Below are 115,343 nucleotides of genomic sequence, written 5' to 3'. Positions count from 1 at the left end.
ATATCCCCTTCTTACTTGAAGTTGCTAGATTGTTGGCTATATTTATTCGCCCCAATCATATAGAAAACCTATACTCATGGGGCCTCATTCACTTGCCGCCTACTAGCAACGCCAATTACTTTGGGTATAAGTGTTAAATATAAGTAAAAGTGCATTCTATTTACAACTGGTCGATATTTTTATTAATAATATTTTGTATTTTAAAATAATATGGAGTTAGTATGAGTAATGAAAATAAATTATCTTATTTGATTAAAACAGTGGCGTTAACGACCTTAACAATCCCTTTTATGACTTGGGCTGCAAGTTATAATGAATCACCTGAATTGAAAAAATTAGTTGAGACTGGGGAGTTACCATCAATAGAGAATAGATTACCCGAACAACCTTTAGTCATCGAACCTTTTGAAGCAATCGGTCAATATGGCGGTACTTTAAACTTAGTGGGGAAGTCTGGAGATAATGGGCACCGAATAAGAACCATCGCGTATGATAACCTGTTTAATTTTGATTATTTATATACCAAGGTAATACCTAATTTAGCGACAGAGTTTACGGCTAATGAAGATAACAGTGAATTTATTATCTCTTTACGAAAGGGGGTAAAGTGGTCTGATGGTAATCCCTTTACGGCAGAAGATATTGCTTTTTATATTAATGATATTATTGGTGATCCTGAACACGCAGGTAACCGACCATTAGCTTTACCTTCCCATGACTCAGCAAAGGCTGAAGTTATTGATCAATATAAAATAAAGATAACATTAGCTAAGCCGAATGGCCTATTTATTCGTAGTTTAGCGACCGTTGATAGTGAAAGTTTTACTGCCTTTCCAAAGCATTATTGCTCTCAATTTTTGCCTAAGTTTAATAAAGAGGCTGAAAGTAATGCCAAAGACGCCGGGTTTGATTCTTGGCGTCAATATGCATCGACTAAATGTGAGGCACACTATTTTATAGAGCATTATAATAATATTGATAGGCCTGTTTTAACTGCATGGAAAGTGAAAACACCTCCCGGACCAAATGCCAGTTTTGCGGAATATGAAAGAAATCCTTATTACTGGCAAGTTGATACAGAAGGTAATCAACTTCCTTATTTAGACTCTGTACGTTGGCGCTTCAGCGAAGATTTAGAAGAGATGGTTTTACGGGCAGCCAATGGAGAAACAGATTATCAATTTCGTCATATTGGTAAGCCGAACTATCGTTCATTGCTTATCGATAATGAGAAAAAAAGTGATTATACCTATGAGTTTCGTCCAAATACATTAAGTACCGCATTAGCGATAGGTTTAAATCAAACAACCAAAGATCTCGTCAAGCGCGAATTATTCAAGCAGAAAGATTTTAGGGTTGCGCTATCTCATGCCATTGATCGAGAAGAGATTAGTGAAACTATCTTCTCTGGTGCTGTCGATGCTCATCAAGCCTCGCCAATAGAAATTTCCTCTTATTTTGATCAAGAAATGGCCACACAATACACGGCGTTTGATCCAAAAAAAGCCAATCAATTATTAGACTCTCTCGGTCTAGATAAGAAGGATAAAGAGGGATACAGGCTATTAAGTGATGGAAGACGATTAAGGATTGATGCAGTCTCTAAAACCAATGATAAAGGTGTTATTGCTGACTCCCTAGAGTTGATAAAGAACCAATGGAAAGAGGTTGGTGTATTTCTTGATATTAGAGTTTTAGAGATTAACCACGTTGTTAATTTACGTTTAACTAATGATTTTGATTTAATTCCAATTCAAGGTGATGGTGGTGTTGGAATTATTGATGAAGCGCGTCATTATCTACCCTTTAGCCCTGAATCCACATGGGGGCTTGGTTACTATTTCTGGGCGAATGAACCCACAAATGAATTTGCTGTTGAACCACCGGCACATATTAAAAAACAATTGCAATTATGGGATGAAATAGAAAATAGTTCGTCTCAAGATGAACAGTTTAAATATATGCAACAGATAATGAAAATAGCAAAAGATAATTTTTATGTTATTGGGACAGTTGAAGCACTCCCTGCTGGTGTTGTTATGAGTAATAAATTAAAAAATGTACCAGACAATATGCCACAGTCATGGACATTCCCAACTCCAGGGCCAATGAGAATGGGACAACTCTGGAAGGAGCAATAACTCTTAATCATGGGCTGACAAAATAAGATATATACCCAAAGTCATTGGATGCTAGTAGACGGCAAGCAAGTACGCTCTCATGAGTATAGGTGCGCTATATGATTGGGGCACACGAATGTAGCCAGGAATCTAGCAGCTTCAAGTATGAGAGGGATAGCTGTTGATGTGAAAGCGTCTGTTTCAGAAGATGACATCAGCAGCATCCATTAATCTAAATGGAATTAAGGACAAATAATGAGTAGTTTTTTGCTCTTTGTGTTCAAACGGCTGTTATCTATCTTTATTACAATTTTTGCCGTTTCTATTGTAATTTTTGCTGTCATTGATTTACCGCCTGGCGATTTTGCCTCATCGAAGATCGCAGAACTGCAATCAATGGGGCAAACCGTTGATCCTCAGATGATTTATACATTAAGAGAAATGTACGGTCTAGATAAATCATTGTTAGAACGTTATAGCTATTGGATGTCAGGATTAATGACAGGGGATTTAGGAATATCATTAACCAACAATCAACCTGTTTGGGATACGATAAAACCCCGTATTTGGCCTACCATCATTTTAGCTGCAAGCGTCTTCTTATTTCAGTTTTTAATTGCGATTCCAATCGGAATCTATTCGGCAATTCGTCAATATTCTTGGGGTGATTATATTGCCACCATTGTTGGCTTTATTGGAATGGCTACCCCTAACTTTGTTTTAGCTATAATCGCATTATTGATTGGCTATTATAACTTTGATGTCATTGTTTCTGGGCTCTTCTCTGATGAGTTTCTTGATCAACCTATGTCTTGGCAGAAATTTGTCAATGCGGCATCTCGAAGCTGGATCTATATTTTAGTTGTTGGTACTGCGGGTTTAGCGGGCATTATTAGAATAATGCGGGCCAACTTGTTAGATGAGTTAAAGAAACCTTACGTTAAAACTGCACGAGCAAAAGGGCAAACCGAAACTAAGTTACTATTAAAATACCCGGTTAGAATTGCAATTTTGCCTATTGTTTCAACGATTGGTTGGATGCTACCGGCACTATTAGGTGCTGATGTTATCGTTAGTCAGGTATTAAATATCCCAACGTTAGGCCCATTAATGCTCTCAGCATTACGTTCGCAAGATATGTATGTTGCTGGGGATATTCTATTGATTATGTCACTACTTACTATTATTGGTACCCTTATTTCAGATCTACTGCTCTATTGGGTTGACCCAAGAGTGAGAGTAGGAATAGAGAAGGAATTCTAAAAGATGAAAAATATAACATTACGTTCATTTAACACCCTTTTTCATCGAGAAAAAAAGAGTATCGATCTTACTACTGCAACTCAATGGCAATTAATTTGGATAAAATTGCGTCAACATAAATTAGCTTGGTTGAGTTTGTGGTTTTTATTTTGGGTCTATTTAATTGCGATATTTGCAGAATTTTTTGCGCCTTTCGATCCTAGTGATAATTGGAGAAAATATACTTATGCGCCGCCTCAATCCATTAGTTTTTTTGAAAAAGGTAATGACGGATGGAGTTGGGCTCCTCATCTTAATTTGTATACCAATAAAGTTGATCCTCGTACATTAAAGCGAATCTACCAAGAAGATGAAAATAATCGAGTTTACTTCTCTTTTTTTGCTAAAACTGAGAAGTACAAATTACTTGGATTCATTCCGATGAGTCACAAACTTATTTACCCAGATGACCCTAGTCAGCCTTTTTTTATATTAGGTGCTGATCGAATGGGCAGAGATATGTTATCTAGATTGATTTATGGGGCGAGAATATCACTCTCAGTTGGATTAATTGGCGTATTAACCACCTTCATCTTAGGTATCTTTATTGGCGGAGTATCGGGCTACTTTGGGGGGGGGTGGATAACTTTATTCAACGAAGTATTGAATTTATGAAGTCTATTCCAACGTTACCATTATGGATGGCACTATCCGCCTCACTTCCAGCTGAGTGGAGCTCTTTAACTAAGTATTTTTTAATTACAATATTACTCGGACTGATCTCTTGGCCGGATTTAGCTCGAGTGGTAAGAAGTCGATTTATGTCACTAAAAGGAGAAGAGTATGTCGCAGCGGCTTGGCTAGATGGTAATAGTCCGATTGAGATTATAAGAAATTATATGGTTCCTAATTTTCTTAGCCATATTATCGCGGTTGTGACGTTAGCGATCCCAGCAATGATTTTAGGAGAGACGGCATTGAGTTTTCTTGGATTAGGATTACAAGCGCCGATAGTCAGTTGGGGTGTCTTATTGCAAGAAGCCCAAAATATTCGAGCCTTAGCAGAAGCCGCTTGGTTACTTATTCCTGCCTTAGCTGTTGTATTAGTGATCCTTGCGATGAATTTTGTTGGCGATGGTCTACGGGATGCGTGTGACCCTTACCATGATCAGGAGAGATAATAATGAGTCATCCTATTTTACAAGTTAAAAACTTGAATATTAGCTTTCCTACCAGTACGGAACTTTTTCATGCAGTGAAAGACGTCAGTTTTGATTTACATTCAGGAGAAACCTTATCATTGATTGGTGAGTCAGGATCTGGAAAATCAGTGACAGCTTCTGCATTGATGCAGCTTATTGATAATCCTGGAAGAATAGATTCTGGAGAAATCTTCTATTCCGATAAAGAGAATGAAATCCTTGATATTGCGAAATTAGATCCTAAGTCTGAGATATGTCGTTCACTACGTTGTTTTAACTTTTCTCTGATCTCTCAAGAACCGATGTCTGCATTAAGTCCAGTCCATAAAGTGGGTGATCAAATTAAAGAAGTTCTCTGCTTAATCGATTCAACTATGACAAAAGGCGAGGCGCATTCAAGGGCGATTGAGTTGTTATATCAAGTTCAAATGCCAGAACCTGAGAGTTTAATCAATAAATATTCATTTGAACTGTCTGGTGGCCAGAGGCAACGGGTTGTTATTGCAATGGCGATTGCCTCGCAACCTGATGTTTTAATTGCTGATGAACCAACGACTGCACTTGATGTCACGACTCAAGCGGAAATTTTATCTCTACTGGCTGATCTTCAAAAAGAGTATGGCATGGCAATTCTTTTTATTACTCATGATTTGGGTGTGGTTGCACAAATCTCAGATCGTGTCGCTGTTATGGAACAAGGAGAGCTGGTTGAATGTGGAGAAGTCGCTCAGATTTTTGAGAAGCCACAACATCCGTACACATGTAAATTAATGAATGCAACAAGAGCCTTAGAGCATAAATCCATTATTAAAATACCATTTGAATTTGAAAAAAATACGACAAATTCTCAAATATTAACCATCAAAAATCTGAGTAAAAAATTTGAGAAGCCAAGTGGTTTTTTCGAAAAAAAGCAATTTATCACCGCGGTTAATCATGCCAATTTAGAACTGTATCCAAGAGAGTCTTTAGGAATTGTTGGAGAGTCCGGATCAGGGAAAAGCACATTGGGTCGAGCTATTTTAGGACTATCTCCTGCAACGGAAGGTCGTATTAGCTATTTAGCAAGTCATGATGGTGAGATCGTCGATCTTTCCAATTACAAAAGAAAACCTCGAGACATCCTGTTTTCTCAACTGCGTTTAATCTTTCAAGATCCGTGGTCGTCACTTAATCCAAGAATGACTGTTTTCGATATCCTAGAAGAGCCGTTAATTAAGTTACAACCTGATCTCAATAAAGATGAGCGAACATTGAGAGTCAGAGATATGATGGATTGGGTTGGGTTAAAAGCTGATTTTTCTAGTCGGTATCCTCATGCTTTTTCAGGTGGGCAACGACAACGAATAGTCATTGCTCGTGCGTTAATTACACAGCCTAAAGTGGTTATTGCTGACGAAGCAACCGCAGCATTAGATGTCTCTTTACGTTCGCAAGTTCTCGATTTATTAATTGAGTATCAGAACCGATATGGTACTTCTTTTATTTTAATTACCCATGATATCGCAACCGTTAAGTACTTTTGTGATCGTGTTATTGTTTTGAAAGAGGGGGAAATAGTAGAACAAGGGACGGTTGATGAGGTAATTTTTCATTCTAAACACCCTTATACCAAGCGATTAATTGCGGCTGTTCCCATCGCGGAAGTGACTCATTAATTCTATGTTCAAATCATAATTCGTGTTGCTAGTATATAAATTGCCGTCTACTAGCAACGCGAATTATTTTAAGTCTAAAACTTTAATCCTTAATAAAAGGGGGTTGCTTATTTTTGACTAAACATTTTAGTTATTATCTTGCCAGTTAATAGAAAAAAATATTAAAATATAAAAATCCATTAAAATAATGACTTAATTATGACTTAATTATGACTTCTGAAATTATTATTCTTTCTTCACTGACCTTTTTTACCTCTGCCTTTACTGCCATTGTTGGTGCGGGTGGGGGATTGGTGTTATTAACTCTGCTACCACAATGGTTAGCCCCTGCGGTTATTATCCCTGTCCATGGCGTTGTGCAATTGTTTAGTAATTTAAGCCGTGCTTATTTTATGAAAAACAGTATTGATCGCTCCGTTATCCCGTTGTTTATTGTTGGCTGTACCACAGGCGCTATTGCTGGTGGCTTGATACTTAAACAGATCTCGTTGGAGTATATTCCTTTGATTATGGGCATTTATGTTCTGTTAAATCTTTGGTGTAAGCCGGCGATGAAGCTATTTAGCCAAGTTGAAAGCCTATTTTTATTAGGTGCAATTCAAGGTAGTATCGGGCTGTTTATCGGTGCGCCGGGTCCGTTGATTATCTCAGCAATGAAGAAAAAATATTCCAACCATCAACAGCTAGTTGCAACTACCGCTATTTTTACAGCCTTTAGCCATATGACTAAGTTGGTGATCTATATTTTGCTCGGATTTGCTTTTATCAATTATCTACCACTTATTACTTTTATGATTATTGCGGCAATAGCGGGGTCCTATGTCGGTAAAAAACTGCAAGGGAAAGCAAATATTAAATATTTATCAGTAGTATTATCGATTATTTTGACATTTTTAGCTTTCAGAATGATTTTTACTGCGCTTAATCTTTAATTGCCGATCTTTACGTGAATATTTTGAAATGAATGTCTCAATAAACGATGAGCGAATAATAAAAAGCCCCATTGAAATTAACTATACCCTTCATAGTTGAAGTCGCTAGGTTGTTGGCTGTATTCGTTCGCCCCAATCATAGAGTACACCTATACTCAGGGGGCCTCACTCACTTGCCGCCTACTAGCAACGCCAATTATTTTAGGTATAAATCAAATAAGTTAATTTCAATGGGGCTTTATTTTACCCTTTCAAGGTTGATGGATATGACTTAATTATAAATCATCAATAATGACATAGGTCGCATAAACAGGACCATGAACACCAACCACTTTAATTAATTCAATATCTGCTGTCGAGCTAGGGCCCGAGATAAAGTTAACACAAGAAGGAACTCGTTCACCACGTTGGGCTTGGTGATGGAGTCTTTCTGTTGCTTGGGTGATGCGTGGCACGAGTGCGCTTTTAGGCACGACAAAGATTGATGCTTCAGGTAATAAACTGATCGCTCGTCCTTGTGCTGCTTGGCTATAAAGTACCATGGTGCCTGACTCTGCTAGTGCTTGTTCAGCAAAAACAATCCCAACTTTTGCTCGCTCTGCCACTTCAATATTGCCTTGATAACCTAATGACTGATCCCAAACAATAGGCATCATCATACTATCTTGTAACTCTTCAACCTCAATTAAACCCAATAATCGTGTATCCGCTGAGATAGAGATATCGTATTTATCTGTTTCCGGCTTACTGGTTAAAGCATCATCATTTTGACAATAATTGAGACACTCTTGCTTTAATGTTGCAGTTAAGTCAGCTTGAGTCGTCACAATTGCATTTGCACCTAATGTGCTCTGCGTATATTCCACTAACACATCTTTAAGTTGATCTTGGCTAAAATCAGCCATTACATCTTGATGGCAATTTGAGCGAAAAGCCGGCTTCGCTACAGGTGTTAATTGTCTCTCTCTACCTAGCTTTTTCGCTAAGTTATCTAGAAAACTGGATTTATTATAGATGCGACCAGATTGTTCACTGGAATTTTTTGTATTCGTAGACATTATCTGATACCTCTTAGTTTTGTTTTCTATTTTTAAACCAGCTACGGAAAGATTGACCATCAGGTTGTGGAAGATCTCGAGTCTCAGCCCACTCACCAATCGCACCGACATTAAATGGCATTTTACCGTTACGGATTAAGCTACCCGCAAACCGCGCACCCACTTTCACTGTGGTATCCCAAATGGCAGGATGTGCATTAACAAAGGTAAAAGCACTGATTGAAGCGCGTTCAATAAAGGCACTACGACCCTCTTTGGCGATATTTTCACGGTGTTTTAATAGGAGATCCGATAATGGGATTTTCACAGGACAAACATCATGACAGGCTTTACATAAGCTACAGGCATTGGGGAGATCTTTAAAATCATCATAACCGCCTAATAGAGGAGATAATACTGCACCAATTGGACCAGAGTAGATTGAACCGTAAGATTGACCACCAATGTGTCGATAAGCTGGGCAAGTATTGACACAAGCCGCACAACGAATACAACGTAAAATGTCTTTAAATTTCGAGCCTAGAATATCAGAACGGCCATTATCTAAGATCACTAAATGGAACTCTTCTGGACCATCACACTGATCATTTTCGCGAGGGCCAGTTAACGCGGTCACATAACCTGTTAATGGTTGACCCACAGCACTACGACAAAGCAAACTAACGACGATGTCTAACTCTTCAAAGGTCGGAACAATACGCTCCATGCCCATGACGGCAATGTGAGTTTTTGGTAGTGATGTCGCTAAACGGGCATTTCCTTCATTGGTGACAAGGCTAATCGAACCTGACTCTGCAACCGCAAAGTTACAACCGGTAATCCCAATTTCAGCTTCAAGAAAATCATGACGAATGTGTTGACGAACAAAACGCGTCATCTCTTCAGGGTCAGTTGTGCCTTGGTAATTTAGTTTTTCTTTAAAGATATCTTTAATTTGAGTACGATTTTTGTGTAGTGCTGGAACAACAATGTGGGATGGTGGATCGTAATCATCCACTTGAAGAATATACTCACCTAAATCCGTTTCAATCACTTCACAATCGTTGCGAGTAATCATTTGATTTAGACCAATCTCTTCCGTCACCATTGATTTAGATTTTACGACTTTCTTTGCATTTTTCTGCTGAATAATATTTTCAATATAATCAGAGGCTTCTTCTTTGGTTTGAGCAAAAAAGACATGACCGCCATTACGTTCAACATTGTTACTCAGTTGATCGAGATAATAATCTAAATGTTCAAGGACATGGTTACGGATATCCATCCCCATATCACGCCACTCTTCCCAATGACCTAATGCATCAGCGGCTTTTTGACGATTAGCGAACATACGCTCTTGAGCACCTGCAACGGCTTGACGCATATTGTCATCTTTCATTTGGATTTCAATACGTTCTTTAAATTTGATATCACTTGTTTTCATTGACATAGCCGTTACTCCTCAGTGACTCATTAATACATCGACGATGTGTAAAACTTTAACCGGTTTACCTTCACGGCTAATACGACCACCAATATTGATTAAACAACTGATATCGGCACCAATTAAATAATCAGGCTCAACCTCAGAGATGTGTAATACTTTCTCTTTCACCATTTCACCCGAGATCTCAGACATTTTAACCGAGAACGTGCCACCAAAACCGCAACATGTTTCTTGGTTTTTAATGCCAACCATCTCTAAACCTTCAACATTCGCTAATAGTTTTAAAGGCTCTTCGCGAACACCTAGTTTACGAATTAAGCTACACGATGGGTGATAAACAGCACGACCATTTAAACGTGCGCCTAAGTTTTCGACACCTAATTGATTGACGATAAACTGGGTTAATTCAAAAAATCGATCTGACACTTTTTGAGCACGTTCTACCCATTCAGGTTCATCAGCGAGAAATTCTGGGTATTTTTTGATACTGGCAACACAAGAGCCAGCAGGAGAAACAATTGGGTAATCATTTATTTCAAAAGCAGTAATCATATTTTTTATTGCTGCTTTACTTTCTTTGATATAGCCACTGTTCAATGATGGCTGACCACAACAACCCTGTTTTTCTGGGAAAATGACTTCACAATTTAATTTCTCTAATAAAAGTACGGTTTTCTTGGCAACTTCTGCTTTAACAGTGTCTCCAAGGCAAGTGACAAAAAAGTTTACTTTCATTATTCGACTCCGGGGTTAACTAGGGCATTTGCTGGATATCATCTATTTTAGATGATTGGGTGGGTTGTTAATAACATTAACAACCCAATATTAGTTTTCAATTTTATTTACAAGAATGCGCTTACAATTGCCGCGATAACGCCATAAACAATCATAGGTTTAACGGTACGCTTAATTATGTATCCTTCTTGGTTTTTAATACCGAGTATCGTTGACACAGCAATAATATTATTAAGGCAGACCATATTCCCCATCGCACCGCCCACTGATTGTAATGCTAAGACCAAATGAGTAGGCAGACCTACAGTTGTTGCAATCGTGTTTTGAATCGCACCAAACGTTAAATTCGAAACGGTTGCAGAGCCTGAGAAGAATGCACCGACTGCACCAAGGTAACTTGCCACATATTGCCAATTTTTACCCATCACGTCCGCAAATGCCGTACCGACAGTCATGATTGGTGAGTGTTCACCACCTAACATCATAAATTTAACCATAATTAATGCACCGATTAGGGCGATAAATGGTAATTTTATGCCTGATGCCGTTTCTGTAAATGCACGTTTTGCATCTTTAGAGGGCATTTTGAAGATGATAATTGAAATAATTGAAACAACTAAGAATGGTATAATTGCTGGAACGTAGAGTGTTTTATAAGCCCAGGCTGCATGAGTACCGAAAATATCACTAAACTTAATAATTAAAGCACGACTGACACTTAAATGACCGAATGAACCAAAGTCAAAACTAAACAGCTGAGTTGCATCATTTAATAATCCTTTTATTCCTAATTGTTTAATTCGAGTTAGAACTAGTATTGCAATTAATAGGATGGTTGGAGTCATTGCTTTTACAACATGTGTAAAAGGAACCTTGGATTTTTCAACTAATTGAGAATCGGTTGGATTTGATTCTTCATCATTGTTTGATAGGCCAATATTATAATTAGCAAGAATAATTGATAGTACAAAACCAATCGCACCACCCACAAGAGCAGGGAACTCGTAATTCCATTGTGCCAGAATTAAGTAAGGTAAAGTACAAGAGAAAATACTTAGTTGAATATAGATGATATTTTTACGAATCGCTCTCCAACTCATCAAGAATCGTAACGCTAATAAAGGGATGATGGTAGCAGCAATAGTATGAATTAATGCTGTTGTGCGCCCAACATCTAGTAGTGCTTGATCATTTAAGCCAAGATTACCAAAACCAAACCAAGTAGGTGTTCCTACTGCACCAAATGAAACGGGTACAGAGTTCATGACTAATGCAAGCATTGCAACCTTTAATGGATTGAAACCAAGTCCCATTAAGATTGGTGCAGCAATCGCCGCAGGTGTACCAAAACCAGAAGCACCTTCAAGCATAAAGGCAAAAGCCCAACCAATAATCATTAATTGAGCAATTTTATTTTTATTGATGGTTTCAAGCCAGCGACTAGTAATCGCTTGCGCACCAGAAATTTCATTAACACGATTTAAAAGAATAGCACCGGCAATAATCGACACAGGTGTAATGGCTGATAAAGCACCAGTAATTACATTTGCACCGACTAATATTGGGTTAGCGTCAAAATAGAATAGTTGTAGAATACCAACTAATACTGCGGTTGCGGGTAGTGCAATATATGAAGGGTAGGCATTCTTTTTTGTCATCATCCAAATTAGTAATAAAATTGGAAAGACTGAGATAATTATATTTTCCATTAATGACGTCTCTATAATTAGATAGTGGTTAGTTACTAGATATAATAACGAATTAATTAATTACATCCAGCTATTTAAATTATATGAATGGTAATGCTTATTATCTTCTTGTGAATTAATTTTATTTGATTTTTTAATTAAAGTGTTGTGGTTCAATGGGTTATTGTGATCATTTGATGTTCCATATAATATTGGTATCTTTTATTTCATTTGTGGAATAAATGGGAATTATAAACTTAATTATAAATTTGGAATTATTTTTTCCATTTAAATAAATAAAATTATTTAAATCTGAGTAATTAAATATTGATAGGTTAGCCCTTTGTGGGTGGTTGTGTTGGTTTATTTTAATTAATCAAAATTTATTGAAAATAAGAATTCAATAAATTTGATATAGATCAAATAAACGTTAATTAGACATTTTCCGCTAAAAAAACAATAAAAATTTAGTGAGTTTTAATCTTTTTTAAAGGGGTATTTCGACGTTCGCATATTTCATGTTAGTAAATAAGGATTTAATCCCTCCCCTCATACTTGAAATCGCTAGGTTGTTGGCTGCATTCGTTCGCCTCAATCATATAGTACACCTATACTCATGGGGCTTCACTCAATTGCCACTTACTAGCAATCCTAATTATTTTAAGTATAACCCTTTTTACATCAGAGATTATGTGTGATCAATATCACATTTTTACTCTTTGATGAATTTAATTTTTTACATTTGAATAAAAAATTCAATGAGGTTAAATAGAGATACCTTTTCCTGTGAGTTTTATTTTCTTCTTTAAAATCAATTGGCTAACTATGAATGGAAAGAAGATGATTAGTTTTGAAATATTAAATGATAATTGTTATCGAGTAGTCTGTTTGAATTTTAAAATGAATAATCCAGTAGTAAAAAAATAAGAAAAATAAGGTCTATATTTAATCTAGTATATTTAAGATGAGAGAAAATATGACTAATAAAGTGAAAGTTCCTTTAGTTATTACCGACTGGAATCCTGAAGATAGCTCATTTTGGCAAAACACTGGTCAAAGTGTAGCTAAAAGAAATCTTTGGATCTCAATTCCCTGCCTTTTACTCTCTTTTTGTGTCTGGATGTTATTCAGTACCCTGACAATCAATTTTAACAAGGTGGGATTTAACTTTACCAATGATCAACTATTTATGTTAACCGCATTGCCTGCAATTTCTGGCGCATTATTTAGGATCCCTTATTCTTTCATGGTTCCTATTGTCGGAGGACGTCGTTGGACAGCGATCAGTACGCTATATTTAGTTGTTCCATGTTTATGGTTGGGTTTTGCCATTAATGATCCAACAACCAGTTATACCACGTTTGTGATTATCTCTCTTTTATGTGGTATCGCCGGTGGTAATTTTGCCTCTAGCATGGCAAACATCAGTTTTTTCTTTCCTAAGCAGAAACAAGGTGGAGCATTAGGGTTAAATGGCGGTTTAGGCAACTTAGGTGTGAGCACCATGCAATTTGTTGCTCCGATCGTTATTTTTATCAATATTTCGATTTTCCCAGGTGACGGTGTAACACAATCAGATCAGAGTTCGTTATGGTTAGCAAATGCAGCTTTTGTGTGGATCCCATTCATTATCATTGCAACATTGGCAGCATGGCTTGGAATGAATGATCTCTCTGAGGCCAAATCCTCCTTTTCTGAGCAGTTACCAATTGTCAAAAGACCCCATATGTGGTTGATGAGTATTTTATACCTTTGGACATTTGGTTCATTTATTGGATTTTCTGCTGGCTTTGCCATGTTGACTAAAATTCAGTTTCCTGACGTTGATATTATCAAGTATGCCTTTATTGGTCCGTTATTAGGTGCGTTAGTTCGTCCTGTTGGCGGCGCGCTATCTGATAAGTTTGGGGGAGTTAAAGTCACAACCTTTAATTTTGTTGCTATGGCAGTATTTACCGTTCTTGTTTTTTTAACGATTCCAGCTGTCGGTGAGCAAGGAAGCTTTATCTTATTCTTTGGTGCATTTATGTTGTTATTTTTAACGTCGGGATTAGGAAGTGGCTCAACATTCCAAATGATCGCGGTTATATTCAGAGAAATTACGATTAGACGAGAAAAAGCATCAGGAGTTTCTGATGAAGCTGCTGCACACATAGGTATGAAAGATTCAGCGGCTGCATTAGGATTTATTTCAGCTATTGGTGCGATTGGAGGGTTCTTTATTCCAAAAGCATTTGGTACCTCGCTTGCATTGACAGGATCTCCTGTTGGCGCGTTAAAACTATTTTTATGCTTTTATGTTATTTGTATTTTTATTACTTGGTTGGTTTATGGAAAGTATGAGAAGAAGAGCGAGTGAATACCCCTAAAAAGTGGAGTTGTTAATAGGTGTCAGGCAAGTGAGGCCCCATGAGAATAGGTGTACTCTATGATTGGGGCGAACGTAACCATTACTGTTATACACCTAACCTACCCATTTCAACTAATAAGGGGATACATATCTCCTTGCTTGAGCTCGTTGTTATATAAATAGAACATGTAAAATCTCTAATTACTGGGAGTATAAGATATCAATTACTTTCATTATTGGTATTTAACATTTCATGAATGATGAGTAATTTTTCATTTTTGATGACTAAAATTGCATAATTGTGAGGGTTTATGGCTTGCAAATGAGATGTTAATAAAGGTGATAATTTAAACAAAACCATTTAGTGAAATTACCTAAAAATTACTTTAAAAATATTTTTTAAAGTAACTATCTTGTTCTTTATTTATGAAAGGCCTTTTAATTCAATGGTTTACTTTTTATTTAGTGGGGTTGGATAGGTACCCCCAAATGAGTAATAAAGTTGTTCCAAAATTTTAACTTAAACGTAACTTGATTTGGATCAAGTTATTATGGCAGATAAATCTTTATTCTCTGCCGCATAGTTATTCTGTTGTTAATATTAAAAATCACATATGTGATGAGGAGATCTCCGGATGAGCAAATTTCTTGACCGGTTTCGTTACTTTAAACAGTTAGGCGATACTTTTTCAAATGGCCATGGCCAAGAACTTTCTACTAACCGCGATTGGGAAGACGGGTATCGTACTCGTTGGCAACATGACAAGGTTGTACGTTCTACCCATGGTGTAAACTGTACTGGCTCTTGTAGCTGGAAGATTTATGTAAAGAATGGCCTAGTAACATGGGAAACTCAGCAAACTGATTACCCTCGTACACGTCCAGATCTTCCAAATCACGAACCACGTGGTTGTCCTCGTGGTGCAAGTTATTCTTGGTATTTATACAGTGCTAACCGTGTTAAATATCCAATGATCCGTAAGCGCTTATTAAAGTTATGGCAAGAAGCTAAAGCAATTCACGCTGATCCGGTTGATGCATGGAAATCTATTGCATCAGATGATGAGAAGATGAAGCAGTATAAAAAAGCGCGCGGTCGTGGTGGGTTTGTTCGTGCCAACTGGGATGAAGTGAATGAGCTAATTGCAGCGTCTAACGTTCATACAGCAAAAGAGCATGGTCCTGACCGTATCGTTGGTTTCTCTCCAATCCCTGCAATGTCTATGGTGTCATACGCAGCAGGTGCTCGTTATTTATCACTGATTGGTGGTACTTGTCTGAGCTTCTATGATTGGTATTGTGATTTACCACCTGCTTCTCCAATGACTTGGGGCGAGCAGACTGATGTACCTGAATCAGCGGACTGGTATAACTCTTCTTATATCATTGCTTGGGGTTCTAACGTTCCTCAAACACGTACTCCTGATGCTCACTTCTTCACTGAAGTTCGCTATAAAGGTACAAAAACTGTTGCGATTACTCCAGATTATGCCGAAGTTGCAAAACTTTGTGACCATTGGTTAAACCCTAAACAGGGTACTGATAGTGCAATGGCAATGGCAATGGGTCATGTATTACTAACAGAATTTCACACTAAACGCTCTGTAGAATATTTCCAAAACTACGCAGCACAGTATTCAGATATGCCAATGTTGGTTGCACTTGAGAAACGTGAAGATGGCAGTTATGCCGCGGGTCGTATGCTTCGTGCCTCTGATTTAGTTGATAACTTAGGTCAAGAGAATAATCCTGAGTGGAAAACGATTGCTATCGATTCTGAAACCGGTGAGCTAATTGCACCACAAGGCTCTATTGGTTACCGTTGGGGTACTGATGAAAGCAAGTGGAACCTAGAAATTAAAGATGGTAAGAGTGACAAAGAGCGTAATTTACGTCTAAGTCTTGTTGACTCTGCTGATGATATCGTGAATGTGGGCTTCCCATACTTCGGTGGTCTGCCAAGTGATAACTTCGCTGGTGTAGAACTTGAAGATGTGATTAAACATAAACTGCCTGTTAAACGTCTACAAGGCGCTGACGGTTCAGAGATTCTAGTAACCAGTGTTTATGACTTAACCATGGCTAACTACGGTGTTGATCGTGGCTTAAATGATGAACATTGTGCAGCTAACTATGATGAAGTAAAAGCATATTCTCCAGCATGGGCAGAGAAAATTACAGGCGTTAAGCGTTCTGAAATTATCCGTATTGCAACAGAATTTGGTGAAAATGCTGAGAAGACTCGTGGTCGTTCAATGATCATCGTGGGTGCTGGTCTAAACCACTGGTTCCACATGGATGCATCATACCGTGGTCTAATCAACATGCTAATCTTCTGTGGTTGTGTTGGTCAGAGTGGTGGTGGCTGGGCTCACTACGTTGGACAAGAAAAACTTCGTCCACAAACAGGTTGGCAGCCATTAGCATTTGGTCTGGATTGGCAGAAGCCGCCACGCCACATGAACAGTACATCATTCTTCTATAACCACTCAAGTCAGTGGCGTTATGAGACCGTGAAGACTGAAGAGCTTCTATCTCCAATGGCCAATAAAGCGGATTATAGTGAAAGCTTGGTTGACCTAAACGTGAAGGCAGAGCGCCTTGGTTGGTTACCATCTTCTCCACAGCTTAATGTCAACCCATTAACTTTAGCGAAACAAGCTGAAGCGAAAGGTGAGAGCATTGAAGATTACACCGTCAATGGTCTTAAAGATGGTTCAATTCGTTTTGCTTCTGAGCAACCTGAAAAGCACTATCCGCGTAACATGTTTATCTGGCGTTCAAACCTATTAGGTTCTTCAGGTAAAGGTCACGAATATTTACTTAAGTATTTACTAGGTACTGAAAATGGTATCCAAGGTAAAGATTTAGGTCAGCAAGATGGCACAATCCCTAACGAATTAGATTGGGAAAGCCAAGCAACTGAAGGCAAATTAGACCTTGTTGTTACCCTTGATTTCCGTATGTCAAGTACATGTTTATTCTCAGATATCGTATTGCCAACTGCAACATGGTATGAAAAAGATGACATGAATACATCTGACATGCACCCATTCATTCACCCACTTTCTGCGGCAGTTGATCCTGCTTGGGAAGCGAAGAGTGATTGGGATATCTATAAAGGTATTGCGAAGAAATTCTCTGAAGTGAGTGTTGGTCACCTAGGTGAAGAGACTGACTTAGTGACACTACCTATTCAGCACGATTCAGCAGCAGAAATGGCGCAACCATTTGATGTTCTGGATTGGAAAAAAGGCGAGTGTGATTTAATCCCTGGTAAAACGGCACCTCACCTTAAAGTGGTTAAGCGTGACTACCCGAATACTTACGCACGATTCACTGCGCTTGGTCCTCTATTGGATGAGCAAGGTAATGGTGGCAAAGGTATCAACTGGGATACAAAGAAAGAAGTTGATTTCTTAAAAGAGCTTAACTACGTTCATGAAGAGGGGGCAAACAAAGGTCGTCCTAAGATTGAAACGGCAATTGATGCGGCAGAAGTTATTCTTTCTCTTGCACCTGAAACCAATGGTCAGGTAGCAGTGAAAGCGTGGGATGCACTAAGTAAGAAAACTGGTCTTGACCATACTCACTTAGCATTGAATAAAGAAGACGAAAAAATTCGTTTCCGTGATATTCAAGCGCAACCACGTAAGATTATCTCTAGTCCTACTTGGTCTGGTCTTGAAGATGAACATGTCTCTTATAACGCCTGTTACACCAACGTTCATGAGATGATTCCATGGCGTACACTGTCTGGTCGCCAGCAGTTGTATCAAGATCATGAGTGGATGCGTGCATTCGGTGAGAGCTTAGTCACTTACCGTCCGCCAGTTGATACCCGTTCTATCGCACAAATCGCAGATAAGAAGAGTAATGGCTTCCCTGAGAAAGCGCTTAACTTCTTAACACCGCACCAGAAGTGGGGTATTCACTCAACATACAGTGAAAACTTACTGATGTTGACGTTGTCACGTGGTGGTCCAATTGTTTGGATGAGTGAAGATGATGCGAAAGAGCTCGGTATTGAAGATAACGATTGGCTAGAAGCATTCAACAGTAATGGTGCATTAACTGCACGTGCTGTCGTCAGCCAGCGTATTCCAGCAGGTATGGTAATGATGTATCACGCTCAAGAGCGTCTTGTGAACTTACCGGGTTCAGAAGTGACTCAACAACGTGGTGGTATCCATAACTCTGTAACACGTATCACGCCTAAGCCAACTCATATGATTGGTGGTTATGCGCAACAATCTTATGGCTTCAACTATTACGGAACCGTGGGTTCAAACCGTGATGAGTTTGTAGTTGTTCGTAAGATGAAAGATATTAATTGGTTGGATGGTGAAGGTAATGACTATTCACAATCAAAGAATAACGGCGAGGAGATAAAATAATGAAGATTCGTTCTCAAGTCGGAATGGTTTTAAACCTAGACAAATGTATTGGTTGTCATACTTGTTCTGTCACCTGTAAAAATGTATGGACCAGCCGTGAAGGTATGGAATATGCATGGTTTAACAACGTTGAAAGTAAACCTGGTGTTGGTTATCCCGCTGATTGGGAAAATCAAGAAAAATGGAAAGGTGGCTGGATCCGTAAAATTAACGGTAAACTAGAACCTAAAATGGGCGGTAAAGTCGGCCTGCTGGCAAATATCTTTAGTAACCCAGATATGCCAACCATTGATGATTACTACGAACCGTTTACGTTCGATTATGAAAAGCTACAGAATTCACCAGAAGTGAAGCATCAGCCTATTGCTCGTCCACGTTCCCTGATCACAGGTAAGCGTATGGATAAGATTGAAAACAGTGCAAACTGGGATGATATCTTAGGTGGTGAATTTGAAAAACGTTCTAAAGATTACAACTTTAACGAAATTCAAAAAGCGATGTACGGTGAGTTTGAAAATACATTCATGATGTATCTTCCTCGTCTATGTGAACACTGTCTGAACCCAGCTTGTGCAGCGACATGTCCAAGTGGCGCAATCTACAAGCGTGAAGAAGATGGTATCGTACTTATTGACCAAGATAAGTGTCGCGGTTGGCGTATGTGTGTGACAGGCTGTCCATACAAGAAGATCTACTTCAACTGGAAGAGCGGAAAATCAGAAAAATGTACATTCTGTTTCCCTCGTATTGAGAATGGTCAACCAACATTATGTTCTGAAACATGTGTAGGCCGTATTCGTTACTTAGGTGTTCTTCTTTATGATGCAGACCGCATTGAAGAGGCTGCATCAGTTGAAAACGAAAAAGATCTTTACGAGAGCCAGTTAAGTATCTTCTTGGATCCAAATGATCCTGAAGTGATTAAAGAAGCACTTGCTCAAGATATTCCTATGAGTGTGATTGAAGCCGCTCAACAATCGCCTGTTTATAAAATGGCTGTTGATTGGAAATTAGCGCTTCCTTTACACCCAGAATACAGAACATTACCAATGGTATGGTATGTGCCACCACTATCACCAATTCAAGCTGTTTCTGAAGCGGGTATGATTGATGGTGAAGGCGTACTGCCTGATATTTCTAAGCTGCGTATTCCAGTGAAATATCTTGCTAACTTGTTAACTGCAGGTGATGAGAAGCCAGTATTAAGTGCCTTAAACCGCATGATGGCAATGCGTCACTATAAACGTGCTGAAACAGTAGACGGTGTTCATGACATCTCTGCACTAGAAGAAGCCGGTTTAACTGAAGCACAAGCGAAAGAGATGTACCGCTATTTAGCGATTGCTAACTACGAAGATCGTTTCGTTATCCCAACTAGCCACAGAGAACAAGCTCGTGAAGCATTCCCTGAAAGCAAAGGTTGTGGATTTAGCTTTGGTGATGGTTGTCACGGTAGCGATACTAAATTCAACTTATTTGACAGCAAGCGCATTGATGCAATCGATGTTGGCGCTAACAGTACTAAGGGGAAATAATGGATTGCTTAAAGCTAATCTCGTTATTTCTTGATTATCCAGAGCTTCCGCTCTGGACTAATCTTAAAGAATTTAATGAGACAATCGATGAAGATGCAGATTTGTCACTTTCTCAGAAAGCACAATTGCATACGTTTCTTGCGTCATTAACTGATCAAAATAAGATGGATGCCCAAGCGTCCTTCACCGAGCTATTTGATCGTGGTCGTTCGTTATCTTTATTATTGTTTGAACATGTTCACGGCGAATCTCGTGATCGTGGTCAAGCGATGGTTGACTTAATGAACCAGTATAAAGAAGCCGGTTTAGAGATCAGCAGCAAAGAGTTACCTGATCACCTTCCTGTTTACTTAGAGTATTTATCGACTCAAAGTAATGAAGAAGCAACACAAGGTTTAAAAGATATTGCACCGATTCTTGCGCTGTTAGGCTCACGTCTACATTCAAGAAATAGTCAGTACGGTATTCTTTTCGATGTTCTACTTGAGCTATCGACCACAGGCATTGCAACTAACGCGCTTGATGAGCAAGTGAGTAAAGAAGCTCGTGACGATACCCCAGAAGCATTAGATGCAGTATGGGAAGAGGAACAAGTTAAGTTCCTTGGCGAAGAGGGTTGTGAGTCTGCGCAAAAGGTATCTCACCAGAAGCGTTTTAATGACAAAGTACAACCACAGTACATTGATATAGGTTCTATTACTGGAGATAAACAATGAGTTTTTTCGACCGTTTCTTTTTTGATATTTATCCGTATCTTGCGGCTGGTATCTTTTTCATCGGGAGTTGGATCCGTTACGATCATGGTCAATACACATGGCGTGCAGGATCAAGCCAACTGCTAGATAAGTCGAACATGCGTCTAGCATCTAACTTATTCCATTTGGGTATTTTAGGTGTATTTGCGGGTCACTTCTTAGGTATGTTGACGCCTCATTGGATGTATGAAGCTTGGTTGCCTATTGCTGTTAAACAAAAAATGGCAATGATCGGTGGTGGTGGTGCAGGTATCTTAACGATTATTGGTGGTTTCATGCTACTAAAACGTCGTTTAACTAATCCACGTATCCGTGCTACATCAAGCACAATGGATATTCTAATTATTGCATTGCTATTTATTCAAGCATGTTTAGGTGTATTAACGATTCCTTTCTCTGCCCAACATATGGACGGCACTGAAATGATGAAACTGGTACATTGGGCACAGGGTGTTGTGACGTTTGGTTCAGATCCAGCACAATTCATCCATGATGTTGCACCAATCTACAAAATACACTTAATTTTAGGTATGACGCTGTTTGTTCTATTCCCATTCAGCCGTTTAGTGCACATCTGGAGTGTTCCAGTTGAATACTTAACTCGTCGTTACCAATTAGTTCGTAAGCGTCGTTAATCTGACACTTTACTGAATAAAGAAGCCGCCGTTTGGTTGACTAGCTATAGTTTAACCAAATGGCGGTTTTTTCTTATTTAATATATAGATAATTTGATGCATTCTATTTATCGACTTATTACATGAAAGTCTCGATATTTATACTCAATACGGTTACATTGATTTGCTTTAATCATCTCTACACCCTTCATATTTGAAGTCGCTAGGTTGTTGGCTGCACTCGCTCGCCTCAATCATATAGCACACCTATACTCATGGGGCTGCACTCCCTTGTCGCTTACTAGCAATTCCAATTATTTTAGGTATATTCACTGCAATCGTTTTAATCATGCGCTTAATGCTGGGTGTTATTAGGTTGTTAGCGTCAGTTAGCGCCTATTAAATAGAACATCTATACTTCGATTACTGCTTGCTTTAATGACCAGGAATATTGCACAAACTTTAATATGGAACCGCAGTTTATAGCCATGACAAGATGCAGACTATGGCAATTAATGCACCGATTTTAAAGTGGCCGCTAACTCTCTCATCTCTTCTAGCATCATATAAATCAAATGTAATTGCTGAAATACCATGACCGAAGGATCTTGACTTCGTTTATTCCATTGATTCAATTGATTCTCAAGAAGTTTTCGATTGTGTTCTAATTCATTTTGCGCAATCTGATCGGCATTATCGAGCAAGGTTTGTTGAATAAATACCAACTCGAAATGAATCTGGCGATGAGCTTGAGAGATCAATAGATGGGTATTATCACAATCCAATTGACGTCGATGTGCCCCTAACGTTGAAATATAACTTAATAATGCATGATTAAGGGTGAGGAAGCGGAAACTTTCTGCTTTGTGACTTTGGTAACGCTCTGGTTCAGCTAACATGTCACTGATGGTTGTTGATAAATTAGCATCTGCATGGTGAGCATCTCGACGTGCAATACGGTATTTAAGATCATTTTTTTTGCCAATACGGTATTGAGCGATGATTTGATCAAGATAGCGACAATTCCCTTCAATCGCCGAAGCCATCACTTTATGCAATTTATTATATTGCCAGTCAGGAAGGATGTACATTACTGAGATAACGGCTAAGGCACAACCAATAATGGTATCACCTAACCTAGGTATCATGACTTCAAACGCTTCGATTGGCTCAATAAAACAAAATAACACTAAAATGGTAATTGAAGCGGTGGCTAATGTATATCTGTTGGTTCGATAAGTGATAAATATCAAACCAGAAATAACGATCATGGTGAGCTGAGCCGCGGAGTTGGTTAATAGATAGAGCAGGGGAGCTCCAACTAATAAACCTATAATAGTTCCTGCTATGCGCTGGGTTAACTTGTTTTTCGTTGCACCATAGTTTGGCTGACAAACGAGTAATGTGGTCAATAATATCCAATAACCATGTTCTAAATCAAAAAGTTGAACAATGCCATAACCGACGGTCAATGCTATCGCTAAACGAACGCTGTGACGAAATCGTGATGAGTTAAGACGAATATCATTGATAACGGCAGATGCCATACTTGATAAATTGTGTGGCAAGGTGTCTGAGAGTTTAGTTTCTTCGAGAGTATCTGCATTTAATTTATCATTATTGGTAATATTCGCCAATTGTTGTTCAATGGCAGATAAATTATCGAATAAATACTCAAGCTGCATTAACAGTATTTGCCATTCTTCACGCTCTTGTTGTTGTAAGAAATCAAGAGCAGCCTTGATATCGAGTAAAGTGGTTTTGATCTTGTCATCATGGTGATAAGTTTGATTCAATAAGATGGCATTGGAAATATCACGGCAAGCCTCAGATTGTAGTTTCATCAATAAATTAAACCTAAATAAGATATCACTACGATTAAATGCGTTGGCAAGATCTTGATAGCGGTAATGGCTAGAACTTGCTCGTTCGTGCATGTCTTGGGCAAGAAAGTAAATTTTTAAATAACGATCATTTAATTGATTTGTTTTTCCTTGTTTAGATCGATGCTGGATCGTCTGTTTAGTCTGCTCTAATGCTGCGACAACTCTATTATTGAGGGCTGCTGCTTTGATTCTATAAGGTTGAGGCGTTAAATTGGAAACTGGAATAAATAGTTCGCTTTTATATTCTAGATAATCGGCGAACTGAGTAAAGAGATTCGATAAACTTTGTTGAACGGGCTTATAAGGCCATATCATTTGCCAAACAAGTGAAACTAAGCTGTACCAAGCGGCACCAATTAACAAAAATGTGGGTTGAAACCAGAATGAAGGGCTAATTTGATGACCAATCATGGTATAAACGGCTAATAGGATTGAAGCAAATGAGATAGCGGCGTACCGTTGACCGATTGCGCCAATCATAATAAAACCGATACAAGAGGTAAAAAGTCCTATTGCAAAAAGTAGCGGGGTATCAAATAGCAGTTCTATTGATAATGAAGCAATAAAGAAGCAACTTAGCATGATAATCAATGCGTTAATGCGCCCTTTTGAGTTATCATCAGTTTCAGCAAGTACGGAGGCAATAACGCCTAATATAATGGGAACCACGTAATCGAGTTCATTAAAATACAAAAAAGTTAACGCTGCACCAGTTAATGCGATAAGCACACGAAAGCTGTAATTGATATGATCTTTTGACCAGAATTGTGCAATTTGTGAAGTGATACTTTTCAATTAAGCTCCAGTATTTATTCCATGATTTGCTAAACTTATATGAGATTATGGCTGGAATTTAACCTACTCATACATTTTAATCATTTAAATTGTTCTTTATCTCAATTATTGTACTAAAAAAGGGCTGAAATTAGATGGTTAATATCAAAGATAATGATGATAAAAAGAAAGAGTTGAGATTTTAAGATGGAAATTAATGCGTCACGGTTGGCTTCACTTATGTCTCGTTGGGACTTTTCTAAAATTTGCCTAAATGATAATCAGATCCGTCTTCTCTCCTCTCATTATATATTAACTATTCCATTTGAGTGCTGGAATGGTGATTATCAGTTACAACGAGGCCTTCGTTGGGGACGAGTCACATTTCGTGGTATTGATGGACTGTCGAATCAAGATACATTCACTATCACCTCATTAACGCATTTTAGCCGTCAAAATACTCAACCTTTAGAGAAAAAAATCGATTATCGATATATTACAGATCAACAAGCGTACGTTGTTGGTCATCAGGAATTTAATCTCCCTGATCAGGATGAAAATGAGCAATACAATGAAAGGATGATAGAGACCTCATCAAAAGTATTGAGATCTACTGTTTATGGACTCCCATGGCAACAATGTGCTGAATTTTGTCAACAGATTGATCGACAATATCAACAATGGCATAAAACGGAGATGAGTAAATTAGATAAAGCCTATACCCCGTTAATCGATTTGATCCGAGAGTGGGTAAAGCCCAGTGCCTATTTGCGTTCATCGCAATTAGAACAGTTACAGCAACAGTTAACTGCGGCATTCATTGAGTATAATCTTTCGTTTAGTTTTGCATTAAAACATGATTATCAACGTTATCAGCCGATATTATGCTGGATAAATCAACCGATTGAAGCTCAAACAATATTTAACCGTCAAAACCAAGTTCAACTTTTAGCACAATGGCAACCCTGGCTAGATAGCATTGAGTCTCACCCGCTAAATTCTTCGCAGGTTGATTCTTTGTTATGTGATGAGGATGCTAATCTTATTTTAGCGGGTGCAGGATCAGGAAAAACAAGTGTGTTAGCCGCAAGGGCTGCATTCCTATTAGCCTCTGAACAAGCTGAAAAAGATCAAATTTTAATGTTAGCTTTTGGTAATAAGGCGGCAAAAGAGTTATCGCAACGGGTAAAAGAGTTTAGTCAGCAGCGTGTGTTGTCTTGTACATTCCACCATTTAGCGATGCAGATCATTAAAGAGGTGGAGGGGAATGCGGTAAAAATTTCTTCATTAGCGAGTGATAAAGAACAGCAGCATGTTTGGTTATCATCACAGCTTGAAGTTACTTGGCAACAAAAAGCCAAACTCAATCGGTGGCTAAAACATATTAAAGCCTGGCCGTTAGCAAGCTTGAAGCAAAATATTGCATCCGAAGAGCAGCTGAATCAGAAGCGGCATGATGAGAAATTACTCAATTTCATTTGGCGATTAATCATGCTTTTAGTTCAAAATGGATCTAATAAAAAAGCGTTACAAAGTAAAATTGATGAACAAGGTAATGAAAAAATTGAACAATTAAGAAGTGAACTGGAATTAATTTGGCCGCTTTACAAAAGTTATCTTGCCGAACTCAAAAAAACACAAAGCCAAGATTTTAATACCTTAATTAGCTTAGCAACTAAATATGCCAAAAGTGACCGATTTAAGTCTCCTTGGCACTATATTATGGTCGATGAATATCAAGACATATCGCCTGAACGTTTGGATTTGATTGATGCGCTCTGTTTTAATAAAAACCAGCAACAAACCGCTTCTATTTTTGCGGTAGGTGATGACTGGCAAGCCATTTATCAATTTGCAGGAGCTAAACTCGCTTTAACGACTGAGTTTTCGACTCGTTTTGTTAATAGTGAAATTCAATCTCTAGATACGACTTATCGTTTTAATAATATGATTGGAGAGGTTGCTAATCTTTTCATTCAACAAAATCCTAGTCAGTTAAAGAAAGTATTAAATAGTTTTAAGCAGCAGAAGAAAAAAGCGATCTCAATTATTGAGATGAAAAAATTAGAGCAGACATTACAAAAATTGCCAGAACAGAGTTCAGTTTTGATTTTAGCACGTAATAATCGACAGTTAGAACAACTTGCTGTCAGCGAAAACCAGTATAATCATCTACAGATTGAAAAAATGACCTGTCACAGCAGTAAAGGCAGAGAGGCTGAATATGTTTTTATTATTGATGTTGATGAAGGGATTTTCCCACCATTAAGACAGCAACGAGGCTTAGAATCCGTACTATTATCTTCGTTGGAATCATTTGAGTTTGCTGAGGAGCGTCGGCTTTTTTATGTCGCTTTGACTCGAGCAAAAAAGCAAGTTTGGCTCTGTTGTGATAAAAATAAAGCTTCTCCTTTTATTCGGGAATTGGTTTTTAATAATTATAACGTCAATTGTGGGGTGAGAATTAATCTCAAATAGATGACAACTCTTTATCATAAATTAAGGAGTTTAAATCAATGAAAAATTTTAAGTTGGTCATCATATTGGTTGTGTTGGCATTTGGTGCACTTTATTATTTTAATAACAAAGCAGAGAGCCCTGTCGCGACAGGAGGTGAAGACGTTGTAGAAACGGATACGACGAATACTGCCGACGCTCAACCTGCGGCAAGTGATAGTGAGCCTGCTGTGAGAGATGAAAGCAATAAAGAAGATGTCACTGAAGAGAAACTAGACGAAGTGGTCGATAAGGCTGTCGAGGAAGCGAAGAAGCAAGTCGAAGAGAAAGCGGAAGAAGTTAAAGCCGCTGTTTCAGAACAAGTTGAAACGGCAAATGAAAAGGTTGCTGAAGTCAATGAGTCGCTACAAAAATCAGCCGAGGAGTTGCAAAACAATCTTACTGAAAAGGTAGAAGAGGCAGCGAAAACTGAAGATAAACCAGATTTAAAAGCAGTGACTGATACAATCAAATCAGTCACCCTTGAGTAATAGCTTTATTTTGTACGTTCTTGAATATAGCTATCGTAATCTGGAATTTCGATAGCTACTTCTTCTTTAATTAACGGCGAACTAATTAAGAAATTTGCTGTTGCTCTGTTAGTTGCTACGGGAATATTCCATACCGCAGAGATACGTAATAAAGCTTTCACATCTGGATCATGAGGAACTGAATTTAACGGGTCCCAAAAGAATACCATTAAATCGATTTTACCTTCAGAAATAAGCGCACCGAGTTGTTGGTCGCCACCCATTGGACCAGAGATTAACTTTGTAATTTCTAGTTTATTCTCTTTCTCTAATAAATAGCCTGTGGTACCAGTTGCGTATAGGGTATGCTGTTCTAATGTCTCTTTATGTTCAGCCGTCCAACGAATGAGATCTATTTTGCAATTATCGTGAGCAACAAGCGCAATATGTTTGTTTTTCTGCATTATTCTGGTAGTTATATCCATGGAATTAAACCTTATATATAATTATGAATGAATATTCTGATGGTAAAACGTTAGTATAAATTGAGATATTTCTGAAATATTATTTCGATTAAATACGGGGATGGGGAGTTGACAGTTTTTAATATCTTGAGTGACGAAAGCAATTACATTGTTATCATTTAGATAAAATTTTGGACGCTGACAATCCTGCTTGTGAATTTCTATTTTTGGTATTGCCTGATCTCTAAATCCTTCAACAAGAATAAGATCAAGCTGACTATGATCTAATTGTTGAAGACATTCATTAAGAGAGGGTTCACTTCTAGTTGATTCCGGGTACTCAAAGTAGAGCATGTGACGTTCTTTAGTTGCAAGTAAGGTTTGATCACAACCTGCATGCCGGAGTCGGTAACTGTCTTTCCCTGGTTTATCAGGTTCTATTTGATGGTGGCTATGTTTGATTAAACCAATTCGTATTCCATTTGCTTTTAACTTAGGAATTAATTTTTCTAATAGTGTTGTTTTTCCAGAACCGCTATAACCGGCAAAACCTATAATTGTTTTCATCATCAAAAAAAAGAGTAATTGAATAGAGAGTTATAATCTCACTGACGATTTTGAAATGCAATAGAGAAGAAACAACAAATAGGGATACAATAGTGGTAATTTGAAATAACGAGAGGAGAGTAAAGGAACTTGCGTTGGGAGGATTTAAATGGCAGAAATAAAAATACGGACCTTAGCCCGTATTTTTTTTAACATTCTAAATTATAATCGAAATTATAAAGGAGAAACGTTAACAGCTTGAAGACCTTTCTGGCCTTGCTCAACACCAAAAGATACTTTTTGGCCTTCAGCTAGAGTTTTGAAACCGTCAGAAACGATTGCACGGAAATGTACGAATACGTCAGCGCCGCCGTTGTCTTGAGTGATGAAACCAAAACCTTTCTCTTCGTTAAACCACTTAACAGTACCAGTATTTGTATTAGACATAATTGTCCCTTATTTAAATTCGTTAAAAAATCGCTTTATGCGAAGGTCTGAGCAATCGAATTATTAATTGTTACGATAAAGCTAAGGGAAACACAGAGAACAATAATGTATCTACGGATTATCTTGTACTTTTACGGTATTTAATAACTCCAAACTACAGAGCCCGTGTAGATTACCATGTAGAAGAGATAAGTAAACCCTATTTGAGTAAATAATGATTTAAATTATTAAATATAGGGTTAAATTTAACTGACAAACTACTAGGTGATAAACTTAATTTTTTGATTAAGTGTTTGTTTTAAAAGTTGTTAATTTCATTTTTTTATTGAAATCTGCATTAGTTAGTTTTATTGAAGAGTCCAATTTAAATTTAACTAGTTTGTCAGTATCAACCAGATTAATGATGATGTAGCGATAATAATCCATAAGGATACGCCTAATATTAATGGTTTGATCCCTGCTTGTTTGAGTTTTTGTATTGAAATTCCACAGCCAATTAGAAATAAGGCTAAGATCAATAACTGTTTGGCTCCAACGAATATGGTGTGATAAATAGATTCAAATTGAGGTACATAATGATGAGTCAGAATTGCGGCACAATAAAAAAAGATGAAGTAAGGTAGGGTGATTTTTTTACTCTCACTTTTAAATAAAATAGCACTAATAAATGCAACAGGGATAATCCATAGTGCGCGCGCCAATTTTAATGTGGTTGCAATTTTTAAGGCTTCTTCACCATAAGCTGACGCAGCTCCAACAACTGAAGATGTGTCATGGATTGCAACTGCTGACCACATACCAAAGGTTTGTTGGCTAAGACCAAACCAATGGCCTAATAAAGGGAAAAGAACCAATGCTATGGAGTTAAGTACAAATACGACGGCTAGAGCAAGGGCTGTTTGTTCACCTCGTGCATTAATTGCTGGAGAAACTGCCGCTATTGCACTCCCACCACAAATAGCTGTGCCTGATGCAATTAAGTAACCCGTTTTACTCTCTAATTTTAAAGCTTTAGTTATTAGCATTCCAATGATTAGTGTGCCGGCGATAGTACTAACAATTAAGCCTAAGCCATGAGAGGTTACCGAGATGGCTTGGTCAAGGTTGATACCAAATCCTAGCCCAATAATGGAATAAGAGAGTAACTTTTTGGTCCAAGCTTGAATATTAATCTCTTTGGGAATTAAGCCCAACAATGAAAGGATAAACCCAGAGATAAGTGCAATAGGTGAATTAAAAAAGGGAGTTAGTGCTAAAAATGCTAATACAGTGAAAGGTAAAGATTTTTTTTGAAATAACAATGATATATTTAACGACATGATCAACAATGATTGAAAAAAGAGGCGTATTTTAACAACTATAAGTGAGGTATTTCTAGTTATTATTGAAAAATAAGGTTGAATTTTTTCTGTTTATAACCTAACGCTTAGGTGAAGCTGTTGATTGTGATAAACCACTTTTATATTTATCCCTTCGTACTTGGAGCTGCTAGGTCATTAGCTACATTCACTCGGCTCAATCATGTAGTACACCTACACTCCTGGGGCCTCAATCACTTACCGCCTACTAGCAACTCCAATTATTTTAGGTATATTGACGATTTAATTCCAATTTATAAAAATGTTGGTAATAAACCTAAAAGCGCCAATGCTTCACAGATAAAGACCAATACTCCAAATAATAGAACAAAGTAGAGTCTTGCTTGTCCACCGGCTAACCGATAAGTTTTGCTCTTCCCACGTTGGCGACAGACTAAAGCAATGCTACACGGCAAGATAAAGACAAAAATACTTGCTAATAAAGAAGCATAACCAATTGCAACAATGAAGCCATTTGGAATCGCTGCACCAAGAACAATGACAGGGATAAACGTAATGGCTCCCGCTGCCCAATGTTGTGCTTTAGTTTCATTTAAATTAAATAAATCTTTAATAAAATCCAATAAACCTAAAGCGACACCTAGAAATGAGCTTGCTAAGGCAAATTTAGCGAAGAAACTTAATAGTCCATCAACCAATGAGCTTGCCGTTGAGCCACTCACGGATTGAATCAGCGTATTAACATTACCACCTTGTGAAACTAGGGCATTAAAATCACCCCTATCTACACTACCAAGGATCGCTAACTGCCAGATAATATAAATGGTTAACGTCAGTAGGCTGCCATAGAGTATCGCGCGCTGTGATTTTTTAATGTCTTTATTATAGTGTTTAACAATACTTGGCACGGTACTGTGAAAACCAAAGCTGATGGCTAAAACAGGAATTCCGACCCAAATATAGGGTAAAAAGTCACTCATTGGAGTCGCTGGAAATAGATAATTGACTTTGATATTTGATGATAACTCTACAATGGACCAAACAAAAGAGATCACCATTGCCACTATCATGATAGTACTGACACGATCAACTGTACGGGAGCCCAACATGACAATTAAACCTAAAACAGCACCAAAAATTACACTGTACTGCCAAGTTGGTAATTGAATGTTGAAGGCTGAGTTAAAGGTACTAGAGAGAACAGATGAGCCACCAGAAACATAAGCGTAACAAAGAATATAACTCACAAATCCAACTGAGATAAATGAACCAACGCTACCTAGTTTTCCTAAGGTATCTTTTGCCATGGTGGCGTAATTAACACCAGTTTTGTAATTCATATTGGCTTCTGCTAGATACATTGCTGAACTATAAGCACAAAAGCAGCAGAAAATGAGAATTAATATCGACCAACCAAACCACATTCCAGCACTAATAATAGGTAAAGAAAGCATACCGCCGCCTATAGCTGTGCCGGCAATTATCATTGCACCCCCAAGGATATGAGGTGAAGACTTAGGGCTCTTTTGATCAGTTTGGTTCATTTTAGATATTAACCTTGTGTAAAGTGTACTTGTTAACTAGTTTGTGATTACATCATAAATAAGGCAATAACTCTAATTATTTTGTAATTATTCTTTAATTACTTTTATAAATGTTAATATGTTGGAGTTTTGAGTTGTTTATTTTAACAAAGGCAAAACAACTTACCATTTGCTGGGTTTATCTTAAATAGGTAATAAACTAATTTCTCAATATGGATAAAATAGACCTTAAATAAGGTAAGGTTTAATAACAAACATGTGTTAATTAACTGATTAATCGATTAAAAAATTGCCAATGTTAAGTGTGTTATTAAGGTGTGTGTTTAATATTTAATAATTGATAAAAATAAAACTTACCACTATAATTCAATTGATTACCGTATAATAGGTACTTGTCGAGCACTTAGAATATTCAATATTTTTGTAGTAAATAGTTTTTTACTATCGTTAATTAAACTTAATGCACTGATCTAGAACACTAAATTATTTTTTTCAACAGTTTTAAGTGTTTAGGAAATGGATTCTTTATTAGATCAGTTATACTCAATTTAGGTATACATGGTATGAAATCTCAGCCAAGTTCTTCTGGAAATGTTACAAAAACCTCAGAGCGCAATAAATTCTTGATTATTTTATTTATTATTCTTCCAGTATTAGCATTGTCTGTTATTGGTGTTTGGTCAATTGTTGAATTTATTATTCAACACAATGCAATTTCTTAACAGGCTGATTATTGGAGAATAATATATGAAATGGTTAATTGATTTATGGCGAACGTTTACTCGTCCTGCTAAATATCTCTCTGTTGGTACTATTGCAGTAACTTCATTTGCTCTAGGTATATTTTTTTGGGGCGGATTAAATGCCACCATTGAACATACAAGTTCAGATGAATTTTGTGTTAGTTGTCATAGCATGGAAGAGAATGCAAAAGAACTACAACACACAATTCACGGCATGAATCGCACAGGTGTGACTGCTCAGTGTGCAGATTGTCATATCCCTCACGAATTAGGACCTAAATTAGGACGCAAGTTTGCGGCCTTGAATGATATTTGGGGTGAAATGACTGGGGTTATTGATACTGACGAAAAATTTGAAGCTAAACGGTTAGAGATGGCACAAAAAGAGTGGAAACGTTTTGCTGCTGATGGTTCTCAATCTTGTAAAAATTGCCATGCTTATGACAAGATGAATTGGGAGCAGATGTCCGATTTAGCGCAGCAACGCATGATCCCAGCCGCCGCTAAAGATCAAAGCTGTATGGATTGTCATAAAGGTATTGCTCATGAACTACCTGATATGGATAACTCAAACTCACCAGAGTTAATTAGTGCGGTAGGTTCTGGTGAAAGCTCATTACAGAAAGGGCAAGAGTACTACTCGATTCTTTCTAAGCCTCTTTATACTGCTGCAACGGGTGATACCAATGCAGGTAAGTTAAATATTGCGACCAAAGTGAAAGTGTTAGAAATTGAAGGTGACCGCGTTTTAGTTGGTATCGATGGTTGGCGTAAGCGTATTGGTGCAGGTCGTGTGATTTATTTCGATTTTGGTGTCAATATTCTCTCTGCTCAGTTAACGAAAGAAGAAGCATTAGCCGATGGTGTTATTCAAACGTTTGATGAAAAAGAAGATCCATTGACTGGTCTTACTTGGCAGAAGGTTGAAGCCAAAGTTTGGACTGATAATCAGTACTTAACGCCAAGTGCGGATGGAATTTGGGATTATGCGTCAGGTGTTTATGAATCAAGCTGTAGTGTTTGTCACGCCCAACCAGATGTGAAGCATTATGATGCCAATACGTGGCCAAGTATTTTCCAAGGCATGGTTTCATTTACCTCTATGGATAAAGAGACGCAAGCTTTAATTCAGAAATACTTACAAGAACATTCATCGACTTTCGGCAAACACGAGTAATAGGAACTTACCCATGAATAGACGACAATTTTTAAAAGGGCTGCTTTCTACATCTTGTGTTGCAGCTGGTAGTTCAACGGTTTTAGCGCCAATGAAAGCTTTAGCTGCGGCTCCTAAAGAGAAGTGGCTAACAACAGGTTCGCATTTTGGTGCTTATCAAATGCAACGAAACAATGGTGTGATTGCAGATGTGCGCCCGTTAACGACGGATGCATTCACTGATCACTATCCAACCGATATGATGAATGGTTTAATTGGGCAGGTCTATAACCCATCACGTGTCCGTTATCCGATGGTTCGTTTAGATTTCTTATTAAATGGACATAAGAGCGATACCACGCAACGTGGTGATTTCCGCTTTGTTCGTGTCACTTGGGATAAAGCACTTAATTTGTTTAAAAACTCGTTAGATGAAATTCAAACAAATTATGGCCCATCAGCTCTGCATGCAGGTCAAACAGGCTGGCGTGCAACAGGTCAATTCCATTCAAGCACTAACCATATGCAGCGTGCGGTAAGTATGCATGGTAACTTCGTTAAGAAATCTGGCGATTACTCGACAGGAGCAGGGCAGGTTATTCTTCCTTATGTACTTGGTTCTACAGAAGTCTACTCTCAAGGTACTTCTTGGTCTGTGATTTTAGAGCAGACTAAGACCTTGGTACTTTGGGCTAATGATCCAGTTAAGAATCTACAAGTGGGTTGGAATGCAGAGACCCATGAGTCATTTGCTTATTTAGCTGAATTGAAAAAGAAAATTGCGAATAAAGAGATCCGCGTTATCAGCATTGATCCTGTTGTGACAAAGACTCAAGCTTATTTAGGTTGTGAGCATATCTATGTTAATCCACAAACTGATGTGGCATTAATGCTGGGTATTGCTCATGAGATGATCAGTAATAACTTACATGATAAGAAATTTATTGATGGCTATAGTTTAGGCTACGATCGTTTTGAACCGTATGTATTAGGTAAAGATGACGGTGTCGAGAAGAGTGCTGAGTGGGCTTCGAAGATTACAGGCGTACCTGTTGATGTGATTCGAGAACTGGCTAAGAGCATGACGGCCGATCGCACGCAAATGATGTTTGGTTGGTGTATTCAACGTCAGCAACACGGCGAGCAACCTTATTGGATGGGCGCGGTATTAGCGACAATGATCGGACAGATTGGTCTTCCGGGTGGTGGTGTGAGTTATGGTCACCACTATTCTGGTATTGGCGTTCCATCATCTGGTGCTTCAACTTTTGGTGCATTTCCTGGTGGTATTGATAAGGGGCAGAAACCTCTGTTCCCTAGCAATGACTTTAAAGGTGCAAGCTCGGTAATTCCTGTAGCTCGTTTTGTTGATGCTATTTTAAACCCAGGTGAAACGATTGATGCTTATGGCTCTAAGTTTACTTTCCCTGATATTAAGATGATGGTCTTTTCAGGTAATAACCCTTGGAGTCATCATCAAGATCGTAACAAAATGAAAGAAGCGTTCCGTAAACTAGAGTGTGTGGTTACTGTTGATGTCAACTGGACGGCAACCTGCCGTTTCTCCGATATTGTTCTACCTGCATGTACCACTTACGAGCGTAATGACGTTGATGTATATGGTAGTTATTCGAACCGTGGTGTCATTGCGATGCATAAGATGGTTGAACCGCTGTTTGATAGCTTAAGTGACTTTGATATCTTCACACGTTTTGCAGCCGTCTTAGGTAAGCAAAGTGAATATACTCGAAATATGAACGAGATAGAGTGGTTAGAGCTACTGTATAACGATTGTAAAAATGCCAACAAGGGTAAATTCCCTATGCCAGACTTTGCAACGTTCTGGAAAGAAGGTTATGTTGATTTTGGCGCTGGTAAACCGTGGGTTCGTCATGCTGAATTCCGTGATGATCCAGAGATTAATCCTTTAGGCACGCCGTCTGGTTTGATTGAGATTTATAGTCGTAAAATTGCGACCTATAAATATGATGATTGTCAGGGACACCCAATGTGGATGGAGAAATCTGAACGTAGTCATGGTGGACCAGGCTCAGATAAACATCCGTTCTGGTTACAATCTTGCCATCCAAATAAGCGTTTGCACTCTCAGATGTGTGAATCAGAAGAGTTCCGTTATTCCTATGCAGTGAAGGGGCGTGAGCCTGTTTATATGAACCCTCAAGATGCTAAGCGTAAAGGGATCAAAAATGGTGATCTGGTTCGAGTTTTCAACGGGCGTGGTCAACTATTAGCGGGTGCTGTTGTATCTGAGCACTACTCGAAAGGCGTGTTACGCATTGAAGAGGGGGCTTGGTTTGGTCCTGTAGGTAAAAATGGCAGCGTTAAAGGCGGTAATGAAATTGGCGCTCTTTGTAGTTATGGCGATCCAAATACCTTAACTCAAGATATCGGTACCTCTAAACTTGCACAAGCTTGTGCAGCTTATTCATGTGTTGTTGACGTTGAGAAATTTACCGGTAAAGTTCCTGCTGTGAGCTCTTTTGGTGGACCAATAGAAATTAAATTATGAACGATGAGTTAAATTTAGTGAGAAGTCAGGTATACCAATTGCTTTCATCTTTTTTTGCTAAGGAGATTTCGACGCAACAGCGTTTAGATCTTACAACAACTGAGATGATGGCATTTTGGTCACAGCTATCTCTTGATCCACAGTTTAGTCATGACATAAAAATCATCACGAAAACATTGGAACAAGCAAATAGTGAACGAGATCTGTTAGAACTTGCTGCAGACTATTGTGGCCTGTTTTTAGTGGGGACTAAACATAGTGCTTCACCCTATGCTGGCCTTTATCAGACAACCATAACTGCTGAACAAGAGCCAACTCTTTTTGGCCCTCAACATCAACAAATGGTGACTTTTTTAAATCAAAGTGAATTGTCTGTGCAGTCAGAATTTCGTGAACCAGCAGATCATGTTGCAGTTATACTGGCTTATTTATCTCATCTATGTACCAAAGATCCACTTGATGAGCAGAAGTTATTTATCACTACGACGTTAACACCTTGGTTAAATAGTTTTGTTAATAAGGTTGTTGAAGTCGATAAAGGACAAGATGGGGTGTTTTATTCTGCTGTTGCTCGATTGACACTTTCTTGGTTAGAATCTGATTTAGAGTGGTTAGATCTTGAATTGAATTCTTGATGTATATGGGACGGTTATCATTTGTGAACTAGCCATTTAACCATTTATAAAATAAAAAATGCCGATCTTATTCTACTTAAGATCGGCATTTCTGTTTTGGTTGGTAGTGTTCAAGCAAAAATTAAAGAAAAAAAGCCGAGAATAATCTCGGCGCAATTTATATTAGCTTCTAATTAATTCTCTTCTAAAATCCAGATCGCTAGCTCTACACGAGAACGAAGACTTAATTTCTTTAAAATAGATTTAACGTAAACTTTTACCGTTCCTTCCGAGATCTCTAGCTTCTTAGCGATCATCTTATTCGTCATGCCTTTAGCAATAAGCTTAGCGGTTTGCAGTTCACGACGAGTTAGATCAGCAATATTTTGCTGGCTACTGCTCTTTTCTCGTAAACCTTCTAGTAACATTGGTGCTAACTCATTGCTTAGAACCATCTCTCCGTTACAGGCTTTATCAATGGATTCTAGTAATTGTTCAGGTTCCATATCTTTAAGAAGGTAGCCATCTGCACCCGATTTAATTAATGTGATCAAATCACCTTTATAATTGGATACAGTAAACATAACGATGCGACTTGAAACATGTTCATTACGAAGAGCGATCAAAGTATCAAGACCATTCATAACAGGCATATTTAAATCTAATAAAATAAGGTCTGGATCGTGTTCTTTTGCTAACTCTATACCTTCACTTCCACTGTGAGCCATCGCAATAACTTCCATATTCGGGCTCATGCTAATAAGGTGTTTTAAGCCTTGACATAACATTGGGTGATCATCAATAAGTAAGATGCTCGCTTTTTGATCAGTATCATTCATAATGAGTGCTCTATCAGTTTAGTGATTAATTATCTGTTAGTTTATATCAATCGAAATCAATATGTTAGTTCCCTGGTTAACTTTTGATTGAATATCAATCGTTCCAGGGAGAAATTGTGCTCGTTCAGTCATGATTTTTAAGCCATGATGATTTTCTATCGATTTGACTTCTTCCATTCCACGACCATTATCTGAAATGATAACCGTCACCTTATCCTTGGTTGGGTTTACCGTCATGCTTAAATCGACTTCTGTTGCTTCTGCATGTTTATGGATATTTGCCAGTGCTTCTCGAATAATTTGTAAAATGTGTACAGATTGGTTTGGAGAGAGTAAATCTGCAGGTAATTTGTACTCGAGACCAATATTTAACCCTAATTTGCTATTAAATTCATTGATTGTTTCTTTAATGGCTGGGAATAATCCCGGTTCATTTAACGAAAGTCTAAACGTAGTTAATAAGTGACGAAGTTGGGTATAAGCTTGATCAACTTCATTACGAACTTGTTTTAATTGCTCTTTTAATTCAGGTTCATTCATTGCTGGATGCATTTGCATACAGCTAATGCCAATTTTTAGACATGAGAGGGATTGGGCAATTGAGTCGTGCAATTCCCTAGCAATCGCTGTTCGTTCTTCGGCTAATATTAAACTATGCGTTAACGTCTCTTGATGACGAGCAGAAAGTGAAAGCGTGATCTGTTTTACCAAAGAAGCAAGTAAATTGATTTCAATACTTTCTACCTCTTTTTCTTCCCTAATCGCAACTTTAAATAGACCATAATGATGTAGGTTATCATTCAAAGGCCATTCGAAAATTTTGTTCTCTTCTGTATTAAATGTACTTGAATCATTATTTGTTGAGATCAATTGATTTTCTGCCACTTGATTTAGATCGAATATTTCGATACTAATACCTTCGTAATCTGTAATCTCTTTCAATTCACTCAAAATTGGGTTAAACAATGAGCAGTAATCTTTACTATTATCAGAAATAAGCAAACCACTGGCTCTGAACATAAGATCCAATAGTTGGTTTTGATAGCTTAGTTTCTTAGTTTTTTCATGTATAGTTTCAATCAAATTAGTTTGAGATGCATTAATATCTTCAGCCATATTATTAAGTAATAAGCCAAGTTGAGTAATCTCATTATTTTTTGTTTGAGTTTCATAGCGAAACTTATAATTACCATTAGTGAGTTCTTCTGTCATCACTAAAATTTGACGCCAAGGATCAAATATTCGACTTTTTAATTGTGAAATGACGCAATATAGGAGTAAGAAAATGGCAACTAATAATGCCGTTTGAATCGTTTTTAAAATAGAGACATTTGCTTCGGTTTTTCGATCTATACGCTCAACTAAAACATCTAAACGAGAGACAAATTTAACAACATCAATACGAATATCATCAGCGTGTTGTGCTGATAAAAACTTAGGTTTTAGATCTCGATACCAAAGGCCTTTTATGTGATTAAAAGCAGGCTGTAATTTCTTTTCTTTAAATAAATATGTTAACTGCTGCGCTTTTAAATCCTCATCTATTTCTAATAATGAAGTTTCTTTTTCTGGCGTGTTAATTGGTAATAACGTGAGAACCTCATAAGCTTTCATTCTCATGTGACCAATTTTGTTAATTGCGTGTGCGTTACCTTGAATTTCAATGGTGGTATAGATCGAAGCGGAAATACTAAGGATAGCACAAGCACTCAATACACAAAGTGATAAAGCAATGGTATTAAGCATCGAAATTGAATGTACTTTCCGATACAGATTTTGTATAAACATTAATGGATAATCCCAGTATTGAAATAGGTATCTAAATATTGATTAAATACTTTGCTATATCTTCATTATAGTCGAATGATTAACGATAAATTAAAATAGTTGGACATAATAACCCATTGTTTAATGATTATTAACTCATTTTCTGGTTTGTTTTAAACATCTTTAATTTCAAATATGGAATCGTAGATTATGACTTAATTATGACAGTGTGAGAATGGCACTATTTGTTGTCATTTACTCTCAGTTTAAGAGGCTAGGTTGTTGATTGTATTTATTTTAGTTTATACACTTCTTAATTGAATTCGCTAGGTTGTTGGCTGTACTCGTTCACCCCAATCATATAGTACATCTATATTCATGGAGCCTCATTCGCTTGACGCCTACTAGCAACTTCAATTACTTTAGGCATAGATACTAATAGGGGCGTGTCTACTTTTTCTTGCTCGTTATTCAAATGACTTAATGTATATAAAAAAACTCCAACCCTAGTGGTTAACTAGTGATTGGAGTTTTTTAATTTATAGCAACAGTCCATCATCAAATGAGCAAAGCTATGATTAATCGATGTTAAAGCTTTTTAGAATCGTTATTATTGTACTTTTTCACCACTTTCGATAACCGTTTTTCTTACGATATCGGTAAATGCAACCGCTTCATCAATGATCTCTTGTTCATTAACAGTTAGCATTTTACGATCTTCCATTAAGATCTTGCCATCAACGATAGTATGTTTTACGTTTCCTGCATTTGCAGAATAAACAAGTGCTGAATATGGGTTATACATTGGTGTCATATTCGCTGATTTTGTATCGATAACAATAATATCAGCCAATTTACCTACTTCTAGAGAGCCAATTTTATCTTCCATATGAAGGGCTTTAGCTGCCCCCATTGTTGCCATATCAATGACTTTAATTGGTGGCATGGCAGCACGATCTTTATTTACAAGCTTATGAACTTTGGCTACCTGATTGAATTCATCAATAGTACTTAATGAATTTCCAGACATTGGACCGTCTGTGCCTAAGCCGATTCGAACATCTTGATCGTACATTGAAAGAGCGGGGGATACACCTTTTGCTGATTTAATGTTGGCACTCATATTATGGGCGACACCCATATCAGATGCTTTAACTAATTTAATATCAGCTTGATCAACCAGTATCATATGCGCGCCGATTAATTTATCATTCAACGCACCAATGCTATCCATATAAGCAACGGGTGAAAGGCCACCAGAACGCTCAGATATTTTTTCTACTTCACGATGAGATTCAGCTAAATGGATCATAACAGGGACGTCCATTTCAGTTGAAAGCTTAGCAATCTTTTGAAGGATTTCGGTGGTATTGGTATACGGGGCATGAGGAGCGAAAGCAGGAGTTATACGAGGGTGATCTTTGTACTCTTCAATGAAATTTAATGCGTAAGCGATACCAGCCTCTGCATTCTCAGCATCAGCGACAGGGAATTTAATGACCGATTCACCTAGGATTGCTCGCATACCGATTTTATCAACGGTTTTTGCTACTTCATCCTCAAAATAGTACATATCAGCATAAGTTGTTACACCGCCTTTTACCATTTCAACGTTACCCAGATTAGCCCCAATACGAACCATATCTCGAGAAACTAATTTCGCTTCAAGAGGGAAAATATAACGATGTAAGCGATCGGGTACATCATCCGCTAACGAACGAAATACCGTCATTGATACGTGAGTATGGGTATTAATTAATCCTGGCATGACAATATCGCCATCAACATCAAGAAGCTTTTTTGCTTGATATTGTTTCGCTAATGCTTCATCACCAACAGCAATAATCTTATTATCTTTTACTACTACAGTACCGTGAGTGAATGTCTCTTTGGTGTTATTCATTGTGAGTACTGTGGCATCTGTGATCATAAGATCAACTTGCTCAGCAGCATTTGCATTCAATCCACAAAATGAGCTTGCTGCAATAGCAAATGATAAAAAGGTGCGTTTGAAATTCATAGCAATATTCCCTGATTTTTATTTTTATTACATTGCACATAGAAAAATCCTATGAACAATAATTCATAGGGATATTACTGACTTTATCTAAAAATAGAAATAGAGATTGAGCAGATAAGAGAGAAGAGTATCATATCAAAATAGAAAGTGTGATCTTGCTTATGAATTTAATCACTGATTAAAATAGAACTTGACGATAAATTACATTAATGTGGTTAATATTTCGACTGATTACTAATCTCCTCTTGATACCGCTAAGTTGATGACGACCCCAATCATATAGAATATCGATACTTATGGGGTCTTACTGATTTCTGCTACTAGCAACTTCAATAACTTTAGATTAAATGTAAATTGAGAATGAATAAATACGATTATTGAAATTTACGATGAGCATCTAAAGCAAGGCCTAAACCTACACTACCGAATTTATCGCCACTGACAATTTCAATATCAGGAAATATTTGATGTACTAATTGATTAATAACAGGGATAAAAGTAGAACCACCGGTCATAAAGACTTTAGTGATATTATTCTTTTTTAGTCCGGCTTGTTGGATAGTCTCAAGTATTTTATTTTTAATCTCATTGAGATCACGATTAATCGCTGACTCAAACTGCTCACGTTTGATGTTTGTTTGAAAACCTTGCTCTATATAATTTAAAGAGAGGTTTGCTTGTACATTGTTTGTTAAATTAAATTTCAATGCTTCGACATCTAAAGCAAGACGGTGCCCATCTTTTTGATTAATCAGCTTTAATAAACGATCTAATTGCTTCCTATCCGTAGTTTTTAAAAGTAATGCTTTTATTTCATTTGCAATCTTTGGTTCATATAAGAAATGAATTCGGTGCCAAGTTGCAAGATCAATAAAATATTTAGATGGCATCTCTATGGTTTTGACAAATTTATCTTCTTCAGATAATCCAAATAATCCTGATTTAGGTAATTTTCCTGAATCAGAAATAAGTTGGCTTTTATAGCCAAAATCGGGAAGGATCGCATTTAAACTCAACTGTTTATCAAAATCGGTTCCACCAATATGAATACCATCATTGGCGAGAATATCCGATTTTCTATCATCTAGTTTAGATCTTTCTGGCGAGATACGAACAATTGAAAAGTCAGAGGTACCACCACCTAAATCGATGATCATCGCAATTTCTTCTTTATTAATCGTATTTTCGTAATCAAGCGCTGCGGCAATTGGTTCGAATTGGAGTTGAACTTGATCAAAGCCAGCAGCTTTAGCCGCCGTCACTAATGCTAATTCAGCGGATTTATCTGCTTCTTGATTACCATCGACAAAGTAAACCGGACGACCTAAAACGACTTGATTAAATTGGTGGCCACTTTGCTTTTCTGCTCTTGTCTTCAGTTCAGATAGAAAAGATTCAATAATCGCGGTAAAGGGGAGAAGTTGACCACGAATTTGAGTTTTTTCATGCATTAAGGGTGTACCGAGAACACTTTTTAAAGAACGTAATAAACGCCCAAACTCACCTTCGGTATATTCATTAATGGCTTCTCGGCCAAAAAATTGTTCACCATCTTCAAAACTATAAAAAATAGCACTTGGAAGGGTATTCTTTCCTTCTTCAACTGGAATTAATGAAAATTGAGAAGTTGCATTGCTGTTGTTTAAAAAACTACCAATTGTAGAGTTTGATGTACCAAAATCTAAGCCACAATATTTTGTCATAATTTATTCTACTTATATAAACATATTAAATCCAGTTGTCTATTTTCGAGTATTATATACCCGTGATACTTGAAGTTGTTAGGTTGTTGTCTGTGTTCGTTCGCCGTAATTATAGAGTATATCTATACTCATGGAGCTCAATCACTTGCTGCCTAATACCAACTCCAATTACTTTGAGTATAACGGTTTATCATTAAATAATTAACTCCTCAATTATTTAATGATAGATTTCTTTTTTATCACCTGTACTCGTTCATCATAATAACTAGTGCACTATAACTTTATATGTTGTATGCAAATAATCAATAAGCAAATGGTTGTTTGTATATAAAACAAACAACCTGGAAAGTGGAAAAAATGAAAACCGCTTAATAACAAGCAGTCAGTGAGGAAAATCATTACAAATATTACAAATAAAAGTATAATCAGTCGTCCATATTTAAGAATAAAGATAAACAGTAATGAAGCCTCACGCTATTCAAAAACTACATGCCAATAGACTCGCTATTTCAAAAAAACCATTTAGAGCGAGAGGGGCTAAATTAATTCGTTGCCCTTTGTGTATGCTTAAACCTGATTTCTGTTTATGCCAATATCGTCAAACAGTTGAATGTAATGCCGCGGTTATTTTATTAATGCATGATAATGAAGTGTTAAAACCGAGTAATACTGGTCGTTTAATTGCTGATAATATTGAAGAAACTTATGCTTTTATATGGTCCAGAACTAAGCCTGATCAGATGTTATTAAATTTATTACAGAATTCTGAATATCAGCCTTTTCTTGTTTTTCCTGGTGAATATGCGGTTGAACAAACAGTTATTTCTAACGTTGAAAGAGAGCCGAACAAGAAACCCCTATTTATATTACTGGATGGTAGCTGGCGTGAGGCACGTAAAATATTCCATAAAAGTTCATATTTACGTGATTTACCGATTCTTTCTATTACTCCACAGGAAATTTCTCGTTATAAAATGAGATCCGCTTCTCATGATAATCAGCTTGCTACAGCAGAAGTCGCTGCTATCGTGCTATCTTTGGCGAATGAACAAAAAGCGGCAGATCAATTAAACTTGTGGTTTGACTGCTTTAAAGAGAGATATATTGCCGGGAAGATGAGTCGTCAACTTCCGGAAGAGTGTTCACTAGATAAGTATGTTGCTTTAACTAACCAAAAATAATAAAAAAGTAGCTGCTTCACAAATTGAACACCCTAAAGTTTAATAACAATTTCAAAATTAGGGATAACCCTAAATTATTTTTAAATGGAGTTTATATGTATTACGGTTTTGATGTCGGTGGAACAAAAATTGAATTTGGTGCATTTGATGAGCAATTAAATCGAGTGGCAACAGAGCGTGTCCCGACACCTACTGATAACTATGATAACTTGGTTAATACCATTGCAGAGCTGGTTAACAAATATGACCAACAATTTGATTGTAAAGGAAGTGTTGGTCTTGGGATCCCTGGGATGACAGATGCTGAAACAGGTTTAGTATTAACGGTTAATGTACCAGCAGCAAGTGATAAGCCATTACAACAGGATCTTGAAAAAGCGATTAATCGACCCGTTAAAATTGAGAATGATGCAAACTGTTTTGCGCTTTCTGAAGCTTGGGATGAAGATTTACAAGGCGTTGATTGTGTTGCTGGTCTTATTCTCGGTACTGGTTTTGGTGGCGGTTTAATTTTTGATGGGCAAGTTTTTTCTGGATCCCATCATGTAGCTGGCGAAGTAGGGCACATGCGTTTACCTATTGATGCTTGGTTCCATCTTGGTGAAAAAGCGCCGTTATTTTCTTGTGGATGTGGAAACAAAGGCTGTATGGATAATTATCTTTCTGGCCGTGGTTTTGAACAACTGTATCTACACTATTATGGCGAAAAGTTATCGGCTATTGAGATCATTACAAAACAGGCTGAGGGTGAAGAAAAAGCAGTAGAACATGTTGATCGCTTTATGGAGTTGGTGTCGATCTGTTTTGCAAATCTCTTTACTGCATTAGATCCTGATGTTGTGGTGTTGGGTGGCGGTTTATCTAATTACGAACTACTTTATCAAGAAGTTCCAACTCGTATGCAGAAACATCTTTTATCTGTGGCTAAACCACCTAAGCTGATTAAAGCAAAGCATGGTGATTCAGGTGGTGTTCGTGGTGCTGCATTCCTAAATATTAAATAATGCTTTATGAATGATTAAGTAATAAACATTTTTTAAATAGACCGAAAATAATTGGAGTTGCTAGTAGGCGAAGAAACGACCTAGTCGCTTCAAATATTAAAGGTATAGCGACGCTATAAGCACCTGAATAATTACGTTTATCGTAGAGATTAAGGTGTTTTTTTATTGAGGATTGAAAAATGGCTGAGCAAAAAATACGTTGTCCTTGGTTAGATTTAAGTAAAGAAGATTACGTCCACTACCATGATACCGAATGGGGTGTACCAATTTATGATGATCAAACTTTATTTGAGTACCTAACTCTTGAGTCAGCGCAAGCAGGGTTAAGTTGGTATACGATTTTAAAGAAACGTGAAAACTATCGCACCGCATTTGCTAATTTTGATCCTATTGAAGTCGCTGAATTTGACCAAGAGAAAGTTGAAGAGCTACTCCAAAATAGTGGTATCGTTCGGCATCGTCAGAAAATCAATGCCGCTATTCATAATGCTAAATTAGTTTTAGAGATTCAAAAAGAGCATGGTTCTCTTTCTGACTTTTTATGGGGATTTGTTGACCATAAAGTGATTATTCGACACTCTAATACCCTTGAAGATTATCAAGTTGCAACGACACCAGAGTCAGATAAGTTGTTTAAAGCATTAAAAAAGCGAGGTTTTAAATTTTTAGGTTCCACAACGGTTTATGCCTTTATGCAAGCCTGCGGTATGGTGAATGATCATAGTAAAGACTGTTATAGGCGTAATCAAGTGGTAAACAAATCGAATAATTGAACGATGATTAATGTTCGATATTAAAAGTTTAGCACTAAACTGTAGATGTAGAAAAAGCCAGTGGAATTAACTTTTAACTAGAAAGAGAAAAGTTCCACTGGCTTTTTTATTCGAAAAAATTCAGCTAAATTAAATTCGACCTTCTAACGGAATAATAGTGACAAAATCCCCGACGTCTGCATTCGCTTGTTCCGGTTTAACTTCAATTAAGCAGTTTGCTTCGGACATTGAGCGTAAAATCCCCGATCCTTGTTGACCGGTCGTTTTCACCTCAAGTTGGCCATTGCCATTAATGAAGTAGATACCGCGGCTATATTCTGTACGGCCGGGACGAGAACGGATAAATTCACCGGCTTTTGCCAAAAAGGTCTCAGGCTGCCAATTGTTTAAACCTTGTAATTTACGAATAGCCGGTTCAACAAATTGTAGCATCGTCACCATGACCGCAACGGGATTTCCGGGTAAACCAAAGAAAGGGGTTTTATCGGTTGAGCCTAGCTTACCAAATGCTAAAGGGCGACCGGGGCGCATATTGATACGCCAAAAATCGATACTGCCAAGCTGGTTTAGTGCTGACTTAATATAATCGGCATTACCAACAGAAACCCCACCAGATGAGATCACGAGATCAGCTTGCTCTGATGCTTGTTGTAAGGTATCGATTAAACTCTTCTCGGTATCTTCAATGATGCCAAAATCAATGACCTGACAACCAAGGCGGTTTAACATTCCAGTGACAGTGTAACGGTTTGAGTCAAAGATGCAGTTTTTTTCTAACGGTGTCCCCGGAGCTTGAACTTCATCACCAGTCGAGAAAATTGCAACTTTAATCGGTGCAAAGATTGCAACTTGATTAATTCCAAGGGAGGCAATTAATCCTGCTTCAGCAGAAGATATTTTACTGTTTCTGGCGACAGCAACTTCATTGATCGCTAAATCTTCACCCGCTAAACGAACATTTTGACCCGCTTTTATTTTGCCTTTTGCAGCAGAGAAGTTGACTTGATTATCAATTTTCTCAGACTGCTCACGCATAATAACGGTTCCTGCACCTTTAGGTACAGGTGCCCCTGTCATGATCTGAACGGCTTCGCCCTCATTTAATTCACCGTCATAACTATGACCCGCTAACACCTCTGCGACAACAGTGAAAGAGGGAAGATCGATATCTTCATTACGAATAGCGTAACCATCCATTGCTGAATTATTATGCTGTGGAACATTAATTGGCGATAAAATGTTTTTTGCTGATACCTGTCCAATGCTGGAGATAAGATCCACTTCTGTTGCTGTTTCAGGTAAAGTAATTTCAGCAAGAATTTTACTTAATCCTTCATCAACAGAAAGAAAACCGGCAGTAAATGGATCAACATTTGTCTGATCACTTGGTTCTACTGGTGCTGAGATAACATTGTGAGTAATAAAATCAGCGATAGCGTCAACGTCATTAATATCAATTAAAGGGAGTTTTTTTGAATTGGATGATGTGTCCAACGTTGTTTGAGTCGCTAATTCTGTTGCAATGGCAATAATATTTTTATCATCTGGATAAATCCAAGGTTTACCAATGACATCACGATGAAGTTCAATTTTTGGGAAGTTAAGTTTCTTAAATCCTTCAATTAATACCAAATCTAAATCTTGATGATCAAGCTGACCCAATAAGCTATTAAGATCAGCTTCAGTATCAGGTGTCTCACTAATTAATGCGTTGCGATAACGTGAAGAGATCAACATTTGATCTGCGCCTGCTTTACGTAAACGGTAACTATCCTTACCATCTTGATCGATATCGAAGTCATGATGGGCATGTTTAATCACAGCAAGTTTTAGATTTTTATTACGTAAAACAGGGATTAATTGCTCTAATAACGTTGTTTTACCTGTGCCGCTATAGGCAGCAAAACCGACAATCGGTGTTTGAGATATCATGATAAGTTTCCGTATTTCGAAATGTCATCCATTGAATTTAGGTTAATAAATGCATTTGGTTGGTCTGAGAAATCGACTTCTACTGTATTGCAATCTTTATAGAGTAGGATAATCTTTCGGTCTCCGCGTTGTAAAAAAGCATCTAACTTACTAAAAACACGGCGATGGAATAGGGTGACAACCGGTTGAATATATTGGCCATCATGGGCAACCGCAATATCCGTCTCTTCATGACAGGCATTAACCATTCGTGATACTAGATCAACGGGAAGGTTAGGGCAGTCGCAAGGAACAAATCCAACCCAGTCAGTATCAATTTTTTGTAGTGCTGCATGAATACCACCTAGTGGACCAGGATAACCTTCAAACTGATCATGAAATACTGTGGCATATTGACGATATTGTTCTATATTTCGATTTGCATTGATGAAAATATTATCGGTTTGTGGGGAAAGTGAATTTATCACATGTTGAATAAAAGGCTGACCATTTAATTTGACCAACCCTTTATCGTTACCGCCCATTCGTGTTGCTTGTCCACCAGCTAGGATTACCCAGCTAGTCTGTTCAGCCGTAGGCATAATTCTTTCCTTTAATTATTTGCAGATCAGGTTTCTGAATAAGTACTTTATTTTCCAATATTAAATGTTGTTTACAAAGATCTGTCAAAGCATTTTGTTGATGACTGGTAATGATAATACTTGTTCCTTGGTTAAGCAGGTCTTTTACCAAGTCAACATGACCAACAATGGACTCTTCATCAAGATTTGCGCTAGGTTCATCCATCAATAAAACAGAGGGTTTCAATACCCATGCCCTAGCCATGGCAACACGTTGACGTTCTCCACCGGAAAGAACAGAGATATGTTCATTAGCAAATGATTCTAAGTGAACCAATTTTAAGCTGTTTAATGCCATGATATAAGTTTGCTGTTTGTTCATATTAGTGAACTTGAGACCATAACGAACATTATCTAACACTGTGCCATCAAATAAGTAAGGACTCTGATGCATATAAATCACTTGTTGTTGCAAAGTGTTAGAGCGGTATTTTTGATACCATTTTTGATGCAAAGTGCCTTTAACTCTACCAGTAGTTGGTTTAATAATGCCGGCTAGAATTTTTAATAATGTCGTTTTACCAACGCCGTTTGCTCCATTGAGATAGGTTGCAATGCCAGATTGAAGTTCTAATGATTCAATATTAAAAAGTAAACGTTGTCCAAACTGCTTAGAAATATCTTGGGCATTTAAATTAACTAAATGTGTTTTACTCATAACAGATCCAAATTAATTACTCTTTAAATAACCCTTTCCACGGGCAATAGAAAGGACTAAATTTAAAACTAGCGCAAGAATTAATAACACTATTCCTAACGCAACACCTTGTGCAAAGGAGCCTTTTTGACTCTCCAATGCGATAGCAGTAGGGATGTTTCGTGTACTCCCTAACAAATTACCTCCCACCATCATTGAGCTACCAACCTCGGTAATTATTCGACTAAAAGCAAAAATAACAGCAGCCAGAAGTGGAAATCGGTATTCCCATAACAATTTTTTCAATGCCTGAATGTTAGAGGCGCCTAACGTTTTTGCTGTCTCCCAAACTCGTTGATCACTATTCTGGAATACGGCATGACTCATCGAGACAATAATCGGGAAGCTAATGAGCATCTGCCCAAAAATCATCGCTTTTTGGGTAAATAACCAATGCCAATCACCCAAAGGACCAGAACGAGATAACAACATATAGAGTAGCAGACCGATAACAACTGTGGGTACAGATTGCAAGGTGGTAACTAACGTGAGTAAAATGGTATGACCAAAAAATTTAAATCGAGCAAGTAAAAATCCAAGTAGCGTTCCTGGAATTAAGACAAGGGCAATTGATAACAAAGAAACTGAAAAAGAGACGGCCACAATGCTCCATAAGTCGTGATCGCCGCTAAAAAGTAGATTTATCGCTTCTTTGGTCGTATCCATAATACTCATTGTTAACTACCTTTTACTTAGCATTAGCATTTGCGGTAAACAACTTCTGTCCTTTGACTTTATAGTTATTGATAATCGCTTGTGCCTCATTACCGACTAACCAGTCACTTAAGGCTCGAGCACCTTTAGTATTAAGTGAAGGATATAACTTAGGATTAACTATAATAACTTGATATGGATTAAAGAGTGCTTTATCACCTTCAACCATTAATTCTAAATCTAATTTATCTTGATAGGCGAGCCAGGTTCCACGGTCTGTTAAAGTATAGCCCTGAAATTCAGAGGTCATAATTAATACTGGCCCCATACCTTGACCTGCTGAACGATATTGGTCAAAGTCAGGTTTAATATTAAGTTTAGACCAGAGATTCAGTTCTTTTTTATTGGTGCCTGAATCATCACCTCGAGAAACAAAGATAGAGTCACTATTAGCTATGGCTTTTAATGCCGCAGTTGCATTGTGTGTATCTTTGATTTTTGCAGGATCATTGTTCGGTCCAACAATAATGAAATCGTTATACATCAGCTGGCGCGGTAAGATACCAAAGCCATCATCAATAAATTTTTGTTCTGCTTTAGGGGCATGAGTCATCACTAAATCAACATCACCACTTTCACCCATTTTCAAGCTTTTTCCTGTACCTTGAGCAAAAATTTGAACCTTATAACCCGTCTCATTTTCAAAAGTGGGGAATAGGTGCTCTAATAATCCAGAATGGTAAGTACTGGTGGTTGTAGCGAGACGAATAATTGAATTATCATTCGCAAAACTGGAAAAAGAGCAGAGCAAAGAGGTGACAATACCAATTTTGACTAATTTTTTAAACATGATAGATCCTTAATGGAGAGTAGATAATATAATGCTTTACTCGAGAAGAATATTGATGTTGAAAAAGTAACCCATTGTTTATTAATGGGTTACTTAAGTATTCAATTCATTTTTATTTCTCGGTATTGCCTTTGACATCAAAATTCATATTCTCATGTCCAGTAAAGACCTGAAAACGATGACCTTTTGCACGAGCAATAATGGTAATCCCAAACTGCTGGGCTAAATCTAAACCCATTTGGGTCACACCTGAGCGGGATAGAAGAACAGGTATCCCCATCTGTGCAACTTTAATCACCATTTCTGACGTCAAACGACCGGTGGTATAAAAGATTTTATCTGCCCCTTCTTCACCATTGAGCCACATTTCTCCAGCTAAAGTATCAACTGCATTATGGCGACCAACATCTTCAACAAAAGAGACGATAGATGTGTCTCTACAGACTGCACAACCATGCACAGCTCCTGCTGCTTTATAAGTATCATTATGATGCGTTAATGCTTCTAATAGTTCGTAAAGTTTAGATTGTAATATTTTAACTTGAGGAACTTTATAACCTTCAAGTTGCTTCATCACATTTCCATACATGGTGCCTTGACCACAACCAGAGGTGACGGTTTTCTTTTCTAACTTTTTTTCTACATCTTGAGTCTTTTCACTAGTAATGACCGCAGCTGAAGAGCTATCCCAATCAATAATGATTGATTCGATTGCATCAATATCTTTAATAAAATGTTGGTTTTTTAAATAACCTAATACTAAAGTGGCTGGACGAGACCCCAACGTCATTAATGTAACAACCTCGACCCAATTTAAATAAACGGTTAAGGGACGTTCGCAGGCAATTTCTCTTGTTAATATTTCACCATACTCATCCATGACGTCGACAGAGAGAGTTTGGGTCGGAGAGTCTGTTGCCATTAAAATTTTAAGATTTCGCTTAGTCATAGCAGTTTTTACCTAGTGAATTTAATAGATAGTCTATAGATAATAGACACTTATAATAATAAGACAACAATTTGTTATTAATATTGTTAAGAATACGATGAAAATAATCTTTAAAATTTGATTATTTGTTAGTGAATCAATTCTATAAGGAAAATTTATACAAACAAATAGCTTACCCATTAATAGAGTTTAAACTCTATATTTGTCGGGGTGTACAATGGTGTTCATAGTGAAATACCTTTCAAGTCAGTGGCTTGAAGGTAACAAAATCATTTTCATTTACTCACATTTAGGTATTTTGCTTGAATACGTACTCTTTATATTGTTATTTGTTTGCTTTGCATCAAATAAATTCACACTGCTAGTTATTAAGATCAACAAATCTGTGTAATCATTAACTATACTCAATTTGAATTAACTTTTTATTCGATTTGTCATGTTTCTTTATCAACGCGTACTGATTTGTAACTTATGATCTAACAAATTAATTCAATTCATCATATGCAATCTAACATTGAGGAAATAATAAGTGAGTAATCAATTAGATTTTGATAAAAATGCGCTGATAAAAAGTGAGAGCATTTGGTCAATTAAGTTTGATATTGTGGGTATCGAATCAATTGTTGGGAAATGGGCATCTTGGAATTGGTCTATTGAGAATGTTTCTCTTTATCAGCCAGAGGATAAAGTTCTATTTCTTGAGCAACTTACTCATCTTCATCAAACATCCACGGAAGAGAATAGGTGTACAACAACGTATTGTTTAGAGCTTGAACTTCACCGTGATGAACGTACTGATTATCGTTTTAATTTAAGTTCACAACATCCGACTCTTTTTATTCCTTGTTTTGAGGAAGAGGAGTTATTTGTCCCAGACTTGGTGACGGTGTCACAAACTAATGCTGCACAATTTCTTGATGCAGATTATCAAGTATTATCAATGCCAATGCCATTACCAATCCAAGCATGGGTCGAGGCCTATATTGGCCGTCATGGTGAATTGCTTGAAATGGGACGTAAAAAGAAAAAAGGTAAGGGGCGTTCTAGTGGAAAATAATGAAGGCTCATTTTTATCTCGTTGGTCGCAACGGAAATTACAACCTAAAGAGCAAGAAAATAAGGATGTAGATGAAAATGTTCACGCTGAAGTCAATGAAATTAATGACCAGATAACGACTGAATTCAATCACTCTGATCAGCGTTTAATTAACGATAGTGAAATTGAATTAAATAATAATCAAAGCTTAATTCAAAACCAAGTCATTAATATCGAGAATGACAAGGATAATGATTCTCAATTAAACTCAAGAGTTGAGAATCCTTCCGAATTAAATATAAATAATTCGGAAAATGAACAAGAAATAGATGAAGAAGCGCTCTCTCGTTCAATCGAAAATATAGATGAATCATCAAATGTCAGTGATTTTCTCGTTGCAGGAGTCAGTCAGGCATTAAAAAAAGCCGCATTGAGAAAAGTATTCCATCAATCTGCTTATAACTTTAGAGACGGATTAAATGAGTATGATGATGATTACACGACATTAAAAAAATTACCGGCGGATGTTTCTGAGCGACTTAAAAATATGCTTAAGGCGCAAACTGATGAGAATGAACGCTCAAATAATCTGGCTACAGAAGTTATCGATGATGAATCAGAATTAATCGTTAATGACTCTGAGAGCAGCATCATGAATGAAAACAATAATGAAGATACTAGCGTAGAAGAACATAGCGATGTTGTTGCTCAATCAGAAGAGGGGGAATTTGAGGCCAGTTCTGATCTTGACATTGATTTAGAACTTGAAGCGCGACCAGAAAAAGAATTACCCACGCAAAGTCCAAATGTGATGGATGAAAAAGTATTACAACCTCATCAATCTGTAGATGAAAATTTAGCGCAGCCTGAACAAGAAGATCAACTTGCTCCGCTGCAACATGATGATTTAGGTGATAGGAATAATCAATAATGAAATACGATATATTTGACCAATTTACATGTCAAAATGGAATCGCTAGAAAAGAAGCTTTCGCCAAAACAGTTGAAGTTTCAAATTTGATCCCACCGACAGTCAGTTACGATAGCCATGGGCATTTGGTTATCATTGGTAAAGAGTCTGAAATACTTACCGTTGCAAAACAAGTTGAAGGCTTAAATTCAATAACTTTATTAAGTACCGAGAAAGCAGAACTGCCTGAACAAGTGACTGAAAACACTTTTTCTACCTTTTACAGTAATAATATTGAAGTTGCTGGTTACCTAGGTAACTTTAGCGTTAAGTGTATGCTGGAAAACGCGATTATCGGCAGTGCAAACCTAGCGGAAGTTGCAATTAATAGAAAACAGTTCGATGTGATAATCGATCTCTCTGAAAAGCCAATGATTGCACTACCTGTTGCTCCAATTGGTTATTACCATATCGCAGCAGAAAGTGAACAGTTAGCGGATGTTATTGAATCTGTTTCTGGATTAATCGGTGAGTTTGATAAGCCAAAATATTTCCAATTAAATAGTGACATTTGTGCTCATAACTCTCGTGGTGTTAAGGGCTGTACACGATGCTTATCGGTTTGTCCTGCGGGTGCAATCAGTTCTGATGATTTCTCAATCAACATTGATCCTTTTTTATGTCAGGGTGTGGGAACTTGCGCAACAGCTTGTCCGACAGAGGCGATCAGTTATGCACTACCCGAAGCATTACAATCTCAGCACTACCTTTTTAATCTATTAAATAATTATCGTGCTAGTCATGGTCAATCACCCTCGATCCTTTTCTTTGGTCAAGAAGATCTTGAACAGGTCAATACGTTTTTAGCGACCGCCTCTACCTCTATTCTGCCTATTGCATTAGAAGAAGTGGGATCTGTAGGTCTTGATACTTGGTTAACGGCACTCCTTTATGGTGCAGAACAAGTCACTTTAGCTAAAACTGCCACTGTTCCTGCTAGTATTTATGACATTTTAACCAGTGAAGTTGAAATTGCACAGTCTATGTTGTCACACGTCAATATCGATACGAATCGTATTGGATTTGTCGGTTTAGATGAAATTCAAACCGTAGAAGCAATTAATTGGAAAGTCAGTAGTGACAAATCATTAGGAAATAAACGTGAACGTATTTTTGATGCTTTAGATCAAATTGCTGCAGACCATTTAGATTTTGAAACGACACCTGAACAGAAGGTATCTCTACTTCCTAATGATGCACCTTATGGCAGTGTCAATATCGAAACTAAAGATTGTACGCTCTGCTTGAGTTGTGTTGCGGTTTGTCCAACAAGAGCCATTCATGGATTTGATAATCAACATGGTTTGCAGTTTGTTGAACAAGATTGTATTCAGTGTGGGCTTTGTGAATCAGCTTGTCCTGAAAAAGTGATTACCCTTGAACCTCGTTTGGTGTGGGATCGCCAAGAGCGTCAAGAGCCAAGAGTGATTCACAAAGAACCCGCTGCTGAATGTTTGACATGTGGTAAGCCTTTTGCTCCAGCCTCTTTAATCGATAAATTACAACAAAAATTAGCCGGGCACAGCCACTTTAAAGATGATGCTATTAAACGTATTGCGATGTGTGAAGATTGTCGTGTTAAGGATATCTTCCAAAATATCAATGACAACCCTGAATCACAGTTGGAGATTTAAGTAATGGAAAAGAGTAATCCAATCCAATTTGAAACGGCTCAACTAACCGAAGAGCAGTTAATGCGAATTGATATTTATGGCTTATTAGCTACGCTACTTCGTTCGGCGCCATCTCAAGAATTACTAGAGTGGTTACAACAAATAGAAGTGCCTGCTGTTAATGATCTACCACCAACTCAAGATGGCAATATTGAAATGGCATGGTCTCAGCTTAAAGAGGCGAGTGCGAAAGTTTCTACTGCACAAATTGAAGAAGAGTATCAGGATCTCTTTATCGGGATAGGTCGAGGTGAAGTATTACCATTCCTTTCTTGGTATTTATCAGGCACTTTGATGGAGAAACCATTGGTGCAATTACGACAAAATTTAAAAGAATTCGGGTTCAGTAGACAAAATAATGTATTTGAACCAGAAGATCATATGGCTGCTCTGTTAGAGGTTATGGCTATGTTAATTCAGACAAATGATACTGAGAAACAGTGCCATTTCTTTGAGCAACATATTCTACCTTGGTATCAAAAGTTTAGTTTTGATGTCAAACAGGCAAAAAGCAGCTATTATTATACCCATGTTGCGGAATTGTTAACCCAATTCTTGCATTTAGAAAAAGGTTTGTTGTTACCACTTAAAGTAGATGTCAAAGTAGTTCAACAATAAGTGTAAAAGTAGTACCGCAATAATACCCAAAGTGATTGCAGTTAAGAGTCGCTGAAAGCCTACGGCTAACAGACTAATAACTGAAATGAGTCAGGGCATAAACAGATAATGACATATCGATAGGTAGTCAGTAGAAGGTGTGTATTTATGAGTGAAGATAATAAAAGTAAAGTTAGTCGTCGCAAGTTCTTAACTGGAATGGGCGTGGCTACCGTTGCAGGTGGAGCAGCATTAGTTTCAACTTCTGTTTCGGCAAAAGCGGTATCAGGTGCCGAAGTGACACCCGCAAAGAAAGAAGTAAAAACAGGATATAGCGAAACACAGCATATCCGCGATTACTACAACACGTTATAAGGATTAAGTGATGAAGATAACAAAACGATCTCCGTCCGCATCACCAGAAAAATCTCTATATGGTGTAAGTCGACGTAATTTTATTAAGAATAGTGCGATTGCTGCTGGTGGCGTTGCCGGCGCGGGTATGCTTGCGCCAGGTATGATGAAGAAAGCCCAAGCAGCTGATGAAACGCTAGATGGTGTTCCAACGGAAATTAAAAGAACAATCTGTTCTCACTGTTCTGTTGGTTGTGGTATCTACGCCGAAGTTCAAAATGGTGTTTGGACAGGACAAGAGCCTGCATTTGATCACCCATTTAATGCTGGTGGACACTGTGCAAAAGGTGCTGCGTTACGTGAGCATGGTCATGGTGAGAAGCGTCTTAAGTATCCAATGAAGCTAGAAGGCGGAAAATGGAAGAAGCTTTCTTGGGATCAAGCGTTAACTGAGATCAGTGAACAAGCATTAAAAATCAGAGAGGAGTCAGGACCTGATTCTGTTTTCTGGTTAGGTTCTGCAAAACACAATAATGAACAAGCTTACCTTTACCGTAAGATGGCTTCATTATGGGGAACCAACAACGTTGACCACCAGGCTCGTATTTGTCACTCAACCACCGTATCTGGTGTAGCAAATACTTGGGGTTATGGTGCAATGACCAACTCCCTTAATGACATGCATAACAGTAAGTCAATCCTTTTTATTGGTTCAAACCCAGCAGAAGCTCATCCGGTTGCAATGCAGCACATTTTAATCGCTAAAGAGAAAAATGGTTGTAAGATTGTCGTGGCCGATCCACGTCATACTCGTACTGCAGCAAAAGCTGATCTTCATGTCTCTATTCGTCCAGGTACTGATGTCTCGTTTGTATGGGGTGTGTTATGGCACGTCTTCAATAATAAGTGGGAAGATAAAGAGTTTATCCACCAGCGTGTATTTGGTATGGATGAGATCCGTACCGAGGTAGCGAAGTGGACACCTGCTGAAGTTGAGCGTGTAACAGGCGTGCCTGAGAAGGATGTTTACCAGACAGCTAAATTACTTTCTGAAAATCGTCCAGGTTGTATCGTTTGGTGTATGGGTGGTACTCAGCACCATACGGGTAACATGAATACGCGTGCTTACTGTGTACTTGAACTTGCTTTAGGTAACATGGGTAAAGAGGGCGGCGGTGCTAACATTTTCCGTGGTCACGATAATGTACAGGGTGCAACGGATTTAGGTGTACTTTCAAATACGCTGCCAGGTTACTACGGTCTATCTGATGGAGCCTGGAAACACTGGTCAAAAGTTTGGGATTTAGATTTCGAATGGGTTGCTAACCGTTTCGACCAAGCTAAATATCGTGGCAAGAAGCCAATGAACAGCGTGGGTATTCCAGTATCTCGTTGGGCTGATGGTGTTCTTGAAGATCCAACCAAGATCGACCAGAAAGATAATATCCGTGCGATGTTCTATTGGGGGCATGCAGTTAACTCACAAAGTCGTGGTGTTAACATCAAAAAAGCGATGGAAAAATTGGATATGATGGTTATTGTTGACCCATACCCAACTGTTGCAGCGATTATGAATGATCGTAGCGATGGTATCTATCTACTTCCTGCCACAACCCAGTTCGAAACGTATGGTTCTGTTACGGCAACAAACCGTTCAATCCAGTGGCGTGACCAAGTTATTGAGCCGTTATTTGAATCGAAACCTGATCATGAAATCATGTACTTGTTAACGAAGAAGCTAGGTTTTGCTGATCAGTTATTCAAGAACATCAAAGTGACAGACAATAAGCCTCAAATTGAAGATCTAACCCGAGAATTCAATAAAGGTATGTGGACAATCGGTTATACCGGTCAAAGCCCTGAGCGCCTAAAAGATCACCAGAAAAATTGGCATACATTCCATCATACAACGCTTAAAGCAGAAGGTGGTGTTGTTAATGGTGAGACATATGGTCTTCCTTGGCCATGTTGGGGTACGCCAGAGCTTAAGCATCCAGGTACACATATTCTTTATAACCCATCAATTCCCGTTGCTGACGGTGGCGGTAACTTCCGTACTCGTTTCGGTGTTGAATTTGAAGGTAAGAGTCTGCTTGCTGATGGAAGCTATTCGAAAGGTTGTGAAATCGAAGATGGTTACCCAGAGTTTAGTGACAAGCTACTTAAGCAATTAGGTTGGTGGAATGATCTAACAGCTGAAGAGAAAAAAGCGGCTGAAGGCAAAAACTGGAAGACTGATGTTTCTGGTGGTATTCAACGTGTTGCTATTAAGCACGGTTGTATTCCTTATGGTAATGGTAAAGCGCGTGCGGTTGTTTGGACATTCCCAGACCGTGTACCGACTCACCGTGAACCACTTTATACTCCTCGTCGTGATCTGGTTGCGAAATACCCAACTTATGATGATAGTGAGTCTATCTTCCGTATGCCAACGCTGTATAAATCAATTCAGCAGGATGACTTCTCGAAAGAGTACCCAATCATTCTTACAACGGGTCGCTTGGTTGAATATGAAGGTGGTGGTGAAGAGAGCCGTTCAAACTCTTGGTTAGCCGAACTACAACAAGAGATGTTTGTTGAAGTCAATCCGAAAGATGCGAATGATATTGGTATTAAAGATGGGGAAATGGTTTGGGTTGAGAGCCCAGAGAAAGCACGTATTCTTGTTAAAGCAATGGTAACTCGTCGAGTCAACTCTGGTTTAGCCTTCTTACCGTTCCACTTCGGTGGGCACTTCCAAGGTAAAGATCTGCGCGCTAAATACCCAGAAGGGACAGACCCGTATGTACTTGGTGAAGCAGCGAATACCGTCACAACTTATGGTTATGACCCGGTAACGCAGATGCAAGAAACCAAAGTAACATTATGTAAAATTTCAAAGGCGTAAGGAGTTATCATGGCTAGAATGAAATTTATGTGTGATACAAAACGTTGTATCGAGTGTAATGGCTGTGTTACGGCCTGTAAAAATGAAAATGATGATGCGTTAGAGTGGGGCATTCAACGTCGTCGTGTTGTAACTTTAAACGATGGTGAAAAGGGTGAAACGTCAATTTCAGTGGCCTGTATGCACTGTTCTGATGCACCTTGTATGGCGGTATGTCCGGCAGACTGTTTTGTAGAAACTGATGAAGGTATTATCCATCACGATAAAGACCTATGTATCGGGTGTGGTTACTGTCTGTTTGCTTGTCCGTTTGGTGCGCCTCAGTTCCCTCAACAGGGTGCTTTTGCTGAGCGTGGTAAGATGGATAAATGTACTTTCTGTGCAGGTGGTCCAAATGTTGAACCTGGTTCTGAGGAAGAGCGTAAGAAGTACGGTGCTAACCGCCTAGCGGAAGGTAAACTACCAATGTGTGCTGAGTTATGTTCAACCAAAGCACTATTAGCTGGCGATGCAGGTGTTGTTTCAGACATTTTCCGTAAGCGTATTGTTGAACGCGGTGCTAAAGGTGCTGGTTGGTCTGACGGTGCCGATATCGCCTATGACGCAACGCAAGGATAATAGGAATAGAAGTTATGCATAAAACAAAAGATTCGATTTTTGCTTTTATGCTTTTGCTGCTGTTATCTATTACCTCCCTTTTCTCTTCTGCTACGATGGCAGAAGAGAAAGGAGCAAATAACACGGCTAAAGTAGAAATGACTCAACTTGCCGGTGCTGATTATTGGCGTGATGTTCGAGGAGGGGTGATTGGTACAACAACGTCATCTTTCCCTGAGCATGGTGAACTAATCAGTCCTCCCAATGAGATATGGTTCCACCTTAAAGAAGGTTGGATCATGCCCGTTGGTGCGGCAGTTTTAATTGGTTGTTTAATTGTTGTCTCTTTCGCCTACTTTGTTCTTGGCCCACTTAAGTTAAGTAAGCCAAAAACGGGACGAAAAAATTCAACGATGGTCTTTTACTGATCGATTACTACATTGGTTAATGGCATTTACCTTTTTATCGTTAGCCTTTACGGGATTAGGTGTAACCTATGGTAAGTTTACGATACAACATGTTGTTTCAACTGATATTTGGGGTTCATTAATTTATGGTATGAAAATGTACCATAACTACGTAGGTCCTCTATTTGGTATCTTATTAATCATTGTATTAATTAAATGGTACAGTAAATCGATTGTGAATAAAGTTGATATCCAGTGGTTCTTGAAACTCGGTGGTATGGTCGGAAAACATAAAGGGACTCATCCATCAGCAGGTTTCTCTAATGGTGGTGAGAAAGCAATCTTCTGGTTGTTAATCTGGTTTGGAGCTTGTGCCGCAGTCAGTGGTTTGGTTTTAGATTTCCCTAATTTTGGTCAAATAAGAAAGACCATGGAGATTTCTAACTTATTACATATGATTTCAGCCTTGATTCTTATGTCAGGTTTCATCTTCCATATCTATATCGGTTTATTTGGTATGGAAGCAGGTATTGATGGCATGATAACTGGTGAAGTTGATGAAACATGGGCGAAAGAGCACCATGACCTTTGGTATGAAGAAGTTAAAGACTTACCAGAGAATCAGCCTAAAGAGAGCAAAAAGAGTTAATCACGATGAATTGATTGTGTTTTTCTCTCTCTTTTAAATAATCTTTAAAGAAAAGCTAGCACGCCACTCTTCATTAAATATGTTGAGTGGCGTTTTTTATCGACTTAATCTTCATTTATAATAATTTTTTAATTTAATATGAACTTTTATGTTTATGCGGCGGTCATACCTATACTCAAGTTAATTATCATAGGTATTGAAATGAAAAAAACACTTCCAATCGCAGCTGCTGCTCTACTTTTTTCTCTATCAGGTGCCACTTTTGCCGCGACTCCAACTTCAAATACAGTCGATTATCTTCAGTCTCGTAATAACGTTGCTTATCAAGTTAATACCGAGACACCATTTACCGGCACCTATGCACAAAAGTATGATAATGGACAACCTGCCGTTAAGACTCAATTTAGTGCAGGTCATGAGAATGGTTTATCAACATCTTGGTATCAAAATGGGCAAAAGTCATCTGAAGCAACCTATAAAAATGGGGTGTTAGATGGCACCGCAACTCAGTGGTATTACAATGGTCAAAAAGCAGAACAATTGACTTATAACAATGGTGTATTAGATGGTACAGCAACCAAGTGGTTCGAAAATGGCCAGAAAGAGCACGTTGCGACCTTTATTGATGGTAAAAAAGACGGCGTAGCCAATATCTGGTTCGAAAATGGACAAAAAGCGGTCGAGACTGTATATCAAAAAGGGCAGTACAAAACCAATACTAACTGGTATGCCAATGGTAACAAGCGTACAGAAGTTAAGTTTAACGAGTTAGACCATAAAAATGGTGAAGTGATGAAGTGGTATGAAAATGGCACTAAAGCCGCTAAAGTCACCATTAAAGATGGAAAAAAAGTCTCTCGCACAGTATGGGCTTTTGAAGAGACCACAAAAAGTTAATCATTTAAAAACATAACTCCAATATAAAAAAGCGAAGCAGTCTCTTACTGTTTCGCTTTTTTATATTGTGAATCAAATGTATTTAAAAACAGATTATTATTGATGAAGGTTGTCAGTTTATAAAATTTCGAACTACTCTTAACTATCGTATAGTCCCAAGGATGAGTAATGACTTTTTTAAACCGACTCTCTATTAAATCTCGTGTCATTTTATTGGCATTTATTCCATTACTGATAATTGCAGGCTTTTCAGCTTATGAAATAAATAAGTTGAATCAAAAGTTATCACAAATGGGGATATTATCTGACAAGGTTGATACTCTAAATATCACTTCAAATTATGGTTCCTCTATTCATACCATTGAAACGAGGGCGTTGGATCAGTTATCTAATAAACAAGTATTAGAGATAGATATTGAACCTTTCCAACAATCTTTTATTGAGTTAAACCAACAGTTAGTGCGTTTAGCGGCGGATCAATCCTCGATCTCAGCCATTGATGAGATGGAGAGTGCATTAGATGAAGTTTCATTATTAGAAAGTTTAGATGAGTTAAAAGAGTGGGTTGGTTGGCACTCTGAACTTATTTCACAACTATATACCGCGGTAGATAAAAAACAGACAGCAACAGGTGTTATTACTCTTGAAGGACACTATTTAGCATTATCTCAACTACACTGGATAACGTCGTGGGCACGGGAAGAAAATTGGTTAATTCATTATCAGTTGAAAAATAATGGAACGCTGGAAGAAGATGAAATTAATCAGCAGTTATTTATCCTTTTTCAACGTCAACAATACTTGATAGAAAAGTTTTTAACATTAAATGCAGATCCAATGCAGGTCGACTTACTGTTACAAACCTTTAATACTCCCTCATTTATAAACAGTTTAGTGTTTCGTGATCAGGTTATTGCAGAAGAAGTATTATCTGAAGATGTCATTAATAATGGACTTGTTGCCTTGGATCAGCGTTTAAATTTAATTCGAACAGCGACAGATAAAATTAATCTCCAATTACAGAGTGAGATGTCAAAAGAGATATCCGTTGCCCACCAATATCGTACCCTCTTTATTACGATAATAGCCGCTATCTTTATTATATTGTTGGTATTAAGCTTTAATATTGTTCATCGAATTATTACTTTTTTAACTGATATCCTTTCTACTTTTAAACTAATTGAAGAGAAGCATGACTACTCAATTAAAGTTGAAACCTCCGGTCACGATGAATTTACCGAATTTGGGGTTAAAGTTAATTCGCTTATTTCTGAGAGGGAAGTGAGTGAATCCAATATGATTTCAGCAAAAGAAGAGGCTGAAAAGGCAAATGTTGCAAAAAGTACGTTCCTTGCCAATATGTCGCATGAGATACGAACACCTTTGAATGGTATTATTGGAATGTCAGGGATCTTGGCTGATTCAAAGTTATCACCAGTGCAAAAAGATTATTTGAGTACCATTGAAACGTCATCGCAAACCTTACTAATCCTGATTAATGATATTTTGGATATATCAAAAATCGAATCGGGAAATTTGCTGCTTTCAATTCATAATACCAATGTACGTGAAATTATTTACGACACTATTGCCATTGTGTTAGCAAAAGCCGTTGAAAAAAATATTGATATTCAGGTTTATATCTCTCCCAATACACCAATGACGGTCAAACTTGATGATCATCGTCTACGTCAAATATTGATGAATTTGATGTCAAATGCAGTTAAATTTACAGAACAAGGTCATGTTAAATTAAGCTTAATTAGTACCCATATTGGTGAAAATAAATATTCTTTGGAATTTAGAGTTGAAGATTCAGGGATTGGGATAGACGAAGCGAAACAGCAATCAATTTTTAATCCATTTACTCAAGAAGATGGTTCAATTACACGCCAATTTGGTGGAACTGGACTAGGGCTTGCTATTTCTTCCCAATTAGTCAAATTAATGGACAGTCGAATTCAAATTGATTCAACCAAGGGCAAAGGAAGTCAATTTTATTTCACCATTGACGTTGAAGACAAAATTCAACCACAACATCTTCAACCTGAAGTATTAGATTATGAAGTTGTCATTATTGGCAATCAACAAGATTTTATTTCAACAATTACCGATGATTTAACCATTTTTGAAATGAATAATTATTCCGTGATTGATGATATATCGACAATTTCAGCTACTAATAATGATAAGCGTTGCTATATCTTTTGTACGTCAGAGAATAAAGAGACCGTTGAAACTCTCAATCAACTTCGCGCTAAAATTACAGATAATCCGATCATTCTATTGCAGCAATATGATGAAGAGATGCTGAAAGATGATTCGATGATCAATGGTATCGTTAGCTATCCACTCATTGGAAATAGGCTAATTAATGCGATCAGTTCGGGTATAAAAGATGCTAATGATAAACAAGAAGAGAAACGTCGTAAGTTAAATGGAGAGGCGTCTCAAGTTGTTAATGAAAATACGGTAATAAAAAAGAATATTTTGCTAGTTGAAGATAATCTGGTTAACCAAAAAGTGGCCTCCATATTTTTGAAAAAGGCGGGTTTTGAATGTGATATTGCCGCAGACGGGAAGCAAGGCTTAGACATGCTGATTGAAAATAGAGATAAGTATCATGTCGTTTTGATGGATTGCATGATGCCGGTAATGGATGGATTTACTTCTGCTCGTGAATTCCGCAAATATGAAGCGGAGCATCACTTAGAGAAAACGCCAATTATTGCACTAACTGCCAGTGTTTTAGATGATGATATCGCAGAGTGTTTTAATTCAGGTATGGATGATTATGCATCCAAACCATTTAATCGTGGGCTTCTTCTCGATAAAATAAATAATGCGAGGAATGTATAAATCACAGCTTTTAAACTAAAAATGAATATTGTTAGTTCAGTGATGTACTTGCAATATTCTATTTTAATACTATGTTTAATATAAAGATTACTTTAAAAGGGCATCAAGGTTATGGAACGACAGATTGACGAAATGCCTGATCTATCTAAGATATACTTTATTTTCCTGTCAGTTTTTATTCTTTTTTATTCTCAACCGATTCTGGCAAACGAAATAAATGAAGATGAAAATTTTGTCGTGTTTACGATGAATAATGATCTAAAAGATATTTCCAAAAGTCGGGTAAGGATGCTATATCGTGGCAAAACCAAATCTATTTCAGGGAAAAGAGTCGAGCTTAGTGATTGGCCTAGTGATACAGAGCAACGAGAAGAATTTTATAAAAACTTGTTAGGAAAAACACCCGCACAAATGAATTCATATTGGGCAAGTATGTCTTTCTCAGGAAAAGCCAGGCCGCCCAAAGAACTTTCTCATTCGGATATTGGAACATTGATTGAGTGGCTGCAAGAGAAAAACAACCGAATCGGTTATGCACCACAATCATTAGTCCCTTCAGATGTAAATATACTTTACGTTTTAAAAGCAGGAGCTAATTAATGAAGAAGGCACTCTATTTTATATCACCGCTACTGTTTTCATCACCCTCGTTTGCAGTGATAGACATTACTGAAAATTTTACATTAAGTGGATTTGGTTCAACATCATGGGCAGATTCTGACACGTCTCAAGACCTATTAATTAATCGTCAAATTGATGATTCCGGCTGTTTTGATTGTGATTTAACGTTTGGATTGCAGCTAGATTATTACTACGATAATTTTAAAGTGTCAGCTCAGGTGGTTAAACGTCCTCAAGATGATTTCGTCTCACCACAACCAGAGTGGGCATATGTAGGATACAGTTATGATGAATTTGAATTTAGAGCTGGGATATTAAGGCTGCCACTATTTTTGCTTTCTGAGTACTATTATGTTGGTCAAGCTTATACTTGGTCTCGACCTCCGCAAGAAGTGTATAATAGTGCATTAGGAATTACGTCATATAATGGTTTTACGGTGCAGTGGAATCATGAATTAAATGATTCAACTATTCTATCTGTTTCCCCCTTTTATGGTTTCCAAAACATAAGTAATGTCGATCTTGATGCTATTCAACTTAAGATCGACTCTGATTACACCGTTGGGCTTAACTCTCAAGTCATTGGTGAAAATTATAAAATTAATTTCACCTTTTTAAATGGCACGTCAAATATTAATTCAACCATTGATTTCAATGGTTCATCAATAAAAAATAAAAATCTACAAAGTATCAATTTTTACACCCTTGGTGGTGAATATAATATAGATGATTTAACACTCATTGCAGAAGGGCAGACCAACGATACATCAAGCAGTTGGTATGTAGGTTCTAGTTATAATATGGATCAACTCACTCCCTATTTACTTTATGGTCAAAGTTATGAATATAACCCCTATCAAAGTGTGACAACGGGATTACGTCTTGATTTTGCACCGAACGCCTCACTGAATGTCGAATGGCAAACCTTTATGACAGATAGTGATTCACAAGGCCCATTTGTTGCAGAATCTTGGGAGCAGTTAAAGGCCTTCAATCCCAATTATAAATACCCTGGAAGAGCAAATTTATACACTGTGATGGTTAATTTTGTATTTTAAATGTCCAGTAGTTAAGTATTAATTAAATGGCAAAGGACGTAGTTTATGTTAGATCTTTCACTGCTAAATGAACAGTTTGATAGCGACCAAGAGATGATTAACTCTCTCTTTGAAATTTATATTGATGAATATGGTGAGTATTATGAAGAGATACTAACCCTTTATCGTAATCAAGATATCTCAGGTTTACACAGTATGAGTCACTCTTTAAAAAGCATGCTTAATTCTTTTGGTGTTACTGATGTTGCTAAAAAACTGGAGACAATTGAGATGATGACTCACAATCAACAACTACCCGAGGAGGCGTTGATGATTGAAGTTTCATCTTCAATTCAAAGTGTCAATAAAGAGATTTCTATCCATTTAGCCAGTTAATATTCTTTCAATCATAAATCATGAGTTCTTAATTATGCTTTATGATTAAATCTTTTTATTCAGTGTATTAGTGTTAATTTTGTTGGCTCTTGGTTACCCTTACTTTTCATTTTATCATTTTATGGATACTTCATCGTTGTATGAAATGATGAATTTTATGGAAAGTAAGGAAGCCTTATGCGATATAAATTAAAATTAATTAGCTATGCAGTTGCTGCAATTACAACGTTATCCATAATTGGGTGCGATAATCAAAGTACCACAACAAAAATTGGTACTAAAGAGTCACAATTCCATCAATTGCTCGAATACATTCCCTCCGATACGCTGTTCTTTTTTGGTCAATTAAAGCCTTTCCCGATTAAACAATATATTGATACACAAGTCACCATGCTTAAGGAGCGAGGCGTTACGGATATAAGCTCAATCTATCAATATGAAACATCATCAGCAGGAGAAGAGTTTATTCTTAGAGTTGGTTTAGCATTGAACAACAGTAAGCTCGCAGATGGACAAACTTATATTGATAGCTTAGGTCTTAGCGAAGAGATGAATTTCTATGCTTATATGTTAGGCGCAATGCCAGCTGTTAAATTTAAAGCCGAGAAACCTGAAGTATTTTTAGCATTACTCGATGAAGTAGAAAAACAAGTCAATGAAGATTTTAATGCTGAAACGCCAGGCAATCAAGCTGATTTCACTTATCAAGGTGGGAATGTGGATGGTATAAACTATCGCCGATACCAATTTGATTCTTCTAATATGCCCGGTGGATTTTATACTTTGCAAGAGTTAGTTGTACCAGAACAAAATTCAGCGCACTCATCATCACTCTATGTATCAGTTAATGATAATATTGTGACATTATTCCTCAATAATGATCAATTAACCTTATCCGACTCAGTTTTATCAATGGCTTTAGGTGGTGTGCGCGCGGCAACACCGTTACAATTAGACGATTTACAACAGATCATCAAACAACATAATTTTATCGATGAGTCGATTGGCTTTATCAATCATCAGTCGATTGCTACAGCGTTAACAACCAAAGATCAAAGTTTATTGGCTAAACACGTTTACACCCTTACTCAAAGTGATGAGACAGTCAGTGAGATCTGTAATAAGGCGTTCACCAGTATTGCTGGTAATTGGCCTAGGACGGTTTTAGGTACCGATAAATTTGATTTAGAAAAAGGTCGTTTAGCTTATCGTTTTATCATTGAAAGTAAAAATAAACATATCATGAAAGCCCTTAATGAATTACAGGGATTTATTCCTGATTTCATCACCAAGAGTATAGATCCTCTTTTATCTATCGGGGTAGGTATCAATGCTGATAACTTAGTTAGTTCAACAATGGCATTGCAAGACGAGCTAGCCACACCAACATATCAATGTCAGTTTTTATCTGAGATTCAAGATGAGATTAGCAACAACTCCGTCGCTGAACTCAATTTTATCACGGGTTTTACTCGCGGTTTAAAAGGCATTTCTTTATTGATTGATCATTTGAATAAAAATGATGATTTTGAAACATTAGATGGGATAATAACTATTTCTGCTGATGACCCTAAGTTTTTAATTGATACCGCTAAATCTTTTTTACCTGAGTACGCCATAGATATCCCGACAGATGGTACTCCGATTGTGATTGATGAGTATGTTGAGGTGGGCAGTGAAAATAAAGTAGCAATTAAAGGGGCTCATTTTACTTTATATACTGGCGAGCAAGGTGAGAAGTTGAGCGAAGGCTTAAGTGATGTTGAATTATCATCTAACGCTCTTTTCTCAATAAATTTAAATTATGATAAATTTATGCCATTGGTACTTAAAAATGAAGAGGTCAAGCAAACGATAGATCTAGATAAAAAACAGAGCGATGTATTGATGGCGATAAAATACAAAGTCAGATTTACCACATCGGTAACTGATGACACAATCACTGTTTCCATGGAGCTAAATAATTAAATCTTTAAGCTAATCAGTTAAAACGGTTTCTATAAAAAGCTCTGTTAAATGCGATTCACAGAGCTTTCATTGTTATTGTAGTTTGATTCTGATTTTAATTATCGACATTTCAACTTTCTTTTAATGACCTCAATACCCGTCATCTTTTCGCCTTTAATGGCTTTGAATCCAAGATTCAGTGCTTGTTGAGCAATAATGTCATACTGCTGTGATAATGAATTAACTTTAATTGGTAAGAAGTCCAATAAGCGGTTATCCCCAAAAGTCGCTAGTTTCAGTGAACCATATGGTTCAGAGTTAGTTACAATGTCACTCATTGGTTCGTTTTTTCTCAGTATATCGGGCTGAGTCAAAAGAAAATCAAGGATTCCTTCTAGTAAACTATACGAAGTCACTAAGATCGCATCTGGGACTCTATTTTCTTGATACCAATTTTGTATCTGCTTAAACCCTTGCTGCTGTGAAAAATACTCACCATGACTGATCTGAACGGAGAGTTTTTTTGTGTCTGAAAACTTATCTATTGCCGCTAAAAAGCCTTGTTGACGCTCTTTTGAAACGCCTAATGTCTCAACGGCTCCAATTAATCCAATCGAAAGAATATCATCAGAGAGTAGAGTGGTTGTCAATTCAAATGCCCCTTCTAAGTCTTCACTGATGACAGAGCTAAAGTACTCATCATTTAATGCTCGGTCAATGGCGATTACTGGTGTGCCTGAGCTTTGTATTTTTTGATAAAAGGAATCCTCAATTGAGAGTGAGGTTGCTACAAATAAAAGATCGATTTTACGGCTAACCAAGGTATTAACGACCTCTTTTTCTGTGGCTATCTCATCATCAGAGCAAGAGATAATCAATTGATAACCTTTTTCCCGTGCGCTTTTTTCGAGTAATTTAGCAATTCGTGCGTAACTGTGATTTTCTAAATCGGGAATCACCAAACCAAACGAGCGACTGCTGCCAGCTCTTAATGTTGACGCGGCATGGTTAGGGCTGTATTGATGTTCCGCAACCACCGATAAGACCTTGTTGGTGGTTTTGTCGCTGATTCGGTACTTTTTAGCTTTGCCGTTAATGACGTAGCTTGCCGTAGTTTTAGATACATTGGCTAATTTTGCGATTTCATCTAAGGTCATTTTTTATCCAGTTACTAAGGCTTGTTATGCAAAAGTGTGCGTTCGATCAAATAAACTCCAATTTGATCCTTGTATTTTTTGCTGAATCGATTCAGTATGAAGGAAATTAAGTTTCAATTGGACTATTTTTATTATTTTCTAATTGAAACTTTTAATTTAATCGATAGCTGAATCGATTCAGCTTACTGTTTAGCATAACGTGGAGTCGAACATGTTGCAACTTTCTAAAAACAACATAGTACTTAATCAAAAAGCAAATGATAAAAGTGAAGCCATTACTGCGATTGGCGATCGACTTGTCAATGCGGGTTTAGTGAGTGAGGGTTATCAAAAGGGAATGTTGACTCGTGAGTCACAGACTTCAACCTATTTAGGTAATGGCATTGCTATTCCTCACGGTACGACTGATACGCGAGATCTCGTTAAACAAACAGGCGTGCAAATCTCTCATTTTCCTGATGGTGTGGAGTGGGGAGATGGTAATCGAGTCTTTGTTGCTATTGGTATTGCTGCTAAGTCGGATGAACATTTAGAGATCTTAAAACAATTAACCAATGTTCTTTCTGTTGATGGCGTTGAGCAGAAGTTGGCCTCGGCGACATCTGTTGAACAAATCATTGATGTGTTAAATAACAAGCAAGAACAAAATCTACATCTTACGCCTGAATTGATCGCACTTAACTTTCCAGTCAGTGATTTACTTCAATTAACTGCCGTTGCAGCCGGAATGATCAAAAATAACGGTTTGGCTTCTAGTCAATTTGTTAGTGATATTGTGAGTCAAACTCCGACTTATTTAGGTTCTGGTCTATGGATGGTATCTAGTGCGACAGGTGTTAAAGAGAGTGCAATCTCATTTGTGTCAGGACAAGCTTATACATTGAACAGTGGTGAACAAGTTAAAGGCATTATTGCAATTGCTTCAAATAACGATAGTCATTTACCTGTGCTTCATCACTTAACGTCACTTATTTATCTTGGTCAATTAGATGCTCTCTTTTCTGCAACGGCTGAACAGGTGATGACACTGCTAACGTCTGAACCTGAAGTACAGCAAGTTGGCGCTATCACGGGAACATTTACCGTTCGTAATCCTCATGGACTCCATGCTCGTCCCGGCGCAATGCTCATTAATGTAACAAAGAAATTTGAATCAAAAATTACCGTTAAAAATCTTGATGGTTCAGGTCAGTCAGTCAATGGTAAAAGCTTAATGAAAGTGATTGGCTTAGGGGTTAAAACTCAAAATAGCCTTGAATTTGTTGCCGATGGTGCTGATGCAGAACAAGCTATCCAAGCGATTGGTGAGGCGATTGAAAATGGCTTAGGTGAAACATTATGAGCCAAGAATCAAACTGCAAACTTAGAGCGGTGACAATTACCTTAAATCCCGCGCTTGACTTGACCGGACACCTAAATAACCTTGAGCAAGGGAAAGTAAACGTTGCTGAAACTGGCACGCTTCATCCTGCGGGTAAAGGAATCAATGTCGCTAAAGTTTTGGCTCAATTAGGGGCAGATATGAGTGTCACTGGTTTTTTAGGCCAAGATAATCGCGGTACATTTACATCGTATTTTGAGCAGTTATCGATTAATGATCAATTTGTTACTGTCTCTGGTGCTACACGAATTAATGTTAAGTTAGTCGATAATGATCATCAAAATGAAGTGACTGATATCAACTTTCCTGGGGTTTCAGTCACTCAGCAAGATATTGACCAATTAACCGAAATCATAGAAATACTGGCTAAGAATCATGATCTGTTTGTTATTGCGGGTAGTTTGCCTACAGGAATGACACCAGATGATGCGGCTTTAATTATTGCTAATCTTAAAGCAAAAGGTAAAAAAGTCGTTTTTGATAGTAGTAAGATTGCACTTCAAGCGGGTGTTTTAGAAAAACCATGGTTGATTAAGCCTAATGATGATGAGTTAGCGCAATTAGCTGGACACTCATTTGATTCAGAGCAAGCACTGTTTGATTATGCGCAATCACTCAATCATCAAGGTATTGATAACGTGGTGCTGTCTCTTGGTGAGAAAGGGTGTGGTTGGTTTAAAGACGGAAGTTGTTTAACTGCTCGTCCACCTAGAATGGATGTTGTTAGCACGGTTGGTGCCGGTGATACCCTAGTGGCAGGATTATGTTGGGGAGAGCTTAATGGATGGTCCCAACCACGAACCCTTCAATTTTCTACTGCGTTATCTGCATTAGCGGTTACTCAAGTGGGTGTAGGCATATCAGACTTAAATGCAGTTAAAACATTACAAACATCAGTTAAATTAAGCTAATAAGCTGAATGATATCCGTTATATGTCAGTGAGTTCTAAAAATACTGATGAATAAAAATTTAATAGAGTCATCGTCAGCCAATGCTAACGAAGAGGGAATAAGATGAAAATAGCCATAGTTACCGCATGCCATAGTGGCGTTGCAAATAGTATTATTGCTGCAGGTCTTTTGCAAAAAGCAGCAGAAGAATTAAAATTTGATGCATCAATTGAATGTCATTCAACGGTTGTTACTGCTCATACCTTAACTGAGCAACAAGTAAACGATGCTGATGTTGTTATTATTGCGTCTGATAAGCCTGTTGATCAACAACGCTTTATCGGTAAAAAAGTGTTTGTTACTGAGATTAAATCAGTCATCGCGGATGCTAAAAATCTATTAACGAAAGCGGTAGAATCGTCAATTGTCATTACTGAGTCAAACTGCTTAAAGGTTGACGTTACAACCGCTTCTGAAACCGTTCATAATGATGTGAAAAAAGTGGTAGCGATTACCGCTTGTCCTACCGGTGTTGCTCATACCTTTATGGCCGCTGAAGCGTTAGAACAGAAAGGCACAGAACTGGGTTATCAAGTAAAAGTTGAAACCCGTGGCTCTGTAGGCGCAAAAAATCAATTAACCGATCAAGAGATTGCGGATGCAGATTTAGTCATTATCGCGGCGGATATTGAATTAGATCTGAAAAAGTTTGCAGGTAAGAAGTTATTTAAAACCTCCACAGGCTTAGCACTGAAAAAAACCGATCAAACTTATCAGGATGCGTTTTCTAAATCGACGATATGGCAAGAGAGTGGTAATGCTTCAGCTGAACCCGTAAAGCAAGAGAAAGTAGGGGTTTATAAGCACTTGATGACAGGTGTGTCTCACATGCTGCCTCTCGTGGTTGCTGGTGGTCTATCTATCGCCCTCTCTTTTGTCTTTGGTATTGAAGCATTCAAAGAGCCGGGTACATTAGCAGCTGCATTAATGACTATTGGTGGTGGTTCAGCATTTGCATTGATGGTGCCAGTTCTAGCCGGCTTTATTGCATTTTCAATTGCAGATCGTCCTGGTCTTACCCCTGGTTTAATTGGCGGTATGATTGCCTCATCGACAGGTGCAGGTTTCTTAGGGGGATTGTTGCTGGTTTCTTGGCGGGTTACGCAGCTAAGTTTATCGCTGATAAAGTTAAACTGCCACAATCTATGGATGCGCTTAAACCGATCTTAATTATTCCATTGGGTGCGAGTTTAATTACTGGTCTGATTATGATCTATGTTGTTGGTGGCCCTGTATCAGCTGCAATGACCGGATTAACTGAATTCCTAAACAATATGGGAACGTCTAATGCCGTGTTATTAGGTATTATTCTTGGCGCTATGATGTGTTTCGATTTAGGTGGACCTGTAAACAAAGCAGCCTATACGTTTGGTGTTGGTCTGCTTGCTTCACAAACTTATGCGCCAATGGCTGCTATTATGGCTGCGGGCATGGTTCCAGCTTTAGGCATGGGATTAGCGACGTTTATTGCCAAGCGTAAATTCTCGGCGGCAGAGAACGAAGCTGGTAAAGCCTCTTTTGTCCTTGGTTTATGTTTTGTCTCTGAAGGTGCGATTCCATTTGCCGCTCGCGATCCAATGCGCGTTATTCCAGCATGTATGGCGGGTGGTGCATTAACGGGTGCCTTGTCAATGTTATTTGGTGCGAAACTAATGGCTCCACACGGTGGTCTGTTTGTATTACTGATCCCGAATGCAATTACACCACCACTACTTTACTTAGTTGCTATTGCGGCAGGTACACTAGTGACAGGTTTTGGCTATGCCTTCTTAAAAAGAAATGATGGGTAAAAATTAATTAACGTATCTAAAAATACGATTAAAGATGATATCGAAGCGGTAATAGATTGTTAACTCAATCTATTGCCTTTTTTTACAAAATAATAAAATCAAATATCTAGTCTGCCATTATTACTGATAACTAGTATTATTACGTATAGCGAAATATTTCCTCTCTGTTAATATCCTTTTTCTTTTAAAATCCTTTGATTATCTAGTTTTAAGATTGAAATCTGCTAATGACTTATTTCTTTGCTTGAAATTGACTAGGCATGATTGTGAGAACTTGGTTATGAATAAGCGTTCTATAAATATTATAAAAAAAAGTGTCTTACTTACTTTACTGGCTTCATCTGCAGCCTTTGCCGCTCAAAATGATTCGACTGTCACGCAAGCCGACTATAACCGTCAGCAACAACAATATAATAAGCAACACCAACAAAAAGCTGAAAAGCGTCGAGCTAAAAATAAAGAAGCACGACAAGACGTAACTGTCGGTGACTCTATTGCCACTTTTGAATATAACTCAGATTTAAAAGCAGAAAAAAAGCCAAAGAAAAGAAATAAGTGGGAGCGAGTACTTCCTTTTTATGCCCAAAATGTGATTGATTTAGGCTTTGATCTTCCTCTACCTTTTACTTTATCTTTAATCCCAAGTCATTTATCACAAGATATCTCGCTCTCAAATTTAAAGGTCGGCAATATTGCCGTTTCAGGTCCTGATGGTTCAGTTTTAGATGGGGTTGATATTGCCAATAATGTGACCGACCAGGTAAATTTAGTGAGCCCTGAAGTCGAAAATAACACGTTACAACTTCGTGCTGCAGCTTGGTTATTTCCTTTTATGCAAGTTGGGGCGCATATTGGAACCTTTAAAGGAAATACTGATCTATTTGTTGAAGTTCCTCTCTCTATTATCAATACGATTTGTGATAATAATAATGTTCATAGTCTTACTTGTCGCCCTGAATATACAAGAAAAGTGGGTGCAGATTTTAATCCTGACATTAAAGGCTATAATTATGGCCTTTCTACCAATTTTGTTACTGGTTTAAATGGGTATTTTGTTGTTTTACCATTTAGTTATACTTGGTCAAAAACAGATCGAACCAGTAATACCTCTTTTTTAGTCTCTCCTCGTATCGGAAAGACCTTTGATGTTCACTCATGGGGTTCTATCAGCCCTTATGTTGGCTTTTCATATATGAATAACAAAGGAACAGCAAAAGATACAGTAAAAGACTTTAAATTAAGTGATGATTACACACTAGACTCATTAAGTTACTCTATCGATCAAGAAAATAGTGATAAGTATACCGGATTAGTGGGAGCTAACTGGACGATTACACGAACCTACTCTTTAGCAATGGAAGGGGCATGGGGAACAGGACGAACTCAATATACTGCTATTTTAAGTTATCATTATTAAATTAAAGATTTATTTGATGATTATCTCAAATATTGTTGATGTAAAAAAATATTAAAATACTTTAAATTGTGATGCACAACGAGAAAATATTTGATTGTTATGCATCACGTATAGAAATAGTAAACTATACTCCACAACTTTACCTGAACTTTATATTATAAAGTCGATGAATACTTTATTCTCACTCCTTATAAATTGAACATTAATTTTTTAAGGAGAATAGATATGGGTATTGTTAAACGAATATCTTTATTGTTTGAAAATAGTATTAACAATCATCTATTTTATCTAATATCCAATCTAAATTCAATATTATTAAATACCTATAAAATTAATGATTCTGAACTTCATTCTAATTATTTTATTTTTAATTCCATGCTAATTTGTTATAAAAAAATCAAAACAGAATTATTATCACTAAATAAATTAATTATTCACAGTAAGGGGAAGGTACTTAATGCTCTGGTCGAGCGAGATGTTATAAATCATCCAGAAACTCATTTAGGAATAGCTGTTCCTTTTTATCAAGTTTGTTTAACTAATTATGGAGTATGATGACTTATCAAGAAGTCCATTAAATTTAATTATTATAGAATTAAGGATAATATTATGAAAATCAATTTAATCGCACTTTTAATCTCTTCTGCTTTATTATCAAATATGAGTCATGCAAATGAATCAACAGGAGGGATGCAAGATTTTCTAGATTCATTACGAGATTTTGAGTCAGGGATTAACCCTGAATTAGCTGGTTTTTATTCACAAAATTATGATGTACCTGTTTATAATTACGCAATCGTGACCAAACCTGGACGATTAGTTCGAGATTGTTCTACCGGTTCGATGATTTCAGAACCGACAACAATTAGAGAATTTTTTCAAAAGCTTGGACTAGATAATATCTATGATCCAACAACCCCTAATTCTAGAGAGATGTTTAAAACAATGCAGTTTAACTCTACTAATGCTTGGGGTTTTATTGGATATCAATTAGGAGAAGCATTATTAATTGATTCGGGTTATTACTCCCCAAATACTGCCGTTATAAACAATAAAGAATATGATAGCTTTTATATGTTTGTACCAGACTCTACTTGGATTGGGTGTAAAACAGAAGCGTTAGCTGAAATTGAAGGCTCTGGCGGTAATCAAGTTTATGTTACTGATACAAATAAATGGGAAGGTAAATTTACTGGAAAAAATGGAGTTAACTCTTTAGAAGATCTAAAAGTCATAGATAAACAAGAGCTTGTCATCAGAGATGCAATGCATTTTAATTATCAAATCATTTCAAAGTTAATGCAAGATGCTAATGTTACATGGGAACAAGCATTAAATAAAAGCTGGCAAGTGAGTAGTGAGGGTGGTGAAATAACCACCGTAGAGTCGACCATGTCAGGTGTTTTAGCGGCCGCCCATTTACGAGGAGCTTGGGGCACTGCTGAATTATTAATTGCTGATAATATTACTTGTGATGAACTTGGTACCTGTATAACAAAGTATGTTGATAAATTTGGCGGATTTAATACTATTTTTGATTCTCCTGGAGATAGCATTACTCATGGTTCTAAATATAATGAGACATTATTTGCTGGTTGGGGTAATGATAAAGTTATTACTGGTGGTGGAATAGATAATATTTACCTTAATCAAGCCCCTAACACAGAAACAGAGATAATTGATTTTGACCTTAATAATGACAAGATTGTTTTAAGTAATTGGACCAATTTAAACCTTAATGATTTAAGCATTAATGATATTCAGAAAGGCGTAGAAATCATAATTGGTCAACAAAGTTTAGTTCTTAATAATATAACCTCATCAATGATCAATATTGTTGGTATTAATAATATTTTATTTGAATCTAAAACTTATCCAATAGGTTGGCAAGGTAAATTTATTATAGAAGGGTTTAACCCTAATGTTGATAAGATTAAAGGGACATCAGGAATTGGTTTCAAACATTTAAAAGCATATCAAACAGACAATTCAATTGTTATTGGGCCTCAAGCTGCCGATGGTGGTATTTATTCCTCTTATGAGTTAATTGACTTGACACTGGCTGATCTTGATCCTGATATGTTTACTAATATTACGGGTAGTTTTGATCGACTAGGCTATATCGTACCGCTAAACACTACGTTCTGGGGGTGGAACTCAACACTCATTGTCGATTATTTTAATTTAGAAAATACAGTATTAACATTACCTGCAGGTGAAGAAATTCCATTTAGTGCAATCCAATTAAGTCAGAATGATCGTAATGTAGAGCTAAGTTTACTAGAACCTTACGCTAATGGTGATAGTAAAAAAATTATATTAAATAAAGTTAACTTGTCTGATTTAAATATTAGCCACTTCTCTGGGTTTACTGGTGATTTTTCAGATATAACGATTGATATTCCAGTCTATTACTCAGCTTCAGTAGAGATAATGACATCTGGAGGCACAATTTCACCATTACCGAATGAAGACGGTGTTATTTCCATAAAAGGGGGGTGAGTTTAACGCTAGATTTAATCCCTGAGAATGAGTACAGAGTCGCCACAATTTTGTTAAATAATATTGAGCAACCTATCGTAAATCCATTTATTGTGGAAAATATAACTAATAACTTCTCCTTAAAAATCAGTTTTGAACAGGGGGGTCAATGTCCAGCATTATGGGTGTTCGGCACAATTTATCAAGGTGGAGATAGAGTCACTTATGAAGGATTTATTTATGAAGCAAAATGGTACTCAGATAAAGAACAACCAGGCTCTGGAGACCCATGGAGAGAGGTGGGTGAATGCTTATAACAAATAATTAAATCTAATCATTTAAATAAAAAGGATGGTATTTATGAAAGTATTTTTATGTTGTTCAGCGGGTATGTCAACCAGCATGTTAGTCACTAAAATGAGGGAGGAAGCTGAAAAATTAAAATTAGATTGTACGATTAATGCTTACTCCATTTCGGAATTTGAAGCTTGTTTAGTTGAAAATGATGTTTGTCTTGTTGCGCCACAAGTTAAATTTAAATATGAAGATTTTAAGCAACGAGCAGAACAGAGTGGTAAAAGCTGTGGTTTAATCGAAATGATGGATTACGGTATGTTACGCGGTGATAAAATTTTAAAACAAGCTATTGATTTATACGAAAAGAAGGAGGCATAAATGTCTATTTTTAATAAAATTATGGAATTTGTAGAAAATAGAGTGTCACCTGTCGCTGCAAAGGTTTCATCACAACGACACATTAACGCAATTAAAGATGGATTTGTCGCAACGATGCCATTCTTGATTGTTGGCTCACTATTGCTTGTTCTAGCATTTCCTCCTGGTAAAGGAAACTTTTTCTTAGATGGTTGGCATAGTTTAGTTAATTTGATTGGTCAGGATAAAATCTTAGCTCCGTTTCAAATTAGTATGGGGATCTTTGCGCTTTATGCATCTTTTGGTATTGGTTATAACTTAGCTGAGTCTTATCAATTAAGAGCACTTAACTCTGGCTTATTATCCATGTTTACCTTTCTTCTTGCCGTTGCGCCTGTTCAGTTCATTGAGATGGGTGGGATCATGCCAATTGCTAACATGGGAGGAACGGGAGCATTTACGGCGATTATGGCTGGTCTATTTACGCCGGAATTACAGCGTTTTTTACGTGATAAAAATATAAGATTAAAATTACCTGATGCAGTCCCACCAAAAATATCAGCCTCTTTTGATCTGTTAATTCCCGTTCTAATTATCGCGATTATCGTTGTCGGTATTAATTCCCTTTTAGGTAACTATGATCTAAATATCCCAACGGCAATTATGTCGTTATTTGAACCATTAGTCTTTGCGTCAGATTCTTTCTTTGCCTGTTTATTGGCGGTAGTGTTAATTCAGTTACTTTGGTTTGGTGGTATTCATGGCTCTTCCGTGATTGTTAGCGGAATTTTATATCCGATCCTTATTATCAATTTAGGCTTGAACCAAGATGCATTAGCGGCAGGAACAGTACTTCCTAAGATATTTGTTAACCCATTACTCGACTTCTTTATTTTTGTTGGTGGTGCGGGCGGAACGTGGGGATTCGTTGTATTGATGATGCGTTCAAAATCTTCCCATCTTAAAACTATCGGTAGGATGTCGATAATTCCGGGCACCTTTAATATCAATGAACCGGTTATTTTTGGCACGCCAATTGTTATGAACGCAAACTATTTTATTCCTTGGATGCTCTCTCCAATGATCAATACTTGTATTGTATGGATGGCGTTTAAAATGGAATTGGTTTCAAAAATTATTGCATTACCACCTTGGACAATGCCAGCGCCAATTGGAGCTGTTATTGCGACAAACTCTGGCACTGCTGCCATTGTTGTTGTTTTGTGTGTTTTGGTTAGTGTCACCATTTATTATCCGTTTTTTAAAATACATGAGAAACAATTGTTATTAGAAGAAGGTGTTGGCGAGCCTGAAGAGGCGGCTGTGTAAATTACTTCAACTATCTATTTCAATTGAAGAATTTCAAATAATAATGACTATTAACTCTATGGAGAGTGAAATATGGATATTAAAAATAATCAAGATATTAATGAAGAGTTTTTAATGACGTTACTCTGCTTAGTTGGCGAGGCGAGATCGTTAATCATGGAAGCAATGAGAAAAGCACGAGTTGGCGATATTATTAATGCAAAAGCGGATCTTCATGCTGCTGATGATTTACTTGCCAATGTCCATAAAACACAAACATCATTAATTGGTTTTGATCAAGGAGAAGGTAAGGTGAAAATGACTTTAATTCTCACCCATATTCAAGATCACATAATGACCGCTATGTTGTGTCGGGATATTGCAGATGAAATAGTTTTTATCCATCAAAACCGTTGTCAGGCTTTACTTTAATTTAAGCTTTCTTATTGACTATACTCAAAATAATTGCAGTTGCTAGTAGGCGCTAAGTAAATGAGAGCCTATGATTGGGACGAATGATCGACGCCAACAAACTAGCATCTTCAAGTATGAAGAGTATATATCTAAAGTCGGAAAGGTATATAACGCAGGTTAATTAATATGAAAAAAAGAGTTTTTGATTTAACAAAAGAAGACGTTGATTCACTTAATCGTATAGAGTTAATTCAATCTATTCAGCGATCTGAAGGTCGAACCTTAATGGTTGAAAATGTCGTTAGTATGGAACCACCTATCGATCTTGTTTCTGGTGTTGAGTTAGCTGCTGGGTTTGGTGCCGATATGATTACATTTAATTGTTTAGATGTCTTTAAGCCTGAGGTGAAAATTTTAGGAGGAACAACGCTCTCTATTGCTAAAGTCAAACAGCTAACGGGGCGAATTGTTGGTTGTAACTTAGAACCTGTTCCTGAAGATATTACAGATATCGCAGTTGGACGTTCCGTCACGGTTGAATCTGTTAAGCAAGCCATCGATTTAGGTTTACATTATATTATGTTAACGGGTAATCCAGGGATGGCAGTGTCACAAGAGACAATATTAGCCGCGATCAAGCTTGTTCGATCACTTTCTGACGAGATAGTTATCATTGCAGGAAAAATGCACGGTGGTGGCATAGGTAATGACTATAATTTAGATTGTATTTCAGATTTTGCATCAGCTGGCGCCGACATTATGATGTTCCCTGCACCTTATACAACACCAGGGGTATCACCAAAACTGGCAGCAAAGATGATGAAAAAGGTTCATGAAAATCAAATGTTAGGGATGCTGGCTATCGGGACATCTCAAGAAGGTGCTTCAGAGAGTTATATTGAAAAAGTAGCAATGGAGTCTAAAGCGGCGGGTGCAGACATTGTACATATTGGTGATGGTGGATTTGGTGGCATTGCACCACCAGAAAACATTATTACCATGGGTATGGCAATTCGAGGTCGACGACATCAATATAAGAGAATGGTCAATCGTCGATGAAAATGTTGAGATGAAAGACAATGATAGCGTGATTTAAGAAAAAATTGAATCTGAATTATACACACCAAGTATCATAACTTGTTAATAAAATCCTCACCCGCAAACGATTTCGGATGAGGATTTTTAACATTTGACTGCATTTTAAGCAAATAAAAAGAATTTATATCTTTTTGTTTGTCAGACCAAAATCCATTTGCTAGTATCCGCGCCATAGCAATATTGAGTTGTATAATTTTGGCGATATGGGCCATAAAGTCTCTACTCGGAATCCGTAAATTTCCGAACTACAATTTTAGATAGGCTAGTAATACAATATAACCGTTAGAATGATGCTACCTTAGTTTTTTACTTTGTAGATAATGTCATACCAATTTTTTGTATTCTCCTATCAGTCAGTAGATCCTTATACTCCACAATGTTGTCTTTCTAATTCTTTAACTACTTTGAGATTATGATGGACAAATATTTTCAGCTACAAGCACGTGGCGCTAATGTAAAAAATGAAATTTACGCTGGCTTCGTTACCTTTCTAGCAATGAGTTACATTCTGGCGGTTAACCCGGCTATTCTTGGTAGTATTCCAGGCATGGATAAAGGCGCAGTTTTTACTGCTACCGCACTTTCAGCAGCAATCGCAACCTTTATCATGGGTTTTTTTGCTAACTATCCTGTGATGTTAGCGCCTGGAATGAGCATGAACTCTTTTTTTAAAGGAATGCTTGTTAGTGGTGCCATTACTTTAGCTTGGAATGAAGCGTTATTAGGTATATTTATTTCAGGGGTTATCTACTTCTTCTTTAGTTTAACGCCAGCTCGACGCATTATTATTGAAGCTATTCCTAATGATCTTAAATATGGTATTGCAGTCTCTCTTGGCTTGTTCTTAACCTTCTTAGGGCTAAAAAATTCTGGAATTATCACTGCCAATCCTTTTGTTCTTGTCCAACTTGGTGATATTTTCAATCCACAAGTCGCGATAGCGTTAATTAGTATTTTTATTGCTATCGGTTTTATGGTTCGCGGCATTAAGTTAGCAACAGTCATCTCGTTTGTCGCTGCGGTACTATTAAGTATTTTGTCTGATAAGGTACTAGGGACTTCGTTATTAACATTACCTGATGCGTTATTTTCAGTTCCACCATCAATTGCGCCTACCTTTGGTGCGATTTTTGATGTGTCACAATTAACGTTACCTGATTTAACTTCACTATTTTTTATTGTCTTGATCTTCTTTATTGTCGATTTTTTTGATGGATTAAGTACGATTGTAGGGGTAGGTCGCGATGCCGGTATTATCACGGATGATAAAGTACCAAATGCTAAAGCTGCACTCGTTGCAGATTCTGGTGGTACGATTATTGGTACTTTATTAGGTACAACTTCAATTACTTGTTTTTCTGAATCAGGTGTTGCGTCTTCTCTTGGTGCTAAAACCGGCTTAAGTGCGATTACTACGGCAGCTTTCTTTTTACTGTCACTTTTCTTATATCCACTGTTCTCAATTTTTACTACTGCTATTGTTGCACCAGCCATGGTTATTATCGGAATTTACATGATTGGTAATGTTGCACATGTTGATTGGGAAAAACCACAATTTAGAGTGTCCGTTTTCTTTACCATGATCTTTAGCTTATTAACCTTTTCACCAGCAAATGGAATGGCAATTGGTTTTATTAGTTACTGCTTTGTGATGTTAGTACTTGGAAAAGGGAAAGAAGTTCACCCACTGATTTATGGATTAGGCGTGCTGTTTTTCGCTTATCTTGTTATATTATAAGGATTAAATGATGAATTTATTAGAGAAACGTATTTTAGAACAAGGTCGCGCATTTAACGGAGTTGCTTTAGATGCGAGTCAATTTCTAACTCGTCAGATTGATATCTCTCTGCTTGATTACTGTGCGACCATGATTGCAGATAAATTTAAACAGAGCGGTGCGACCCGTGTTGTGACAATTGAAAGCGGCGGTATCGCAATTTCAACCTTGGTTGCTTTAAAGTTAGGTTTACCTTTAGTATTATTAAAAAAGCAGTTAAGTATTCTTGATGATCAAGAGATGCTGCTAACCAATGTTCATAGTTTCACTAAAAATATAAGTTATCAGCTTAATTGTGTGAAATCACACCTTCCAGAGGGAAGTAAATTACTGTTTATCGATGATGTTTTAGCTCATGGCAATGCTTTAGAGGGTATTTTATCTATCGCTGAGCAAGCTGAAGCAACGGTTGTTGGTGGTGGATTCTTATTTGAAAAGAGCTTCCAACAAGGTCATCAACTTTTAGAGAGTAATGGTATTGCCTCATTATCTCTTGCTCGAATTAGTTCGTTAAAGAATGGCATTGAGCTTAATTTATGCTCTGATAGCCTTGACTCTAAAGAGTTAGATTCTGAAACGCATGAACAATCATCTTCTACCCCTATTAATGAAGTGGCTTAAAATGACAAATATCCATAATGATCGTATTTTAATCTTAGATTTTGGTTCTCAATATACTCAATTAGTGGCGCGTCGAGTTCGTGAAATTGGTGTTTATTGTGAACTTTGGAGCTGGGATGTTGATGAAGCGGATATTCGTGAATTCAATCCTGATGGAATTATTCTTTCGGGTGGTCCTGAAAGCGTCACAGAAGCTAACTCTCCTCGTGCTCCTCAGTATGTTTTTGATTCAGGCGTACCTGTTCTTGGGGTTTGTTATGGTATGCAGACAATGGCAGAGCAGTTAGGTGGCCGTGTTGCGAGTTCTGATGAGCGCGAATTTGGTTATGCTCAAGTTGCAGTGAATAATACCTCTTCTATTTTTAAGGATCTTGAAGACAGCCAAGATGTGTGGATGAGTCATGGTGATAAAGTTGTTGAAATTCCATCGGGCTTTGTCAAAGTAGGTGAAACTGATACCTGTCCATATGCGGCGATGGAAAATCAAGAAAAAAATATTATGGCGTGCAATTCCACCCTGAAGTGACACATACAAAAAATGGCTTAAAAATGTTGGAGAACTTTGTTCTTGAAGCATGTGGTTGTCAACGCTTATGGACGTCAGAATCGATCATTGAAGATGCGATTGCTCGTATTAAAGAGCAAGTTGGTGATGATGAAGTTATTTTAGGGCTTTCAGGCGGTGTCGATTCATCAGTTGTAGCAATGTTAGTTCATCGTGCTATCGGTGATAGATTGACCTGCGTTTTTGTTGATAACGGTTTATTACGTCTCAATGAAGGTCAGCAAGTGATGGATATGTTTGGTGATCAATTTGGTCTAAACATTATCAAAGTCGAAGCTGAGCAACGTTTCTTATCGGCGCTTGAAGGAAAATCTGATCCTGAAGAGAAACGAAAAGCGATTGGGCATGTCTTTATTGATGTCTTTGATGAAGAGTCCAAGAAGTTACAAAATGCAAAATGGTTAGCACAAGGAACAATTTACCCGGATGTGATTGAATCTGCGGCATCTAAAACAGGTAAAGCGCACGTGATTAAATCTCACCATAATGTTGGCGGACTTCCTGATGATATGGCGATGGGCTTGGTTGAGCCGTTGCGTGAACTATTCAAAGATGAAGTACGTAAAATTGGTTTAGAGTTAGGCCTTCCGTATAACATGCTTTATCGTCATCCCTTCCCAGGTCCTGGTTTAGGGGTTCGTGTTCTTGGTGAAGTTAAAAAAGAATACTGTGATTTATTGCGTCGTGCAGATGCGATCTTTATTGAAGAGCTTCATATCGCCGAACTTTATCATAAGGTTTCTCAAGCATTCACTGTTTTCTTACCTGTACGTTCAGTAGGTGTGATGGGGGATGGTCGTAAATATGATTGGGTTGTTTCATTACGAGCGGTTGAGACCATTGACTTTATGACAGCGCATTGGGCTCATCTTCCTTATGACTTCTTAGGTAAGGTTTCAAACCGTATCATCAATGAAGTCGATGGAATCTCTCGTGTTGTTTATGATATCTCAGGAAAGCCCCCAGCAACGATTGAGTGGGAATAACCGGTTATATTAAAGACTGAGTTAAAACAATAGAAAACTGCCTCATAGTATTCAGACTTCTGTCACTATGGGGCTTTTTATTAAGTGAGAAAACTAACGGTTAGCTTTCTTTTGTGTTATTGCCTTTCTGTGTAAGTTGACACATTGGGTCAATTTGTTGACTTTTAACCAAGTTAACATCTTTAGGGTGATGTTTTTTATAATAAACAATCGCGCTGGTGGTTGCAATGACACAACCCGATAGACTGTAGCAAGTCGCCAGTAGAATAAAGGTTCTTACAATTTTCGTTTTTAGATGTTTTTTCAAATTGAAAACCTAGTGTTCAGTGATGGTATGAGTTAAATCATATTCCAATACTTTATTCATAAATTAAAGTGTGGATAAAAAAAGAAAGCCATATTTTCATATGGCTTTTTAATTATTCTTCAACAATAATTTAAATTAGATTTGATCTAATTGCACTGGGAGAAATACTAGTTTCGTTGAGAAAGAAAAGCGAAACCAGTTACAAAAGCTTGCTCTTGAAATTGCTTAAGGCCTGTTTCACGGAAATCAATCGGTAACGGATTACGTTTTAGGATTTCTTTTAGTTCTGTCGTTGAAAGCAATGTTACTTCTACGTCATCGATTAATTGAATTGCAGCTTCAAGTTTGAAACTAACAGAACCGCCAGCGAATTTACCTTTGGTTTGACGCTGTTTAATCGCTACTTTTTCAATTTTATAATCTTCACAAAGCTTTTTAAACGCAAACTGAAAGTCTTTGACTTGCTGTGTATCTAATGCATTATTGATTGAAATCTTCTTTACACGGCAATCAGGTAGTTCAAACAGACCATCGTTTTTACCTAATAAACAGATGATTGCATCATTACCTTTTAGTTCTACACCACAAATTCTCATTTTTAAATTCTACTCTTAAAGATATATAGGGGTAATTATATGCCAAAGTGGGGAGTGATGGCACTAATTTCATTATAAATAATTTCAATTGTTTCTCAATCTAGGTCTTGAAACAACGTCTTTCACTAATAGCCATTATTTATTTTCTGCTAATAATGCTTTTAATATGGTTATTACGCCATGTTGCTGATTAGATGGCGCAGTATAATTGGCATGATTTTTAACCTTAGGATGAGCATTTGCCATGGCATAGCTATATTCAGCATTATCTAACATTTCAAGATCATTGAGGTAATCGCCAAATACCATGGTTTCAGTTTTGTTGAAGTTAAAATGTTTCTGTAAAAATTGCAGTGCATCACCCTTGGATGCGGTTTTATTCATGATATCTAGCCAGATATGCGCAGAAACAATAACCTGCATATCTGCGCCAAAATGTTGATTTAGGGTAGGGAATACATGTTCTTCTGTTCCTTCAAAATTACAAATTGCTATCTTGATAAATTCATCATCAACGTGTAAAAGATCTTCAACATATTGGCATTTATGATAATACTTTTTAAATTCGTCAAGTAACTCTGGCTCTTGGGTTTCAATATACGCAGAGTTTTTACCGCATAACACTAAGTAACTATTTGGAAGTTGTCGAACGTGTTCAATGATTGCAGGAATTGTGGTTTTATCTAAGGTGTTACTATACAGTTCTTTGCCTTGATGCATAACGACGGTGCCATTTTCGGCAATATAGACCAGTTCATCTTTGATATCACCAAAGGTTTCATACAAGCTATAATATTGACGACCAGAGGCAGGGCAAAAGATAATCCCTTGCGCTTTTAGCTGTTGATATATCGAACTAAATTCAGTAGGTAGTTGGCTGTTTTCATCGAGTAATGTGCCATCCATGTCTGTCGCTATAAATTTAATCTGGTTCATCGTTATTCCATCATTTATTGAGTTTATACCCTTCTTACTTGAAGTAACTAGGTCGTTAGCTGCACTCGCTTGCCGCCGACTAGCACCCACAATTACTTTGGGTATAGATTATTAAAAATAAGGCGATTAATACGGTTTGTAGGTAATCGCCTTGTTTCTATTCAGAGATTAAAACTCAGAAATTAAATTCCTGCTTTTAACTTTTGGAAATACTCTTCATAAAGAATATTGGCTTTACCCACTGAGTTTTGCCATTCACCGTTATCCATCACTTCTTGTGGCGGGTAGACGTTTGGATCATTAATAAACGCTTTAGGTAAGAGCGGATAAGCAGATTTAACTGGCGTTGGGTAACCAATCTCTAAGGCAATTTTCGCTGCGTTCTCTGGGCGTAATAAGAAATCAATCATCTTATGTGCCGCTTCGGTATGTTCAGCATTGACTGGAATTGCTAAATTATCCATCCAGAATATTGCCCCTTCTTTTGGCCAAACAATCTCAATAGGCGCGCCTTCTTGACGTGCAGCGTAGGCAGAGCCATTCCACAGCATACCTAAAGCAGTTTCACCCGCCATATAAGGGTTAGCAGGGAAGTCTGAGTTAAATACCAATACGTTTGGCATCAGTTTCTTCAACTCTTCATAAGCCGCTTTAATTTGTGCGGGATCTTCGGTATTTGCTGAATAACCGAGCTTCTTAAGTCCTAGATGGAAAAATTCACGAGAATCATCCATCATCATTAACTGACCTTCCCATTTCGGGTCCCAAAGATCAGCCCAGCTTGTGATTTCACTTTTATCGATAATATCTGTATTGACGCCAATACCTGTCGCGCCCCAAATATAAGGGATTGAATAATCATTGTTTGGATCAAAAGGTTTATTTAAATAGTTACTGTCTAGGTCTTTAAAATGGTTTAATTTACTGTGATCGATTTTTTGTAGCATGCCTTCATCACGCATCTTCGAGATGTAGTAAGTCGAGGGGACCACGAGATCATAACCTTCAGGATGCGTTTTCAATTTAGCATACATAGATTCATTGGACTCATAAGTCGAGTAGATGACTTTGATTCCTGTCTCTTTAGTAAATTGCTCTAAGATATCGGTAGGAATATATTCAGACCAATTGTAGAAGTAGAGTTCATTATCAGCTGCTAACGCTGCACCAGAAAACATTGATAGTGCACATGCAGAACCAATGAGTGTCTTTTTCCATTTTGCCATTTTAAATTACTCCTAGACTCAACTCGGATAGAAGAGTCTGTATTATTTGATAAAGACTCAGATCTAAGTCTTATTTATCATAGGGCGTTTTCCGCCCCTCCTAAAAGATAGTATTAATTATTTCAGTTTATCTCGGGAGATCACTTGCGATGTGAGCACCAAGATTAGAGAGACAATTAACATCAGGGTTGCCAATGCATTCACTTCAGGGGAGATGCCTACTTTAACCATTGAGTATATTTTCAGTGGTAAAATTTCATAGGTTGGCCCTGTTACGAAGGAACTAACAATGACATCGTCAAGTGACAATGTAAAACTAAGTAGCCAGCCAGCTGCAATAGCGGGTTTAGCTAACGGTAAAATAATTTTAGATAATATTACCCATTCACTGGCACCTAAATCTTTAGCGGCTTCTAGCATTTTAACGTCAAAGCCATTTAAGCGGCTATAAACGGTCACCACCACAAAAGGAAGGCAAAAGGTAATATGAGAGATTAATAGGGTAAAGAAACCTAGTTGCGCACTGACAACGGTAAATAAGGCTAATAGTGAAATTGCCATTACGATATCTGGAGACATCATCACCACAAACAACATCCCGTTGACGAATCCTTTACCACGGAAACGGTAACGATAGAGTGCAATCGCGGCTAAACTACCAAGAATGACCGCCGCAGTTGCCGAAAAAAGTGCAATGATTAACGAATGGCCAGCAGCTTGCATCAAACTGTCATTATTAATCAGTTCTTGATACCACTTAAAAGTAAAGCCTTTCCACTTCATACCGAAGCGGCTCTCATTAAAAGAATTAACAATCAATACAATGATAGGAATATATAAAAATGCGTATACCAAGCTTAGATAGCTAGAGCGTAATAGTTTTAACATTAGTCTAACTCCACTTTTTTATTGAGCATTTTACCCACTCGCCAATAGATATAGAGCAATAACCCCATTGCTGTTGTTAATGCAATGCTAGTCGCTGCACCAAAAGGCCAGTCTCGCATATTAAGGATTTGACTCTTTATCACATTACCTATTAATAGATTTTTTGCACCACCGAGTAGGTCAGAGACATAAAACATCCCCAAGGCTGGAAGCAGTACTAACAGACAACCGGCAACAATACCTGGCATGGTTAGAGGTAAGATAACTCTAAAGAAAGTTTGGATCTTATTCGCACCTAAATCTTTTGCAGCTTCTAGGTAGACGTTATCTAACTTCTCAATGCTTGAATAGAGGGGCAAAATCATAAATGGCAATAGAATATAGACTAAACCAATCATCACTGCATACTCTGAATACATAATGCGAATCGGTTTATCGATGATATCTAACGCTAATAGTGATTTATTTAATACACCACTAGTACCAATCACAATTTTTAAGCCATAAGTACGGATCAGTGAATTAGTCCAAAAAGGAATAATCACCAAAAAGAGCATGATTGGACGCCACTTTGCTTTCATGCGAGCCACAATGAAAGCAAATGGATAACCAATAATAAGACACAGTAAGGTAGCGACTGTTGCCATATAGAATGAATGCCACACCACTTTAGCGTATAAAGGATCAAACAGGCGTAAATAGTTATCCAACGTCAAGGTGAGATCGATTAGCTTTGCATCATCTCGGGTTAAAAAGCTGGTACCGATGATCATTAAGTTGGGGATAAAGACAAAACAGATTAACCAGCCAACGATGACGGTAACAATGACTTTTTGTAGGTTAATTGACTTGTTCATCAGCGAGCACCACCTCCCAGCTTTCAACCCAAGTCACAGCGACTTTTTGGTTTAGTGAATGGTCAACGTCTGGATCATCTTCATTAAAGAATTCACTAACCATTAAAGTCTTGCCATTCTCTAATTCAACGACAGAATCTAAGGTCATGCCTTTATAGTTACGTTCACGGACATAGCCGATAATCGCATCACTAGCTTGATTTTTATTGAGCTCTTCAAGACGAAGATCTTCAGGGCGAAGTAGAACATTAATATGTTCTCCAGCCACCACATCAATTGGACAGTAGACGATACATTCTCGACCTTCAACATTCGCTTTGATGCGTTTATTATCGATACGTTCTAATACATTAGCCGTGAAGACATTAATTTCACCAATAAAACGCGCAACAAATAGATTGATTGGTTCTTCGTAGATCTCTTTTGGTGAGCCATCTTGTTCAATGTTACCGTCACGCATAACGATAATACGATCTGACATTGAAAGGGCTTCTTCTTGATCGTGGGTCACAAAAATGAAAGTGATCCCTAATTTACGTTGAAGTCGCTTAAGTTCTAGCTGCATCTCTTTTCGCAACTTATAATCAAGCGCAGAGAGGGACTCATCAAGTAATAACACTTTAGGCTTATTCACCACGGCTCTGGCAATAGCGACTCGTTGTTGCTGACCGCCTGATAGTTGATGAGGTTTTCGTTCTGCAAAATCAGCCAAGCGCACCATCTGAAGCGCTTCCATTACTCGTGGTTTAATTTCAGAGGTAGGAACTTTTTGCATTTTTAAACCAAATGCAACATTCTCAAATACCGTCATATGTGGAAAAAGGGCATAACTTTGGAAGACCGTATTAACATGTCGGTGTTCAGCTTGCACCTGAGTCACATCTTTGCCATCTAACAACACAGTACCTGCGTCGGCTTCTTCTAAGCCTGCAATAATTCGCAATACGGTTGTTTTACCACAGCCTGAAGGGCCAAGAATGGTAATAAATTCTCCATGATTAACATCGAGATTAAAATGGTCAATGATCTGTTTACCATCAAAGCTTTTTGCTAAGTTGGTGAGTCGAATAACGGGCGTGTCTTGATGGGAAACTGTCTGGTTCAATGCTCTGTTATCTCCGCCTTAGAGTACGATAAATCGTAACCTATTATTATCTGTCGATTGAAAGTGCGCATAATAGACGCCTAATGCAACTATTTAAAGTATTTTTTGACCTGTTTTAAAGCAAATATTCAATAAATTTAGCAAGCTAATGATAAAATCATCTTTTCAACCTCTACTGATTAATAATAGAGCAGGTTTGACGCAAAAGTGTTGGAACTTCTAATTAATAGGTTACCAAACTGTTAATGCAATGGGTTTTAAGTAAAAAAGTTTAAATATAGGCAAATAAACGTTTTTGTCGCTTTTGACTATTCAGTATAATGATTTCTTTTTTTACTCGATAAAGAAGTCATATGTCTGATAATAAGAACCAGAAATCATTTATAGTTGGTGGAAGTTTAGAGAAAGCTCTCAGTGGGGATTACCAACTTCCGGTTTCGACTGTGATAAAAGAGACCATTCAGGTGATGTGGAAGAACTTGTTCTCTTTTTTACCCTCTGTTATCTTCCTAATCTGTATTCAGGTTATTATCTTCTGGCTTTCATTAAAGATTCAAGTCGGTGAGCCTCGTCTGTTATTTCAAGCATTAATCAGTGGTAATAATTTTACTACCGACATGCTTGATAATCTGATTATTGCCAACGTCAGTGCCGAAATTCTATCAGCACCAATTTATGCGGGTGTGAGTTTGATGGCAATGAGTCATGCGATTGGTTTGAAAACAAAACCTCGTCATATATTAAAAGGGATGAATTTTTTAATTCCAGTCACGATATCAATGATGCTGTTAACCTTAATTGAAGGTGCGGGTAATGCAATTTTCCCAATCATTGGTTTATATCTAACAATGTCGCTTTCTTTTGTCATTCTATTAGTGTGCGAACGTCGTATGCGTCCATTCCAAGCCGTAGTTACTTCGGTTCGTGTTGTAACTCGTAAGATTATTCCGTTGACCGGTATTTTCCTTGTGGCGTTGATCTTCTTCTTGTCTGCGATTCCGACAATGGGGATTTCATTAATCTTAGCGTTCCCATTCTTCTTCACTTTAAAAGGTGTGTTATATCGTCGAATCTTCGGGGTGAATGTGCAGATTGTCGGTGAGGTGAACGCCAATGATGAACACAAACAACCTGTCGATCAATATACTAATGAAGAATATTCAAATAGTGGCAAAACAGATGTAGATTCATCTGCTACTTCTGATTACTCTGAATCTGACTCAACCGCGGTAGACTCTGAGACTAAAGAGCCAGAGAATAATCAAAGACCACCAAAATCACCTCAAGGTGGTAATCAAGGAACGAGCGGAAATCAAAGCGCTGGTGGCAGTAATACCTTCGACGCATAACATGAACATGGAAAGAGCTAAAGGGGTGACTTTTTAGCTCTTTTTTTACTGATTCTATCAATAATTAAAAAGGGATAATAACAATGAATCAACGGACGATGCTAAAAGAATTTTTTCAATTAAGCTCTAACTCCCGCATAAAATTGATACCAAGCTTACTTTTGGCTTCTTTACTCTCTACCTCATTCTCTACCTTTGCGGATGACAAGCTTTCATTACGCTATAACGATTTTTATAACCGTGCAAAATATAATATAGCTGAAGAGTTTCAAGATCTGAATGTCAGCTTTTATCTAAAAACAAAACGCGGTGAGGTGTGTCAAATAAATCAAATTGAAATGCGGAAAGAAGAACATTTTGAAATAATTGCTATACCTGAAACTAATCAACTTATGATTCCTATGGATAGTACATTACGAAAAGTGAATCCAGATATTTTTATCCATTATCAAAGCCCAAATAACTTATCTTGTGATATGTCTATAGAAGTAGAAGCAAAAGATAATCATATAACAAAGATTAATGGCCAGACATTGGATTCATTAACCAAGCAGTTTTCTAGTCTATATCAAGAACTCGGTGGAATGATGTCATCATGGTTTGTCCCTGAAGCTACGGGCATTATTATTTCATTCGATCAGCCAACTTTTATTGATAGCCAACAAGGGAAGGTAATAGAAACAAAAGAGAATAAACTATACTTATCTCTTGGTCAGCTTGAAGATGACTCTTTGATATTTTCTCAAGCATCGGTAAAAGTGACGCCTTGGTTTTCAACTAAATAGTGAAGAAAAATCAACCATTCTCATGTCTATTATTCAGGCTTTCTATATCTAAAATAGTTGGCGTTGCTAGTAGGGGAACGAACGCAATCAACAACCGATCAGCTTCAAGTATGAAGGGTATCTATTAGAAATATAGTAAAGTTAATATTAAATACTCGCTTAATATTTAGGTTCATCCTCTATTTTCGCAAAATAAATAACAATAATTTGTAGAAAATACACTCTTAAAAATGACATAACGCAATAAAACATAAGTAAAAGCATCGCATAATAATTCAATCTAAAAAGAATTTAATAAATTATAGAGAATATTATTATGAACCAGCTCGTTGATCGCTTTATGCGTTATGTCGCTTTTGATACACAATCAGATTCTGAAAGTACGACAACACCAAGTACCAGTAAGCAGCTAACATTTGCACAATTCTTGCGTGATGAGCTTACTTCAATGGGGCTTGCTGATGTTTCATTAGACGAGAATGGTTATTTAATGGCTCGTCTTCCTTCTAATGTCGTACACTCTGTCCCAGCGATTGGTTTTATTGCTCACATGGATACAGCAATGGATGCTTCTGGTGCGAATGTTAAACCTCAACTAGTAGAAAATTATCAAGGCGGTGAAATCGCGCTAGGGAATGGAGAGCAATTCCTTTCACCTTCTCAATATCCAGATCTAAATAAACTATTAGGTCATGATTTGATTACCACTGATGGTTCAACTCTATTAGGGGCGGATAATAAAGCGGGTATTGCTGAAATCATCACGGCGATTGCAACACTACAAGCAAATCCTTCTATTCCTCATGGTGATATTTGTATTGGCTTTACGCCAGATGAAGAGATTGGTCGCGGTGCAAATTTCTTTGATGTTAAGAAGTTTGGTGCTGAATGGGCTTATACCATTGATGGCGGCCCAGTTGGTGAGCTTGAGTTTGAAAACTTTAACGCGTCTACTGCGACGGTTATTTGTCACGGGAATAATGTACATCCTGGTTCAGCTAAAGATAAAATGGTTAACTCAATGACCATTGCAGGTAAATTTATTTCGCGTATGCCTAAAACTGAAACACCTGAATGCACAGAAGGTTATGAAGGGTTTTATCATTTGAAATCAATGATTCCTGCCGTTGCAACTACAGAGTTAAGCTATATTGTTCGTGATTTTGACTTAGATAAAATGACAGAACGTAAGCAATTCATGTTAGATCAAGCTGCACAATTGAACGAAGAATTAGAAAAAGGTTCAGTGGAAGTTCAAATCACGGATAGTTACTTTAATATGCGTGAAAAAGTGATTCCTCATATGCATATTATCGATGTCGCTAAGCAAGCCATGTTTGCATGTGATATTGAACCAATGATTAAGCCTATTCGTGGTGGAACTGATGGAGCTCGTCTATCGTTTATGGGGCTACCATGCCCAAATATCTTTACGGGGGGTTATAACTTCCATGGTATCCATGAGTTCATTACTATTGATGGTATGAAACAAGCCGTGGACGTCATTGTCAAAATTGCGGAATTAACATCAGAAAAGAAATAATCAAATATTCAAATAATGAATTAATCTAGAGTTATTTGAATAGAGATCAAAAGGAGGTAGCTAAGACTGCCTCTTTCTATCTCTATGCTCAATCAATTGTTGCCACCTTTTATATAAACACCGTATAATCACGCCAAAATTAATAGCCTGCAAATCTTCGGTTAACTAAGTATCCGAGAGAGAAAAGTAATGAATCAATCAGATATCCAAAAACAAAAGCTTGAATTTAATAAATTGTCTAAACGTCTTCGTCGCCAAGTAGGGACGGCAATCAGTGATTTTAATATGATCGAAGAAAATGACGTGGTAATGGCTTGTATCAGTGGAGGGAAAGACTCCTTTGCAATGCTCGATATTCTTTTATCATTACAAAAATCAGCTCCGATTAAATTTGATGTTATTGCGGTTAACTTAGATCAAAAACAGCCTGGATTCCCTGAGCATATTCTTCCTGAGTATTTCGAAAAGATGGGTGTTCCTTACTACATTGTTGATAAAGATACTTACTCGGTAGTAAAAGAGAAGATTCCTGAAGGGAAGACAACTTGTGGTCTTTGTTCTCGTCTTCGTCGTGGCACGTTATATTCATTTGCTGAAAAAATTGGTGCGACGAAATTAGCCTTAGGTCATCATATGGATGATATTGTTGAAACGATGTTCCTGAACATGTTCCACGGTTCACGTCTCAAGGCGATGCCACCGAAATTACGTTCAGATGATAAACGTAATGTCGTTATTCGCCCTTTGGCTTATTGTCGTGAAAAAGATCTGATTCAGTTTGCTGAAAAGCGTCAGTTCCCAATTATTCCTTGTAATCTTTGTGGTTCTCAAGAGAACTTACAGCGTCAAAATATCAAAGGAATGTTACTTGAGTGGGATAAGAAAACCCCAGGTCGAGTAGAGAGTATTTTTAAATCAATTCAAAATATTAGCCCAAGTCAATTAGCTGATCGAGAGCTGTTCGATTTTATCAATCTTCCGATTGATCGTTCTACTGAAAGAGATGCATATCAATTTACTGAGGCTGAAGTTTCTTCTTCAAATTTAGATACATCGGTAATGGTTGCTGTAGAAGATTTTGATGATAGCCAAATTATTGATGTAACAAACGTCTAATTCACTGCATCTATTTTACATTTAAAAAGGCAGATAACCTGAGTTATCTGCCTTTTTTACTTTAAGTTGCTTGGTTGTTGGCTACAAGCAACTTTAATTACTTTAGCTATAAACTGAGATCTTGATTAAAATAGCGCGTTGAATTGCTGGTGGATTGTTAAATTTACGAAAGAATTCGCTCATGAGTTGAATTTGCGACAACGAATATAAATCAATTGGTTATAATGAGGATGTTTTAACTATGTTTAATTGTGATTAAGGGATTTTTATGAAAAAGCTACTTGCTGTATTGACACTATCTTTATTTGTTTATGGTTGCTCTTCTACAGCTACTTCGACAAAACAAGAAAACCAACAACCATCAAATTCTAAACTGGCTTTAACAGCTGAGAACCTACAGCATCATAACTGGGTTTTAGTTAAAATAAATGATAACAAATTTAAAGTGCCAGAAAATTTTGAAGTGCCAAATATTGAGATCAATGAAAAGCTAACAACAACAGGTCGAGCGGGTTGTAATAACTTCTTTGGGCAGATTGAGGTTAAAGGTGACCAACTCCGTATCGATGGTATGGGGATGACTAGAATGATGTGTATTGGCAATATTGTGGATATTGAAAATGCGGTCACGGCAACATTATCAGATTGGAGTGATGTGACGCTGACTAAGGAACAACTCATTCTAAAAGGTGATAAATACACATTAACTTATGTTTTACGTGATTATATGATTTAAGCTTAAAGCTATTTAATTACTCATTACAGGTAAATTGTACTCTTTTGGCTATATTTTAATTGGCTTTAAGAAATAGACGTTTTTTAGCTATCCTCGATACCTCATTTAAAGGTTGCTCTGGGGATAGCTCTCTTCTTATTCCTTTATTTTTATTCCTCTGCTTTTAATCTTTACCGCCAAATTTTCTTTCATATATATCGATACCAAAACCAGTATCAAGTGGGGGATTAGGTATTAATTTAAAACTTCTTTGGGTTGTATCATCTCTCTCTGCCCGTAAAAATAGTCGTTGTTTATTGCTCTCATCGTGTAATAATTTAGCGTAGCTGTATAGATGAGTAACATTAATATAATTTATTTCACATTGTTCAAATGCATCGGTGATCTGTTTAATGAGTCCCGAACCTTCTAACTCATTGGTTGAAGTAAAAGATTCATTCATCAATACCATTGAATTAGCTTTTAAGTAAGGGATTATTTGGCTTATTCTTTTTAGCTCTTCGTCAAGCTTTCCACTGCTATTAGTTTGATCTTCTTGTCGTTTAAAATGAGTAAATAATCCATCACAAAGCATTATTGTTGCTGATTCTGCGGCAACAATAGATCCAGACTGTGTTAATAATTGTAATTGTCCTCTAGCACGCAGAAAAGTAGTTTTCCCACCTTGGTTGGCACCAGTAATAATCAGATAAGGTTGATTACTTGTTTTTAAAGAATTTGCTACAGGTAATTTTTGATCTTTAATTGCTAACGCTAAATCATAATGGTTGATAAATTGATTATCATTTATTCCTAAGGGAAGGATACTTGGAAAGCAGAATGGGAATTCATTTTCTGATAGGTGACACTTTAGGTTTTCTATCGACAAATAAAAATTCAATTGGACTTGTAACTGTTCAAAAAAATATTGAAACGTTTGACTAACCTGTAGCCATAAATTAGCTAAGTCATGCTTAGCCGTATCATTCATTTGACCTAATGTTCTAAATATAGATTCACTACGCTCTGGAATAGGAAAACTAGGTGCTGTCTGGGTTAATCTTCTAAATAGATTTTTAAATGGATTGGCAATGGGAACTTCATCACTGATGATTAATTTGGGAAACAAAAGCTGATCACCTAATGTTACATTAATAACAACTTGTTTATCAAATCTCGCAAAATCAAGATGATATTTTAGTTCTTCACAATATTCATGAGTGAACAATTTATTTAAATTACCAATAAAGTTGTTTAATCCTTTTGATTTTATTTCTGGATGGATACGATTTAATTTTTTGATGATAGATAAAATCTGTTCTAGGCCATATTGGCAAAAACGCTGACTTGAATAGAGAATAGGGCCTGCGCGATCAATTGTTGAAAGAAAAAACAATTTTTTTTGCTGCTCTTGTATTTCAAAAGTCTGTTCCAATAATTTTGTAAAAAGTTCTTGATGATTGGATATATCTTTTACTATTTCTTGTCGATAGTGAATCTCATCTGGCGTGGTTAAAGACGAGGTAAGAATATCTTTAAATGACTCTTCAAGCTCTTTATTTTGCAAGATCTTATCAATTATTACTTGTAACTCTAAATCAAATAATAATTCATCTCTATTATAAGGCGCTAATGACTTGTCATATTCCTGGCTAGGATAGAGTAAATGGACTTTCATGATACTATCCCTTTATTTTTTATTGTGTTTATAATTTCGGTTGTTGTTAATTGGTATTGAGCGGCTAAATTTAATGCTAAAGCATCTTGTGAGTAGTGTTCAGCTATAATCTTAAAGGTTCTACGGTTTGGGTTGGAGTTATCAAGCTGACTTACCATTGATGTAATAGCGGGTGAAAATTGACTTAGTCGATAAATAAAACTGACATTTACAGCCAAGCTACCTTTCTCAATTATCTTAGTTAACAATTTTTCGCTCAATAATGTCGCATCCACTAATGTCGTTGATGAGTATATTTCATTGATGATCAGTAAACTTCGATTTGTCATTAATTGATCTATTTGAAATAATCGATTGATATCATCTTGTAGTTTTCCATCTGCAGTTGTTATCACCTCATCTCGTTCAAAGTGGGTTAAAACTTGATCAACTAAGTATAAAGATGCTGAAGTTGCAGGAACAGGAACACCTAATTTAGATAAATAATGAATCTGCCCAATCGCTTTAGCAAAGGTTGTTTTACCTCCTTGATTAGGCCCACTGATAAAGATTATTCTCTGTTGCTCATCTAGTTGATAATCATTCTTAACCGTTTCTCTATTTGAATCCATCATTGAGATAGCTAAATTTATATCGTAATTACCTATAACTTTTTCTTGTTTATCGATGGAATTCAATGAAGGTACAGTAAAGGGACTTTTGAGTTTCATCATAAAGTTGTGATAGCTAAGGTAAAAACCAAACTCTTTGGTAAATAACAGTAACTTTGAATCAAAGAAGTTTAAGTTATCTTGAGATAAGCATTTTAATTGCGAAAAAGTATCAGGAAATAGCTTCTCAACCAGTTGAATTAAGTCGTAATGAATGATCCCTGCCTTAAATAAACGACTGTCATGGTTTGATGATAAATTACTTTTAGAAGGAAATAATTCCAATCTGCTGAGGCATTGGTTTAAGCGTGAATAGTAGTCAGACGGGTTATTTGCTAGATAAGCTTCGATAACTTTGTCTTTAATAGCAAAATTAATATTTATTTCAGATAAAGCGAGTTCAACCTCTTGAATCCGCTGTTTTAATTTAAGCATAATTTCAGATGCCATAATCTGATGTAAGTATCGTTCAAAGCACTTAAGCCCTTCACTTTGGCAACTATCAATAATATTAGAATTTAAAAAATTATCAATTATCGATAAATAACTTTTGAGTAAAAAAAGGTGGGTAGAGGCGACATGATTACTATCAGCACTTTTTTTTATTTGAGTATATTGCTCATCTATGTCTCTTAATTGCTTATATATCGTCGAGATAGCCATGAAAACGTGAGGATTTTTTAAGTCATTAAAAATAGCTTGGCGGTAATTAATTAATTTGAGGTTATCTAATGGTTGATAGAAATAGCTAAGAGTGTTTGAATGATCATTTTTATCAACAATGTAATCAAATACAGAATTGAGTTGGAGATCAATAAACAAAGGTAATGATTTAGAAAGTTCATTACTTGTTTTGTTATTCGCAAACAAAATACTCTCAAATTCCATATAACATCACCGACTGATTTAAATAGTATCTTTAAATATAATTCAGTTGACTTATAAGTTATATATTAATTAGTTAAAGCTATGATTTCTTTTTTGAGAATTTTGTATAAATCCCCTTAATAGCTGTATGTCATTAAGGGGAGGAGAGAGTTCAACTTTAACGAATAATATTTAACTTTAATCTTCTATTTTTGTTTCTGGTTTTAGTGGTGAAATGTAGCCATCAGGTTTAATCGCTAATAAGTCACAATTTAATTGATCAATTGTTTGTTCTGCAGTGTTCCCTATAAATGCAGCTGATAAACCAGTACGACCAATGGTACCTAAGACGACAAGCTCAGCATCAATCTTTTCTGCTACTTGAGGAATAATTTCTTCTGGAATGCCTTCTAAAACATGAACATCCTCTTCCGCTAAGCTAAATTTTTGGCGCAATGCTTTCATTGAAGTAAGATGATGGCCTCGTACTGCATCAGTGTAAGAGGAAGGATCAAACTCAGGGATTTCTATCACGATATTAGCTGGTGTCGCGGGGTAGGCATTGACTAAATTGACATTTCCATTGACGAGTTGAGATATTTCAAGACTTTCTTTTACCAGCTTATCATTCAATAAATGGTGATTATCATCTTCGGTTGCAATATTAACTGAAGTTAAAATATTTCCACCTTCAGGCCATTCGTGATCTTTAACAAGTAGCACTGGACAAGGACATTTACGGAGTAAGTGCCAATCTGTTGGTGTGAAAATGATGGTTTCAAGAATGTCATGATGTCGACTCGCTTTCATTACTAAGTCTATATTCTTATCATGAACATAATCAATAATCGCTTCATAGTGACGATTATGCCAAATAACATGAATATCTATATTTAATTCTGGATAGGATTCGCAATATTCAGCCAACAAACTTTTTTGTTGCTGGATCATTCCTTTTCTCATAGCATCTCTTTCATCAGACGAGAGCATCGAGGTCATTTCATAAGAGAAATCATAGATGGCGAGAAAGAGGGTGATAGAGACATTTTCTTGTTTTTTGGCAAGGTAGGCCGCGCGCGACAGTGCAGGTTGAGATTCGTGGTTCGTATTTGCAACAACCAAAATATTTGAATATTTATCCATAAATTTACCCCTACATATTTTTAACATCTATATATAAAGTAGCGTAAAAAAAGGAAATTTGAATGGTAATTAAGGAATAAATTGAATAATTTGATACAGCGCAAGCTTCGCTGTATCAAATATGAATCGTGCTATTGGAAGTTAATGCTATTTATCACTTTTACTGATACCAGCAAGAACAGCAAGTTCATGGCTATCAAGGATGGTAATGTATTTCCCTTTAACACTTAAAATTTCAGCTTTCTGGAAACGGCCAAGTAGGCGGCTGATAGTTTCAACGGTTAAGCCTAAGTAGTTACCGATATCACCACGGGTCATCGTTAAACGAAACTCTTTAGGTGAGAAGCCACGTTGTGAGAAACGAGTTGATAGATTATGAATAAAAGCGGCAAGACGTTCTTCTGCATTCTTCTTTGAAAGAAGGAGAATCATATCTTGATCACCTTTAATCTCGCTACTCATTAAACGCATAACTTGTTGACGAAGTTTAGGCATTTTTCCTGAAAGATCATCAAGGGTATCAAATGGAATTTCACATACCATTGATGTTTCCAATGCTTGAGCAAAGCTAGGGTGTTTCATATTAGTAATCGCATCAAAACCAATTAGATCACCGGCTAGATGGAAGGCAGTGATTTGTTCATCACCTTGTTCTGTAATGGTATAACTTTTGATTGTACCAGAACGGATAGCATAGAGTGATTTGAGTTCTTTACCAGCTTTAAATAGTTCTTGGCCTTTTTGGATCGGCTTTTTACGTTCAATAATCTGGTCGAGTTGATCTAACTCTGGTTCAGTAAGTGTAAATGGAATACACAGTTGACTAATACTACAATCTTGGCAATGGATTGCACACCCACCGGCTTGGATTCGTTTTGTTATAATTTTATCAGAAGTCATAGCATCACTTAAAAAGATTGATTCATATCAATTTTACCTCTTATTGAGTAAAAGGTCGACATTAAATTAACTGTTTGATTGCAATATAAGCAATATGAATAGAATAAGCTATTAAAAACAAAGAGTTTACTCGTTTAAATTTCAAATTTAAGAAAATAGATTTTAATTTTGCAGCGATAACACCGATTGTTAACATCGCTGGGAGTGTTCCTAAACCAAACGATAACATCACGATAGCACCTTCGGTACCACTTCCTGAGACTGCTGCCCAACTTAGAGTAGTATAAACAAGACCACATGGTAGCCAACCCCAGATAAATCCAAAAGGTATAGCATGTAAAGGTGTTCGAATAGGTAAAAATCGTTTAGCGAATGGTGATATTTTCGGCCAAATGAATTTTCCAATCACTTCTATTTTATTAACACCACTCCACCATTGACCAATATGTAGTGCAATCAAAAACATGAGCAGTGCAGCGAATAACCTTAAATAAATTAAGCCATTTGTTTCGATACCATAATCTGAGACACTAGCAATTGTACTACCAATAATCGCACCGGCAATCATATAAGAGATAATTCGGCCAAAATTATAACTCGCTAATGTTAAAAAATGGCGAACAACATGGCTTTGTTGTTGAGGTATTCCTGCTGTCACTGCAGCCGAAATGCCGCCACACATTGCAAAACAATGACCCGCGCCCATTAAACCGATAAGAAAAGCACTAAAAGCATCAAGATTTAGCATGATTAATTATCTATTTTTGAGGGTGAATGTTGACTCTCTTTCTCTGTATTGAGTAGGTCTGAGCTCTCTTTTTTAATGGGTTCATCTTCTTCAAATAGAATATTATGACCTTGACGTTCAAGATCTTCAAATTGCTCAGATTTAACTGCCCAGATAAAGATAACAATCGCGATGGCTACAAAAACTATCGCAACAGGGATCAGAATATATAAACTTTCCATTATGATTTTCCTTTTAACAGTCGTAATGAATTTGAGACGACAAGCAGTGAACTGAGTGACATGCCTATTACTGCAATATAAGGAATGACTAAACCTGCGCAAGCCAATGGCAAAATAGTAATGTTATAGCCTAAAGCCCATGCTAAGTTTTGACGAATAATTTTACGACTAAATTGGGCTAACTTTTTAGCTTTCAGCAATTTTAATAAGTCATCGCCTAATAAAATCATGTCTGCTGAAGATTTAGCAATATCGGTTCCTCCTCCCATCGCAACAGAGAGGTGAGCGCCAGCTAATACGGGAGCATCATTAACACCATCACCTACCATTAAGCTTACTTGATCTTTCGGTAAGTTTTGTAAATACGCTAATTTCTGTTGTGGTGATACCCCCGAAACTAACTCATCAATATTGAGTTTTTTGGCTACAGATTGTGCAGCATGACTGCTATCACCGGTTAACATAGTTACCGTAATACCTTGTTGTTGGCATTGAGCAATAAATTCTGCACTTTCTGATCGAATTGGATCTTGTAAAATAAATTGAGCAACAGGTTCGCCATTACAAGAAAGCCAAACTTGCATTTCAGCTTGTTGATGTTTAGCCTTTAATTCATCAAGGTATGAGGGTTCAATTGCATATTCTAATCGGCCTATACGCCAATGATCATTGTCTAATTGACCATTTAATCCTAAACCAATCTCATTATTGACCTGCTGGAATTGAATTTGTTGCGAGTAATAAGGTGTAAAGGTATTGGCTATTGGGTGATTCGCAAAGCGTTCTAACCCTGCAGCTATCGCTAATGCTTGTTGTTGTGAATAATGTGAAAATAGTTCGGTATCAACAAGTTTGATATTACCTTCGGTTAAGGTTCCTGTTTTATCGATAACGAGCCTATTTACCTTACATAATGTTTCAAGTACATGACCTTTTCTTAATAAAATGCCTAATTCACCCATACTTGATGTCGAGCATGTAATGGCTGTTGGCGTCGCTAAAGATAATGCGCAAGGACAAGTCGCAACTAATACAGATAGCATGATCCAAAATGCATCTTCAGGATGATGAAAGTGCCAATAGAGCCAAGTTCCTAACGAAATGACTAAGATGATGGCAACAAAGTAGCGAGATATATTATCAGCTAAGGTAGCAACTTGAGGTTTTGAAAGTTGCGCTTCATCTTGTAACTGAATAATTTTAGAAACTAATGATTGTTGTGTTGTTTCAGTGACTTCGACAGTCACATTACCATCACCATTGATGGTTCCGGCAAAAACAGGATCATTAACAATTTTATTTATATGAACCGATTCACCCGTTAACATAGACTCATCAACGCTGGTATCACCTTGTATAATAATACCGTCAGCAGGGAAGTTCTCACCCGGTTTGACAATGACGCGTTGGCCGATAATCAATGTCTTTGCAGCAATTTTACTACCATCTTCAAGCTGTGCCATTGAAGGGATTAATTTAAGTAAATTGGCGCTGGCTGCGGCGGCTTTTCTTCTTGCTCGCATCTCTAGATAACGTCCCATTAATAGGAAGAAAGTAAACATAGAGACAGATTCGAAATAGACTTCACCTTGCTCAGTCATGGTGGCAATAACACTTGAAAAGTAGGCGATGAGAAGCGCAATAGAAACCGGAACATCCATTCCTAAAGTTCTTGCTTTTAAGTTTCGCCAAGCGTTGATATAGAAAGGTTGAGCAGAGTAGAGTAGGACTGGTGTGGCGAAAATAAGACTGATCCAGCGAAGGTAAGCTTTAAATTCCTGGTCAAGATCACTAAATAGTTCAAAATAGAGCGCAACAGCAAGCATCATTACTTGCATTGTTGCAATTCCGGCAATACCTAAACGATAAAGATACTGCTTCATTTGTTTATGGTAGAGCTGCTCTTGTTGATTCGCTTCAAATGGTGCAGCTTTATAACCAATCTGTTGAATTCGTCGTAAAATATCACTGAGTTTTATTTTTTCTGGATCCCAACGAATAATAGCTCGATGAGTTGCCGTGTTGACACCAACAAATTGAATCCCGCTAACGTTAAATAATTGCTTTTCAATTAACCAAGCACAAGCTGCACAAGAGACACCTTCAAGTGACAGTGTCACTTCTTTTAGGTTTTGATTATTACGCACAAAGTCTAGCTGTACTTCTTCATGATCATAATGAATTAAATTATTAAGCTCATCAGGAATTAAATCGGTTTTAGTGGCTGTTTCCGTTCTATATTGATAATAAGACGTTAAGCCGCTTTCAACGATGGTTGTAGCAACAGCATGACAACCGATGCAACACATCTCTCGTTCTTCACCAAGGATTTCGATAGATTGTTGAAATCCTTTTGGGATGGGTTCAGCACAGTGATAACAATCTTTACTCATCCTTTATCCTGTCCGTAAAGTGGTAATGTATCAACGCTTGGGAAAGAGATTCTATTTTGCATCACCCATTGATTATCGTGAGGTGATATTTGGACAAACCAAGGGCCGATTAATGGTTCATCTAAGTGAATACGATAATTGCCATTGGCATCAGGATTGACAAGTTGGTGGAAATCATACTTTGATAAAGTTCGGTGGCTAAATTTAATATTTAATGTTGGAAGTGAGACCAATTGACCTTTATCTAAATGGAGAATGATCTGGTGTTCATCTACTTTTACATTGGCTTTAATATGAAGTTTATCTGCCTCTTTAAGTTGACCGATCTCCTTATTAATGGCTTTACCTTTCTTGTAATAATTGTCTGTTACCATTTCAACACTATTTTGCGAAAAGATATAAAAAGTGAATAGACTACCGATAACAGCGGATGCAGGGAGGGCAATGAGTACCCAAGGCCAAAACTGTTTGTACCAAGGTTTTACCATTTTAAATATTCCAAATTAGAAATATAGCCCCTAAAAAGTAGGGGCTAAAAGTTAGATGTTATAGTTTTTATTTATTGCTTAATTGCCAAACATAAGCTGAAATTAACTGGATTTTTTCTTCACCCAAGATATCTTTCCATGCTGGCATCACACCTTGACGACCATAATTAATGGTTGTTTCAACATCACGTCGACTACCGCCGTATAGCCAAACTTGGTCAGTAAGATCTGGTGCACCAAATGCTGGATTACCTTTGCCATCTGTACCATGACAAGCTGCACAAATAACAAAGCGTTGTTTGCCTTTCTCTGCATCTTGAACATTGACTTTACGGCCAGAAAGACTCAGTACATATGATGTCACTTCGTGAACGCCATCTTTACCTAGAATATCTTTCCATGCAGCCATGTTACCTTGGCGACCATGCATAATGGTTGTTTTGATTGTCTCTGGCTCTCCACCATATAACCAAGCATTGTCAGTTAAATTCGGGAAGCCAACTAAACCACGACCACCTGAACCATGACACTGCGAACAGTTTTGGCCAAATAGACGTTGTCCCACTTTAATCGCTTCTTCATCTTGTGCGATGTCAGTAATCGATTTGAATTCAGTGGTTCCTGGTTTGTATGCAAGACGATCAAAGGTTTCAGCAAACTGCTCTGAAGCTTTGTCTACTTCTTGATCATATTGGACATACTCTTTATTTAAACGAGCTTGCTCAACCGCAGCTTTTGACTCTTCAATAGAGCGTACTTGCTGATTTGAACTCTGCCAGCCTAAAAAGCCTTTCCAATTTCCTAAACCAGGGTAAAGCGCTAAATAGACAATCGCAAACACAAACGTTGCCCAAAATAGGTATTTCCACCATTTAGGTAATGGGTTATTTAACTCGCGGATCCCGTCATAAGAATGGCCCATATCATCGCCATCTTTAATGCCTTTAAGATCTTTTGAGCACCATAAAAGTAGAGCAGCGCACCCAACAAGGGTACCAATAGTAATAATGGATATCCATATACTCCAAAAAGTACTCATTATTTTAACGCTCCCTTATCTGTTGCTGTAGCTTGTGATGGTGATTCACCAACTTTTGACTCATCAGCAAAGACTAAATTTGCTGCTTCGTCGAAAGAGGACTTTTGTCGTTTGCTATATGCCCAGAAGACAATACCAATAAAACAGACAAACAGTGCGACTTCCCATACGCTAATTACTGTTGCAATATCCATGATGTATCCTTACTTCATTGCATGACCAAGTGATTGAAGGTATGCAACCAATGCATCCATTTCAGTTTTTCCTTTTACATCATCGGCAGCAGAGGCTATCTGCTGGTCGGTATAAGGAACATCAAAGTGGTCGCGGAATATTGCTAGTTTTTCACTGGTTAATTTACCATCTAGAATGTTTTCATTTAACCAAGGGAATGAAGGCATATTAGATTCAGGCACAACATCTCTTGGGTTATTTAAATGAACTCGGTGCCATTCATCAGAATAACGACCACCAACACGAGCTAGATCAGGACCTGTACGCTTTGAACCCCATAAGAATGGGTGCTCCCAAACACTTTCTCCAGCAACGGAATAGTGGCCATAACGTTCGGTTTCTGCTCGAAATGGGCGGATCATTTGACTATGACATACCGTACAGCCTTCACGAATGTAGATATCACGACCTTCCATCTCTAAAGCAGTATAAGGACGAAGATTCTCTACAGGTTCAGTTGTTTGCTTTTGAAACATTAGTGGAATAATTTCTACCAATGCACCGAAGCTGATAACGACAATAATTAAAATCGCTAGTAAACCGACATTTTTCTCTACGATCTCATGACGATTATTTGAATTAGAACTCATCTGTCATGCTCCTTATGCTAGCTGTTCGCGATCTTTAACTAAACTACCTTGTTTAGCCGTGATTGTTTTATACGTGTTGTAAGCCATTAAGAACATACCCGTTACAATGATAACCCCACCAAGGAAGCGAACAAAGTAGAAAGGATATGACGCATTTAATGATTCAACAAAGCTATAAGTTAAAGTACCGTCAGAGTTTACTGCACGCCACATTAAACCTTGCATTACACCCGAAATCCACATCGCAACGATATAAAGCACTGTACCAATGGTTGCTAACCAGAAATGAACGTTAACAAGGGCAGTGGAGTACATTTTCTCTTGACCAAATAGGCGAGGGATCAAGTGGTAAAGTGAACCCACTGTTACCATCATTACCCAGCCTAATGCACCTGAATGTACGTGACCTATAGTCCAATCGGTATAATGAGAAAGCGCATTCACTGTTTTAATTGCCATCATCGGACCTTCAAAGGTAGACATACCATAGAATGATAAAGAGACAATTAAGAAGCGAAGAATGGGATCGTAACGAAGTTTATGCCAAGCTCCAGACAAGGTCATAATACCGTTAATCATACCACCCCAAGATGGAGCAAATAGAACTAGCGACATCACCATACCTAAAGACTGAGTCCAATCAGGCAACGCTGTATAATGAAGGTGGTGTGGACCAGCCCAAATATACAGAGAGATTAACGCCCAAAAGTGGATCACCGATAAACGGTAAGAGTAGACAGGACGTTCTGCTTGCTTAGGAACGAAGTAATACATCATACCCAAGAAGCCTGCTGTTAATAGGAATCCAACGGCGTTATGTCCGTACCACCATTGAATCATTGCATCTACTGCGCCAGCATAAGCGGAGTAAGATTTAGTCATCGATACAGGTACAGCTAAACTATTACCGATATGTAAAACAGCAACTGTTAAAATGAAAGCTCCGAAGAACCAGTTTGCCACATAGATATGTGACGTCTTTCTTGTGAATAAGGTTCCAAAAAAGACAATAGCATAAGATACCCATACAATCGCAATTGCGATATCAATAGGCCACTCTAACTCTGCATACTCTTTCCCTGAGGTAAACCCTAATGGCAACGATATAGCCGCTGCTACAATGATTGCTTGCCAACCCCAAAAAGTAAATGACGCTAACTTACCACCGAACAACCTAGTTTGACATGTTCTCTGTACAATATAATAAGACGTTGCAAAGAGGGCACTTGTACCAAATGCAAAAATGACTGCATTGGTATGAAGTGGTCGTAAACGACTATATGTCAACCAAGGTGTATCGAAGTTAAGTTGCGGCCATACTAACTGGGCGGCGATCAAGACTCCAACACACATTCCAACAATTCCCCATAACACAGTTACTAAGGTAAATTGTCGAACGACGGTGAGGTTATAGTTCTGATCAAGTTGATTTTCTTGGCTCATATTTATTTCCGCTATTAGTTATCCAACTACACTTTACGTTTCCCTGATGATCAAAATCCTTTGATCATAAATGCTTTTTTATTATTGATTTGTAATTTAATACGTTATAGTAATTTAAAAAGCACCTTGGGAAATATTTTACTTTAGGTTACAAATAAATAACAGTAAATATGCAATAATCTGTTATAAATAACATAGAAAATTCAAAGATTTTGAACTAGAGAGTATAGGAAATAAGTATGCCAGCACAGAAATTGACCAAAGGTCGTTTAATACAAATAATTGTTATGCTAATTGTCTTAATCTGTCTTTATATATGGAAGAGCCCTGAAACAGCAAGCTCAGGTGACAACGTAACAACTGAGAAAGTCACAACTCATGTTGTACATGATAACCATAATGGGGTTAACGATATGAATGGTCATAAGAATGAAATAATGGATCACTCAAATCATAAAATGAAGCCAATGGCAGAGACAACAGGTTTAGAATTTAAAAATGGATGTAAAATGGTTGATGGGCATTGTATTGTAAAAAATGGTACTCATGAGATTAACTTTCATCTTGATACGAAAAGAGTCAAACCAATGCAACCAGTAGAACTCGTTGTGTCAGGTTTATCGGAAGTTCCAAAAGGTGGAATCATTGAAGGTGTCTCCATGGATATGGGGAAAATTCCATTACAGTTTACCATTAATGAAGATAACCAAGTTATTGCGAATTTTTCTGTTCCAGCCTGTATGCATCCAACCATGGACTGGAAAATGGAGATAGCAATAAACGATAAAAATTATAACGTTGTTTTTACTGCTGATGGTCAAGTGAAGTAATGTACTTTGATTCTAGCCATTATTCGTAAATTTAATCATTTATAATAATGGATATAATTATCAACTTAGGATCTTTAGTAATTTGATCTCGCGTTGTTTTAGTATTAATAAATTTCATGAAAGCATATCTTTGTCGATATGCTTTTTTATTTAACTAATACTTATATATTGAAGCTAATTACAAAGATATTGAATAGTAGAAATGATAGCGAAGGTATCATTTCAATCTATTAAATATTAATGTAGATTAGCTATTTTATGGTAAATAGAAATTATGTTAAATATGGAGGAAATCTGAATGATAAACTGTATAAATGACGAGTAGGACAACAAAGCTGTTATCTTAACTCACACAGTATTTAACATAATATACATTATACGCATTATTTGTGTAACTGCAATTTAGTAATGTCCGGTTTGCCCATTTTTAAAATGTCCTCTTATGATTAATGTATTAATCATTAATGAGGAAAAACCGGATGCTAATTACTATGTCTAATAATGAAATAAATCGGTTTAAAGTCCTCCAAGATGTTCTCAATAAACGATTAAAACAAACCGATGCTGCAAAACTATTGAATCTATCAACTCGTCAAATTCGTCGTTTATTAATTAAGCTTCAAACTAACGTTGCTTCGGGACTAGCTCATGGTCAGAGTGGAAAATCAACTAACCACTGGTATCACGATAACTTTAGATACTTTATCTAATCAAAAGCATTGTGATTGGTATTTCTGATTCTTATTAATAAACAACACTATTAGCCATTATATGTAAGCTAAAGTAACTCAACTAAAGCCTTTAACTCTTCATCTTGGGTACTCAGATAAACTTGAGTTGAGTTTAAAGAACGTTGACCTAACAGATCTTTGACTTGTACGGGATTTGCACCACTGCGAATTAATGATTCGGCATAATAATGGCGCATTGAGTGAGTTCCTAATGCATCCAGTTTTAATTTCTCACCAACATCTCGTAATATATCATTTGCAGAACGAATATTCATTGGTAACCCAGCACTATGGTGATGATGATTAGCAAACATAAATTCATTATTACGATTTAAATATTTTGTCTCTTCAATAACATCGATGACTTGTTTTGTAATATATATCGTAACTGAAGATCGTTTTTTTGCGATGGTTTTCATATTGGCCAAAGATAAAGGCTCTTCCCTATTCTGGTTCTTTTTTTCAATCTTGTCAAAGCTGAATTAAATAACTTTTGTTGATAAACAATAAACTTATCTTTATAACGATTATCCTCAATAACATCATCAAATCGTAACCATGACGCATCGCTAAAACGTAATCCTGTTATTGCTTGCATCTTTAAAATTAGGCTTAATATCTCATTTTTCATTTCAACTTGTAGAAGAATTGAGTCTAAAATATGGCTATTTTTAGGTGGCTTTGATGGGACTTTTCTTCGTTCTTTTTTAATGACACCGGTATCATCAATATTAAGATCGACACGATTTATCCTTCTTTTAACGCCTTTCAATGCTCAAAACTCCCTTTTTTAACTGTTTTTGACAGTCATTTACAACTGGAACTAAATCTACCATATTTGTTCAAAAAGTAGCCGATAAACACTTAATTCAACAAATTAATTCTATTTTAACTCATTTTAATCCAAATAGTTACCCGTAAAAATAGTTATTTTTACGGGTAAAATGATGGAAAAATACTGATCGCTTAATTCAATAGGTTAAATTTACACAATTAGACTTGTGACGCTGTCACTTAATAATTAGCTTCGAAGGGGTAAATAAGAATGCAGTATCTAGACTCATAGACTTACACTTACTTGTCGTTGATAGCAATTCAAATTTTTCCAAGTCTAATTTTGGGACAAAAAAGCCCAATCGAGAGATCGGGCTTGAGGGGGATATTTACGACTTAGACTCTAAATCAGAGAAAACCTAAACACGTTTTTTATTGTGTTTCTTATTATTTGAACTTGGATATGGAAATGCATTTCTAATCCGTTGTTGAATGTTTTTTGGGATACTTTTGCTAAAGTTTAATTTAGTCGTAAACCTATTTTTATAAACTTTAATCACACCAGTAAATGGCTTTCTTAATCCAATGTCCTGACAATCATGAATAAATCCTTTTGCAATTTTTCCTTTTACTTTAATTAATTTTCCATCTTTAAAAATTAGCTTAACAATCGGTCTGTCGATTGAAAAAAATATAATAAGTAAAACGGCTGCTAATAATATTACGTAAATCATATCATCTCCTTTATTAATTTAATTCATTATCATAATCTTGATCAATAGAATGGTTTAGTTCAGATAATAAGTAATCAATGGTATCCGATAGTGTTGAATCTAAAGAGTTGGCTTTTTCAGATAAACGTTCCCATACTCGATAATCTAAGTCTATTGATTTCTTTTTTGTATGTTCTTGTTCTGCATTAAAGTGGCGTTTTCTTTTAGCTCGAATAGCTTGCTTCAGTTTATTATTAAGCTCTGGATTTAAATGTTGATCTATCCAAGCTAAAACTAGTGTCGGTTGATGTTCAATTTTAATTAATGATTCAATATAGAAAGATATCTCACTTGAGTCGATATAGCGAGTGACTCTTTCACCAGCTAGATGCTTTTTATATAAATATTGCCACTTCCAGCCAGCTTCCAGATTATCCAGTTGTTGATACTTCATTCCATACTCTCTTGTTTATTATTAAACACATCAACCTAGTGACAGTGTAACTATGATAATGGATAAGTACAACTGCTATAAGGTGATTTGTGGTTGAACTCAATGACTTTGTGTATAAAACTATAGGTTGATTGATAGAAGTTAAGTTATAATCGTTCTTCAATTTTAATTTAAGAAGTCCGTAATGAATTCAAACTGGCAATCTCTTTCTCCTGATTTTTCTGAACTTGTGGAACATATATCACCATTACGTAATAAAATCGATCTTCTGCATCTGCAACCGAGATTGGAGAATGCCATTCAACGTTTCATTTCATTACCTAGCTCATCGGTAATGATGGTTAATTCAATCGATCATCCACTTTATCGCCACTTAATGAATGATTGGTTAGGAAGTCGAACCAATCAAGAAGTTATTAATTGTGAATATAAAAGCAAAGAAGAGCTTTTTGGTTATATTGCAAATAATGACGATCACACAGTCAATTCAGGTGTTGTTCACCATATTAATAACGGTTTTATTATCTTACCTGTCGCTGCACTACTCGCGGATCCTAGACAATGGCAACAACTGAAGTTAATTTTAGCAAATCAATTTGCAGGCTGGCCTATAAATAATAAAGTTGCCCTTGCTGACCATCCAGCGAAGATTGAGTCTAAATTTAAACTAGTATTGATGGGGGATCGCTATCAATTGGCTGATTTTAACGAAATTGAGCCAGACCTTTATCACTTTGCGACAATATTCTCAGATTTTGAAAATGACATAAAAATCAATAAACAAAACATAAATCTTTGGTGTGATTATACAGATAGAATTGCGCAACAACTTAGTCACGGTAAAATGAAAGATATTCCTACTTATCTTTCATTGTTAGCAACGGCTTCTCGCTATAAAGAAGAGCAGTTACGTGCACCACTTTGCCCTGTTTGGTATCAAGCTCGTATCAATGAAGCAAAGGTTGAATCCAATCATGAGATGATTACTGCAAGTGACATAAAACAAGCCGCATTAGCAAAAGATTATCGTGAAAGCTACCTGGCAAATAGAACCCGTGAAGATATTGAGCAAGGGCAAGTGATTATTGATTGCCAAGGTAGCGAAATTGGTCAAGTGAATGGACTAACGGTTATTGATATTGCTGGCCATCCTAAATCTTATGGGGAACCAGCTCGAATTTCTTGCGTGGTCCATTTAGGTGATGGCGATATTGCTGACGTTGAACGTAAAGCCGAGCTAGGTGGTAATATTCATGCTAAAGGTATGATGATTATGCAGGCTTTTTTAAGCTCTGCTTTACAACTTGAACACCCACTTCCCTTTTCAGCATCAATTGTATTCGAGCAATCCTACAGTGAGGTTGATGGCGATAGTGCGTCTTTAGCTGAACTTTGTGCATTAGTCAGTGCCCTTGCTATTCAACCATTAAATCAACAAATTGCAGTGACAGGTGCAGTCGATCAATTTGGCCGTGTTCAAGCAGTGGGTGGAATAAATGAAAAAGTAGAAGGTTTCTTTAGACTCTGCTCATATCGTGGTTTGACAGGATCTCAAGGTGTTATTCTCCCAGAAACGAATTTATCTAATCTTTGTCTTAGTGATGATGTAATAGATGCAGTAAAAAACAATCAATTTCATATTTGGAGTGTCAATTCAGTTGACCAAGCATTGAAGATAATTTCTGGAATACCATTTGATGACGCAGATGGTGATTCGTTATTAAATAAAATTGCAGAACGAATTCAGCAACTTGATGAGCATGCTGTAAGTCATTCATTAGTAGGAAAAATTATTGACTGGTTTGTCCAGCGTAAAGCTACTTGATTAGCGTACACGTGTTCGCTAATCTATACATAACTTATTTCGAATAGTAGAAAAAAAATGAAAACACAATCGTATAACAGAGATGACCTATTAAAATCTAGCCAAGGTGAGCTTTTTGGACCAACTGGCCCTCAACTTCCAGCTCCAAATATGCTAATGATGGATCGCATTCCACATATGTGTGATTCAGATGGTGATTTTGGTAAAGGTAGTATCGTTGCTGAATTAGATATTACTCCTGATTTATGGTTCTTTGATTGTCACTTCCCGGGTGACCCTGTTATGCCTGGTTGTTTAGGTCTTGATGCAATGTGGCAATTAGTTGGCTTTTTCCTTGGTTGGGTTGGAGGCGAAGGTAAAGGTCGTGCACTCGGTGTAGGTGAAGTTAAGTTTACTGGCCAAGTATTACCAACAGCTAAAAAAGTAACGTATGAAATCCAAATGAAACGTGTCATCAATCGTAAATTAGTTATGGGTCTTGCTGATGGTCGCGTTCTTGTTGATGGTAAAGAAATCTACGTAGCAAAAGATTTAAAAGTCGGTCTATTCCAAGATACCACTTCGTTCTAATTGACGTTTAAACATAATATTAACTTCGTATACGATGTTAATAATATTAGCCGCCTCATATGGGCGGCTTTTTTAAATAAAGAATCTATCCCCCCTTCATACTTGAAGCTATTCAATCACCATATTCATAAAGTACTCGCAAAAGCACATATCTCTCCTATGTTCATACACTTTTCGCCTGCGAATAACTCCAATTTTTGTTATACCTGCTAATATTATTACAATGTTAATTATTTGGCATTTTAAAAGTTATGATAAAATATATTCAGTTAGTTAATAAAATTAAACGTGAAATAAAAGCTGAGGTTTGGAATTCATGCGATAAACTGCCATCAATTCGACAACAAGCTAAAGATTGTCATTTAAGTACCATGACAGTGATGCATGCTTATCGCCTACTAGAAAGTCAAG

99 protein-coding genes, 4 pseudogenes and 1 riboswitch (1 of these 104 only partly in view) are annotated in these 115,343 nt (G+C 37.1%); of the genes and pseudogenes, 59 read left to right on the top strand and 44 right to left on the bottom strand.

Annotated elements, in window-relative coordinates; all coding sequences use genetic code 11:
• The first annotated feature begins 221 nt into the window (after nucleotides 1–221).
• From L0B53_RS14345 to L0B53_RS14320, 6 genes are all read left to right on the top strand, one after another.
• On the top strand, nucleotides 222–2,141 hold the full coding sequence (locus tag L0B53_RS14345) for an ABC transporter substrate-binding protein (RefSeq protein ID WP_235060286.1): 1,920 nt from the start codon (nucleotides 222–224) through the stop codon (nucleotides 2,139–2,141).
• A 234-nt stretch (nucleotides 2,142–2,375) separates the two neighbouring features.
• Entirely contained in the window at nucleotides 2,376–3,383 is a 1,008-nt protein-coding gene (locus L0B53_RS14340; RefSeq protein ID WP_235060285.1) for an ABC transporter permease, read from the top strand.
• A gap of 3 nt (nucleotides 3,384–3,386) precedes the next feature.
• Nucleotides 3,387–4,037 (top strand): hypothetical protein, encoded by a 651-nt coding sequence (locus L0B53_RS14335; protein ID WP_235060284.1) that lies wholly within the window; start codon nucleotides 3,387–3,389, stop codon nucleotides 4,035–4,037.
• Nucleotides 4,034–4,543 carry an ABC transporter permease gene (locus L0B53_RS14330; RefSeq protein WP_235060283.1) on the top strand — a complete coding sequence of 170 codons (510 nt, stop codon included), beginning with the start codon at nucleotides 4,034–4,036 and terminating at the stop codon, nucleotides 4,541–4,543. The genes L0B53_RS14335 and L0B53_RS14330 overlap by 4 nt, the downstream gene beginning before the upstream one ends.
• 2 nt (nucleotides 4,544–4,545) lie before the next feature.
• Nucleotides 4,546–6,222, top strand: coding sequence for an ABC transporter ATP-binding protein (locus tag L0B53_RS14325; protein WP_235060282.1), 1,677 nt, complete (start codon nucleotides 4,546–4,548; stop codon nucleotides 6,220–6,222).
• Nucleotides 6,223–6,431: 209 nt separating this feature from the next.
• Nucleotides 6,432–7,154: a sulfite exporter TauE/SafE family protein gene (locus L0B53_RS14320; protein WP_235060281.1), complete on the top strand. Its 723-nt coding sequence runs from the start codon at nucleotides 6,432–6,434 to the stop codon at nucleotides 7,152–7,154.
• Nucleotides 7,155–7,429: 275 nt separating this feature from the next.
• On the opposite strand, the gene L0B53_RS14315 is transcribed toward L0B53_RS14320, so the two are convergent.
• The 4 genes from L0B53_RS14315 to L0B53_RS14300 all read right to left on the bottom strand — a co-directional run bounded on the left by L0B53_RS14315 (nucleotide 7,430) and on the right by L0B53_RS14300 (nucleotide 12,082).
• Nucleotides 7,430–8,212 (bottom strand): lactate utilization protein C, encoded by a 783-nt coding sequence (locus tag L0B53_RS14315; RefSeq protein ID WP_235060280.1) that lies wholly within the window; start codon nucleotides 8,210–8,212, stop codon nucleotides 7,430–7,432.
• 13 nt (nucleotides 8,213–8,225) lie between these two features.
• The gene (locus L0B53_RS14310) at nucleotides 8,226–9,641 is read right to left on the bottom strand and encodes a LutB/LldF family L-lactate oxidation iron-sulfur protein (protein ID WP_235060279.1); all 1,416 of its coding nucleotides are present in this window, start codon (nucleotides 9,639–9,641) and stop codon (nucleotides 8,226–8,228) included.
• Nucleotides 9,642–9,653: 12 nt separating this feature from the next.
• Nucleotides 9,654–10,373 carry a (Fe-S)-binding protein gene (locus L0B53_RS14305; RefSeq protein WP_235060278.1) on the bottom strand — a complete coding sequence of 240 codons (720 nt, stop codon included), beginning with the start codon at nucleotides 10,371–10,373 and terminating at the stop codon, nucleotides 9,654–9,656.
• Between the two features lie 107 nt (nucleotides 10,374–10,480).
• Nucleotides 10,481–12,082, bottom strand: a complete 1,602-nt coding sequence (locus L0B53_RS14300) for an L-lactate permease (protein WP_235060277.1) — start codon at nucleotides 12,080–12,082, stop codon at nucleotides 10,481–10,483.
• Between the two features lie 955 nt (nucleotides 12,083–13,037).
• On the opposite strand from L0B53_RS14300, the gene L0B53_RS14295 reads away from it, so the two are divergent.
• The 5 genes from L0B53_RS14295 (at nucleotide 13,038) to narI (ending at nucleotide 21,733) form a co-directional block, all read left to right on the top strand.
• Nucleotides 13,038–14,420, top strand: a complete 1,383-nt coding sequence (locus tag L0B53_RS14295; RefSeq protein WP_235060276.1) for a NarK family nitrate/nitrite MFS transporter — start codon at nucleotides 13,038–13,040, stop codon at nucleotides 14,418–14,420.
• A 626-nt stretch (nucleotides 14,421–15,046) separates the two neighbouring features.
• Nucleotides 15,047–18,808, top strand: coding sequence for a nitrate reductase subunit alpha (locus L0B53_RS14290; protein ID WP_235060275.1), 3,762 nt, complete (start codon nucleotides 15,047–15,049; stop codon nucleotides 18,806–18,808).
• Complete coding sequence (narH, locus tag L0B53_RS14285; protein WP_235060274.1) at nucleotides 18,808–20,343, top strand: nitrate reductase subunit beta; 1,536 nt, start codon at nucleotides 18,808–18,810, stop codon at nucleotides 20,341–20,343. The genes L0B53_RS14290 and narH overlap by 1 nt, the downstream gene beginning before the upstream one ends.
• Nucleotides 20,343–21,059, top strand: coding sequence for a nitrate reductase molybdenum cofactor assembly chaperone (narJ, locus tag L0B53_RS14280; RefSeq protein ID WP_235060273.1), 717 nt, complete (start codon nucleotides 20,343–20,345; stop codon nucleotides 21,057–21,059). The genes narH and narJ overlap by 1 nt, the downstream gene beginning before the upstream one ends.
• Entirely contained in the window at nucleotides 21,056–21,733 is a 678-nt protein-coding gene (narI, locus tag L0B53_RS14275; RefSeq protein ID WP_235060272.1) for a respiratory nitrate reductase subunit gamma, read from the top strand. The genes narJ and narI overlap by 4 nt, the downstream gene beginning before the upstream one ends.
• Nucleotides 21,734–22,224: 491 nt before the next feature.
• On the opposite strand, the gene yccS is transcribed toward narI, so the two are convergent.
• Entirely contained in the window at nucleotides 22,225–24,393 is a 2,169-nt protein-coding gene (gene yccS / locus L0B53_RS14270) for a YccS family putative transporter (protein ID WP_235060271.1), read from the bottom strand.
• A 186-nt stretch (nucleotides 24,394–24,579) separates the two neighbouring features.
• On the opposite strand from yccS, the gene helD reads away from it, so the two are divergent.
• Together helD and L0B53_RS14260 are read left to right on the top strand one after the other, a co-directional pair.
• Nucleotides 24,580–26,850 (top strand): DNA helicase IV, encoded by a 2,271-nt coding sequence (gene helD / locus L0B53_RS14265; RefSeq protein ID WP_235060270.1) that lies wholly within the window; start codon nucleotides 24,580–24,582, stop codon nucleotides 26,848–26,850.
• 38 nt (nucleotides 26,851–26,888) lie between these two features.
• The gene (locus tag L0B53_RS14260; protein ID WP_235060269.1) at nucleotides 26,889–27,359 is read left to right on the top strand and encodes a hypothetical protein; all 471 of its coding nucleotides are present in this window, start codon (nucleotides 26,889–26,891) and stop codon (nucleotides 27,357–27,359) included.
• Nucleotides 27,360–27,364: 5 nt separating this feature from the next.
• On the opposite strand, the gene L0B53_RS14255 is transcribed toward L0B53_RS14260, so the two are convergent.
• From L0B53_RS14255 to L0B53_RS14235, 5 genes are all read right to left on the bottom strand, one after another.
• Entirely contained in the window at nucleotides 27,365–27,823 is a 459-nt protein-coding gene (locus tag L0B53_RS14255) for a methylglyoxal synthase (RefSeq protein ID WP_235060268.1), read from the bottom strand.
• A 21-nt stretch (nucleotides 27,824–27,844) separates the two neighbouring features.
• A complete protein-coding gene (gene mobB, locus L0B53_RS14250; RefSeq protein ID WP_409202813.1) occupies nucleotides 27,845–28,372 on the bottom strand; it encodes a molybdopterin-guanine dinucleotide biosynthesis protein B in 528 nt (175 codons plus the stop codon).
• A gap of 210 nt (nucleotides 28,373–28,582) precedes the next feature.
• Nucleotides 28,583–28,795, bottom strand: a complete 213-nt coding sequence (locus L0B53_RS14245) for a cold-shock protein (RefSeq protein WP_235060267.1) — start codon at nucleotides 28,793–28,795, stop codon at nucleotides 28,583–28,585.
• A 374-nt stretch (nucleotides 28,796–29,169) separates the two neighbouring features.
• On the bottom strand, nucleotides 29,170–30,114 hold the full coding sequence (locus L0B53_RS14240; RefSeq protein ID WP_235060266.1) for a YeiH family protein: 945 nt from the start codon (nucleotides 30,112–30,114) through the stop codon (nucleotides 29,170–29,172).
• Between the two features lie 293 nt (nucleotides 30,115–30,407).
• Nucleotides 30,408–31,658, bottom strand: coding sequence for an amino acid permease (locus L0B53_RS14235; protein ID WP_235060265.1), 1,251 nt, complete (start codon nucleotides 31,656–31,658; stop codon nucleotides 30,408–30,410).
• A gap of 563 nt (nucleotides 31,659–32,221) precedes the next feature.
• Between L0B53_RS14235 and L0B53_RS14230 the strand changes: the two genes are divergently transcribed.
• From L0B53_RS14230 to torD, 4 genes are read left to right on the top strand one after another with little or no spacing between them, the layout of a single operon-like run.
• A complete protein-coding gene (locus L0B53_RS14230; protein WP_235060264.1) occupies nucleotides 32,222–32,380 on the top strand; it encodes a hypothetical protein in 159 nt (52 codons plus the stop codon).
• A 25-nt stretch (nucleotides 32,381–32,405) separates the two neighbouring features.
• Nucleotides 32,406–33,578 (top strand): NapC/NirT family cytochrome c, encoded by a 1,173-nt coding sequence (locus L0B53_RS14225; protein ID WP_235060263.1) that lies wholly within the window; start codon nucleotides 32,406–32,408, stop codon nucleotides 33,576–33,578.
• A 13-nt stretch (nucleotides 33,579–33,591) separates the two neighbouring features.
• Nucleotides 33,592–36,087, top strand: a complete 2,496-nt coding sequence (torA, locus tag L0B53_RS14220; RefSeq protein ID WP_235060262.1) for a trimethylamine-N-oxide reductase TorA — start codon at nucleotides 33,592–33,594, stop codon at nucleotides 36,085–36,087.
• Entirely contained in the window at nucleotides 36,084–36,722 is a 639-nt protein-coding gene (gene torD, locus L0B53_RS14215; RefSeq protein WP_235060261.1) for a molecular chaperone TorD, read from the top strand. Before torA ends, torD begins: the two co-directional genes overlap by 4 nt.
• 173 nt (nucleotides 36,723–36,895) lie before the next feature.
• Here the strand turns inward: torD and narL are convergent, their stop codons facing one another.
• The 4 genes from narL to L0B53_RS14195 form a co-directional block, all read right to left on the bottom strand.
• Entirely contained in the window at nucleotides 36,896–37,540 is a 645-nt protein-coding gene (gene narL, locus L0B53_RS14210; RefSeq protein ID WP_235060260.1) for a two-component system response regulator NarL, read from the bottom strand.
• 36 nt (nucleotides 37,541–37,576) lie between these two features.
• Complete coding sequence (locus tag L0B53_RS14205) at nucleotides 37,577–39,328, bottom strand: histidine kinase (RefSeq protein ID WP_235060259.1); 1,752 nt, start codon at nucleotides 39,326–39,328, stop codon at nucleotides 37,577–37,579.
• 589 nt (nucleotides 39,329–39,917) lie between these two features.
• Nucleotides 39,918–41,327, bottom strand: a complete 1,410-nt coding sequence (locus L0B53_RS14200; RefSeq protein ID WP_235060258.1) for an amidohydrolase — start codon at nucleotides 41,325–41,327, stop codon at nucleotides 39,918–39,920.
• 374 nt (nucleotides 41,328–41,701) lie between these two features.
• Nucleotides 41,702–43,030, bottom strand: coding sequence for an Hsp70 family protein (locus L0B53_RS14195; RefSeq protein WP_235060257.1), 1,329 nt, complete (start codon nucleotides 43,028–43,030; stop codon nucleotides 41,702–41,704).
• A 461-nt stretch (nucleotides 43,031–43,491) separates the two neighbouring features.
• Between L0B53_RS14195 and L0B53_RS14190 the strand changes: the two genes are divergently transcribed.
• The 3 genes from L0B53_RS14190 to L0B53_RS14180 all read left to right on the top strand — a co-directional run bounded on the left by L0B53_RS14190 (nucleotide 43,492) and on the right by L0B53_RS14180 (nucleotide 45,988).
• Nucleotides 43,492–44,211, top strand: a complete 720-nt coding sequence (locus L0B53_RS14190; protein ID WP_235060256.1) for a tRNA-uridine aminocarboxypropyltransferase — start codon at nucleotides 43,492–43,494, stop codon at nucleotides 44,209–44,211.
• A 95-nt stretch (nucleotides 44,212–44,306) separates the two neighbouring features.
• A complete protein-coding gene (gene nagK / locus L0B53_RS14185; RefSeq protein ID WP_235060255.1) occupies nucleotides 44,307–45,215 on the top strand; it encodes an N-acetylglucosamine kinase in 909 nt (302 codons plus the stop codon).
• Between the two features lie 179 nt (nucleotides 45,216–45,394).
• Nucleotides 45,395–45,988, top strand: coding sequence for a DNA-3-methyladenine glycosylase I (locus tag L0B53_RS14180; RefSeq protein ID WP_235060254.1), 594 nt, complete (start codon nucleotides 45,395–45,397; stop codon nucleotides 45,986–45,988).
• Nucleotides 45,989–46,117: 129 nt separating this feature from the next.
• Here L0B53_RS14180 and L0B53_RS14175 read toward each other — a convergent pair whose 3' ends face one another.
• The 6 genes from L0B53_RS14175 to L0B53_RS14150 form a co-directional block, all read right to left on the bottom strand.
• Entirely contained in the window at nucleotides 46,118–47,920 is a 1,803-nt protein-coding gene (locus L0B53_RS14175) for a bifunctional molybdopterin-guanine dinucleotide biosynthesis adaptor protein MobB/molybdopterin molybdotransferase MoeA (protein ID WP_235060253.1), read from the bottom strand.
• Nucleotides 47,917–48,501, bottom strand: a complete 585-nt coding sequence (mobA, locus tag L0B53_RS14170) for a molybdenum cofactor guanylyltransferase MobA (protein WP_235060252.1) — start codon at nucleotides 48,499–48,501, stop codon at nucleotides 47,917–47,919. The genes L0B53_RS14175 and mobA overlap by 4 nt, the downstream gene beginning before the upstream one ends.
• Nucleotides 48,488–49,198 (bottom strand): ATP-binding cassette domain-containing protein, encoded by a 711-nt coding sequence (locus L0B53_RS14165; protein WP_235060251.1) that lies wholly within the window; start codon nucleotides 49,196–49,198, stop codon nucleotides 48,488–48,490. Before L0B53_RS14165 ends, mobA begins: the two co-directional genes overlap by 14 nt.
• Before the next feature lie 12 nt (nucleotides 49,199–49,210).
• Nucleotides 49,211–49,912 (bottom strand): ABC transporter permease, encoded by a 702-nt coding sequence (locus L0B53_RS14160; RefSeq protein WP_235060250.1) that lies wholly within the window; start codon nucleotides 49,910–49,912, stop codon nucleotides 49,211–49,213.
• A gap of 13 nt (nucleotides 49,913–49,925) precedes the next feature.
• Complete coding sequence (locus L0B53_RS14155; RefSeq protein ID WP_235060249.1) at nucleotides 49,926–50,741, bottom strand: substrate-binding domain-containing protein; 816 nt, start codon at nucleotides 50,739–50,741, stop codon at nucleotides 49,926–49,928.
• 112 nt (nucleotides 50,742–50,853) lie between these two features.
• Complete coding sequence (locus L0B53_RS14150) at nucleotides 50,854–51,690, bottom strand: formate dehydrogenase accessory sulfurtransferase FdhD (protein WP_235060248.1); 837 nt, start codon at nucleotides 51,688–51,690, stop codon at nucleotides 50,854–50,856.
• A gap of 529 nt (nucleotides 51,691–52,219) precedes the next feature.
• Here L0B53_RS14150 and L0B53_RS14145 point away from each other — a divergent pair.
• The 14 genes and pseudogenes from L0B53_RS14145 (at nucleotide 52,220) to L0B53_RS14080 (ending at nucleotide 68,638) form a co-directional block, all read left to right on the top strand.
• On the top strand, nucleotides 52,220–52,747 hold the full coding sequence (locus L0B53_RS14145; protein ID WP_409202812.1) for a DUF3305 domain-containing protein: 528 nt from the start codon (nucleotides 52,220–52,222) through the stop codon (nucleotides 52,745–52,747).
• Entirely contained in the window at nucleotides 52,737–53,657 is a 921-nt protein-coding gene (locus tag L0B53_RS14140) for a DUF3306 domain-containing protein (RefSeq protein WP_235060247.1), read from the top strand. Before L0B53_RS14145 ends, L0B53_RS14140 begins: the two co-directional genes overlap by 11 nt.
• Nucleotides 53,657–55,330, top strand: coding sequence for a 4Fe-4S dicluster domain-containing protein (locus tag L0B53_RS14135; protein ID WP_235060246.1), 1,674 nt, complete (start codon nucleotides 53,657–53,659; stop codon nucleotides 55,328–55,330). Before L0B53_RS14140 ends, L0B53_RS14135 begins: the two co-directional genes overlap by 1 nt.
• Before the next feature lie 3 nt (nucleotides 55,331–55,333).
• Nucleotides 55,334–55,987, top strand: coding sequence for a molecular chaperone (locus tag L0B53_RS14130; protein WP_235060245.1), 654 nt, complete (start codon nucleotides 55,334–55,336; stop codon nucleotides 55,985–55,987).
• Between the two features lie 147 nt (nucleotides 55,988–56,134).
• The gene (locus L0B53_RS14125) at nucleotides 56,135–56,341 is read left to right on the top strand and encodes a twin-arginine translocation signal domain-containing protein (RefSeq protein ID WP_235060244.1); all 207 of its coding nucleotides are present in this window, start codon (nucleotides 56,135–56,137) and stop codon (nucleotides 56,339–56,341) included.
• Between the two features lie 10 nt (nucleotides 56,342–56,351).
• The gene (locus L0B53_RS14120; RefSeq protein ID WP_235060243.1) at nucleotides 56,352–59,207 is read left to right on the top strand and encodes a formate dehydrogenase subunit alpha; all 2,856 of its coding nucleotides are present in this window, start codon (nucleotides 56,352–56,354) and stop codon (nucleotides 59,205–59,207) included.
• A gap of 9 nt (nucleotides 59,208–59,216) precedes the next feature.
• Nucleotides 59,217–59,825 carry a formate dehydrogenase FDH3 subunit beta gene (gene fdh3B, locus L0B53_RS14115; RefSeq protein ID WP_235060242.1) on the top strand — a complete coding sequence of 203 codons (609 nt, stop codon included), beginning with the start codon at nucleotides 59,217–59,219 and terminating at the stop codon, nucleotides 59,823–59,825.
• A gap of 14 nt (nucleotides 59,826–59,839) precedes the next feature.
• Nucleotides 59,840–60,860, top strand: a pseudogene (locus L0B53_RS14110) (formate dehydrogenase subunit gamma).
• A 201-nt stretch (nucleotides 60,861–61,061) separates the two neighbouring features.
• Nucleotides 61,062–61,757 (top strand): toxin-antitoxin system YwqK family antitoxin, encoded by a 696-nt coding sequence (locus L0B53_RS14105; RefSeq protein ID WP_235060241.1) that lies wholly within the window; start codon nucleotides 61,062–61,064, stop codon nucleotides 61,755–61,757.
• Between the two features lie 168 nt (nucleotides 61,758–61,925).
• Entirely contained in the window at nucleotides 61,926–64,616 is a 2,691-nt protein-coding gene (locus L0B53_RS14100; RefSeq protein WP_235060240.1) for an ATP-binding protein, read from the top strand.
• A 111-nt stretch (nucleotides 64,617–64,727) separates the two neighbouring features.
• Complete coding sequence (locus tag L0B53_RS14095; protein ID WP_235060239.1) at nucleotides 64,728–65,216, top strand: hypothetical protein; 489 nt, start codon at nucleotides 64,728–64,730, stop codon at nucleotides 65,214–65,216.
• Nucleotides 65,216–66,295 carry a sulfate ABC transporter permease gene (locus L0B53_RS14090; protein ID WP_235060238.1) on the top strand — a complete coding sequence of 360 codons (1,080 nt, stop codon included), beginning with the start codon at nucleotides 65,216–65,218 and terminating at the stop codon, nucleotides 66,293–66,295. Before L0B53_RS14095 ends, L0B53_RS14090 begins: the two co-directional genes overlap by 1 nt.
• A 45-nt stretch (nucleotides 66,296–66,340) precedes the next feature.
• Nucleotides 66,341–66,670: an Hpt domain-containing protein gene (locus L0B53_RS14085; protein WP_235060237.1), complete on the top strand. Its 330-nt coding sequence runs from the start codon at nucleotides 66,341–66,343 to the stop codon at nucleotides 66,668–66,670.
• A 177-nt stretch (nucleotides 66,671–66,847) separates the two neighbouring features.
• Nucleotides 66,848–68,638, top strand: coding sequence for a hypothetical protein (locus L0B53_RS14080; RefSeq protein WP_235060236.1), 1,791 nt, complete (start codon nucleotides 66,848–66,850; stop codon nucleotides 68,636–68,638).
• 98 nt (nucleotides 68,639–68,736) lie between these two features.
• Here L0B53_RS14080 and cra read toward each other — a convergent pair whose 3' ends face one another.
• Nucleotides 68,737–69,774: a catabolite repressor/activator gene (gene cra, locus L0B53_RS14075; protein WP_235060235.1), complete on the bottom strand. Its 1,038-nt coding sequence runs from the start codon at nucleotides 69,772–69,774 to the stop codon at nucleotides 68,737–68,739.
• Between the two features lie 211 nt (nucleotides 69,775–69,985).
• Here cra and fruB point away from each other — a divergent pair, with 211 nt between their 5' ends.
• From fruB to guaA, 15 genes and pseudogenes are all read left to right on the top strand, one after another.
• Nucleotides 69,986–71,116 carry a fused PTS fructose transporter subunit IIA/HPr protein gene (fruB, locus tag L0B53_RS14070; protein WP_235060234.1) on the top strand — a complete coding sequence of 377 codons (1,131 nt, stop codon included), beginning with the start codon at nucleotides 69,986–69,988 and terminating at the stop codon, nucleotides 71,114–71,116.
• Complete coding sequence (gene pfkB / locus L0B53_RS14065; RefSeq protein ID WP_235060233.1) at nucleotides 71,113–72,066, top strand: 1-phosphofructokinase; 954 nt, start codon at nucleotides 71,113–71,115, stop codon at nucleotides 72,064–72,066. The genes fruB and pfkB overlap by 4 nt, the downstream gene beginning before the upstream one ends.
• Nucleotides 72,067–72,169: 103 nt before the next feature.
• A pseudogene (locus L0B53_RS19605) lies at nucleotides 72,170–72,407 on the top strand (PTS fructose transporter subunit IIB); the annotation flags it as partial.
• Between the two features lie 134 nt (nucleotides 72,408–72,541).
• Nucleotides 72,542–73,896: pseudogene (gene fruA / locus L0B53_RS14060) on the top strand (PTS fructose transporter subunit IIBC); the annotation flags it as partial.
• A gap of 280 nt (nucleotides 73,897–74,176) precedes the next feature.
• Nucleotides 74,177–75,313 carry an autotransporter outer membrane beta-barrel domain-containing protein gene (locus L0B53_RS14055; RefSeq protein ID WP_235060232.1) on the top strand — a complete coding sequence of 379 codons (1,137 nt, stop codon included), beginning with the start codon at nucleotides 74,177–74,179 and terminating at the stop codon, nucleotides 75,311–75,313.
• 225 nt (nucleotides 75,314–75,538) lie between these two features.
• Complete coding sequence (locus L0B53_RS14050; protein WP_235060231.1) at nucleotides 75,539–75,868, top strand: hypothetical protein; 330 nt, start codon at nucleotides 75,539–75,541, stop codon at nucleotides 75,866–75,868.
• A gap of 54 nt (nucleotides 75,869–75,922) precedes the next feature.
• The gene (locus L0B53_RS14045; protein ID WP_235060230.1) at nucleotides 75,923–77,815 is read left to right on the top strand and encodes a sugar-binding protein; all 1,893 of its coding nucleotides are present in this window, start codon (nucleotides 75,923–75,925) and stop codon (nucleotides 77,813–77,815) included.
• Nucleotides 77,812–78,111, top strand: coding sequence for a carbohydrate-binding protein (locus L0B53_RS14040; protein ID WP_235060229.1), 300 nt, complete (start codon nucleotides 77,812–77,814; stop codon nucleotides 78,109–78,111). Before L0B53_RS14045 ends, L0B53_RS14040 begins: the two co-directional genes overlap by 4 nt.
• Before the next feature lie 43 nt (nucleotides 78,112–78,154).
• A complete protein-coding gene (locus tag L0B53_RS14035; protein WP_235060228.1) occupies nucleotides 78,155–78,469 on the top strand; it encodes a PTS sugar transporter subunit IIB in 315 nt (104 codons plus the stop codon).
• Nucleotides 78,470–79,777, top strand: coding sequence for a PTS sugar transporter subunit IIC (locus L0B53_RS14030; protein ID WP_235060227.1), 1,308 nt, complete (start codon nucleotides 78,470–78,472; stop codon nucleotides 79,775–79,777).
• A gap of 72 nt (nucleotides 79,778–79,849) precedes the next feature.
• Entirely contained in the window at nucleotides 79,850–80,188 is a 339-nt protein-coding gene (locus L0B53_RS14025) for a PTS lactose/cellobiose transporter subunit IIA (protein ID WP_235060226.1), read from the top strand.
• Nucleotides 80,189–80,356: 168 nt separating this feature from the next.
• Nucleotides 80,357–81,229, top strand: a complete 873-nt coding sequence (locus tag L0B53_RS14020; protein WP_235060225.1) for a dihydrodipicolinate synthase — start codon at nucleotides 80,357–80,359, stop codon at nucleotides 81,227–81,229.
• Between the two features lie 204 nt (nucleotides 81,230–81,433).
• Nucleotides 81,434–81,536, top strand: a riboswitch (purine riboswitch).
• 144 nt (nucleotides 81,537–81,680) lie between these two features.
• Entirely contained in the window at nucleotides 81,681–83,006 is a 1,326-nt protein-coding gene (locus tag L0B53_RS14015) for an NCS2 family permease (protein WP_235060224.1), read from the top strand.
• Nucleotides 83,007–83,013: 7 nt separating this feature from the next.
• The gene (locus tag L0B53_RS14010) at nucleotides 83,014–83,667 is read left to right on the top strand and encodes a xanthine phosphoribosyltransferase (protein ID WP_235060223.1); all 654 of its coding nucleotides are present in this window, start codon (nucleotides 83,014–83,016) and stop codon (nucleotides 83,665–83,667) included.
• 1 nt (nucleotide 83,668) lies between these two features.
• Nucleotides 83,669–85,218 (top strand): annotated as a pseudogene (gene guaA, locus L0B53_RS14005) (glutamine-hydrolyzing GMP synthase).
• A 100-nt stretch (nucleotides 85,219–85,318) separates the two neighbouring features.
• Here the strand turns inward: guaA and L0B53_RS14000 are convergent.
• From L0B53_RS14000 to potA, 7 genes are all read right to left on the bottom strand, one after another.
• Nucleotides 85,319–85,525 (bottom strand): hypothetical protein, encoded by a 207-nt coding sequence (locus L0B53_RS14000; protein ID WP_235060222.1) that lies wholly within the window; start codon nucleotides 85,523–85,525, stop codon nucleotides 85,319–85,321.
• A gap of 167 nt (nucleotides 85,526–85,692) precedes the next feature.
• The gene (locus tag L0B53_RS13995; RefSeq protein WP_235060221.1) at nucleotides 85,693–86,121 is read right to left on the bottom strand and encodes a DUF3010 family protein; all 429 of its coding nucleotides are present in this window, start codon (nucleotides 86,119–86,121) and stop codon (nucleotides 85,693–85,695) included.
• Between the two features lie 135 nt (nucleotides 86,122–86,256).
• Nucleotides 86,257–87,057, bottom strand: a complete 801-nt coding sequence (locus L0B53_RS13990; RefSeq protein WP_409202811.1) for a Cof-type HAD-IIB family hydrolase — start codon at nucleotides 87,055–87,057, stop codon at nucleotides 86,257–86,259.
• Nucleotides 87,058–87,239: 182 nt separating this feature from the next.
• The gene (locus L0B53_RS13985) at nucleotides 87,240–88,283 is read right to left on the bottom strand and encodes an extracellular solute-binding protein (RefSeq protein WP_235060220.1); all 1,044 of its coding nucleotides are present in this window, start codon (nucleotides 88,281–88,283) and stop codon (nucleotides 87,240–87,242) included.
• Between the two features lie 117 nt (nucleotides 88,284–88,400).
• Nucleotides 88,401–89,171, bottom strand: a complete 771-nt coding sequence (potC, locus tag L0B53_RS13980) for a spermidine/putrescine ABC transporter permease PotC (RefSeq protein WP_235060219.1) — start codon at nucleotides 89,169–89,171, stop codon at nucleotides 88,401–88,403.
• A complete protein-coding gene (potB, locus tag L0B53_RS13975; protein ID WP_235060218.1) occupies nucleotides 89,171–90,028 on the bottom strand; it encodes a spermidine/putrescine ABC transporter permease PotB in 858 nt (285 codons plus the stop codon). Before potB ends, potC begins: the two co-directional genes overlap by 1 nt.
• Nucleotides 90,012–91,133 (bottom strand): spermidine/putrescine ABC transporter ATP-binding protein PotA, encoded by a 1,122-nt coding sequence (gene potA / locus L0B53_RS13970; protein ID WP_235060217.1) that lies wholly within the window; start codon nucleotides 91,131–91,133, stop codon nucleotides 90,012–90,014. The genes potB and potA overlap by 17 nt, the downstream gene beginning before the upstream one ends.
• Before the next feature lie 353 nt (nucleotides 91,134–91,486).
• On the opposite strand from potA, the gene L0B53_RS13965 reads away from it, so the two are divergent.
• The 5 genes from L0B53_RS13965 to L0B53_RS13945 all read left to right on the top strand — a co-directional run bounded on the left by L0B53_RS13965 (nucleotide 91,487) and on the right by L0B53_RS13945 (nucleotide 96,662).
• Nucleotides 91,487–92,482 (top strand): hypothetical protein, encoded by a 996-nt coding sequence (locus L0B53_RS13965; protein WP_235060216.1) that lies wholly within the window; start codon nucleotides 91,487–91,489, stop codon nucleotides 92,480–92,482.
• Between the two features lie 83 nt (nucleotides 92,483–92,565).
• Nucleotides 92,566–93,267, top strand: a complete 702-nt coding sequence (locus tag L0B53_RS13960) for a DUF2987 domain-containing protein (RefSeq protein WP_235060215.1) — start codon at nucleotides 92,566–92,568, stop codon at nucleotides 93,265–93,267.
• A gap of 316 nt (nucleotides 93,268–93,583) precedes the next feature.
• On the top strand, nucleotides 93,584–94,810 hold the full coding sequence (gene pepT / locus L0B53_RS13955; RefSeq protein WP_235060214.1) for a peptidase T: 1,227 nt from the start codon (nucleotides 93,584–93,586) through the stop codon (nucleotides 94,808–94,810).
• Between the two features lie 189 nt (nucleotides 94,811–94,999).
• Nucleotides 95,000–95,926, top strand: a complete 927-nt coding sequence (ttcA, locus tag L0B53_RS13950; RefSeq protein WP_235060213.1) for a tRNA 2-thiocytidine(32) synthetase TtcA — start codon at nucleotides 95,000–95,002, stop codon at nucleotides 95,924–95,926.
• A gap of 268 nt (nucleotides 95,927–96,194) precedes the next feature.
• Nucleotides 96,195–96,662, top strand: a complete 468-nt coding sequence (locus tag L0B53_RS13945; protein ID WP_235060212.1) for an META domain-containing protein — start codon at nucleotides 96,195–96,197, stop codon at nucleotides 96,660–96,662.
• Between the two features lie 163 nt (nucleotides 96,663–96,825).
• Here L0B53_RS13945 and L0B53_RS13940 read toward each other — a convergent pair whose 3' ends face one another.
• The 12 genes from L0B53_RS13940 to ccoN all read right to left on the bottom strand — a co-directional run bounded on the left by L0B53_RS13940 (nucleotide 96,826) and on the right by ccoN (nucleotide 109,035).
• Nucleotides 96,826–98,319 (bottom strand): MutS-related protein, encoded by a 1,494-nt coding sequence (locus L0B53_RS13940; RefSeq protein ID WP_235060211.1) that lies wholly within the window; start codon nucleotides 98,317–98,319, stop codon nucleotides 96,826–96,828.
• A complete protein-coding gene (locus L0B53_RS13935) occupies nucleotides 98,316–99,857 on the bottom strand; it encodes a MutS-related protein (RefSeq protein WP_235060210.1) in 1,542 nt (513 codons plus the stop codon). Before L0B53_RS13935 ends, L0B53_RS13940 begins: the two co-directional genes overlap by 4 nt.
• Before the next feature lie 177 nt (nucleotides 99,858–100,034).
• Complete coding sequence (gene uspE, locus L0B53_RS13930; protein ID WP_235060209.1) at nucleotides 100,035–100,979, bottom strand: universal stress protein UspE; 945 nt, start codon at nucleotides 100,977–100,979, stop codon at nucleotides 100,035–100,037.
• A gap of 147 nt (nucleotides 100,980–101,126) precedes the next feature.
• Nucleotides 101,127–101,879 carry an FNR family transcription factor gene (locus L0B53_RS13925; protein WP_235060208.1) on the bottom strand — a complete coding sequence of 251 codons (753 nt, stop codon included), beginning with the start codon at nucleotides 101,877–101,879 and terminating at the stop codon, nucleotides 101,127–101,129.
• Between the two features lie 61 nt (nucleotides 101,880–101,940).
• Entirely contained in the window at nucleotides 101,941–102,627 is a 687-nt protein-coding gene (locus tag L0B53_RS13920) for a sulfite exporter TauE/SafE family protein (RefSeq protein ID WP_235060207.1), read from the bottom strand.
• Between the two features lie 2 nt (nucleotides 102,628–102,629).
• On the bottom strand, nucleotides 102,630–102,848 hold the full coding sequence (gene ccoS, locus L0B53_RS19510) for a cbb3-type cytochrome oxidase assembly protein CcoS (protein WP_311197298.1): 219 nt from the start codon (nucleotides 102,846–102,848) through the stop codon (nucleotides 102,630–102,632).
• The gene (locus tag L0B53_RS13910; protein WP_235060206.1) at nucleotides 102,848–105,241 is read right to left on the bottom strand and encodes a heavy metal translocating P-type ATPase; all 2,394 of its coding nucleotides are present in this window, start codon (nucleotides 105,239–105,241) and stop codon (nucleotides 102,848–102,850) included. Before L0B53_RS13910 ends, ccoS begins: the two co-directional genes overlap by 1 nt.
• A complete protein-coding gene (locus L0B53_RS13905; protein ID WP_235060205.1) occupies nucleotides 105,238–105,729 on the bottom strand; it encodes a FixH family protein in 492 nt (163 codons plus the stop codon). Before L0B53_RS13905 ends, L0B53_RS13910 begins: the two co-directional genes overlap by 4 nt.
• 67 nt (nucleotides 105,730–105,796) lie before the next feature.
• Nucleotides 105,797–106,768, bottom strand: coding sequence for a cytochrome-c oxidase, cbb3-type subunit III (ccoP, locus tag L0B53_RS13900; RefSeq protein ID WP_235060204.1), 972 nt, complete (start codon nucleotides 106,766–106,768; stop codon nucleotides 105,797–105,799).
• A complete protein-coding gene (locus L0B53_RS13895; protein WP_235060203.1) occupies nucleotides 106,768–106,962 on the bottom strand; it encodes a cbb3-type cytochrome c oxidase subunit 3 in 195 nt (64 codons plus the stop codon). Before L0B53_RS13895 ends, ccoP begins: the two co-directional genes overlap by 1 nt.
• Nucleotides 106,963–106,971: 9 nt before the next feature.
• Entirely contained in the window at nucleotides 106,972–107,592 is a 621-nt protein-coding gene (gene ccoO, locus L0B53_RS13890) for a cytochrome-c oxidase, cbb3-type subunit II (RefSeq protein WP_235060202.1), read from the bottom strand.
• Between the two features lie 12 nt (nucleotides 107,593–107,604).
• Nucleotides 107,605–109,035: a cytochrome-c oxidase, cbb3-type subunit I gene (ccoN, locus tag L0B53_RS13885; RefSeq protein ID WP_235060201.1), complete on the bottom strand. Its 1,431-nt coding sequence runs from the start codon at nucleotides 109,033–109,035 to the stop codon at nucleotides 107,605–107,607.
• Between the two features lie 239 nt (nucleotides 109,036–109,274).
• Here ccoN and L0B53_RS13880 point away from each other — a divergent pair, with 239 nt between their 5' ends.
• Together L0B53_RS13880 and L0B53_RS13875 are read left to right on the top strand one after the other, a co-directional pair.
• Nucleotides 109,275–109,865 carry a hypothetical protein gene (locus tag L0B53_RS13880; RefSeq protein WP_235060200.1) on the top strand — a complete coding sequence of 197 codons (591 nt, stop codon included), beginning with the start codon at nucleotides 109,275–109,277 and terminating at the stop codon, nucleotides 109,863–109,865.
• A 479-nt stretch (nucleotides 109,866–110,344) separates the two neighbouring features.
• Nucleotides 110,345–110,575, top strand: coding sequence for a hypothetical protein (locus L0B53_RS13875; protein WP_235060199.1), 231 nt, complete (start codon nucleotides 110,345–110,347; stop codon nucleotides 110,573–110,575).
• Between the two features lie 68 nt (nucleotides 110,576–110,643).
• On the opposite strand, the gene L0B53_RS13870 is transcribed toward L0B53_RS13875, so the two are convergent.
• The 4 genes from L0B53_RS13870 to matP form a co-directional block, all read right to left on the bottom strand.
• The gene (locus L0B53_RS13870; RefSeq protein ID WP_235060198.1) at nucleotides 110,644–111,015 is read right to left on the bottom strand and encodes a site-specific integrase; all 372 of its coding nucleotides are present in this window, start codon (nucleotides 111,013–111,015) and stop codon (nucleotides 110,644–110,646) included.
• Nucleotides 111,012–111,368 (bottom strand): hypothetical protein, encoded by a 357-nt coding sequence (locus L0B53_RS13865; RefSeq protein ID WP_235060197.1) that lies wholly within the window; start codon nucleotides 111,366–111,368, stop codon nucleotides 111,012–111,014. Before L0B53_RS13865 ends, L0B53_RS13870 begins: the two co-directional genes overlap by 4 nt.
• A 421-nt stretch (nucleotides 111,369–111,789) precedes the next feature.
• Nucleotides 111,790–112,104 (bottom strand): DUF3634 family protein, encoded by a 315-nt coding sequence (locus tag L0B53_RS13860; protein WP_235060196.1) that lies wholly within the window; start codon nucleotides 112,102–112,104, stop codon nucleotides 111,790–111,792.
• 13 nt (nucleotides 112,105–112,117) lie between these two features.
• Nucleotides 112,118–112,537: a macrodomain Ter protein MatP gene (matP, locus tag L0B53_RS13855; RefSeq protein ID WP_235060195.1), complete on the bottom strand. Its 420-nt coding sequence runs from the start codon at nucleotides 112,535–112,537 to the stop codon at nucleotides 112,118–112,120.
• Nucleotides 112,538–112,721: 184 nt separating this feature from the next.
• Between matP and L0B53_RS13850 the strand changes: the two genes are divergently transcribed.
• From L0B53_RS13850 to L0B53_RS13840, 3 genes are all read left to right on the top strand, one after another.
• Nucleotides 112,722–114,362, top strand: coding sequence for a Lon protease family protein (locus L0B53_RS13850; protein WP_235060194.1), 1,641 nt, complete (start codon nucleotides 112,722–112,724; stop codon nucleotides 114,360–114,362).
• A gap of 57 nt (nucleotides 114,363–114,419) precedes the next feature.
• Nucleotides 114,420–114,932: a bifunctional 3-hydroxydecanoyl-ACP dehydratase/trans-2-decenoyl-ACP isomerase gene (gene fabA / locus L0B53_RS13845; RefSeq protein WP_235060193.1), complete on the top strand. Its 513-nt coding sequence runs from the start codon at nucleotides 114,420–114,422 to the stop codon at nucleotides 114,930–114,932.
• A gap of 251 nt (nucleotides 114,933–115,183) precedes the next feature.
• A protein-coding gene (locus L0B53_RS13840) for a PLP-dependent aminotransferase family protein (protein ID WP_235060192.1) crosses the window boundary here: on the top strand, nucleotides 115,184–115,343 show its 5' end (the start). It continues 1,250 nt past the right edge of the window; only the first 160 of its 1,410 coding nucleotides appear in the window; the start codon lies at nucleotides 115,184–115,186; its stop codon lies beyond the right edge, outside the window.

The sequence above is a fragment of the Vibrio sp. SS-MA-C1-2 genome, assembly GCF_021513135.1.
Lineage (GTDB): Bacteria > Pseudomonadota > Gammaproteobacteria > Enterobacterales > Vibrionaceae.
Note: the sequence above shows the minus strand (reverse complement) of the source record. Positions and strands in the feature narration are given on the sequence as shown.

Coding starts and splice junctions, on each gene's coding strand:
- L0B53_RS14345 (WP_235060286.1), top strand. CDS start 222: ATGAGTAATGAAAATAAATTATCTTATTTGATTAAAACAGTGGCGTTA.
- L0B53_RS14340 (WP_235060285.1), top strand. CDS start 2,376: ATGAGTAGTTTTTTGCTCTTTGTGTTCAAACGGCTGTTATCTATCTTT.
- L0B53_RS14335 (WP_235060284.1), top strand. CDS start 3,387: ATGAAAAATATAACATTACGTTCATTTAACACCCTTTTTCATCGAGAA.
- L0B53_RS14330 (WP_235060283.1), top strand. CDS start 4,034: ATGAAGTCTATTCCAACGTTACCATTATGGATGGCACTATCCGCCTCA.
- L0B53_RS14325 (WP_235060282.1), top strand. CDS start 4,546: ATGAGTCATCCTATTTTACAAGTTAAAAACTTGAATATTAGCTTTCCT.
- L0B53_RS14320 (WP_235060281.1), top strand. CDS start 6,432: ATGACTTCTGAAATTATTATTCTTTCTTCACTGACCTTTTTTACCTCT.
- L0B53_RS14315 (WP_235060280.1), bottom strand. CDS start 8,212: ATGTCTACGAATACAAAAAATTCCAGTGAACAATCTGGTCGCATCTAT.
- L0B53_RS14310 (WP_235060279.1), bottom strand. CDS start 9,641: ATGTCAATGAAAACAAGTGATATCAAATTTAAAGAACGTATTGAAATC.
- L0B53_RS14305 (WP_235060278.1), bottom strand. CDS start 10,373: ATGAAAGTAAACTTTTTTGTCACTTGCCTTGGAGACACTGTTAAAGCA.
- L0B53_RS14300 (WP_235060277.1), bottom strand. CDS start 12,082: ATGGAAAATATAATTATCTCAGTCTTTCCAATTTTATTACTAATTTGG.
- L0B53_RS14295 (WP_235060276.1), top strand. CDS start 13,038: ATGACTAATAAAGTGAAAGTTCCTTTAGTTATTACCGACTGGAATCCT.
- L0B53_RS14290 (WP_235060275.1), top strand. CDS start 15,047: ATGAGCAAATTTCTTGACCGGTTTCGTTACTTTAAACAGTTAGGCGAT.
- narH (WP_235060274.1), top strand. CDS start 18,808: ATGAAGATTCGTTCTCAAGTCGGAATGGTTTTAAACCTAGACAAATGT.
- narJ (WP_235060273.1), top strand. CDS start 20,343: ATGGATTGCTTAAAGCTAATCTCGTTATTTCTTGATTATCCAGAGCTT.
- narI (WP_235060272.1), top strand. CDS start 21,056: ATGAGTTTTTTCGACCGTTTCTTTTTTGATATTTATCCGTATCTTGCG.
- helD (WP_235060270.1), top strand. CDS start 24,580: ATGGAAATTAATGCGTCACGGTTGGCTTCACTTATGTCTCGTTGGGAC.
- L0B53_RS14260 (WP_235060269.1), top strand. CDS start 26,889: ATGAAAAATTTTAAGTTGGTCATCATATTGGTTGTGTTGGCATTTGGT.
- L0B53_RS14255 (WP_235060268.1), bottom strand. CDS start 27,823: ATGGATATAACTACCAGAATAATGCAGAAAAACAAACATATTGCGCTT.
- mobB (WP_409202813.1), bottom strand. CDS start 28,372: ATGATGAAAACAATTATAGGTTTTGCCGGTTATAGCGGTTCTGGAAAA.
- L0B53_RS14245 (WP_235060267.1), bottom strand. CDS start 28,795: ATGTCTAATACAAATACTGGTACTGTTAAGTGGTTTAACGAAGAGAAA.
- L0B53_RS14240 (WP_235060266.1), bottom strand. CDS start 30,114: ATGTCGTTAAATATATCATTGTTATTTCAAAAAAAATCTTTACCTTTC.
- L0B53_RS14235 (WP_235060265.1), bottom strand. CDS start 31,658: ATGAACCAAACTGATCAAAAGAGCCCTAAGTCTTCACCTCATATCCTT.
- L0B53_RS14230 (WP_235060264.1), top strand. CDS start 32,222: ATGAAATCTCAGCCAAGTTCTTCTGGAAATGTTACAAAAACCTCAGAG.
- L0B53_RS14225 (WP_235060263.1), top strand. CDS start 32,406: ATGAAATGGTTAATTGATTTATGGCGAACGTTTACTCGTCCTGCTAAA.
- torA (WP_235060262.1), top strand. CDS start 33,592: ATGAATAGACGACAATTTTTAAAAGGGCTGCTTTCTACATCTTGTGTT.
- torD (WP_235060261.1), top strand. CDS start 36,084: ATGAACGATGAGTTAAATTTAGTGAGAAGTCAGGTATACCAATTGCTT.
- narL (WP_235060260.1), bottom strand. CDS start 37,540: ATGAATGATACTGATCAAAAAGCGAGCATCTTACTTATTGATGATCAC.
- L0B53_RS14205 (WP_235060259.1), bottom strand. CDS start 39,328: ATGTTTATACAAAATCTGTATCGGAAAGTACATTCAATTTCGATGCTT.
- L0B53_RS14200 (WP_235060258.1), bottom strand. CDS start 41,327: ATGAATTTCAAACGCACCTTTTTATCATTTGCTATTGCAGCAAGCTCA.
- L0B53_RS14195 (WP_235060257.1), bottom strand. CDS start 43,030: ATGACAAAATATTGTGGCTTAGATTTTGGTACATCAAACTCTACAATT.
- L0B53_RS14190 (WP_235060256.1), top strand. CDS start 43,492: ATGAAGCCTCACGCTATTCAAAAACTACATGCCAATAGACTCGCTATT.
- nagK (WP_235060255.1), top strand. CDS start 44,307: ATGTATTACGGTTTTGATGTCGGTGGAACAAAAATTGAATTTGGTGCA.
- L0B53_RS14180 (WP_235060254.1), top strand. CDS start 45,395: ATGGCTGAGCAAAAAATACGTTGTCCTTGGTTAGATTTAAGTAAAGAA.
- L0B53_RS14175 (WP_235060253.1), bottom strand. CDS start 47,920: ATGATATCTCAAACACCGATTGTCGGTTTTGCTGCCTATAGCGGCACA.
- mobA (WP_235060252.1), bottom strand. CDS start 48,501: ATGCCTACGGCTGAACAGACTAGCTGGGTAATCCTAGCTGGTGGACAA.
- L0B53_RS14165 (WP_235060251.1), bottom strand. CDS start 49,198: ATGAGTAAAACACATTTAGTTAATTTAAATGCCCAAGATATTTCTAAG.
- L0B53_RS14160 (WP_235060250.1), bottom strand. CDS start 49,912: ATGAGTATTATGGATACGACCAAAGAAGCGATAAATCTACTTTTTAGC.
- L0B53_RS14155 (WP_235060249.1), bottom strand. CDS start 50,741: ATGTTTAAAAAATTAGTCAAAATTGGTATTGTCACCTCTTTGCTCTGC.
- L0B53_RS14150 (WP_235060248.1), bottom strand. CDS start 51,690: ATGACTAAGCGAAATCTTAAAATTTTAATGGCAACAGACTCTCCGACC.
- L0B53_RS14135 (WP_235060246.1), top strand. CDS start 53,657: ATGAAATACGATATATTTGACCAATTTACATGTCAAAATGGAATCGCT.
- L0B53_RS14130 (WP_235060245.1), top strand. CDS start 55,334: ATGGAAAAGAGTAATCCAATCCAATTTGAAACGGCTCAACTAACCGAA.
- L0B53_RS14125 (WP_235060244.1), top strand. CDS start 56,135: ATGAGTGAAGATAATAAAAGTAAAGTTAGTCGTCGCAAGTTCTTAACT.
- L0B53_RS14120 (WP_235060243.1), top strand. CDS start 56,352: ATGAAGATAACAAAACGATCTCCGTCCGCATCACCAGAAAAATCTCTA.
- fdh3B (WP_235060242.1), top strand. CDS start 59,217: ATGGCTAGAATGAAATTTATGTGTGATACAAAACGTTGTATCGAGTGT.
- L0B53_RS14105 (WP_235060241.1), top strand. CDS start 61,062: ATGAAAAAAACACTTCCAATCGCAGCTGCTGCTCTACTTTTTTCTCTA.
- L0B53_RS14100 (WP_235060240.1), top strand. CDS start 61,926: ATGACTTTTTTAAACCGACTCTCTATTAAATCTCGTGTCATTTTATTG.
- L0B53_RS14095 (WP_235060239.1), top strand. CDS start 64,728: ATGGAACGACAGATTGACGAAATGCCTGATCTATCTAAGATATACTTT.
- L0B53_RS14090 (WP_235060238.1), top strand. CDS start 65,216: ATGAAGAAGGCACTCTATTTTATATCACCGCTACTGTTTTCATCACCC.
- L0B53_RS14085 (WP_235060237.1), top strand. CDS start 66,341: ATGTTAGATCTTTCACTGCTAAATGAACAGTTTGATAGCGACCAAGAG.
- L0B53_RS14080 (WP_235060236.1), top strand. CDS start 66,848: ATGCGATATAAATTAAAATTAATTAGCTATGCAGTTGCTGCAATTACA.
- cra (WP_235060235.1), bottom strand. CDS start 69,774: ATGACCTTAGATGAAATCGCAAAATTAGCCAATGTATCTAAAACTACG.
- fruB (WP_235060234.1), top strand. CDS start 69,986: ATGTTGCAACTTTCTAAAAACAACATAGTACTTAATCAAAAAGCAAAT.
- pfkB (WP_235060233.1), top strand. CDS start 71,113: ATGAGCCAAGAATCAAACTGCAAACTTAGAGCGGTGACAATTACCTTA.
- L0B53_RS14055 (WP_235060232.1), top strand. CDS start 74,177: ATGAATAAGCGTTCTATAAATATTATAAAAAAAAGTGTCTTACTTACT.
- L0B53_RS14050 (WP_235060231.1), top strand. CDS start 75,539: ATGGGTATTGTTAAACGAATATCTTTATTGTTTGAAAATAGTATTAAC.
- L0B53_RS14045 (WP_235060230.1), top strand. CDS start 75,923: ATGAAAATCAATTTAATCGCACTTTTAATCTCTTCTGCTTTATTATCA.
- L0B53_RS14035 (WP_235060228.1), top strand. CDS start 78,155: ATGAAAGTATTTTTATGTTGTTCAGCGGGTATGTCAACCAGCATGTTA.
- L0B53_RS14030 (WP_235060227.1), top strand. CDS start 78,470: ATGTCTATTTTTAATAAAATTATGGAATTTGTAGAAAATAGAGTGTCA.
- L0B53_RS14025 (WP_235060226.1), top strand. CDS start 79,850: ATGGATATTAAAAATAATCAAGATATTAATGAAGAGTTTTTAATGACG.
- L0B53_RS14020 (WP_235060225.1), top strand. CDS start 80,357: ATGAAAAAAAGAGTTTTTGATTTAACAAAAGAAGACGTTGATTCACTT.
- L0B53_RS14015 (WP_235060224.1), top strand. CDS start 81,681: ATGATGGACAAATATTTTCAGCTACAAGCACGTGGCGCTAATGTAAAA.
- L0B53_RS14010 (WP_235060223.1), top strand. CDS start 83,014: ATGATGAATTTATTAGAGAAACGTATTTTAGAACAAGGTCGCGCATTT.
- L0B53_RS13995 (WP_235060221.1), bottom strand. CDS start 86,121: ATGAGAATTTGTGGTGTAGAACTAAAAGGTAATGATGCAATCATCTGT.
- L0B53_RS13990 (WP_409202811.1), bottom strand. CDS start 87,057: ATGAACCAGATTAAATTTATAGCGACAGACATGGATGGCACATTACTC.
- L0B53_RS13985 (WP_235060220.1), bottom strand. CDS start 88,283: ATGGCAAAATGGAAAAAGACACTCATTGGTTCTGCATGTGCACTATCA.
- potC (WP_235060219.1), bottom strand. CDS start 89,171: ATGTTAAAACTATTACGCTCTAGCTATCTAAGCTTGGTATACGCATTT.
- potB (WP_235060218.1), bottom strand. CDS start 90,028: ATGAACAAGTCAATTAACCTACAAAAAGTCATTGTTACCGTCATCGTT.
- L0B53_RS13965 (WP_235060216.1), top strand. CDS start 91,487: ATGTCTGATAATAAGAACCAGAAATCATTTATAGTTGGTGGAAGTTTA.
- L0B53_RS13960 (WP_235060215.1), top strand. CDS start 92,566: ATGAATCAACGGACGATGCTAAAAGAATTTTTTCAATTAAGCTCTAAC.
- pepT (WP_235060214.1), top strand. CDS start 93,584: ATGAACCAGCTCGTTGATCGCTTTATGCGTTATGTCGCTTTTGATACA.
- ttcA (WP_235060213.1), top strand. CDS start 95,000: ATGAATCAATCAGATATCCAAAAACAAAAGCTTGAATTTAATAAATTG.
- L0B53_RS13945 (WP_235060212.1), top strand. CDS start 96,195: ATGAAAAAGCTACTTGCTGTATTGACACTATCTTTATTTGTTTATGGT.
- L0B53_RS13940 (WP_235060211.1), bottom strand. CDS start 98,319: ATGAAAGTCCATTTACTCTATCCTAGCCAGGAATATGACAAGTCATTA.
- L0B53_RS13935 (WP_235060210.1), bottom strand. CDS start 99,857: ATGGAATTTGAGAGTATTTTGTTTGCGAATAACAAAACAAGTAATGAA.
- uspE (WP_235060209.1), bottom strand. CDS start 100,979: ATGGATAAATATTCAAATATTTTGGTTGTTGCAAATACGAACCACGAA.
- L0B53_RS13925 (WP_235060208.1), bottom strand. CDS start 101,879: ATGACTTCTGATAAAATTATAACAAAACGAATCCAAGCCGGTGGGTGT.
- L0B53_RS13920 (WP_235060207.1), bottom strand. CDS start 102,627: ATGCTAAATCTTGATGCTTTTAGTGCTTTTCTTATCGGTTTAATGGGC.
- ccoS (WP_311197298.1), bottom strand. CDS start 102,848: ATGGAAAGTTTATATATTCTGATCCCTGTTGCGATAGTTTTTGTAGCC.
- L0B53_RS13910 (WP_235060206.1), bottom strand. CDS start 105,241: ATGAGTAAAGATTGTTATCACTGTGCTGAACCCATCCCAAAAGGATTT.
- L0B53_RS13905 (WP_235060205.1), bottom strand. CDS start 105,729: ATGGTAAAACCTTGGTACAAACAGTTTTGGCCTTGGGTACTCATTGCC.
- ccoP (WP_235060204.1), bottom strand. CDS start 106,768: ATGAGTACTTTTTGGAGTATATGGATATCCATTATTACTATTGGTACC.
- L0B53_RS13895 (WP_235060203.1), bottom strand. CDS start 106,962: ATGGATATTGCAACAGTAATTAGCGTATGGGAAGTCGCACTGTTTGTC.
- ccoO (WP_235060202.1), bottom strand. CDS start 107,592: ATGAGTTCTAATTCAAATAATCGTCATGAGATCGTAGAGAAAAATGTC.
- ccoN (WP_235060201.1), bottom strand. CDS start 109,035: ATGAGCCAAGAAAATCAACTTGATCAGAACTATAACCTCACCGTCGTT.
- L0B53_RS13880 (WP_235060200.1), top strand. CDS start 109,275: ATGCCAGCACAGAAATTGACCAAAGGTCGTTTAATACAAATAATTGTT.
- L0B53_RS13875 (WP_235060199.1), top strand. CDS start 110,345: ATGCTAATTACTATGTCTAATAATGAAATAAATCGGTTTAAAGTCCTC.
- L0B53_RS13870 (WP_235060198.1), bottom strand. CDS start 111,015: ATGAAAACCATCGCAAAAAAACGATCTTCAGTTACGATATATATTACA.
- L0B53_RS13860 (WP_235060196.1), bottom strand. CDS start 112,104: ATGATTTACGTAATATTATTAGCAGCCGTTTTACTTATTATATTTTTT.
- matP (WP_235060195.1), bottom strand. CDS start 112,537: ATGAAGTATCAACAACTGGATAATCTGGAAGCTGGCTGGAAGTGGCAA.
- L0B53_RS13850 (WP_235060194.1), top strand. CDS start 112,722: ATGAATTCAAACTGGCAATCTCTTTCTCCTGATTTTTCTGAACTTGTG.
- fabA (WP_235060193.1), top strand. CDS start 114,420: ATGAAAACACAATCGTATAACAGAGATGACCTATTAAAATCTAGCCAA.